Raw genomic sequence first — 111,945 nt, 5'->3', positions numbered from 1 at the left:
TCTTCGACGGCCCGGTGGACCACCTCTGGGGCCTGCCCGTGCTCAGCGAGTACGTCCAGGAGAAGTACGACACCTCCGAGATGGCCATCGTGTCTCCCGACGCCGGCCGCGTCCGCCTGGCTGACCTGTGGACCGACTACCTCGGTTGCTCGCTGGCTATCATCCACAAGCGCCGCGACCCCAACAAGGCCAACACCGTCGCCGTGCACGAGGTCGTCGGCGACGTGGAAGGCAAGATCTGCCTCCTCGTGGACGACATGATCGACACCGCTGGCACCATCGCACAAGCTGCCCAGGCGCTGAAGGAACGCGGTGCCAAGCAGGTCATCGCGGCGGCCACGCACGCCGTGTTCTCCGGCCCCGCGGCCCAGCGCCTCAACGCCTCGGGCATCGACGAGATCATCGTGACCAACACGCTGCCACTCCGCACGCCGGAGCCCATCGCGAACCTCACTGTGCTGTCCATCGCACCGCTGATCGCCAAGGCGATCGACGCGGTGTTCCTCGACGGCTCCGTCACATCGCTCTTCGGTGGCCAGGCCTGAGGTTTCCGCCCGTTCCGTGAGAAGGGGGCCGGTGTGGATGATCCACACCGGCCCCCTTCACGTTGCGGAGGGTACGTCCCGGTTCAGCGGCTCAGTGTGACGGGCGACGGCTCGGGGAGTGACGCCAGCGCCACGGCGAGCCGCTCGGCGTAGGTGCCGCGAGGGGCCAGGACGGCTGCGGCGCCTGCCGGCAGATCATCGGGGTCCGTGACGGGGGGCGAGGTGTAGAAGACCTGCGCGCCGGCGCCGGGGCCCCCGTCGAGCCGGATGCGGCGGGTGAGCACGGCCAAGTTGGCGAACCGTGTGGCCGCTTCGGCTGAATGCTCACAGTGATCGACTGCGAGGTGGAGGCGGCAATGAACGGCCAACTCCACCAGCCAGGCGAAAGGAACTTCCGTCAGGCAGCGGTCCAGAACCACGGAGCCGGATAACGACGACTCCTGGCAGCTCAGGCTGATGTCTGTCACGCCGCTGGAGGCGAGCCAACGCAGGATCGCTGCGTGTTTTCTTTCCGGCATTACTTGTCCTTCCGGCCGTTGATTGACCCTATCCCGTTTTCATCCAGGCCGGGTAAACCGTCGTTCAGGTACCACTCTCAACCCGGACGGAACGTCATTAACTTCATCTTTCGGAAAAACACGAAAGATTGTTACACGCCCACCGCGCACCCTCGGGGTCTTCCACGACCCTGGTCGACCGTCGCCTCATACCTGCGACGTGCGAGGCGGGACGTGGGGTGGATTCCCCGGGTGCGGCGGCCTCAATAGGTTGGTCGGCGAAACCTCTGGAAGGACACCCCATGACGCAATCCCAGCCCGCCTCGCGTCCTGCGTGCGGCACCCACCACCTCACGAAGGTCTACGGTTCCGACGACCGGCAGGTCGTCGCCGTCAACGACGTCTCGGTGAGCATCGAGCCCGGTTCCTTCACCGCCATCATGGGTCCGTCCGGCTCCGGCAAGTCCACCCTCATGCACTGCATGGCGGGCCTCGACCGTCCGACGTCCGGCTCGGTGTTCGTCGGCACCGACGACCTGGCGCGGCTGCCCGAGAAGAGCGTGACGCGCATCCGCCGCGACAAGGTGGGCTTCGTCTTCCAGAGCTTCAACCTCCTGCCCACCCTCACCGCCGAGCAGAACATCCTGCTGCCACTCGAACTGGCCGGCAAGAGGGTGGACCGCCCGTTCTTCCAGCAGGTCGTCGCGTCGTTGGGCCTCGGCGACCGCCTCACCCACCGCCCGTCGCAGCTCTCCGGCGGCCAGCAGCAGCGCGTCGCCATCGCGCGCGCCATGGTGACCCGCCCCGAGGTGATCTTCGCCGATGAACCCACCGGGGCACTGGACCTCAAGACCGGCACCGCGCTGCTCGAATACCTGCAGCTCTGCTCGCAGGAGCACGGGCAGACCATCATCATGGTCACCCATGACGCGCGCGCCGCCTCGTACGCCCACCGGGCGCTGATGCTGCTCGACGGTCGCATCGTCGCCGACATCGCCCAGCCCACCGCCGAGGGCGTCAGCTCCTTCCTGCAGCAGGCGGTGGCCTGATGTGGCGTCAAGCCGTCTCTGAGCTGAGGCTCCATCCCGGCCGGTTCGTGGCCACCCTCATCGCCATCGCCATCAGCGTGGGCTTCATCGCGGCCATCTCCGTCTTCGTCAACTCCGAGCAGACGGCGTTGGGCAAGTCCACCACCATGCCGCTGGCCAATGCGGACCTCTTCGTCACGACGCTGGGCCTCGAGCTGCCCGAGCTCGTCGACACCCTTGAGGGGGTCGACGGGGTGCGCGCCGTGCACGAGGTGCCGTTCGGCCAGTCCACCATCCTCAACTTCGGCGACAGGTCAGAGGTGAGCATGCTGTACAGCGTGCCGCCAGCAGACCTCCAGTGGTCTGAACTGGTTGACGGCAGGTGGCCCACCTCCGAGCAGGAGATCGTGTTGTCGCGCGCCGGCCTCGATTCGCTGGGCGCCGACATCGGTGACTCGGTCTCGCCGGACCACGATTCCGCCACCGCCTTCACCATCGTCGGCGCGACCGACGACCCCGCCTCCCTGTGGTCCACCGTCGGCTACCTGCAGTTCGGCCCGGAGTACGTGAGCACCGATTACGCACTGGTCCTCGACGACCGGGCCTCCGCCGCCGACGCCTTCGACGGTGTCTCCGAGGCCGCGGCCTCCCTGGACCCCGACATCATCGTGCGGACGGCGGCCGCCGAGCGGCAGACGCAGCTCGACGACCTCACGAACCAGTTCGACATCTTCAAGTACCTGCTGCAGACCTTCGGCGTCGTCGCGCTGCTCGTGGGCATGATCACCATCGCCAACACCTTCGCCATCCTCGTGGCGCAGCGCCGTCGGCAGGTGGGCCTGCTGCGGGCCGTGGGTGCCTCGCCGGGTCAGGTGATGGGACGCATCGTCGTGGAGTCGTTGCTGCTGGGTGTCGTCGGCTCGCTCCTGGGCATCGCGCTCGGCTTCGGCGTGGCCCTGATCGGCGGCTCCATCACGGGTTCGCTCTACTGGGGCCTCGACGTGCGCTGGGGCGAGCTGCTCGTCGCGCTGCTCGCAGGCGTCGCCGCCACCATGATCTCGGCCATCGCGCCCGCCATCGTGGCGTCGAGGGTGAAACCGCTCGAGGCGCTGCAGGCTGTGCCGACCGAAGCCCAGGCACGGCGGGCCGGCCTCATCCGGACCATCCTCGTGGCCCTCACCGCGGCCATCGGCGTCTTCCTCGTCGTGATGAGCCGCATCAACACCGAAAGGAGCGTGTTGTGGGCCGTGGGTGCAGGCGCGTTCCTGACGGTCGCGGTGCTCGCGGCGGCCCCGTTCTTCGTCCCGCCGCTGCTGAAGCTGCTGGGCGCCGTCTTCGGCAGGACGGGTCCGACGGCCAGACTCGCCTTCACCAACGCCGCCCGCAACCCCAAGCGCGCCGCGGCGACGGCCACCGCGCTGATGCTCGCCGTCGGGCTCATCGTGACGCTGCAGGTGGCGCTGGCGACGGCCCGCACCTCCGGCACGGAATCCATCCACGCCACGTATCCCGTCGACTTCACCGTCTCGTTCGCCGACGATGAGGTGCCAGCCGATCTCATCCAACGGCTCGAGGGCATGGAAGGCGTCGCCGGGGTGCGGACCCTGCCGGCGAAACAGTTGGACAACGACGTGGTGGCCTTCGACCGCAACGGCCTGCTGCGGGAACTCGGCAAGCGCATCGCCGAGGACGCCCATCCGCAGGACGGCGAGGTGGTCGTTTCTGAGGGGAGCCTGCTCGCCCAGGGCCAGGACACCGTGACCCTGCCCGGTGCCAACGGCGACGTGACGCTGAAGGTGGTCACCGGCACCGGCCTCGAGTATTACCAGGCCTCGGTGACCACGGCCACGCTGGAGCAACTGGCCGGCGACCCCGTGGAGCGCGAGATCTGGATCACGCTCAAGGACCGCGGGGACCTGCAGGCCATCAACCAAGTGGTCAAGGTCCTGGAGACGGTGCCCGACGCCTTCTTCGGCGCGTCCGGAGCCGGGGCGATCCTGGTGCTCAACCAGGTGCTCGACGTCATGCTGATCGTGCTGACTGGCCTGTTGGGCGTGGCGATGGTGATCGCCCTGGTGGGCGTGAGTAACACGCTGGGCCTGTCGGTGATCGAGCGGCAGCGGGAGTCCGCGCTGCTCCGCGCCCTCGGCATGCAGCGCTCCGGCCTGCGCTGGATGCTGCTGGTGGAGGCCCTCGCCCTCGTCGGGGTGGGGGTGCTCATCGGGCTCGTGGCCGGCATGTTCTTCGGCTGGTTGGGGGTGTCGTCGACGCTCCTGATGATGCCGGGCGAGAACGTCCAGCTGCACTTCTCGATCGACGTGCTCTACACCGCCGGGCTCATCGCCGTCTGTCTGGTGGCGGCCGTTCTGGCCTCGCTGCTGCCCGGTCAGAAGGCGGCCAGCGCGCCCCCGACGGAGGCGCTGGCCGCCGACTGAGAAAGGAGCTACTCGGTGGCGACCTGCTTGCGGTAGGCCTCCGCCTCCCAGTTCTCGATGAATCGACGCTCCCGCTCGTCCAGGGCCCGCACACGGCCGAGGGCCGTGGCGGCCTGGCCGACGGTCAGCGCATCGACGTAGACCTCGAGCGCCGTCCTGGCCTGCTTCTCGTCGGCTCCCACCGCAACCACTCCCAGCCCCGGGGAGACCGCGATCACCGGGTCCACCCCGTGCTGCTCGCGGTGCCGGCGGACTGCCTCGGCTGCGTCGTCGCCCTCGTTGAGCACCACGGGGAAGGAACCCGCGTACACGATCTGGTCGGGAATCAGGGGCCCCTCGCGGAGGAAGCGGGCGCCGGCCTCTGTGAGCGGGAATTGCGTGGCGATCGTGCTGGCGTCGAGCGCCGTGAACTTTGCGCCCACTGCGGCGCGGAATGCTTCGGCGACCGCCGGCAGACCGCCGGTGGCGGCATCCACGGCCTGCTGCACCCGTCGCATGACGCGGTGACTCTCGCTGCGCACCTGGTCCGGGTCGTCGCCGGAGACGATGAGGCCGTGGTTCATGAGGAACGTGGTGGTGGGGGCGGGCCGGCCGGTGCGCTCCGTGTAGGCGGCACGGCGTGCGGCGATCTCCCTGGCCAGCGGCAGGCCGGGGTCGACGTAGGGCACCCAGAGGACCTGGTCGCCGAACAGTCGGCGGGTCAGCTCCTCGCCGTCGGCGTTGCAGGTCACCGCGTTGATGAGCAGCGGGTGGGTGTGCAGCACGAAGGTGTCGTCGATGAGGGCGTGGAAGAGGATCTCCACCGACGGCCGGCGGGGTCCGTCGTCGAGCCTCGCCAGGGTGGCCAGGTGGTTGACGGGGTCGCCGAGAGCGGGATCCGGATCCGGGCTGGCGAGGGCGCCGTTGAGAACGTCGACGGCGAGCGGCACCAGGTCGTCGGTGCTGAGCGTGGCCATGGAGACACCGCTGGGCTTGATCCAGAGCACGCCGCCGGACTTCACCGACGAGTTGCCACCGCCCGCCCGGGTGAAGGCCGGGTCGGCGCCGAACTCGTTGGAGAGCGCCACGATGTCACGCAACAGGCCGACGGGCCGCTCGGGGGAGGGTTGGTAGGAGGTCAGGTCGGTGGACATCATCGAGACCTTTCGCAGTTCGGAGAGGGAGCCGTGCAGCAGGCCCACGGCGCGGGCCTGGATGAGCGAGTTGCCGATGGCGGTCGCCTCGACGGGGCCGGCAAGTACGGGCAGCCCCGTGCGGTCCGCGGTCAGTTGGTTCAGGAGGGTGTTGGCAGAGCCACCGCCGACGATGACGACGCGGCGCGGCCGGCGGCCGGTCAGGTGCGCCAGTTCCGCGATCGTGTCGGCGTAGGCGGCGGCCAGGGATTCGAGGACGGAGCGGGTGAAGAAGGTGGGGTCGTCGAGACGTTCGTCGCCTCCGAGGAGCGCCTTGACCCGCGCCGGCATGTCGCCGGGAGGCAGCAGCGAGGGGTGGTTGACGTCGAACACGGGCGCGTCCGTGACGCGGCGGGCGGCCTGCGCCAGGGCCGCGGGGGAGTGACGGTGCCCCTCGGCCTCCCACTGGCGGATCGCCTCGGAGATGACCCAGAGCCCCATCACGTTCTTGAGGTAGCGCACGGTGCCGTCGACGCCGCCCTCGTTGGTGAAGTTCTTCAGCCTCGACTCGTCGGTCAACACCGGCGCCGGCAGTTCCATGCCCACCAGGGACCAGGTGCCGGACGAGATGAACACGTCGCCGTCGTCCTGCAGGGGCGCGCCCACGACGGCCGACGCCGTGTCGTGGGATCCCACCGCCACCAGGGGGATGCCGGCCGCGGGACCGTTGATGATCGGACCCAGCACCGTGCCGGGTTCGACGACCTCAGGGAAGATGCGGCGGGGAAGGCCGAGCCTGTCGATGAGGTCCCAGTCCCACCCGCCGGTGCGGGGGTCGAGCAGGCCGGTGGTGGAGGCGTTGGTGCGCTCGGCCACGATCCGCCCGGTCAGCCAGTGGCCCAGCAGATCCGGCAACAGGAGGAGGTGCCGGGCCTTCTCGAGGCGGCCGGACAGCAGGTCGTGACCGAGTTGGTTGATGGTGTTGATGGGGAGATCCTGGAGACCGGTGCGCGCGTAGAGCTCGTCGGGGGCGATGCGCCCGGCGATCAGTTCGCGCCCGGCGGCGGTGCGCTCGTCGCGGTAGTTGTACGGCAGGTCCAGCAGCTGGTCGTCGCCGAGCAGCCCGTAGTCCACCGCCCAGCAGTCGATGCCGACGGCCGCCACGTCACCGTGGGCGGCCGCCATCGCCAGGCCGATGCCCGCCTGGATGTCCTCGAACAGCGGGACGACGTCCAGCCGCAGCCCGTCCTCGCTGCGCCGGGCTGCAGTGGAGAAGCGGTGCACCTCGGTCAACCGTGGGCACCCGTCGTGGAAGGTCGTGAGCACGACCCGTCCGCTGGTGGCACCCAGGTCGACCGCGATGACCGCATCCATGGGGTCAGGCCCCCCAGCTCGACTGGGCACCGCCGACGCGTTCCTCGGCGATCTGGGCGAGGTAGCCGCTGTCGGCGAAGGCCTTCATCGGGTCCGCCGGCAGCCCGCGACCCTCGCGCCACTGCGCCAGCGCAGGCCGCACGTCGGTGTAGAACGCGTCCATGAGCACGGCGTTCGCGCCCAGTACGTCGCCCGCCTGCTGTGCTGCTTCCAGCGCTGCGGTGTCGACCAGCAGGGAGCGGGCCGTCATCTCCTGCACGTTGAGCACGGAGCGGATCTGCCCCGGGATCTTGTCCTCGATGTTGTGGCACTGGTCGAGCATGAAGACCACGCCGTTCGCGGCGTCGAATCCGCCGCCCCGCTTGACCTCCCACAGGATGCGGAAGAGCTGGAACGGGTCCGCGGCTCCGACGATGAGGTCGTCGTCGGCGTAGAAGCGTGAGTTGAAGTCGAACGACCCCAGCTTCCCGAGGCGCAGCAACTGGGCGACGATGAACTCGATGTTGGTGCCCGGGGCGTGGTGGCCGGTGTCGAGGCAGACGAAGGCGCGCTCACCGAGGGCGGAGACGTGGGCGTACGAGGTGCCCCAGTCCGGCACATCGGTGTGGTAGAACGACGGCTCGAAGAACTTGTACTCCAGCACGAGGCGCTGGTTCTCGCCGATGTGCCGGTAGATCTCCGCGAGGGAATCGGCCAGCCAGTCCTGGCGGCGGCGCAGGTCGCCCTGGCCGGGGTAGTTGGTCCCGTCGGCCAGCCAGATCTTGAGGTCCTGGGAGCCGGTCTGGTTCATCACCTCGATGCAGTCGAGGTGGTGCTCGATGGCGCGACGACGGACGCCCGCGTCGTGGTGCGCGAGGCTGCCGAACTTGTACTCGTCGTCCTGGAAGGTGTTGGAGTTGATGGTGCCGATGCCGACGCCGAGGTCCTCGGCGTACTCCAGCAGGCCCTTCCAGTCGTCGACCTTGTCCCAGGGATAGTGGAGGGACACCTTCGGAGCTAGGCCGGTGTACCGGTGGACCTGGGCGGCGTCGGCCAACTTCTCATGGACGGTGCGGGGGGTCCCTGGGGTGCCGAACACCCGGAACCGGGTGCCCGAGTTTCCGTAGGCCCACGAAGGAACCTCGATGGCCTGCGCTGCCAGTTGGGCGCTGATGCTGTGGTCGAACATGGGCCGCCTCCTTGCGGTTGGGAGTTCATTTAAACGGTTCAATTGAAACGATACAATTCCATCTGAGAATGGTCAAGCCAGCGCAGAGGTCAGGGTGGGGGGATGGAGCGGGGGTCCCGCGAACGGGACCCCCGGACGTGGAGTGCAGGCACAGAGGCCCGCGGCGCCTCGATCAGAAGTCGAAGTCGGCGATGTTGTCGGCGTTGAACACGAAGGGGTCGCCCAGCAGGACGACGCCGTCGGCGCCGACCTCGTAGCTGCCCAGACGGCCGGCCTCGAAGGAGTCGCCTTCCTCGCCGGTGATGTCGCCGTTGACGAGGGCGCCTGCCGCGTGGGCGGCGAGGTAGCCGAGGTCGCCCGGGTTCCAGAGGGCGAAGGCGGTCACGGTGCCGTCCTCGACGTACTCACGCATCTGGTTGGGGGTACCCAGGCCGGTGAGGGCGACCTTGCCCTTGTACTGCGAGGTCGACAGGTAGCGGGCCGCCGCGGCGATGCCGACGGTGGTGGGGGAGATGATGCCCTTGAGCTCCGGGTAGGTCTGCAGCAGCGCGGCCGTGCGGTCGAACGAGGTCTGGTCGTCGTCGTCGCCGTAGACGACCTCGACGAGTTCGATGTCGGGGTGGCTGGCCTCGAGCTCTTCCTTCATCATCTCGATCCAGGCGTTCTGGTTCGTGGCGTTGGCGGAGGCGGAGAGGATCGCGATCTGGCCGGCGTCGCCGATCTGCTCGGCCACGAGGTCGACCTGGACGCGGGCGATGCCCTCGGCGTCGGCCTGGTTGATGAACAGGTCACGGCACTCGGGGTTGGTGTCCGAGTCGAACGTGACAACCTTCACGCCGGCGCTGCGGGCCTCGTCGAGGGCGTCGCAGATGGCGCTGGGATCGTTGGCCGAGACCACCAGGGCGCCGGTGCCCTGCTGCGCGGCGGTCTGGATGAAGCTCACCTGTGAGGTGGGGCTGGCCTCCGTGGGGCCGATCTCGCTGAAGGTACCGCCGAGCTCCTCGACGGCTTCGTTGCCGCCGGTGCTGGAGGTGTCGAAGTAGGGGTTGCCCAGGTTCTTGGGCAGGAAGGTGATCGTCAGGTCGCCGTTGGCGCCGTTGTCGGCGGGTGCGGACTGGGAGGTGCTGTCGCCGGTGGTGGGCTCGGCGCCGTCGTCGGTGGTACCGGTGCCACAGCCGGTGAACAGGAGGGCTGCTGCGGCCGCGAGGGCAGCAGATCGGAACGCGAAGCGCGTCTTACGAAGTCCAAACATCATTGTTACCTTTCGTCATGGACTGCTTGTTGGGGTGATTGGTTGGGATTGTTGAGTGGTTCCGGGGTGGTCTGGTCATGAGGAGGTAGCTCGGGCGCTGGCCACCCCCTTACGTCTGCCGACCGCCGCGGCCCGCCGGGCGTGGATCCAGGCGAGGAGGCTTGAGGAGACCACGGAGAAGATGAGCAGCAGGCCGGTGATCACGTTGATCACGTCGCTGGTGACGTTCGCCAGGCGCAGGGCGCTGCCGACCACGCCGATGAGCAGCACGCCGGCGATGACGCCGTGCAGCGCACCGCGGCCACCGAAGATCGAGACGCCCCCCAGCAGGACCGCCGCGATGATCTGGAGTTCCATGCCGAGGGCGTTGTCGCCGCGGGCGTTGGAGTAGAGCAGGGTGAAATAGACGCCCGCGAAGGCGGACACCGCCCCGCTGGCGATGAACAGCTGGAACTTGGTGCGGCCCACGTCGATGCCCGAGAAGGCGGCGGCCTCCTTGTTGAGGCCGATCGCGTACAGCGAGCGGCCGAACGGCGTGAAGTGGAGCACCACTGCGAACACGATGGCGAGGAGTGCGAAGGCCACCATCACCAGCGGGATGGGAGTGCCCGGGATGTTCGCACGGGCCAGACTGGTCCATGTCTCGGGGAACTCCGTGATGGCCGTGGTGCCGAGCAGGCCCACCGCGATGCCGCGGTACAGGGCGAGGGTGCCGATCGTGACGGCAAGGGACGGCAGGCCGACGAACGTGACGAGGAAGCCGTTGAACATGCCGGCCAGCGCTCCCGCGAAGACGGCGACGAGGGCGGCCACCAGGAACGGCAGGCCCGCCTGGGTGAGGAGGCCGGTGAGCACGCTGGCCAGGCCCACGATGCTCGCCACGGAGAGGTCGATCTCCTCGGTGATGATGATCAGCGTCATCGGCAGCGCGATCAGCAGGATCGGGGCGAGCTCGCGCAGGAGGAAGGTGACCGTCAGGGGGCCGTCGAAGTTCGGCACGACGATGAACGAGATCACGTAGACGAGCAGCAGGATCGCGATGATCGCGCCTTCGCGGTTCAGCAGGAGGCGACGCCAGGCGGGCCGTGCGTGGTTGGCGTAGGTGCGGGTGCCGGGTGCGGTGACTGCGGTGCTCACGGCTTCTCCTCTCGTTGTGCGACGAGCTTGCGGCTCTGGCGGACTGCCAGGACCCGGTCGAGGACGATGGCGCCGAGGATGAGCGTGCCGACGACGGCGCGTTGCCAGAAGTCGTCGATGCCCAGGATGGGCAGGGCGCGGTTGATGGTCAGAAGGAGGAACGCGCCGAGCGCCGCCCCCCAGAGGGTGCCGATGCCACCGGCGACGGCCACGCCGCCGATGACGGCCGCGCCGATCGCCTGGAGTTCCCATCCGGTGCCGGCAGCGGAACTGACGGTGCCGTAACGCGCCGCGTACAGGACCCCGGCCAGCCCGGACAGGGCGCCGGAGAGGACGAACGCGCTCACGAGGCGTCGGGTGACCTTGAGGCCGTAAAGGTGCGCGGCCGGGGCGTCGGAGCCGATGGCGTACAGCTCACGGCCGCCACGCATGTTGCGTAGGTACCAGGCGGCAAGCACCAGCACGACGACCGCGATGATGGTCAGCACGGGGATGCCGAGTATCTGGTCCGTGCCCAGGGCTCGGAAGCCGCGGGGAAGGTCTGAGGCGTTGATGCGGCTACTGCCGGCCCATGAGACGTTGAGGCCGCGGTAGATGTACATCGTGCCCAGGGTGATCACCAGGGCGGGGACCTTGGCGACGGCGATCAGCGCTCCGTTGACAGCGCCCAGGAGGGCACCGAACAGCAGGCCCGCCAGGATCACGACGACGATCGGGATGCCCTCCACATCGATGAACAGGCGTCCGGTCATGTAGGCGGTGAGGCCCACCACTGAGGAGACCGAGAGGTCGATGTTGCCGGTGATGATGACCACCGCCTGACCCACGGCCACCAGCAGGAGCAGCGACGGCGTCAGCAGGAGGTCGCGGAAACCGTCCGGGGAGAAGAGGAAGGTGGGGTTGGCCAGTGTGGCGGCCGCGATCACCAGGAGCAGGGCCAGGAGAATGGCGAGCTCGCGAGCGGATGCGACGCGCCTGACGAAGCGGGCAGCGCTGCTGGTGCCGGGGCGGGGGATCGTCGTGGCGCTCATCGAACTGTCTCCAACTGTGCTGTGGCGGCGTGGAGGACGGCCTCCGGGGTGGCTTCGTCGCGGCTGAACTCACCGGTGAGGCTGCCTTCCCGCATGACCAGGACGCGGTCCGACATGCCCAGCACCTCGGGCAGTTCGGAGGAGATCATGAGGATGGCGATGCCCTGCTGCGCGAGCGTGCTGAGGAGGCGGTGGACCTCTGCTTTGGTCCCGACGTCGATCCCGCGCGTGGGCTCGTCGACGATCAGCACCGAAGGCTCCGTGGAGAGCCATTTGCCGAGGACGACCTTCTGCTGGTTGCCGCCGGACAGGGTGCCGGTCTCAGCGTCGAGGGACGAGGTCTTGACCTCCAGCCGGCTCGCCCAGATCTCTGCGGCCCTGTTCTCGAGACCGGTCCAGATCAGGCCGTACCGGGCCAACCGGGAGCGGATGCTCAGCGTGATGTTGCGCGCCACGCTGTCGTCGAGCACGAGGCCCTGCTTGCGCCGGTCCTCCGGCACGAGCGCGATGCCCCGGGCGGTCGACAACCGCGGGTTGCCGCCGGGCAGGTGCTTTCCGTGCAGGTGCACAGAGCCGGACTCGTACCGGTCCACACCGAAGATGGCCCTGGCCACCTCGCTGCGGCCGGCTCCCACCAGACCCGCGAGGCCGACGATCTCGCCGGAGCGGATGGAGAAGGAGATGTCGCGGAAGACGCCTTTGCGCGTCAGCCCCTTCACCTCGAGGGCGACCTCGCCGATCTCGGCGGGGAGCTTGGGGAACATCTCGGTCACATCGCGGCCCACCATGAGGGAGACGAGCTGGTCGACGGTGGTGTCCTCGATGGAGAGCGTGTCGATGTAGGAGCCGTCCCGCATCACGGTGACGGTGTCGCACAGGGCGAAGACCTCGTCGAAGCGGTGCGAGATGAACAGCAGGGCCCGGCCCTCGTCGCGCAGGCTGCGGGCCACGGCGAAGAGACGGTCCACCTCAACCCCGGAGAGCGCCGCGGTGGGCTCATCCATGATGAGGATCTGCGCGTCGAGTGAGATGGCCTTGGCGATCTCGATCAACTGCTGATCGGCGATCGACAATCCCTCGACCACGCGGTCGGGATCGATCGCGACGCCGAGTCGCTCGAAGATCTCGATCGCCTCGCGGCGCATGCTCCGACGGTCGATGCGCCCGAAGCGGTCTGTGGGCTGGCGACCCATGAAGATGTTCTCGGTCACCGACAGATCGGGAAAGAGCGTCGGCTCCTGGTAGATCACGGCGATACCGGCGGCCTTCGACTGCGCGGTGCTGGTGAAATCGACGGTCGTTCCTTCCAGCTCGACGTCACCGGAGTCGCGGCGGTACAGGCCCGCGATGATTTTGACCAGAGTGGACTTGCCGGCTCCGTTCTCGCCGATCAGTGCGTGGATCGAGTTCCGGTGCATGGTGAGGCTGCCGGATCGCAGCGCCACCACCTGCCCGAAAGACTTGAACACCCGGTCCAGCCTCAGCGCTGGTGCCTGCGTTCTCACCTCGTCCTTCATGTAGCCTCCCCATCGAGGTATGAAACGATTCATTCGTGTGGTGCAACTATAAGGACGCCGCTGCCCTCAGGTCAAGCGCGCCGTCATCGGTGATTGAATCGTTATACTCCGCCGGTTCTGCGGTGTCGGATCGCTGAGCCGGTCGGCCTCGCGAGAGGTTCCGGCTCCCCGGTCAGCGCCCGTCGCCCAGAGTAGATCTGCGGGCGATGAGTTCGGGCTTGAGGAGCACCCAGCGGTGCGTGTGGCTGTCGCCGTCGGTGATCTCATCGTCCAGGAGTTCGATGGCCTTGCGGCCCATCTCGGCGCTCGGCTGACGGATGGACGACAGTGGCACGACGGCGTCCTCGCAGAATGCGACGTCGTCGTAGCCGATCAGCGCGACATCCTCGGGCACCCGCAGCGAGCGTGACATGACGAGCGCCTGGAGGGCACCGATGGCCAGCAGGTCGTTCATCGCGAAGATGGCCTCGGGCAGTGTGTCGCGCTCCGCGATCTGGATCGCTGCGTCGCGGCCGGCCAGGATGCTCATCTCTTCCGGCGCGAGGTACTCGATCTCCACCCCGGGGGTCTCGCTGGCAGCCTGCTGCGCGCCGGCGAGGCGTCGCCCCACCTGCCGGAAATGCTCCGGCCCGCCGAGGATGGTGATGCGGCGGCGGCCCAGGTCGATGAGGTGCCTGACTGCCAGGTAGCCGCCGTGGAAGTCGTCGGCCGCCACGGCGCAGAAGCCCTCGTCGCGTTCCACCGCGTCCACCAGCACGACGCGGGTGCCGCGCTGGGCGACGCTGCGCTGGACGTCGAGATCCGAGGAGACGGGCGTCACGAGGATGCCGCGGGCGCGCTGCTGCTCGAACTGCGACAGGTAGAACTGTTCCTTCGAGTGGCGACGGTGGGAGTTGGCGATGAACAGGCCGAGGCCACGTTCCTCGGCCGCATCCTCGGCCTCGAGTGCGATGGTGCCGTAGAAGGGGTTCTGGGTGTCGACGACCACCAGGCCGACGGTGCGGCTGGTGCCGGCTTTCAGTTGCCGCGCTGCATCGTTGGGCACGTAGCCCAGTTCCTCGATGGCCTTCTCGACCTTCTCTCGGCTGCTGGGCGACACCACGTCCGGCCGGTTCATGACGTTCGAGACCGTGCCGACCGACACGCCCGCAGCGCGGGCGACGTCCTTGATGCCCACGCCGGAGCCGGTCCTCGTCATCTTGTCCACCCCTCTATGCTATCCACGCAATGAAGCGTTTCAGGCTCGCGTAGAGCCGTGTTGATCAGGATGTGCCCATGCCCATGCGACGCCACTGTTTCCAGCTCCAGGTACGGGCTGACCGGCTCGACGAATACAAGGAGCGCCACGCGGCCGTCTGGCCGGAGATGCTCCGTGCCCTCAAGGAGTCCGGTTGGCACAACTACTCCCTGTTCCTCCGGCCGGACGGGTTGCTGATCGGCTACGTCGAATCCGAGGACCTGGGTGCGGCTCAGCGCGCCATGGCCGAGACCGAGGTCAACGGCCGGTGGCAGGCGCAGATGGCCGAGTTCTTCGTCGACCTGGACGCGGCCCCGGACGAGAGCTTCCTCGAACTCGAAGAGGTCTTCAATCTCGAGGAGCAACTGGAGCGCCTGTGATGGTCATGGGCACCCGGATCCCCTCATCCGCGGAGTGCTGTGCGACGTGGAGCGTGTGGGAGCCGGGCACCGGGATCCGGCGGCCTGCGTCGTCACTCCAGCGCGCGAGGTCGCTGGGGTACACAGTGATGCGGGCCTGCGCCGTCGACCCCGCATGTACCGGGATGCGCCGGAAGGCCACGAGTTCCCTCCCATTCTCGCCGTCGAAGCGGGCGTAGACCTGGGCGACATGGGTGGTGTCGCGGTCGCCGAGGTTGGTCACGGTGATGTCGAGGTGCACTGAGCCGTCGGCGAGTCGACCCGAGTTGACCTGGGCCTCCGTCGTGGCATAGCCCAGGCCGAATCCGAACGGGAAGCGGGCCCCGCGGCTCTGGATGCCGGGGGAGCGGTAGCCGATACCGCCGTCCTCGTCGTAGTCCAGGGTCTCGGGCGCGTGCCCCGGCGGCGTCTGACCAGGCAGGTCCGCTCTGGTCCGGGGAAAGGTGAGGGGGAGTCTTCCGCCCGGCTCCGTCTCGCCGAAGAGCATCGCGGCCAGCGCCCCGCCATAGCGTTCTCCCGGGTACCAGACCTGGAGGATGGCGGCCACTTCGTCGGCCCAGTCGATCTCGACGGCGCCCGGAGTGTTGAGGACCACCACCGTGCGTGGGTTGGCGGCAGCCACCCGGCGCACGAGTTGATTCTGTTCGCCGGGGATGGATAGCGAGTCGCGGTCCATGCCTTCGCCCGTGGCCATGGTCACGAAGACGACGGCGACATCGGCCTCCGCCGCGATTCGGGCGGCCTCGTCCAGCCTGTCCCCGGGCTCCTGCCATCCGAGCCGCAGAGTGGGGCCGAGGCCCATGGGCGGAATGGTGATGGCGGGGCCCGGGGTGTAGTCGATCTCCAGCGCGACGGGGACGCCTGCCCGGAGCTCAACCACAGTCTGCATGGGGTAGTGCGGGCCGCTGATGAACTGCTCCACCTCGCGGCCGCCGGCCATGATCTCGACGCCGTCCAGCCGGACGTGCGCGGCCCCGCCGAGGGTGAGGCTCAACCGGTGGGAGCCTGAGGTCGACGGTGTCAGGAGGGTCCGCCAGGCGCGTGGCCATGCTCGCCCGGGATCGGCGGGATCGAGCGTGTGGTCGATCTGGGGGAGCACGTCCGTCCCCGTGGCGCTGCCGTCGGTGAACTCCACCTCGACGCCGGGGCGGGACCCGTCGGGAAGGGTGAACGCGGAGGCGGGGACCGGGGGCAGGGGCACATCGCCCACGGAGCCCGTGGCCAGCGACACCCGCCCGGCACGGGAAGCGATGGCGTCGCGTGGCGAAGTGATCCGGGAACGGTTCAGCGAGACCGACGCGGCGCCGCCGACCACGTGGATGGCTCCGTCGTGGCAGGGGCCGATCAGTGCGACCGACCGGTCAGCGGCCAAGGGCAGCAGGCCATCGTTGCGCAGCAGCACGGAGCCCCCCACTGCCGCGCGGAAGGCGAGGTCACGGTGGTCCTCCGATGAGGGCTCTCCCGCCGGGGGAAGCGGATGGTCGACCAGCCCCACCCCGATCATGGCGCGAACGACGTTGGCCACGGCGCGGCTGAGTAACCCCGGGTCCGCTGCGGCGACCATCTCGGGGGTGCGGCCACCGTCGCCACCCAGGGCACCCAGATCGAGTCCCGCCTCGAGAGCCTTCTGCGGGTCCCGGACCGCGAAGATGAAGTCTGGGCAGTAGAACCCCTTCCAGCCCCACATCTCCCTCGGGAGGTCGAGCAACTCCCTCGACTCGCAGACGTATTCGCCGTCCAGACGGTTGTAGGAGCCCATCATCGACCAGGCCCCCGCCCGGACAGCGGCCTCGAACGGCCTCAGATAGACATCGTGGAGTTCCGCCCGGGAGACCTTGACGTTCACGGAGTCCCCCCGCTCCGGCTCGAGCCCGTGGCCGGTGCGGCGCTTCTCGCCGTTGTAGGCGACATAGTGCTTCACCTGTGCCACGACGTGGCGGCTCTGCACGCCCCGGACGTGGGCGGCGCCGAGGGCCCCGGCGAGGTGGGGATCCTCACCGAGGGCCTCGCCGATGCGACCGCCGACGGGGTCGCGGGCCAGGTCCACCGTCGGGCCGAGGAGGACGGTGAACCCGGCGCGCCGGGCCTCTTCGCCGACCGCCGCGCCGTACTCCTCCGCCAGTTCCTCGTCGAAGCTCGCGGCGAGCGCGATGCCGGCGGGGAAGGCGGTGGCGGAGCCGACGCCGCGCAACCCTGTGCCCGCGTCGACGTAGTGGGGCTCTGGGATGCCGCGGGACGTCAGGGCAGTGAAGTCGCCGAGGGCGACCGCCTCGAAGTCGGCGGGCGCAAGATCAGCGAGCAACGCGGAGACGCGGTCCTCGAGCACGAGATCGGGGCTGAGCCACGGTGAGCCTGTCATCGTCAGTGCCCTTGCCGTGTGGCGTTGAGCTCGTCCAGCTTGGATTCCAGGGCTGTGATCACCTTCGTGGACACCAACCGGGTGGTGCTGGCCAGGGGCTGATTGGCCACCCAGCGGGTGCGGCGGCGGAAGTCTTTGCCGACCGCGGGGTCGACGGCGTCGAACGCCGCCACGACGGCATCATAGGCAGGGCGGTCGTCGATGACGGCGGACAGCGGTGTGTCCATGGTGACGCACTGCGCCTCGGGCGTGACCTCGGGATCCTCGATCGTCCAGGTGTGGGTGCCCGAACCCACCGTGAACGCGGCACGGCCCGGAAGTTCCACGCTGGCGCGTGAGTTCGCGGGAATGACGGCCTCGACGACAACCTTTCCCTCCTGCCGGCGCCAGCCCGCCTTGATCTCGCCATAGGGACCGTCGAAGCGGGCCGCAGCGTGGTCGAGACCGGGGATCGGCACCGGTGCCACCCTGACCGTCCGGTACGCGGGCTCGCCGGGGCTCAGCCCGGCCACCACGCGGTGCAGCCAATCGGCCACGGATCCGAGGGCGTAGTGATTGAAGGAGGTCATCTCGCCAGGGTTGATGGAGCCGTCCTCCAGCATGGAGTCCCAGCGTTCCCAGATCGTCGTGGCTCCCATGGTGACCGAGTAGAGCCACGAGGGGCACTCGGTCTGAAGGAGCATGCGGGCCGCCGCCGCGGTGTGTCCGGTGGTGGTGAGCGCGTGGGTGACGAGCGGGGTCCCCACGAAGCCGGTGCTGATCCGGTAGCCGTCGCGGCGCACGAGTTCGGCGAGCCTGCGGCCGAACCCGTCCACGAGTTCGGGGGTCGCGAGCCCGAACTCGACAGCCAGGGCGTACGCGGTCTGGGCATCCGAGACGATGCGGCCGGCTGGCGTGACGTATTCGCGCAGCCACGCGTCGCGGACGCGTCCGGCGGCGGCGCGGTAGTGCTCTGCCTCCGTCTCGAAACCGAGCTGCTCGGCGGCCCGCGCCGTCAGCGTGGAGGAGCGGAAGAGGAAAGCGCTGGCCACGAGATCGGGGTCCGTCTTGGCCTTGGCCGGATCATCGGCCGGGGCGTCCGGGTCCACCCAGTCGCCCCACTGGTACATGCCCTCCCAGAGATGGCGCTCACCGGCCAGAGCGAGGATGTGGTCGGTCCATCCCTTCATGGAGGGGTACTGGCGCTTCAACGTGGCGGTGTCGCCGAAGCGCTCGTGCAGCAGCCAGGGAAGGACGGTGGCGGCGTCGCCCCACGCGGCGGTCGGGACGCTGCCCGAATCAAGCACGTCCGGGACGGTGAAGGCGACGCTGCCGTCGGCGTGCTCCTGCTCCAGTGCGAGGTCCACGAGCCAGGAGGCCAGGAATGCGTCGGAGTCGTAGAGGAAGCTCGCGGTGGGCCCGAAGATCTGGATGTCGCCGGTCCAGCCCAACCGTTCGTCGCGCTGGGGGCAGTCCGTGGGCAGGTAGAGGAAGTTCCCGCGCATGCTCCACACCACGTTCTCGTGGAGGCGGTTGACGAGCTCGTCAGAAGACTCGAACCAGCCGGTGCGGCGCATGTCGGAACCGATCACCTCGGCCACCACGTCACTGGGGTCGAAGGCCCCCGGCCAGCCATCCACCTCGGCGTACCGGAAGCCATGGAAGGTGAACAGGGGAGCCCACCTCTCCTCGCCGTCGCCGCGGAGTGTGAAGGTGTCGGTGGCCGTGGCCACTCGCAGTGGGCGGGTGCCCAGTTCGCCGTCCTCCAGTACCTCGGCGTGCCGCAGGGTGACGGTGTCGCCCGAGGTGCCGGACACCCGGATCCGAAGCCGACCCACGAGGTTCTGCCCGAAGTCCAGCAGCGTCCGGCCCGACGGCGAGATGAGGACCTGCTGCACCGGTACCGTCTGGGTCACGCGGACCGACGGCGAGGTGCGGGGTCCGGGCACAGGTCCGGCAGGGCGGATCTTGACGGGGGCCCAGGCGGCGTCGTCGAAGTGCGCTCTGTCCCAGCCGTCCTGGAGCCGGCGCGCATCAAAGGTCTCGCCCTTGTACAGCCCGGCCCCGGTCCATGGCCCATTGCCGGTCGCTCGCCAATCGGCATCGGTGGCGACCCACTCGCGGTTGCCATCGGCGTATTCGAGGAGCAGTTGGCCCGCGACGGACGGCTGGGTGCCGTAGAACGGCCGGGCCTGCCCCTGGAAGCCGTAATGCTCGGTGTACCAGCCGCCTGCCAGGACAACCCCGATCGCGTTGGGACCCTCATTCAGTTGGTTCGTGACGTCCGTGGTCTCGTGCACCAGCCGGTACTGGTAGGGAGTCCAGCCCGGCTTCATGTGCTGGTCGTCGACCGCGGCACCGTTGACCCACGTCTGGTAGACGCCGTGTGCCGTGGCGTACCACGTGGCCCGTCTCAGGCCAGGTCGGACCTCGAATTCTCGCCTGAAGTGCGCGACCTGGGACTCGACGGTGGGGTCAGCCAGACCCACGAAATCGGCCCGCCATTCCCCGTCGCCCAGGAAGGAGGCAGTGAACGTGGCCGGATCGCTCCAGCCGGACCAACCGTCGGGGCCCTCGGTGCGGACCCGGAGCTCGCCCCGCCCCCGGGGGTGGAGATCCGCGAACGGCCAGTCCACGAAGACGGACCGGTCCCCCTCGATGGGGGCCACCTGCTCGTGGGCCCCTGCCAGCGTCAGCGCCAGTTCGGCGCGCAGTTGTCGCCAGGCCGGCTGGTCACTGCGGGAGATCCACGACACCCGCGGACGGGGCATGGGGACCGCGCCGCCGTAGAGTCCGTAGTCGAGACGGGGGGCGTCAGCCGTGTGCGACATGGTGCACCTTTCAGGCGTGTGAGTCTCAGCCCTTGACGGCGCCGGCGGTCATGCCGGCCACGATCTGGCGCTGGAAGAGGACATAGAGGATGAGCATGGGGATGGTGATCACGAGGATGTTGGTGAACAGCAGGTTGTAGCTGGTGACGAACTGGCTGCGGAAGTTGAACAGTGTGAGCTGCACTGTCGCGTTGGCATCACCCGGGAGGAAGTAGAGCGGGTTCTGGAAGTCGTTGAACACGAAGATCGACTGGACGACGATGATCGTGACGATCACGGGCTTGAGTAGCGGCAGGATGACGCTGAAGAACAGCCGCACCGGACCGGCGCCGTCCACCACGGCGGCTTCGTCGATCTCCTTGGGGATGGTGGAGACGAAGGCGCGCATCATCAGCACTGTGAAGGACAGGCCGAAGGCCACCTCGATCAGGATGAGCCCGTGCAGCGTCTTGAAGATGCCGAGGCTCTGCATCACCCAGATGGTGGGTACGACGGCAGGCGGGATGATGAGTCCGGAGAGCACCAGGCCGTTGATGAGGCCGTTCCACCTGCTGGCGCGGCGCGACAGCACGTAGGCGATCATCGAGCCGAAGAGCACCATCAGTGTGACGCTGGCCACGGTGAGGATCGCCGAGTTGATGAAGGCGATGATGAGCATGTAGTCGCGGGCCTGGAAGACCTCGACGATGTTGCTCCACAGCTGGAACTGCTCCGGCCACGAGAACTGGAGGCGTGCGGCCTCCTGGGGCGACTTCGAGGCAGTCGTGAAAACGAAGGCGAGCGGGACGAGGAACACCACGGTGGTGACGACGATGCCGACGATGCCGATGATCCACCTGGTGGATGAGCGCATGGCGTTCACAGGTCTGTCTCCTTCGAGTTCATCCAGCGGGACAGGGGATAGATGATGGCGGTGACGACGATGAAGAGGATCACGTTGCCGGCGGTGGACAGCCCGTAGAAGCCCGCCTGGTACTGCTTGTAGATGACCGACGCGATGACGTCGGAGGCGAAGCCCGGTCCGCCCTGTGTCGTCGTCCAGATGAGGTCGAACGAGCGCAGCCCACCGATGAGTGACAGCAGGATGACGGTGGACGTGGCTGGGAAGGACAGCGGCAGGATGATCCTGCGGAACACCTGCCAGGAGCTGGCGCCGTCGACGCGGGCGGCCTCGAAGTACTCGGTGGGGATGGCGGCGATGCCGGCGATGTAGATCAGGGTGGCCAGGCCGAGGCCCTTCCACACGTCGATACCGGCGACGCTGAGCAGCGCCAGATCCGGGTTGGTCAGCCAGCCGGGGCCGTCGGCACCGGTGACCCCGCTGATCACGGAGTTCAGCAGGCCGTTGAACGGGTCCAGGAGGATCTGGAAGGTGAGGCCGACTCCGACGGAGCTGAGCAGCACAGGGAAGAACGTCACGGAGCGTAGATAGCCGCGGGCGATGATGGGGGCCGACAACAACACGGCCAGCCCCATGCCGAGCACGACCTTGGCGACTGAAGTGACGAAACCGTAGATGAGGGTGTTCCAGAGCGAGCCGATGAGGCCCGGCTCCTGGAAGAACATCACGAAGTTCTCGAACCCCACGAAGAAGGAGTCGAACAGCGTCCACCGCGTGAACGCGAAGTAGAACGACACGACCGTGGGAATGATGAACAGCACGAAAAAGATGAGGCCGCCGGGCAGGTAGAACCACATGGGATACGTCTTGTCCATGTGTCGCACTCGACGACCCGGTCGCGAGGCTGTTGTTTCGTCGGGGATCGGAGGCACGGTTGGCGCGCTGGTGGTGGAAGTCATCGGGGATTCCTTGGGAGAGATCGAGGTGGGGCGCCGCTGCGCCGTGAAGGGTGGTGGGGGCCTGAGCCCCCACCACGCCTCAGGTCACCAGCCTTCGAGGCCGAGCTGCTGGGCCTGCTTCTTCACGTCCTCGTCGTAGCGGGCTGCGCCCTCTTCGGCGGTGGCGATACCGGAGCCCACCTCAACGGTGATCTTCTCCAGGTTCGGACCCTTGATGGGCGACAGGAACTCCAGTGCCGGGCTGGTGTTGCCCTCGTCGAAGTAGGACTGGAGGTCCTGGACGGCGGCCGGGAGTCCGTCGGGGAGTTCGCTGCCCTTGACCATGTACGGGCCGGTCGGGTCGACGGCGGCGCTCTGCGCCTCGGAGGCCTCAGGGGTGGCCACGAAGGCGAGGAACTTCTTGGCTGCCTCGAGCTTATCGCCCTCGGTGGTGGTGGGGATGACCAGCGCGGCCGGGGTCCAGACGGTCAGGCCGTAGTTCTCCTCGTCGTCGCCGGGCTGGGCGAAGAAGCCGATGTTGTCGGCGGCATCTTCGGCCAGTTCCACGTAGCCGGGCACGGCGAACGTGAGCATCGGGTAGTGGGCGCCCTTGCCGTCCACGAGGTACTGCAGGGCCTGGGGCATCTGGATGGAAGCGAAGTCCTTGTTGAAGTAGCCGGCCTCGAAGACCTCCTGGAGGCGCTGGAAGCTCTTCAGGGCGGGCTCCTGCGTGTACTTGGCTTCATTGGCCGTGTACTTCTCGGCCCAGTCGGGCTGCTCGGCGCTCACGTTGTGGAAATCAGCGAGGACGAAGAGCTGGGAGGTCCAGGTTTCGCCGTAGGGCTGGAGGACCGGATCGATGCCGGCTTCCTTGATCGCGGCGTTGTTGGCCATGAAATCGTCCCAGGTCTTCGGGATCTCGAGGCCGAGGTCGGCGTAGACCTTCTTGTTGTAGAGGATGCCGCCGGCCATGGCCTGGCCGAAGGGGACACCGTAGGTCTCGTCGTCGAACGTCACGGCCGTTTTGAACGTTTCATCAACGTTGTCCAAGAAGGACTCACCGGTCAGCGGCACCATGTTGCTCGCCGGGTCCAGGGCGGCCAGGAGCGAGCCCGAGTTGTATTGGAAGATGTCGGTCATCTCGCCGGTGGCGAGGCGGGTCTTCACCAGGTTGTCGGCCTCCGCGCCCTCGGGGCGGGTCTCGACGGTCACGACGACTTCGTCCTGTGACTCATTGAAGGCGTCCGCCATGGCCTGGCCGGTTGCGGTGGTGTGCTCGGAGTTGTCGATCAGCATGGTGATCTCGACTGCCTCGGCGCCCGCCTCTGTGGACGTGGTGGGGTCGCTGCTGCCGAGCGAGCCGGCAGAGCAAGCGGTCAGGGACAGGGCGCCGACGATGCCGGCGACGAGGGCCTTGTGGCCTTTCAGGGATGAGGACACTTCGTTGTTCCTTCCGGTCGCGGTCCCCCGGGGCGGGGGACCTCATGGTGGGGTGGTCAGGGGCTGACGGGTGCCGTGGAGGATCCGCGGGTCCGCAGTTCGGGGATGATGACTTCGTGCCTGGCATCGGTGCGGCCCTCGAGCCGCTCGAGGATCAGGCGCATGGCGAGCGCGCCGATCTCTGCGCCCGCCTGGTAGACGCTGGTCAGGGAGATGAGCGGGTGCGCGGCGATCCGGGTGTCGTCGTAGCCGACGACGGAGAGATCCGCCGGGCCCAGCCCCCGTTTGGCGGCGGCGCTCAGTACGCCCATCGCCAACTCGTCGTGTCCGGCGTAGATGGCGGTGGGGCGCGGCCGCTCGTCGAGCAGTTCCAGGGTGCGGTCGTGTGCCGCCCCTTCGGTGGGTGCGATGTGGATGACGCGGGCGTGCTCGGCGAGCCCGGCCCCGGTCATCCACTCGCGGTAGGTCGCGGCCCGGATCGCGTGCGGCGCGTGGAGCATGTGCTTCTCGGCGGCCGGTTCGATCGTCAGGTGCGCGATGTCGCGGTGCCCGAGCGCGTGGAGGTGTTCCATGACCAGCCGGGTGCCCAGCACGTCGTCGTCGACGATCGTGTCGTAGTTCACCGACTCGTCGTGCCGGCCCAGGAGGATCAGCGGGATGTGGCTCCCGAGGTTCTCGAGCCATTCGGGGTCAACAGCGGGGGAGACCGCTAGGATGCCGTCGACCTGTCGGTCGGCCAGTACCTGGATGGCCTCCGGCCCGAAGCTGTAATCCGGGCCGGCGGGGGCGATGACGATCTTGTAGGGCGTGCCCGAGAGCGCCGAGCTGGCGCCCTCGATCACGTCGTCGAGGAAGGCGTTGACCGTGGTGGGCACCTCGATGCCGATGGTGTAGCTGCGCCCGCGCATGGCCCGCGCGGTGACGCTCGGGCGGTAGCCCAACTCGTCGATGGCGGCCTGGACCTTGGTGCGCATCCCGTCGCTGACGCCATAGGCCTCGCGGATGACCTTGGACACGGCGGCGCGGGAAACGCCGGCGTGTTTCGCAACGTCTGCGATGGTCACTGAGTTGAGAGCCACTGTGTCCCTGCCTCTTCGTCGAGTTCGTGGATCGGTCTACTAAGAACTGTAGACCGATCCACGAACGCTGTCCACCGCTCTCGTAGACTTTCTTTATAACGATTCAGAAACGGTCAGCGCAGAGTCAGCGACGCTGCCGCCGACACCGAGTCCGAAGCCCCACCGACGACGAACGAAACCGTGCCCTTCGGCGTGACCCACCCGCCTGTGGCGGTGTCCCACACATCGAGCAGGTGGCGCTCGCGCAGTTGCTCGGGTGTGAGCTCCACGGTCACGTTGCGGTGCTCGCCGGGCTGCAGGGTGACCCGCTCCCAGCCCACCAGCCGCTTGGACGGTAGGTCGGCCGCCGAAGGCAGTTCGACGTAGACCTGAGCCACCTCGGTTCCCGCCACGTCGCCGGTGTTGGTCAACCGGAAGCTCACACGGAGGGCCTTGGAGCCATCGCTGTTCTTCGGTGTCACGTTCACCTTCGAGTACTCGAACGACGTGTAGGAGAGGCCGTGCCCGAATGCGAAGAGCGGATCGATGCCCTCGGATTCATACCAGCGGTAGCCCACTTTGAGCCCCTCGGTGTAGTTGACCTGTCGGATCTCGCCGGTCACGGTGCGCTCCGTCGTTCCGTCGGCGAAGATGCCGGGGTACTGCTCGGGCGTCGAGGTGGGGATGTCGGCCAGCGACCTGGGGAAGCTCATCGGGAGCTTGCCTGAGGGGTTCACGTCGCCGAACAGGATGCCGGCCAGAGCGGGCCCGAACTGCTCGCCGCCGTACCAGGCCTGCAGCACCGCGTCGACGTCCTCGAGCCACGGCATGACCACTGCGGTTCCCGAGTTCAGCACCACGACCGTGCGGTCGGCTGCGCCGGCCACCGCCTGGATGAGGGCGTCGCCGCCATGGTCCAGGTTGAGGTCGGTGATGTCGGCGAACTCGCCCATGCCGAGGTGCCCGAAGACGACGGCGACGTCGGCTGAGGCTGCTGCTTCGGCCGCCTGGGTGAGGTCGGCACCGTTGTCGAACACGACAGTGCCGCCGTCGGCGGTCACGCGCTCGGTGATCGCGGTCAGTGGGTCGACGAGTGCGTCACAGTTCAGCACCGCGTTGCCGCGGAAGCCGTTGGCCGCGCAGGCGGTCTTGGCGCTGACTGTGCCGGTGGCGGTCATCGACGCCGTGGGGCCGATGATGGCGACGGTCGGCGCACCATCGAGGGGCAGCGTGGCGCCCTGATTCCTGAGCAGCACCGTGCTCTGCTCGGCCAGTTCCCGTGCCACGGCCTTGTGCTCGGCCGTGGAGACGCCTGTGATGGGCGGCTGGGGTACGGGGTTGTCGAACAGGCCGACGTTGAGGTAGGCCCGCACCACCCGGAAGGCGGCCGCGTCGATGGCCTCCTGGTCGATGTCACCGGCAGCCAGCGCCGCGTCGAGGCGTTCTGGGGTGAACCAGATCGGGCGGTTGAGTTCCTGGTCCAGGCCGGCGTTGAGCGCGTCAGCGGTGGAGTGGACGGCGCCGAAGTCGCTCATGACGTAGCCCTTGAACCCGATGCGGTCCTTGAGATCCTCGTTCATGATCGGGTGTTCGCAGGCCCAGACGCCGTTGATCTGGTTGTACGAGCACATCGCGCTGTCGGGGTCGCTCTCGCGCACCGCGATCTCGTTAAGCGGTCCACAACAAGCGCAGGATGGCGGATTTCTTGAGGTCTCCAAGCGTGGGGTAAGCTTGCCGGGTTGCCTGGCGAGGGACTCACACGGGTCCGTCATCGACTAGCTCGCTTCTCGCTCGGCGCCTGCATGCGCACCATTCATCTGAGAGCTTGAGGAGTTCACCCCATGGCTGCTGACGCCCAACTGTCCGCCACCACCCGCACCGAGTTCGGCAAGGGCGCTGCCCGTCGGCTCCGCCGCGAGGGTGGCACCCCCGCCGTCCTCTACGGCCACGGCATGGATCCCGTCCACCTGGCGCTGCCCGCGCAGGAGACCTACCTCGCGCTGCGTACCTCCAACGCACTGCTCGAGATCTCGATCGACGGCGACAAGAAGCCCTCGCTCGCGCTCGTCAAGCAGATCCAGCGCGACCCGATCCGTCCCCTGATCGACCACATCGACCTCCTGCTGGTGAAGGCCGGCGAGAAGGTCGAGGTCGAGGTGCTGCTGGTCCTCGTCGGCGACGCCGAGCGCGGCACGCTGATCAACCAGGACCTCACCACGCTGACCGTCCTCGCGCCGGCCACCGACATCCCCACGGAGCTCCACGTGTCACTCGACGGCCTCGTCATCGGCGACCAGATCCTGGTCTCCGACGTCAAGCTGCCTGAGGGCGTCGAGGCGACGGGAGACCCCGATGCGCTCGTCCTGTCCGTCAACGCGCCCACCGTCGAGTCCGAGTCTGAAGAGACCGCCGGCGAAGAGGCCGCTGAGGGCGACGACTCCGCGGAGTGACCAGTTCCACCTATCTCGTGGTCGGGCTCGGGAACCCGGGCCCGGCCTACGAGATCACCCGGCACAACGTCGGGTTCTGGGCCGTAGCGGATCTCGCAGACCGCTACGGCTCCTCCTTTTCGTTGAACTCGCGCCAGAAGGCCGAGATCGCGACCGTGACCCTGCGCGGTCAGGAACCGGTGAAGCTGGTCCTGGTCCGTCCCACCACGTTCATGAACCTGTCCGGCGTGGCCGTCAGGTCCATCGCCACGTTCCACAAGATCGAGCCGGGTCACATCATCGCGATCCACGACGAGCTCGACCTGGACGCCGGCCGTCTGCGCGTGAAGCTGGGCGGCGGCGACAACGGCCACAACGGCCTCAAGTCGATGCGTCAGCACCTCGGCACCGGCGACTTCTACCGGGTGCGGGTGGGGATCGGGCGTCCGCCCGGCCGCCAGTCCGCCGCGGATTACGTGCTGGCCAAGCTGAAGCCGAAGGAACTCGACGAGATGCGGGTCGATGCGGCGGTGGCCGCCGACGTCGTGGAGTCGCTCGTGCGCGAGGGCCTCGTCGTCACCCAGAACAAGTTCAACTCGTAACGCAGGCCTACCGTCGTCGGCCGGGGCCGGGTGGCGTGGAAGGATTGACACCGTGAAGTATCCAGGCCTCCTTCAGGCTCTCGAGGCATCCGAGGGATTCCAGTACACGCTCGCCGACGCCCGACGCTCCGGAGTGACCACGCTCGACGTCACCACCGTCGGATCGTTCTTCCCGTTCCTGACCTCCGCCATCGCGGAGGAGAGCGGCCGCACGGTGCTGCTCATCACGTCCACCTATCGCGAGGCGGAGCAGCTCACCAGCGAGCTCGCAGGCCACCTGGGTGAGGACGCCGTCGAGTACTACCCGGCCTGGGAGACGCTGCCGCACGAGCGGCTGTCGCCCCGCGCCGACACCGTCGGCCGTCGTCTCGCCGTACTCCGTCGCCTGGCCGGTCACGCCGAGGAACCCGCGCCCAAGGTGGTCGTGGCCCCCGTCCGTTCCGTCCTGCAGCCGCAGGTCAAGGGCCTGGCGGGCATGGCGCCGGTGCGGATCGCGGTGGGGGAGACCTACGAACTGGGCACGCTGCTGGCGGACCTCGCCGGCGCGGCCTACAACCGCGTGGACATGGTGGAGCGACGCGGCGAGTTCGCCGTGCGCGGCGGCATCGTCGACATCTTCCCGCCCACCGCGGACCACCCGGTGCGTGTCGACTTCTTCGGCGACGAGGTCGACGAGATCCGCTTCTTCACCGTCGCGGACCAGCGCTCCACCGGAGACACCGCCACGGTCGTCGTCGCCCCACCCTGCCGCGAACTGCTCCTGACGACGGCGGTGCGCACACGGGCGAAGAGGCTTGCCGCCGCCCACCCCGAACTGGCCGACATGCTCACCCGCGTCGGCGAAGGCCAGGCGGTGGAGGGCATGGAGGCGCTCATCCCGGTGCTCGTCGAAGGCCTGGAACTGCTCGTCGACGTGCTGCCGAAGGGTTCGCTGATCCTCGCCGCGTCGCCGGAGCTGATCCGCACCCGCGCCGCCGAGCTCGTGGCCACCAGCCAGGAATTCCTCGAAGCCTCCTGGGCGGCCGCCGCAGGCGGTGGCAGTTCGCCCATCGACCTCGGCGCCTCGGCCTACTGGGCCCTGGGCGACGTCCGCCAGCATGCGCTGGAATCCGGCCACCGCTGGTGGTCGCTGTCGCCCTTCATGGCCGCCCCCGGCGTCGACGAGGACGGCCCCGCCGTCCCCGAAGCCGCCTCGGTGCACTCCCGTTCGCTCGACATCACCGCCGGCGAGGGCTTCCGCGGCGACACCGACGCCGCCGTCGCCCACATCAGGACGCGCCTTGCCGACGGCTGGAAGGTCGTGCTCACAGTGGAGGGCCAGGGTCTGGCCACCCGCCTCGTGGAGCTGCTCGGCGAGGCGGGGATCGCCGCCTCGATCGACGACCTGGCTGAGGCTCCGGCGGCCAGCCGGGTCACCGTCGTGCTCTCGCCGCAGCGTCATGGCTGGCGCGCCGAAGGGCCGAAGCTGGAGGTCATCACCGCCGGCGAACTGACCGGTCAGGTCGAGCTGGACAGGACCCAACGCAAGCTGCCCCAGCGCCGCAAGCCCACCATCCAGCCGCTCGAGCTCAAGGCCGGCGACCCCGTCGTGCACGAGCAGCACGGCGTCGGCCGGTTCGTCGAGCTGGTGCAGCGCACAGTGCAGGGCAACACCCGCGACTACCTCGTCATCGAATACGCCGCCAGCAAGCGCGGCCATCCCGGAGACCGGTTGTTCGTGCCGATGGACCAGCTCGACCAGCTGAGCCGCTACGTCGGCGCTGAGGCCCCCACGCTCGACAAGATGGGCGGGGCCGATTGGACCAAGCGCAAGGCCAAGGCCCGCAAGGCGGTGCGGGAGATCTCCGCCGAGCTCATCAAGCTCTACGCCGCCCGCCAGGCCACCAAGGGCCACGCGTTCGGTCCCGACACCGTCTGGCAGCGCGAGTTGGAGGATGCCTTCAGCTACGTCGAGACCCACGACCAGCTCTCCGCCATCACCGAGGTGAAGCACGACATGGAGCAGCTCGTGCCCATGGACCGCCTCATCTGCGGCGACGTCGGCTTCGGCAAGACGGAGATCGCCGTGCGTGCCGCGTTCAAGGCCGTCCAGGACGGCAAGCAGGTGGCGGTGCTGGTGCCCACCACGCTGCTCGTGACCCAGCACTACCAGACGTTCGCGTCGCGCTTCGCGGGCTTTCCTGTGCAGCTGGCACAGTTGTCGCGTTTCCAGACCGACGCTGAGGCCAAGAAGGTCGTCGACGGCCTTGCCTCCGGCCGCATCGACGTGGTGATCGGCACGCACCGGCTCCTCAGCAAGGAGATCGAGTTCAAGGACCTCGGCCTGGTGGTGATCGACGAGGAGCAGCGCTTCGGCGTTGAACACAAGGAACGTCTGAAGTCCATGCGGGTCAACGTCGACGTGTTGTCCATGTCGGCCACGCCCATCCCGCGCACGCTCGAGATCGCCATCACCGGCATCCGCGAGATGAGCGTCATCGCCACCCCGCCGGAGGAGCGCCACCCGGTGCTCACGTTCGCCGGCCCCTACGACGACGGGCAGGTCAAGGCTGCCATCCGCCGCGAGCTGGCCCGCGAGGGTCAGGTGTTCTTCGTGCACAACCGCGTCGGCACCATCGAGAAGACCGCTGCGCATCTGCGGGAGCTGGTGCCCGAGGCGCGGATCGCGACGGCGCACGGTCAGATGAACGAGCACCGGCTCGAAGCGGTGATGCAGGACTTCTGGGAGCGGCGCGCGGATGTGCTGGTCTGCACCACCATCGTCGAATCTGGCCTGAACATCCAGAGCGCCAACACCCTCATCATCGACAGCGCCGACAAGATGGGCCTGTCGCAGTTGCACCAGCTGCGAGGACGCGTCGGCCGGTCCCGGGAACGCGGGTACGCCTACTTCCTCTACCCGGCGGACAAGACGCTCACGGAGGCCTCCCACGAACGGCTCGCCACCATGGCCGCCAACACCGAGTTGGGCTCCGGCATGGCCATCGCCATGCGCGACCTCGAACTCCGCGGCGCCGGCAACCTCCTGGGCGAGGACCAGTCCGGCCACATCGAAGGCGTCGGGTTCGACATGTACCTGCGCATGGTCGGCGAGGCCGTGGCCAACTGGCGCGGCGTCGACACGGAGCCGGAGCCGACGATGCGGGTGGAGATCCCCGTCGACGCGCACCTCCCGGACGACTACATCACCTCGGAGCGGCTGCGGCTGGAGATGTACAAGCAGATCGCCGAGATCCGCACGGCGGCAGACATCGACGCCGTGCGCGCCGAACTGCTCGACCGCTACGGCGAGTTGCCGGCCCCCGTCGAGCAGTTGCTCGGGGTGGCGGCGCTGCGCAACCTCGCTCGGGAGCACGGGATCCAGGAGATCGTGCCGCAGGGCAAGGTGATCCGGCTGTCGCCGTTGTCGCTGCCCGAATCGAAGCAGCTGCGACTCAACCGCCTGTACCCGGGTTCGGTGATCAAGCAGTCCAACGAGCAGATCCTCGTGCCGAAACCGGAGGGCGACCACCTCACCTGGGTCACCACGTTGTTGACCCAACTGTTCGCCTGAGCCCCGGGGCAGGTGGAGGGCCGGTCGGCTTCTGGACCGCGGGTGGGCCTGCGGTACGCTGAGCGAGGTGCCTGTGCACCCCCGTAGTTCGAGAGGACCCAGATGAAGTTCACGCGTCTCGCGCCCGCCGTCGCCGCTGTCGCCGCCGTCGGTCTCCTGGCTGGTTGCAGCCCCACCGCCGGCACCGCGCTGGTCGTGGACGGCAACCGGTACACGGAGAGCGAAGTCACCCAGATCGTCGACGGTTGCGCCGAGGCGCTGCAGGTGGCGCCGGACCAGCTGCGTCGCCAGGGTGTCGTCGGCACGCTGCTGCTGGGCGGCCTGTTCGACTCCTTCGGTGCTGAGATCTCCGAGGAGGACCTCCGCGCCGCAGGTGCGCAGAGCGCGCAGGGTTCGGAGCAGCTCTTCTCGGTGGAGGACTGCAAGCCCCTGGCCCTCGCCAACGTCAAGACCACCATGCTCGGCCAGCTCGAGCCGCAGTTCATCGAGGAGGCCGCCAACAACCTCGACGTGCAGCTCAACCCCCGCTACGGCAAGTGGGAGCCCTGGACGCAGCAGCTGCTCAACACTTCGGGCTCGCTGTCGGAACCGGTCGTCGCGCCCCAGTGACCTCAGAGCTGGAGCGACTGCGCCAGGTGATGGCGGAACTACGGGTGAAATGCCCGTGGGACGCCGAACAGACCCACCGCTCGCTGCTCAACCACCTCATCGAAGAGGCCTGTGAGGTGGTGGACGCGGTTGAGGCCGGGTCAGACACCGAACTGGTCGAGGAGCTCGGCGACCTCCTCCTGCAGGTGTACTTCCACGCCCAGATCGCCACGGACGAGGGCCGCTTCACGCTCGACGACGTGGCCCGGGGCATCTCGGACAAGCTCATCAGCCGCCACCCCCACGTGTTCGGCGATGCGGAGATCCCGCAGGACATGTGGCAGAACTGGGAGGAACGCAAGCGTGCCGAGAAGGGCCGCACCTCCGCCCTCGACGGTATCGCCGAATCGTTGAGCGTGATCGGCCGGGCCCACAAAGTGGTCTCGCGGACACGTTCGCACGCAGTGGATATCGAACTGCCTTCCGAACCCATCGACGAGGCCACCGTAGGGCGGGAGATCCTCGCGCTCATCGCGCGGGCCCAGGCCAACGGGATCGACGCGGACGCCGCTGCCCGGCAGGCGCTCCGCAGCCTCGAAGCCCAGATCCGGGCCACTGAACCCACCACCCATCAATAGGGCCTGAATCCCGGCTGCCCCGGCGCGGGAGACCGCACCGGTTACAGCTAGGCTTGGGCCCGAGAGACGACTCTTTGAAAGGGACCTTAAATGGCATCCATCGAATTCATCCAGGCACGCGAGATTCTCGACTCCCGCGGCAACCCGACGATCGAGGTCGAGGTCGAGCTCGAGTCGGGCGCGCAGGGTCGCGCCGCTGTCCCGTCGGGTGCCTCCACCGGCGCCTTCGAAGCCGTTGAGCTTCGCGACGGCGACAAGGGCCGCTACGGCGGCAAGGGCGTCCTCACGGCCGTGAAGAACGCCACCGAGGTCATCGGCGAGGAGATCCTCGGCCTCGACGCCACGGAGCAGCGCATCGTCGACATGGCGATGCTGGAGCTCGACGGCACGGACAACAAGGCCAAGCTGGGTGCCAACGCCATCCTCGGCGTCTCCCTCGCCGTGGCGCACGCCGCCGCTGAGGAATCCGGCCTGCCGCTGTACAAGTACGTCGGTGGCCCCAACGCCCACATCCTCCCCGTTCCCATGATGAACATCCTCAACGGTGGGTCGCACGCAGACTCCAACGTCGACATCCAGGAGTTCATGATCGCCCCGATCGGCGCCGAGTCGTTCGCGGAGGCCGTCGAAATGGGCGCCGCCGTCTACCACTCGCTCAAGGCTGTCCTCAAGGAGCGCGGGCTCAACACCGGCCTCGGCGACGAGGGTGGCTTCGCGCCCAACCTCGATTCCAACCGCGCCGCGCTCGACCTGATCGTCGACGCCATCCGCAAGGCCGGCTTCGAGCCCGGTTCCGACATCGCGCTCGCGCTCGACGTGGCCGCCTCGGAGTTCTTCGAGGACGGTTCGTACGTCTTCGAGGGTGAGAAGAAGACCGCCGAGCAGATGGTCGACTACTACGCCGAACTCGTCGACGCCTACCCGATGGTCTCCATCGAGGATCCGCTGAACGAAGAGGACTGGGACGGCTGGAAGCTCATGACCGAGCGTCTGGGCAGCAAGGTCCAGCTCGTCGGCGACGACCTGTTCGTCACCAACGTCACCCGCCTCCAGCGCGGCATCGACACCGACACCGCCAACGCGCTGCTGGTGAAGGTCAACCAGATCGGCTCGCTGTCGGAGACCATCGACGCTGTGGACCTGGCCCACCGCAACGGCTTCCGCACCATGATGTCGCACCGTTCCGGTGAGACCGAGGACACCACCATCGCAGACCTCGCCGTCGCGCTGGGCTGTGGCCAGATCAAGTCCGGCGCCCCGGCCCGTACGGACCGCGTCGCCAAGTACAACCAGCTGCTGCGCATCGAGGAAGACCTCGACGAGGCTGCTGTGTACGCCGGTCGCTCGGCGTTCCCCCGCTTCCAGGGCTGATCACCTGAAGTGACACCGGGGTCCCCGGAGTAGCGCTGCTACTCCGGGGCCCCTTGTCTTTAGGGGCACACGCGAGTCGATTCCGGCGCCCGCAAGGACATACGGCAGACTGGGCGGGTGGCTCAATCACCCCGATCCAGGCAGGCCAATCCCGGCCCCGGCCGCGGCACCCCGCGGTCACGCACGTCGGCGCGCCCGGGTGAACGGAGCCGCAAACCGCACGTCGAGCCGCTTCCTGAGCAGGAGGTGTCGAGGGCGATGAGCGCACGGCCCGCAGCGCAACCGCGCGCCAGCCGGGCCATGACCGCCACCTGGCGGCTCGCCGTCCTCCTCGTCGTCATCGCCGGGATCGGCCTGGTGCTCGCCCATTCGCTGCGCGTCTACTTCGCGCAGGCGCAGGAACTGGCCGCCGTCCGGGCGGAGATCGCCGCGGAGCGCGACAGGATCGCCGACATGGAGGACCAGTTGGAGCGCTGGGAAGATCCCGAGTACGTTCGCTCCATCGCGCGGGTCCGGCTGGGCTGGGTGATGCCCGGCGAGGTGGGCTATCGCGTCATCGACGCCGACGGCAACCCACTCGAAGGGGCCACCATGACGGAGCAGGAACCCGAATTGCAGGGTGAGTGGTACGAGAAGATGTGGACGTCCGTGAAGCTCACGGACACCCCGGCGGAGGAGGAGTAGGCATGAGCGGGCCGACGCAGGAAGACCTCGCCGTCGTCGAGGCGCAACTCGGACGCGAGCCCCGCGGCGTCGCCGAGGTGGCGTGGCGCTGCCCCTGCGGCAAGCCGGGCGTCGTCAAGACGGAACCGCGGCTGCCCAACGGCACGCCGTTCCCCACCACCTACTACCTCACCTGCCCACGGGCCACGTCGGCCACCTCCACTCTCGAGGCCTCCGGGCTGATGGCGGAGATGACTGAGCGGCTGGCGGCCGACGAGGAACTCGCCGCCGCCTACCGGCGAGCGCATGAGTCCTACCTCGCAGACCGGGAGGCGCTGGGTCACGTCGAGGAGATCGAGGGAATCAGCGCCGGCGGCATGCCCACCCGCGTGAAGTGCCTACACGTGCTCGTCGGGCACTCGTTGGCCAAGGGCCCGGGCGTCAACCCGCTCGGCGACGAGGCAGTGGCGGCGCTCGGCGACTTCTGGTGCGCCCCCTGCCTGGAGGGCGAATGACGACCGTCGCCGCGGTGGACTGCGGCACCAACTCCATCCGGCTGCTGATCCTCCGGAGGGGAGCCGACGGCGCGCTCACCGAACTCGCCCGCGAGGTTCGGCTCGCGAGGCTCGGCCAGGGCGTCGACGCCACGGGGGAGTTCCACCCCGATGCGCTCCAGCGCGCCAACCGGATCTTCGAGGAGTTCGCCGCGATCATCACCGGCGCCGGGGCTGACCGCGTCCGTTTCGTGGCCACCTCCGCCGCGCGTGACGTGAGCAACCGTGCGGTGTTCGAGGCGAACGTGCGCGACAGACTGGGCGTGGAGGTGGACGTCATCTCCGGCTCCGAGGAGGCGCAGCTCTCCACGTTGGGCGTCCTCAGCGGCGTGACTGTGCCGACCCCGTCGTTGGTGTTCGACATCGGCGGCGGCTCGACGGAACTGATCGTGGTGGGGGAGGGGCCGGCGATCCTGTCCGCCATCAGCCTCAACATCGGCGCGGTGCGCGTGAAGGAGCGATTCCTGCCCGGCGACCCGCCGTCGGAGCAGGAGATCCGGGCGGCGCGGACGTTCATCGGGGAGCAACTCGGCGGCGCAGGCGTGGATTTCGGGTCGCTCGCGGCGGCCGTGGGTGTCGCCGGTACGGTGACCAGCTTCGCGGCGGCGAAGCTCGGGCTGGAGACCTACCACCGCGAGGCGGTGCACGAAACGGTCCTGGCCCGGGGCGACATCGAAGCCACCCTCAACCACTGGCTCACTCAGCCGGCCGCAGTGACGGCCGAGGAACCCTGCATGCACCCGCTGCGCGCAGCGGTGATCGGCGCGGGCGGACTGATCCTCGACGAAATCTCCAGCCGCGTCCCCGGCGGGAGCGTGTTGGTGAGCGAGACCGACATCCTCGACGGCATCGCGCTGGGCCTGTTGGAGCAGTGATGCTGCCCACCCTCCCCATCGTGCAGGCGCCCATGGCGGGTGTGCAGGGGAGTGCCCTGGCCTTGGCGGTCGGACGCACCGGTGCGCTGGGCTCCCTGCCCGCAGCCATGCTGAGCGACGACGCGCTGACCGCCGAACTGAGCGTACTGGCTGGCGCCGACGTGCCCTACAGCGTCAACTTCTTCGCCCACCACGCGCCCCAGCCGGATCCGGTCCGGGAGGACGCCTGGCTCGCGGCGCTCGCCCCGTACCGTGAGGAGTACGGGGTGGCCGAGACCGGCGGCGGCGCTCCCCGCCGCCCGTTCGACGCGCACATCTGCGGCGCCATCGAGCCGTTCGCGCCGCCCATCGTGAGTTTCCACTTCGGCCTGCCCGAGGAGGGCCTGTTGCGCCGGGTGAAGGCGTGGGGTGCGGTGGTCATGAGCACCGCGACCACCGTCGAGGAGGCCCGCTGGCTCGTGGAACACGGGGCGGACGCGGTGATCGCCCAGGGCATCGAGGCAGGCGGGCACCGGGGCAACTTCCTGTCGGATGACCTGTCGCTGCAGCAGCCAACGCTGGATCTGGTGCGCGCGGTTCGGGGTTCGGTCACCTGCCCGGTGATCGCGGCCGGCGGCATACGACGGCCGCCGACGTGCAGGCGGCGCTCGCAGCCGGCGCGGTGTCCGTCCAGGTGGGGACCGCGTTCCTGCTGGCCGACGAATCCACCACGTCGCCTATGCACCGCGATGCGGTCCTGCGTCCGCACGACACCGTCGTCACCACGGCGCTGACCGGCCGGCCGGCGCGCGGGATCCCCAACCGGCTGGTGCTGGAATTGGGCGCATTCCCTGAGTCCGTTCCCCCGTTCCCGTTGGCGGCCGGGCCACTCGCCCCGCTGCGCGCAGCAGCAGAGGCGCAGGGCCGCACGGACTTCACGCCCCTGTGGTGCGGGATGAACACCGACGGTGTGCACGCTGCTCCTGCCGCGGCGATCGTCGAGTCGCTGCTCGGCTGACGGCATGGAGAGAGCCGGTGTGCGGAAGGATCCGCACACCGGCTCTCTTGCGTTGGGGGTTACTCCGCCGGGGTGGTGGTGCCCTGGAGCGCGCCGTTCTTGCCGGCCATCCGGTCGAGCACGGCCGTCAGGTCGTAGCCGGTGGTGTCCTTGACCATCTGCATGGTCTGCATGACGTTCTCCGTGACCTGGCGGGGCAGCACCGAGGCGCCGTCGGTGGACACGACGGTGAGCTTGTCGATGTTGCCCAGCGGGGCGGCCACCTTCTCGGCCATCTGGGGCAGCACCTCGATCAGCATCTGCAGGACGGCGGCCTCGTTGTAGTGCGCGAACGCCTCGGCACGCTTGTTCATCGCCTCGGCCTCAGCCTGGCCGACGGCCAGCACCGCGGCGGCCTTCGCCTCGCCTTCAGCGCGGACGGCGTCGGCCTCGGCCACTCGGCGGGACTTCTCGCCGACACCGGTGAGGCGCTGGCGCTCCGCCTCGGCCTCAGCCTGCGCGATGGCCGCGGCCTTCTGGGCCTCGGCCTGGAAGATGGCGGCGTTGCGCTGTGCCTCGGCCGCGGTCTCGACGCGGTACCGCTCGGCATCTGCCGGGCGGCGCACCTCGGTGTCCAGTTGGCGTTCCTTCAGCGCGGCCTGCGCGACGGCGACCTTCTCCTGCTCGCGGAGAACGGCCTGGTCGCGGTCTGCCTGGGCGAGGGGTCCGGCGGACGCGGCGGTGGCCCTGGCGGCGTCGGTCTCCGACTGGATCTCGGCCTTCTTCAGCACGAGTGCCCGCTGGGAGATGGCGATCTCCTGCTCAGCGGCGATCTGCGCCTGCTCCGCTTCGCGTCGGGCTTCGGCTTCCGCGACGGCGGCGAGGCGGCCGAGCTTGGCCGACTCCGGGCGTCCGAGGTCTGACAGGTAGCTGCCGTCGTCGGAGATGTCCTGGATCTGGAAGGTGTCGAGCACGAGACCCTGGCCGGTCAGCGACGACTCGGACTCATCGGTGACCCGCTGCGCGAACGCGGCGCGGTCACGGATGATCTGCTCCACGGTCAGCGAGCCGACGATCGAACGGAGCGAGCCCGCGAGGGTCTCCTGGGTGAAGGTCTCGATCTCGTCCTGCTGGCCGAGGAAGCGCTGTGCGGAGGCCCGGATCGAATCCTCGTTGCCGCCCACCTTGACGATCGCGACACCGTCGACGTTGAGCTTGATGCCCTGACCGGAGACGGCGTTGCGGATGGTGATCATGATGCGGCGCGACGACAGGTCGAGCGTGTGCAGGCGCTGGATGAACGGGACGACGAACACGCCACCGCCCATGACGACCTTCTGGCCGCTCAGGTCCGTCGACACGAGGCCGGTCTCCGGATTGCGGACCTCCCTGCCCTTGCGGCCGGTGATGATGAAGGCCTCGTTCGGCTTGGCCACCTTGTACCTGCTGGCGATCAGCAGGCCGATCAGCACGAGAAGGATGATGAGGCCGAGGATTGCGGTGACTACGGGACTTAAGCCGGGCATGGATGCCTTTCGTTCGGTCTTGGCTGCAGGCTAGGGAGTGAGTTCGCCGGGGGCGGAGGTGGGCGTGACTTCCACGGCGGTGGGGGAGAGGATGGCCGAGACCCACACTTCATCGCCGGCCGCGACGGGGAACTCGGACTTGGCGGCGATCTTGCGCACCTGCCCGCCCACGCTGATGTGGATCTCGCCGTACCCGCCCTGGGGGATGGCCGTGATGACGCGGCCTGAATAGCCGATCATCGAATCAGACCGGAAGCTGGCCGCATCCTCGCCGCTCTTTAGCGCACGGGTCAGCCGCATGGCGCCCCAGGCGGCCAGCGCGCCGATCACCAGGCCGGTGACGACGGCGAACACCATGGTGTCGATGAGGGCCAGGCCCAGCGCACCGCCGAATCCGAACGCACCGATGAAGGCCGAGATGGAGGAGACGGAGAAGAGGTCGCCGCCGAGGACGTCGAGGTCGAACAGGCCGTCGATCACGTCACCGACGAGCAGGGAAAGCAGGACCAATGCGATACCGACGCCTCCGATGATCAGAAACGCGGTCAAAGCGGGCCCCTCCCCTTGTGCGAACCCCCAGTCTATCGGGCGGGCAGGTCTCCGTCGGGGGCCGTGGGTCTTTCGCTCATCGTCGCTAGACTTTGGCGTGGCCCTCGTAGCCCAATTGGCAGAGGCAGGCGGCTTAAACCCGCTTCAGTACGGGTTCGAGTCCCGTCGGGGGCACTAGTCGTCGGTTTCGTCTCCCAGGAGCGTGACGACCTCGCCGAACTTCGGCGCCACGGCGACCCACCCCAGCTCGTCGGAGATCCGGTCCGCGAACAGTGCCGCCACCTGGGGCTCACCGTGCGTGACGAACACCTCTTCCGGTTCCTTGTCCAGGGCCTTCAGCCAGTCGAGCAGGTCCGAGGCGTCGCCGTGCACGGAGAACTCGCGGTCGCGCACGATCTCGGCGTTCACCCGCACGTACCTTCCGTTGATCTTCACCTGGCGGGCGCCGTCCTCCAGCGCGCGACCGCGGGTGCCCTCGGCCTGGAAGCCCGTGAGCACGACGGTGTTGCGGGCGTCCGGCAGCAGGCGCTGCAGGTGGTAGAGCACCCGGCCGCCCTCGGCCATGCCCGAGCTGGAGATGATGATCATCGGGTCGGTGCGCTTGTTGAGTTCCTTCGAGTCGCGTGAGCCTCGCGCGGCGGTGAGGTCAAGGTCGGTGAAATCGGCGACCGTCACGTCCTCGCGCAGTTCGTCCAGCGACGTGTCGCTGTAGACAGCGAGTGCGCGCAACGACATGGGGCCGTCGACGACGACCGGTACCTCGGGGATGCGGCCCTCGCGGCGCATCTGCACCAGCGCGTGCAGCACCGTCTCCGTCCGGTCGATCGCGAAGGCCGGCACCACCACCTGGCCGCCCCGCTCGATGGTGCGGCGGATGGCGGCGGCGAAGTCTTCGTGCGCGACGTCGGGTTCGGGGTGCTCACGGTCGCCGTAGGTGGATTCGACCAGCACGATGTCGGCGCCGGGGGGAGTGGCGCGGTCCTTGAGGATGGGGTGGTCGTGGCGGCCGAGGTCGCCGGAGAACAGCACCGAGCGGTTGCCGAACTCCACGTGGATCGACGCGGAACCGAGGATGTGCCCGGCCCGGGTCCAGCGCGCCCAGATGCCGTCGATGTCGACGTTCGTGTCGAACTCCACCGGCCGGAACAGCGGGAGGGTCCTCTCCACGTCCTCAGTCGTGTAGATCGCTTCGGGGTTCTCGTGTTTGGACCAGCCGCCGCGCACCGCGTCGGTGACCGACTGTTCCTGGAGTTTGCCGGAATCACGCAGCACGATCTCGGCCAGGCGGATGGTGGCCTCGGTGGCCCAGATCGGTCCGCGGAAACCGTGCTTGACCAGAGCGGGCAGGTACGCGGCATGGTCGGTGTGGGCGTGCGTGAGCAGCACGTCGGAGATGGTGGAGGGGTCGACGGGGAACTCGTCGCGGTTCTTCAACCGCCACTGCTTGTCGCCCTGGAACATGCCCGCGTCGACCAGGATGCGCCGGTCGTCGAGGGTGATGAGGTACTTGGAGCCGGTTACGGTGCCGGCCCCGCCGAGGAACGTGAGGGTCGCCTTCTGCGGGGTGCTCATGATCCGATCGTGGCAGGTATCGGGCGCACCTGGGCGTCCGGCGTGGAAACCCACGGGGCGGGTGGGGAGACCACGTACCATGGAGAGCGACGATCCCGTAGGGGACCACGACAAGAAAGAGAATCACATGGCTAACCCGATCATCGGCAGGCCCGACTCGTTCACGAAGAATCAGGGCACGCAGCAGCGCGGCTACACCGGCTACGGACAGCCCCAGGGATATGCGCAGCCGCAGAGCCAACCCCAGGGCCAGTGGCAGGGCTACCTGCCCCCGCAGCAGCAGTTCGAGCAGAACCAGTTCCACCAGCCACAGCAGACAGATCCGCGCGTCGGCGGCGTGATGACGCTGGACGACGTGCTCGCCAAGACCGCCATCACGCTCGGCACCGTGGCCATCGTCGCCGTCGCGACGTTCATCCTGCTGCCCATGAGCCTGATGCTGCCCGCCGTCATCGGTTCGGGCATCGTGGGCCTGGTCACCATCCTGTTCGTGGCCGGCCGCCGCAAGCTCCCCGTCGGCGGTGTGCTGTTCTACGCCGCGGTCGAGGGCATCTTCGTGGGTGCGTTCTCGAAGTTCTTCGAGTACCTGTATCCGGGCATCGTGGTGCAGGCCGTGCTGGCCACCTTCGTCACCGCGGCCGCCACTCTGGCGGCGTACAAGTTCTTCAACATCCGCGTCACCCCGAAGTTCCGCAAGATGGTCTCCATCGGCACGGTCGCCCTGCTGGGCGTCCTGCTCGTCAACTTCGGCCTCGCGCTGTTCGGCGTCGACACCGCCATCCGCGGCATCGGTTCCGGCGCCGGCTGGCTGGCGATCGGGATCTCCATCCTGGCCGTCGTGCTGGCCGTGCTGAACCTCGTGACGGACTTCGACTCCGTCGAACGCGGTATCGCTGCCCAGGCGCCCGCTCAGGAATCGTGGCGCGCGGCTCTCGGCATCACGGTCACCATGGTGTGGCTGTACGTCGAGCTCCTGCGCATCATGAGCTACTTCAGGGACTGACGGAGGACAGCTTGCGGGCGTACTGACTCAGTAGCGTCCGCGAGCTGTTCGTCCAGTGCAACGAGCGCCACGCGCGCGTAGGCACCCAGCCGGCCTTCATGGTCGATCCACCGATGTCGTGGACGACCGGCTCGCTGGGTGCTTTGCATGTCGCCCCGTAGACGACCCTCAGGGCGTGGAAGTCCTCGAGCCGCCCGCTCATGGAGCGGCCCACCCAGTGCTCGGATTCGAGCGTCAGGACCCGGTCGATGACGATCTCCTGGCCGGTCTCCTCGAAGACCTCGCGTAGCACGGCCTCCGACGGCGACTCTCCCGGGTCGACGCCGCCCCCAGGGAGCGACCACGTACCCGGCGCGGGGGTGGCCGGGGAATTCACCGTGCCGAGGATGCCGCGCTCCGACAGCACGAGCGCATAGGCACCGATGCGCTGGTACCGCGCAGGGGTCTCCGACGGCGAGTTGACGTAGACGGTGTGCCGCTCAACCGGGCGGTGGTCCGACTCGTGCACCTCACGGACCAGCCAGGTGAAGACGATGTCGCCGTCCTGGATGGCGGCGGCGAGCGGCCGCAGGGGTACATAGCCGTGATCGAACATCGTCACGCGGGGATGTGCGCCGTGCTCCACCGGGAAGTCGGCCACGGGCGCCCGCAGGGGACTGGTGACACCGATGACGCGCATTGCGACAGTCTAGTAGGCCGCCCATTCGCCGGCCTTTGCCGCCGCAGCCCCGCTGAGCTGGAATGGGGTTATTGTTTTGGCTACGCATTTCCGGGGCGGCCGGGAAGCGGTTCCGACGGAGGCTGGTCATGGATTATCGCTCTGGCACCGACATCAGTGGCTCCCGTGTGCGGAGGCGCGGCGGCGGCGTGGGCGGCGGACGCCGCGGTGGGCCCATCGCGGTGGGCGGCATCGGCGGCCTCGTCCTCCTGGTGCTGACTCTGCTCTTCGGCGGGAACATCGGCGATGTCCTCGGCGGTGGCGGCGGGGTCGCGCCGCAGGGTGAGGGCCAGGAACAGAGCCAATGCCGCACCGCGGCAGACATCGAACAGGACCGCGACTGCCGCTGGGACGCCTACGACGTCGCGTTGGAGCGGCACTGGTCCAGCGCGTTCGAATCAGGCTTCGAGCCCATCTCGGCACTCAACCTCTACAGCGGCCAGATCGCCACGGCGTGCGGCACCGGCTCGTCGCAGATGGGGCCTTTCTACTGCCCCGGCGACAAGGCCATCTATATCGACGACGAGTTCATGGGCAGCCTGCTCGAGCAGTTGGGCACCACCCGCAGCGACGCCGCTGAGTTGTACATCGTCGGCCACGAGTACGGGCACCACATCTCGAACCTCACAGGCGACATGGAGAAGGCCCGCGCCGGCGGCAACGACACCGGCCCGCGTTCGGGTGCGGTGCGGCTGGAACTGCAGGCAGACTGCTACGCCGGCGTCTTCTTCAAGAACACGACGCAGGACCCGGAGTCGCCGATCGAGGCCGTGACCCAGGACGACCTGAACCGCATCGTCGACGCCGCCCGGGCCGTCGGTGACGACCACATCCAGCAGCAGCAGGGCGGCCGGGTGGTCCCGGAGAGCTGGACGCACGGCTCGTCGAAGATGCGCCAGTACTGGGTGGCCAAGGGTTTCGAGAGCGGAGACCCGGCAACCTGCGACACCTTCAGCACCGACGACCTCGGCGAGTAACGTCGGTCGGGTGGCCTCAGCCCTCGATCAGCCTGGTCATGTCGCGGCCCTCGAGGTCCGTGTAGTGGACCTCGCCGCCGCAGCCCACCCGGACGACGGCGCCGCTGCGCTCGGTGCTGCGGTCGATCTGAACGTCGCACTGCTGGGCCGGGTCGGTCTGGAACTGGGCGATCACCTTCGCCAACGTGGCCGGGTCGATCTGCTGCGGGTCGAACGTGCCCACAGCGGGCGTCTCCCCGCGCCGCGTCTCGAAGACGGGCAGCCCCGCCAACCGGCTCCTGTTCAGGATGACGCCCGGCTCATCCGGCAGGTCGGCCCAGTAGCCGCGCGTGTCGTTGAAGCCGACGGCGAAGGCCTCGGTTGCGTCGCCGACGACCTCACCCAGGCCGGCGGTCAGATCCGCGACGCTCGTGTAACCCAGTTGGGCGACGGCGGTGCCGTCGGCCCTGAAGAACACCGTCGTCGATTCGGGGCGCGAGGTGATGGTCATCAGCACCTGCCCCTCGCGGTACTCCACGATCTGCAGGACGAGTTCGCCCCGCACCCCGCGGAGGTCGGCGATGTCGAACATGCGCGCCACCGACTGCAGGGGGAAATCCGCCGGGTCGAACGTCGCCTGTTCGAGGTACTGGATGTCGGAATCAACCGCAGTGATCTCGTCCTCGGTCCAGCGGTAACTGACCACCGAGCGGTCCGGGCGCAGCGCGGTCAGGGTGGCCTGGTCCCGGGTGATGTCCAGTTTCAGCACGGGCAGGCCGGCGGCCACCGCATGCAGTGCGTCGACGACGAGGTCCGCGTTGTCCACCAGCGGGCCGTCGATGGGGAACCGCTGGGGGAGTTCAGGCTCGGGAACGGGGGAGGAGCTCGGTTCGGCGCCCGTGACCGACGGCGACAACGAGCTGGGCGGGGATGCGGAGGTGGGCCCCAGGCCTGGCGACAACGGCGTGCATCCGGCGAGGACGACGGCAGCTCCGAGCGCGCCGACCGTCCATTTCCTCACCCGCACAGTGTAGGCACCCCTGGGAGCAGGTCCACTACTCGCTGTCGTCGGAGGACACCCGGTCGACGAAGTACGAGTCGTCCATCGCCGGGTCCGGCGCGATCGGGATGTACTGGCGTCGCACCCGGGCCTCGCCCCATTCCCGCGACTCCACCACTTCGCGCGCCTCGTTCACCGCGTCGCACTGCTCCTGGCTGAGGTAGAACTCGATGTTCTCGACGGCGCGGTCCGCCCGCGTGAACGCCTCGGGATCCTCGCCTTCGGCGGAGGCGGCGATGAGCCGGTCCACGGCGCGTTGCACCGTCGCCCTGCGCATCCGGCGCTTGGATTTGGGCAGCAGGTCGATGCGGCCGTCCTCGGAGACGATGATCACCATGGACCCCTTGCCCGCGCCGGCGAGGTAACGGATGGCGGAGCTGAACCGCGCCCCCCGCGCCGGGTCCCCGGTGCCGGTGGCGAGGCCGTCGAGGATGACACCGACGGCGTGACAACGCCCATCCGGCGACACCAGCACGGCGCCATCGATGCTGGTGGCCGCCTCCAGCGCACGCTCCGACAGGCGGGTGGGTGTGATGGCGTAAGCCTGCGGGAGCAGACGCGCCGCCTCCCTGTCCGCCTCGGGGTGCACCACCAGCATGGTGCCGTGGGCCTGCTGCGAACACGCGACCGCCACGTGCCAGAGGAACCGCGCGTTGCGGGCGGAGACGTTGGGGAAGACACGCTCGACGGTGATCGCGAACTCGTCCTCGTCCAACAAATCGCGCGGCATGGCGGGAATGCCGTTGTCGACGCGCAGGAACGGCACGTCGTTGTCCCAGAGTTCCCAGGAGCCGTCGCCGGAGATGCGCACCTCGAACGTGTGGTCGCGCTCTGTGGTCTCGACGGTGCCCAGCCCGTAGACCTCCCGGCCGTCGCAGAGCAGGTGCAGCCCGGGGCCGGACAGTTCAAGGATCTTGCGCAGCCCCCTGGTCCGGCCGATGGGTACCGGGTGCTCCAGCGTGATGATGCGGGTGACCGTCTCGTCGTCTGCCGGCACGAGGACGAGGGTGCCCTTGCCGGCGCGGCCCTCGTAGCGGGTGGCGGCCACCGCGTCGAAGGCCTGCATGGCGCCGAACGCGTGGTCCTGGCCGGTCCGTGCCACCACCGCGGACACGAAGGAATCCGCCGCGGCGCGCAGGACCGCCTCGGTGTCCGCGCGCACCACGAGCCCTGGCGACTGGCGGTCGAGTTCACGTGACGCCACGTCCAGCACCATGGTGACGACGGCCTCCTGGAAGGACCGCGCGGTGAGGAACGCATCGGCTGCGTCATCCGCGAGCTGGGGCAGTTCACGCCACGGGTCTGCCTGCAGGGCGAGGACGGGGAACACCATGTGCTCCAGGATCTTCACGCCGACCCCCACGAAGTGCACCCGCCCGGTGGCCCGGGCTGCGGAGTCGAGTTTGTCGGCCACGGCGCGGCGGCGGGTGCGTGATTCGAGGGCGGCGAGGTGCGCCTCGCTGTCGTCGTCGAGGTCGTTCTCCCGCAGGAGCCTGTTGAAGCGTCGGGTGGCCAGTGTGCTGGCCTGCCGGAGGATGGCGCGGTCGAAATGGCCGCGTTGCGGCTCCACGAGCACGTCGTCCTCGGCGTTGAGGGGGAGTGCCACGACGAAGGCCCTGGGGTCGATGTCCACCCCGGCGGCATCGAGCACATCGTTGGCAACCTGTTCCAGCGAACGACGGAACCGAGCCTGTCCGTCCCATAATTGCCAACCCACGGGGGCATCATGCCACGACGTGGGGGCGGGGTGGGCACCGCGGTCCACGTCAAGCAGCAGCCGCGTGTAGATCACGGGATCAGACATCCCGCCAGTCTGTCATCGACCCGGTTCGTGGCGGTTGTCGGTGGGCCGACCTAGACTCGCCGGATGCACGACCTCGACGCGGTGATGGCGGAACTCGACGACCTGGCGGATCCGAAGATCCTGGCGGTGAATCAGCGCCACGGCGACGACCACGCGGTCAACCTGACGAAGCTGAGGGCGGTCGCCAAGCGGCTCAAGACCGATCACGCCTTCGCCCGGGAGCTGTGGGCGACGGGCGACACGGCCGCCAGGCTGCTGGCGCTGCTGACGTGTCGGTCGAAGGAATTCAGCGCCGAGGAACTCGACGCCATGCTCCGCGAGGCCCGCGTCCCCAAGGTGCACGACTGGCTGGTGGCCTACGTCGTGATGAAGGGCCCGCACGCTGAGGAACTGCGGGTGAGGTGGTTCGACGACGCGGATCCCTTGGTCGCCAGCGCCGGGTGGTCCCTCACCGCAGACCGCGTGAAGAAGAACCCCGACGGCCTGGATCTGCCGGGCCTGCTGAGCCTCATCGAGGCTCAGCTGAAGGACGCGCCGGAGCGGCTGCAGTGGCAGATGAACACCACCCTGGCCCAGATCGGGATCGAGAACCCGGAGCTGCGCGAGCGCGCTGTGGCCATCGGGGAGCGGCTCGGGGTGCTGAAGGACTATCCCACGCCGCCCAATTGCACCTCGCCGTTCGCGCCCAGCTGGATCGCTGAGATGGTGCGCCGCAACGAGGGCTGATCCGGCGTCGGCTCAGCCTTCGGGCTCCGTGATGTCGGCGACGGTGGCGTCGAAGTGGGCGATGAGCGCGTCGCCGTCGATGGTGGCCGCAACCCCATGTTCGCCGGCCCCGATGGAGACCGTTCGTCCCCGCACCAGTTCATCGGCCACCACGGGCAGCGGCGTCTTCGTGCCGAAGGGCGTGATCGTGCCGCGCTCGAACCCGGTCACCTCCAGGGCCGCGTCCGCGTCGGGCATGGACAACCGTGACACGCCCAGCAGTGCGCGGAGCTTGGGCCACGAGATGGTGCGGTCCCCGGGGACCAGGGCCAGGAGGTGGTCACCTTCGCCGCGGCGCACCACCATCGTCTTGATGATGTCGCGCGGCTCCACGCCGCGTGCCGCGGCGGCCTCCGCCAGGGAACGGACCCGCCCGTGCCGGGTGACGGTGTGGTCGATGCCTGAGGAGGCGAGCTCCTCGAGTGCGGGATTGGTCATGGCCTCAGCCTAGGTGCGCACCGTGCGGAAGAGCAGGGTCTGGGTGTCGTAGTAGGCGTCAGTGAGCCCGCCGCGCTGCATGCCGATGCGCTCGGCCACGCGCTGCGACGCGTGGTTCTCGGGATGCGTGACGGCCACCACCTCGGGAAGACCCGCTTCCAGGATGGCCCGGAGGGTGGCGTCGGCTGCCTCTGTGATGTAGCCGTTGCCCGTGTGTTCGGCCACCTGGCGCCACCCGATCTCGGTGTCGACCGCCTCGCCGCCGCCCGACGGGGGGATGGGCTTGACCATGATGATGCCCACGGGGGTGCCGGCGCCGGGACCGGCGGCAAGTTCGACGAGGGAGAAGCCGTGTACCGGGTGCTCCCGCAGCATCATGAACCGCTCCAGGTGGCGCCCGGCAGTGGCCAGATCCGGCGTCGCCGCCGTCGGGATGAAGCGCTCCAGGTCCGGGTTCTGGTGGAGGAGATAGACGAAGTCGAGGTCGTCGTCGGTGAACGCGCGTAGGCGCAGGCGTTCGGTGGAAAGGGAGATCATCGGCAGACTTCGGTGCCGGGGGTCACTGCGCGGCGGGTGGCAGCAGGTCTTTGGCGTACCAGTCTGTGGCGTTCGGGTTGTCGTTGAACGGCTCCACCGCGTGGTAGCCCTCCGCGCGGTACAGGCCGTTGGCGCTGTCCAGGTCAGCGTTGGTGTCCAGCACCATGCGCTGCGCCCCCAGCGAGACGGCTCGGCGCTCCAGTTCGCGGAGGAACGCACGACCGAGGCCGGCACCCCGCGCCCCCGGGGTGATGTAGAGGTGCTTGACCTCCATGCCCTCACCCTCGACGGGGCGGATCCCCCCGACGCCGATCGCCTCGCCGTCGCGCTCGGCCACGAGCAGCGCACCCTCGGAGAAATCGGCGGGTTTGGGTTGGTAGGCGGTGTCCTCACCGGCCCACAGGGCGATGCGCTCGGCGAAGTACGCGTCGAGCAGCCGCGCGGCGGCGGGATCTGCGGCATCGGTGACTCGGAACTGCAGCATGTTCGAAACCCTCATGGCTGGTCGGGGTGGGTGGTTGGCAGGTCAGTCGGCGGGCCCGCACTTCACGCCGGTGGCGTGGTTCGGGCAGTAGCCGCCCGGATTCTTGTACAGGTACTGCTGGTGCTCGAGTTCGGCGTAGTAGAACGCCTGGCCAGGGGTGATCTCGGTCGAGATCGGGCCGTAGCCCTCGGCCGTGAGCCGCTCCTGGAAGGCGGCCCGGCTGCGCTCGGCGACTGCTCGCTGCTCCTCGTCCACCGGGAAGATGGCGGAGCGGTACTGGGTGCCCAGGTCGTTGCCCTGGCGGTAGACCTGCGTGGGGTCGTGGTTCTCCCAGAACAGCGTGAGCAGGTCGTCGTAGCTCACCTTGGTGGGGTCGAAGACCACCTTGACCGTCTCGGTGTGACCGGTGTGACCGGTGCAGGTCTCCTTGTAGGTGGGGTTGGGCGTGAAGCCGCCCATGTAGCCGGCGGCGGTGTTCAGCACGCCGTCCACCTGCCAGAACATGCGTTCCTCGCCCCAGAAGCAGCCCAGCGCGAAGTAGGCGACCTCGGCGCCCGCCGGCACCTCGTCGAGCGGGAGCCCGAGCACTTCATGCCTGGGCATGGGGCTCAGGACGGGTGTGTCGCGGCCCTCGAGCGCTTCGTCCTCGGTCACCATCTGCGGCGTGGACATGCGGGCGTTGAGCCAGGCCAGAACGTCAATCTCCATTCGCCAAGGCTACCCGGAGGCTGGGAAACGGACTAGGGCTGCTGCTCGTCCTCGCCGGTGATGATGCCGTAGAGCCCGCGCAGGATCATGTAGGCGCCCACGGCGCCACCCAGCACCCAGACCGACCGCCTGCCCAGCCCCACGTTCTCGTAACGCTTGCGGGGCTCCGGCTCAGCCTGCGGCACGTCGTCGGGGGTCTCGGGGTCGGCCGGCTCGGCCTGCTGCTCTTGCATGGAGCCAGTCTGCCAGGCTCCACAGCGCCAGATCGCCCGCCATCGGTCTCAGGTGTTCGAGGCCTGCGTCGAACGGTTAGAGGCGCCAGTCGACGGGTTCCCCGCCCTGGTCCTCCAGCAGGCGGTTGGCGGTGCTGAAGGGGCGGGAACCGTAGAAGCCGGTGCGCGCGGACAGAGGCGACGGGTGTGCGCTGGCGATCACGGGCGTCTCGCCCAGCATCGATGCGGCCGACTGGGCGTCGCGGCCCCACAGGATTGCGACGAGGGGCCCGCCGCGCTGTGCGAGCGCGCGGACCGCGCAGGCGGTGACCTCCTCCCAGCCCTTGCCGCGGTGCGAGGCCGGCGCCCCCGGCCGCACCGTGAGCACCCGGTTGAGGAGGAGCACGCCCTGCTCGAACCAGGCGGTGAGGTCGCCGTGCGTCGCCTGGGGGATGCCCAGGTCGGTCTCCAGCTCGCGGTAGATGTTGCGCAGGCTGCCCGGAAGGGGCCGCACATCCGGGTTCACCGAGAACGAGAGCCCCATCGCGTGGCCGGGCGTGGGGTAGGGGTCCTGGCCGAGGATCAGCACGCGGACGTCCGCCAGGGGACGGGAGAAGGCGCGCAGGATGTGCTCGCCGGCAGGGAGATAGGTGAAGCCGTTGGCCAGCTCAGTGCGGAGGAACTCACCCATGGCGGCGATGTTCTCCTCGACCGGGGCGAGGGCATCCGCCCAGTCCGGCGCGATGAGGTCCGGGAGGGGTCTGCGCATACGTCCAACCTTGGCACAGGCGTGGGTCCGCCGTCGGCCCGGCTGAGCGCTCTCCACGCCCTCAGGGAAAGCCCAGGGTTTCGAGAGCTGCACAACGGCTTTTCATTATGGAAAAGGGGGATAGCATTTTCACCATGAGCAACGCAGATCTCGGTCCAATTCTGGACGACCTGGCGGCCGGGCGCATCGACGCCGGCGAGGCCGCCACCCGCATCGAGGCCGCCAAGCGCGCGGCAGCGGGCGACCGCCCGCAGGACACCACCACGAAGGGCGGCCCGAAGGCCGGCGGGCTGTCCCGCGTCTCGGTCACCGCAGTGGGGCGCCGGGTGCGCATCGAGGGCGACCCGTCGGTGAGCACCCTCACCATCGACGGGCCGCACGTGCTGCGCCGCGTCGGCACCGTCATGGAGGTCAACTCCACCGGGGAGTTCGGGCCCAGTTTCACGGGCTTCTCGCTGATCCGGCCGCCCCGCAACCTCGACGACCTGCGCGACATCTCGCTGGGCAAAGAACTCGTGGTCAAGGTGAACCCCAACCTCATCGTCGACGCGGAGGTCACCACCGGCGGGCTCCGCACGGTGGGGGTGCCCCGGCTGGGTCGCATCCGCGTGACCGCGGGCGGCTCCACCCTCGAAGACGTGCAGGAGGTCGAGGACCTGCTCAGCCAGGCCGGCGGTATCGCCGTCGAGGGGCCCATCAGCCTCGGCCGCTCGCGTCTCAAGGTCGAGTCGGGCACCCTCAACATCCACCTCACCAAGGGCGCCAACGTGACCATCCGTGGCGAGGCCCGGCTCGGGCGGATCAGCTGGCCCGACGGGGGCGACAAGGTCGACGAGTACGTGGTCGGCAACGGCTCCGCGCGGCTCGACATCGCCGTCGTCATGGGCATGGCCACCATCAAGGCGGATGACTGACATGGCGAAGCACCTCTACCACCCGCCGGCGGACTGCCCGGTCTGTGGCGACCAGCTCATCACCACCCGCAAGGGATGCCTCCACTGCGGCACGGAGATCGCCGGTGAGTTCGCCAGCTGCGAGTTCTGCTCGCTGAACGAGGCGGACCTCACGCTGCTGAAGGTGTTCCTCGCCTCGCGCGGCAACCTGCGGGAGGTGGAGAAGCACCTCCAGGTCTCGTACCCCACGGCGCGCGCCCGTCTCGACGCGGTCCTGGCCAAGCTCGGGCTCGACCCTGCGGATCCCGCCTCACAGCCGGCTCCCGCCCACCAGGAACTGCCTGACGAGGACGGCACGGAGCAGCAGTCGGAGTACGGCGACGCGGTCAACGGGAACCTGACGCCGGAGCAGCAGATCCTCGCCCGCGTCGCGCGCGGCGAGCTCAGCCCCGAGCTGGCCGCCCAACTCCTGGGCGACTGACCCGGCGCACGCGCCCACAACGAACAGGGCCGCCGTCCTCCTGGACGGCGGCCTCGGTGTTCCTGTTGCGAACTAGAGGGCCGAGACCTTCGTGATCCGGACCATCAGTTCCTTGCCGTTGGGCGCGGTGTAGCGCACCTCGTCGCCCACCCTGGCGCCGAGAATGGCAGAGCCCATCGGCGACTGCGGGGAGAAGACGGAAAACTCCACCGAATCATCGGTGCCGAGCACCTCGCGCGAGCCGAGCAGGAAGGTGTCAGTGTCGTCGTCGTCACCGTCGTAGGCGACCGTGATGATCTTGCCGGGGGCAACCTCATCTGCGGCGCCTTCAGGTTCGCCCACCTGCGCGCGGCGGAGGAGGTCCTCCAGTTGGCGGATCCGCCCTTCCATCTGACCCTGCTCCTCGCGGGCGGCGTGATAGCCACCGTTCTCGGACAGGTCGCCCTCTTCGCGGGCGGAAGCGATCCGTGCGGTCACCTCTTCGCGGCCGACGGTCCTGAGCTCGTTCAACTCGGCCTCGAGCTTGTCGTAGGCCTCCTGGGTGAGCCACACCACATCAGTAGCTGTTTCGGACATTGAGCCAGCCTATCAGCCGACCAGGCGGCAGCCTTCGATTCTGATGGCGGTTGCTTCTTTCACCGTGGTGAGGGTCACGTCGATGTTCGTGAGCTTGTCAGTGCCCGGTGGCACCTGCACGATGCGCTCGGCGACCGTCTCGTAGCTTTCCGCCTGGGCGTACATCCGGCACTCCGCAGCCTCCGACGGGTCCTTGCGCTGGACGACCACCTCGGCCGTGATCTCCGTGGCCGACGACACCTCGAAGCTGCGGATCATCGCGACGACGTCGGGGTTGGAGTTGCGCACCCCGGACAACACGGCGAGCAGGATGGCCGTCAGCACGGCAGCGGCGGCGAGACCTCCCAGCAGGTAGTCGGCGGGGCCCGCCTTGGGGTAGCGGGCCTTGATGCGGGCTTCGTCGGTGGTCACGGCACCCATTGTGCCCTGAGACGGGCATGGTGCCGATCCGGGGGAGGGCACAATACAGTCCATGTCCAGCGCCGCCGCTCCCCAACTGAGGCTGTTGCACGTCCACGCCCACCCAGACGACGAGTCGAGCAAGGGCGCTGCCACCACGGCGAAGTACGTGGCCGAGGGCGTCGAGGTGATGGTGGCCACCTGCACCGGCGGTGAGCGTGGCTCGATCCTGAACCCGAAGCTCGCCGGTGATCCGGACATCGAGCACAACATCGCGGAGATCCGCCGCGACGAGATGGCCAGGGCCCGCGACATCCTCGGCATCCAGCAGGTGTGGCTGGGGTTCGTCGACTCCGGTTTCCCGGAGGGAGACCCCCTCCCGCCTCTCCCCGAAGGCTGCTTCGCGCTCGAGGACCCGCAGGTGGCGGCGGGCCGGCTGGTGCGGATCATCCGGAGCTTCCGCCCCCACGTGGTGACCACCTACGACGAGCAGGGCGGCTACCCGCACCCAGACCACATCCAGTGCCACCGGATCACCGTCGAGGCCTTCCGAGCGGCGGCCGATCCGTACCAGTGGCCCGAGCACGGCACGCCCTGGCAGGCCGCCAAGTTGTACTACCACATGAGTTTCCACCGGAAGCGTTTCGAGCAACTCGAGGCCGCCATGCACGAGCACGGCCTGGAATACAGCGTGCCCACCCGTGACAACGACCCGTACTCCTACGGCCGGCTCACCACGTTCGTGCCGTGCGCCGACTACTTCCCCGTCCGCGACGAGGCGCTCAAGGCCCACGCCACCCAGATCGACCCCGACGGCCCGTGGTTCGCCGTCCCGCTGGCCATCCAGCAGATGGGCTGGCCCACCGAGGATTACCAGCTCGTCGTGTCGAAGGTGCCCACGATGATCCCGGAGGACGACCTGTTCGCCGGCCTGCGGCCTGAGACGCTGGTGCCGGAGTTCATGATCTGACGCGCGAGGCCTTCGAGTGGAGCAGGTACGCCGCGATCACGCCGCCGGCTGCACCACCCAGGTGGGCCTGCCAACTGACGCCCGGCGCGCCGGGGAGCACCCCCAGCAGCACGGTGCCGTACAGCGCGAACACCACCACGGCGATCAGGATCTGCGAGATCTTCCGCGTGAAGATGCCGCGCACGAGCAGGTAGGTGAGGTAGCCGAAGATCACGCCGGACGCGCCGGCCGTGATGGTGCCGGCGGCCGAGAGCAGCCAGGCGGTGAGTCCGGAGACGACGGCGCTCACGACGGTTGTCACCACCCAGCGGATCGCCCCTGAGAGGTAGGTCAGCACGCCCAGCACCAGGAACGGCACGGAGTTGCTGATGAGGTGCGCCCACCCGAAGTGCAGCAGGGGCGCCCACAGGATGTTGGGGAGGTCCGAGACCTCGCGCGGTTCGATGCCATAGGAATCCAGAGCGTTGAGCGTCACTGCGTCGAGGATCTCCAGCGCCCACATCACGGCGAGCAGGCCGCCCACCGCGAGCAGGGCGGCGGCCAGCGGGGAACGGGTGGTGCGGGTTTCGCTCATGCCCCCATTGTGTCCGACGCGGCAACAGCGCTGACCCCCTAACGGGCGACACCGGGGTCGGCTCAGGTCATGCTCAGGCGAAATCCCTACAGACGGCGCCGCCGTCGGCCCATAGGTTCGAAGGACGCTCGCGGCGAAAGGTCAGCATGTTCCGAAGGATGGTCATCCACGATGTGAGAAGGAACTTGACTCTCGCTCTGACCCTCGTCGTCCTGATGACGCTGGCGGTGGTCCTCGCGACGGGGAGCGCGGGCCTGCTCGCCCGCCTCACCGGTGCCAGCGACCGGCTCCTCACCGCGGCCGCTGCGCCCCACGTCGCCCAGATGCACGCCGGTCCCATGGACCAGCAGGAGGTCGACGACTGGGCCGCGCAGCGGCCAGAGGTGGAGGCGGCCCAGACCCAGGTGCTGCTCGGTGTCGACAACGCCCGCCTGGCGTTCAACGGCGTCTCGCAGGAGAGCAACGTTCAGCAGAACTCGCTGGTGGTGCCCAACACGCAGCGTGACCTTCTCCTCGACCTCCAGGGACGGGCCGTGACCGCAGTCGAACCGGGCACCATCTGGCTGCCCGTGATGTACCACGTGGAGAACGGGCTTGAGCCAGGCGACTCCGTCACGATCACCGCCGAGGACTTCGCCACCACCCTCACGGTGGCCGGCTTCGTGCGCGACGCCATCATGAACACCGGCATCGCCAGCTCGAAGCGCCTGGCGGTCAGCGAGTGGGATCTCGCCACGGTCAGCGCCCACACCGGCAGCCCCGAGTACCTCATCTCCTTCTGGCTCGACGACCCGGCCACCCAGCTGGCCCCGTTCAAGAAGGCGTACCTCGACGCGGGCCTGCCGAGCGTCGGTCCCATGGTGGATTCCGCCACCTTCAACCTCTTCAACATGATCAGCGAGGGCGTGGTGGCAGGCGTGGTCATCCTCGCCTCGGTGCTGCTGCTCGCCGTCGGGCTGCTCTGCCTCCGACTGTCCTTCCTGGCCGCCATCCAGAATGACCAGCGCGAGATCGGCGTCCTCACCGCCATCGGCGTCGCGCCGGGCGGCATCCGCCGCCTGTACCTGGTCAAGTACGGCAGCCTCGGCGCGGCCGCCTGCCTGCTCGGGCTGGGTGGAGGTTTGGCGTTGGCTCCGTTGATGTCGCGCAGCGTGGTGGCCTACCTGGGCAGCGCTTCCACCATCGGTGCCTGGCTCGCCCCGGTCGTCGTCTCGCTGGCACTGTTCGGTGTGATCCTGCTGTTCATCTTCGGGCTCCTGCGCAGGGTGGGCCGGGCCTCCGCCGTCGAGGCCCTCCGGGCGGGCTCGGTGGGACGAGGCAGGAAGTCGCCGCTGCGTCTCCACCGCTCGCCGCTGCCCACCGGCGTCGCGATGGGCCTGATGGACCTGACCCGCCGGCCGCTGATGTATCTCCTGTTGCTGTTCGTCTTCGTGGTGAGCGCGTTCATCGTCGTGGTGCCCAGCAGCGCGGCCACCACCGTCAGGGCCCCGGAGTTCCCTGGTACTACTGATCTGACGCGTTTGCGCAGGTCAGAGGCCTGTTGGGGCCTCGTGCGTGGCAGATGCGTGGCAAGAATCGCGATCGAGCTGACGCCCAGCCGCGTCTATGTGCGGCTTCACAACTGGTTGACTGTGGCAATGCCGAGTGAGCAGGACTCCCGACTTCGGCTCGGTGTACGCGGCGCCATCCGCGTCGGAGCGAACCCTGGCACTCAGGTTCTAGTTGACAGCGTCGGTCCCACGCCCGTCGATCCGCTCGTTGTCGTCGTCTCGCCGGATCTGGACGTGCAAGGACACCCGGACGAAGAGGTCCTCCGCATATGGCCCGCCGACATCGAGGAACTTCTCGTCGCCTGGGATGTCGAGTGGACTGGCTTCGTTGACGACCAAGTTGTTGACCGGTTCGTCTGAGCGTCTGCGGGGCTAAGGGCGGCATCCGGATTCGCTGCTCTGCCACGATTGGGCAATGCCAAGAAGGTCACGACCGAGTCCGACGGATCGCACGCACGACGACAACTGGCACGGCAGCTACTACGAGCTGGCCATCAAGTTGGGGCCGGCCGACGACGCTCGGTTGGATACTGCGCTGAAGGCCCTTTGGGACGTGGCTCAGTTGGGCCAGCCGTTCCGGCGTGACGGTAGCAATGCCGGTGTGACATTGGCCGCTCTTCTGGCAGGGCACCTCAACGGGGTCGCTAACATTCCTGGACTTGGTTCCACCCTCGCGTCTGTAATCCTTGTTCGCGAGGAGGTCGATGATGCTGGCCGGCCGATCCTCGGCAACGACTGGCTCGACTTGTGCCTGCCGCTCGGTGCTCTCGGCAACCTTGATGCGCGCGTCGGTGCGTATCCCTTCGATGACGGCTCGGACTCCAGCAAGTGGCGGCGGCCAATCGAGAACTGGTTTGCGGCAATCGCCACGGCTGTGTTCGCCGCAACTCCGTTCGTCCACGCCATCACGGGCGAGGAGGTGTCGGGTGTCGAGCCGTCCGAGCGGACGAAGGGACGTGTAGGTGTCTTCCGGCCGGATGCGGACGGAAGCCTAAAGGTCGACCCCGTCACTCTCTGGTCGTGGTGAGCGCGACGGCCGGCTATCTGGGGCGGTCGGCGGCGAACTCACGGGCTCGAGTGACGAGTGCCTGGTAGTCCGCGTCGGTCATGCGGTGCACCTCGGTCCAGCTGACCTCCGCTCGACCGGCGGTGAGCGTGCCGCGGGCTGTTGCCTTCAAGATCTTGTGACCGCCGTCCTCGATCAGAAGTTCGGCCATCGCCAGCCAGACGCTCGCAGGGTCGAGGTAGTCGTCGCCGGAGCCGTCGTCGCCTGCGGAGTGCTCGACCCGGATGCTCAAGGCATCAGAGTTCGTCGGTCTTGGCAGCTCGGGATCTGGAGATGAAGCCGAGCTGACGGAGTTTCCGCGGACCCTCGGTCGTTCTCTCCACCAGGCATCGGAAACGGTCGCTTCCTCAAGCGAATCGGAGCGCGACACCGCGTGGGCAACGATTGCGTCGGGCAGCCGGACGGCGTGGTCGTCGACGTAGTGCGCAAGGCCCTCCGGCCACACGTAGGTGCCATCGGTGTACTCGGCGGCACCGTTCGGACGGCCGCAGATCCTGCAAGGCGAGAGCCCCATGTAGGCGCGGAAGACCGTTCCTGATGCGAGGTACGCTCCGACGACGCTGCGCTCCTCCTGGTCCCATTCCCAGTCGACCCAGTCGCTGGGATGCGGGTAATCGGAGGTCGCGTCGCCTTCTGTGCGCCAGTAGCCGATCAGTTGAAGCGGTGGCATGTCGGCAGTCTGCCTCAGGCAAGTCAGCGGAGGTGTTGGTAGGGGCATCTGGAGACCAGAGGTGACGACCCCTCTTTACTGGCTACGCCACTACCAGCCACATGGTTGCGGCGGCGCATTCAGTCGGGGCCAATCTATCCCGCCAACCCGGCTGCGACCTAGGCTGCTGAGGTGGACAACGACGTCGAAGGGAACGGGTGGCGGCTCATCCGGCCCCCGGCCCTCGAGTTGCAGAACTGGGTCGCGATTGACCACCTCATTCCCGAGGCTGAGTGGTTCTGGGCGTCGTTGCAGCGCTTCTGTGTCCCCGACTGCTGTGGCCTCGCTGCGTACGACTTCTCTGCCGAGTCGGTCGCGTGGGCTTGTGGATGGGGCACCTCGCGACCCACCGAGGGCGACTGGCGGGCTGACAGTCCTGGAGACGCCCGAGAGCTGGCTCGCGCGCTAAGGGTGGCCGCAGAAGTAGTCCGTGGCGTGGACGCGCCGGCCGTGACTGCGAACCTCTTCAACGACATCCTGACCCCCGAGTCGTATGCGGATCTCCTCCTCGATCTTGCTAACAAGGCAGCTCCGAGCGGAGGAAGCGATCTCCCGATCCCGCCTGCTCTTGCGGACCTCATTGATGCAGGCGCCTGGCCCACGCCGACGTCAGCTGATGCACAGAACCTGCGGCCGCTTGCGACCGTGGCGGCGGTCAGCGCGCTCGCTCCAGGCGAGCAGGCGATCTTCCTGAACCCGCCGCCGTTCGCATCGCTTGCAAGCGAAATCGCAGTGAATCCGGACTTCTGGCAATCCCACGGCGCTTTGAGTGAGGTCGACCCTGCCCTCGCCCTTGTCATCGGCGACTTCGGCGCAGGGTCGGACGCCGCGATCGTTCTTGACTACCGACGCAGCCGCGACGAGCCCTCGGTAATGCGGCTTGCCTGGAGCGCACAGGGCAACCATTGGGTGGAAGTTGCGCCGACCTTCGAGCTGTTCGCCCAGGCATTGCAGTTGGGCTGATGGGCCGCGCCGGTGAGTTAACGTGCGGCGGAGTCGTGGGCCAGCTCGGTGGAGAGCACTTCTGCTGCCATCGCCGCCGCGGCCGCTCGCGTCTTGTCTTCGGCCGTCGGCCATAGATGTGCGTAAGTGCCGAGTGTGGTCGTCGCGGAGGCATGGCCCATCGCCCGCTGGACCGTGACGACGTCGCACCCGGCGGCGATGAGGCCACTGGCGAAGTAGTGGCGCAGTTCGTGCAGCTTGTAGCTGACGCTGGCGTCGGTTCGGGTCGAACGCCAGCGGTAGTCGACGAGGTTGTCGTGCCAGGGCTTGCCGCCTTCGTCGAACAGCCACCGGGTCGGCTCGCCCTTCGAAGTGTGCAGGCGGACGTGCTCGGCGAGGACCGTGATGACCTCGTCCGGCAGGTAGATCGTTCGCTCGGACTCGTACTTCGGCGCTCGGATGACCACGGCGATTCCGCCCGCTGCCTCGACGAGGTTCTTGCCCGCCTCAATGTCGGCAGGCTTGGCTCGCTGGAGTTGGCGCGTGACCCGCAGAGTGCGGCCGAGGAAGTCGATGTCCCCAACCTGCACGCCGAGTGCCTCACCGCGACGTAGGCCAGCGAACGCGCAGAGAGCGACGTACGCCGTGAATCCCGGCCGCGATTTCGGTCGCTGCTGTGGCTCGGCCGCGCGGAGCACCTTGGCCACATCGGCGTTGCTGGGGATGCCCATCGCCGCCTCGGCCTTTCGCTTGCGAGGCAGTACGACGCCAATGGTCGGGTCGCTCGCGATGAGGCGATCCGCCACGGCTGCGCGGAAGACGCCGCGCACGATCGTGAACCGGGTGTCGATCGTCGTTGGCGCCAGACGCGCCGTCATGTTCTTCACCCAGGCTTCGATGTGCGAACGCCGGATCGAGCGCAGCGGCATGTCCCCGAACGTCACCCCTGCTGTCGCCAGGTCGGCGTTCTCGCGCGTCGACGAGAGCCAGACCTGCCGCGGCGCCCAGTCGGCGTAGAAGGCCGCGAACGTCACCTTCCCAGCGGCGGGGTCGATCCAGTCACCGCGGACGACCTTCGACTCCTCGGTGGCGACCCACCGCTTCGCCTCGACCTGCCGCCTGAACGACTTGGTGTGCTGCTTGCCAGCTTCGTCGCGATACGACCCGCGCCAGGATTGGCGTTCCTTCCAGACCCAGCCCATGGCTGTCTCCTTCCGAGAGATCTTCATGATGCGCCCGTCCACCGACGGGCGCCGAGCGGTTCAGTGGTGCTGTGGGCGGTTCATCTGCTCGGTGAGCCAGAGGACGACGTCGGCCTTCCAGTAGCGGACGTGGCGGCCGACCTTGAAGCTCCTCGGGCCGGCGCCGGTCACGCGCCAGTAGCGCAGCGTGTTCTCGGGGACGCGGAGCAGAGCGGCGGTTTCGTCGAGCGTGAGCATCTCGTCGCCGAGGTTCTTGCGCGGCTCGGGGATGGAGGGTTGTGCGGTCATGGCGGTTCTCCTCAGTGGATTCGACCCGGGCGGGTTGCGAGGGCGGCGTTTCCGCCTCACCCATGAGGTGTGCATGGCATTCCCATCGATGATCAGCGATCATCGAGAGATGTCCTCCCCGACAGTCATCGAGGCGGCCCGCCGCGCAGCGGGCCTCTCCCAGCGCCGTCTGGCCGAGATCGCGCGGACCCAGCAGTCGTCGATCTCGGAGTACGAGCGCCGACGCAAGTCCCCGACCCTGGAGGTGGTCGAGCGACTCCTCGACGCCGCCGACCACGAGCTGACGGCCAAGCCGATGGTCTTCTGGGACCTCATCGAGGATCCGGAGGTCGGATCGTTCTGGGTGCCGGACAAGCTTTGGGCGGTGCCGGTGCCGAAGTGCTTCGCCAAGGTGCAGGCGTTCAAGTACGTCTTCCCCGCCGAGGTCACCCAGGACTGGACCGAATACGTGCGGACGTGGGACCTGTCCGAGACGGGTCAGCGGATCGACTACTACCAGCTTGTCGTGCAACACGGCATGGACAAGATGGCCGAGGACTCGGTCGATGGGCTCCTGCTGATCCAGGCGTGGCCGGAGATGTCCTTGCCACTGCCCGTGCGCCGCGCCTGGCAGCCACTCATTGACGGGGCAACGAGGCACGACGGACCGGCTCTCGACCCCGGCGGTGTGAGCGAGTGGATGGCCGGGGAGGTCAAACTCGGATGGCCACTACCGAAACGGTGGCGAGGCGCTGTGCGGCGTTCGTAGTCCTTCACAACGTGAGTCCGTGATCGTGGGTTGGTGTGGCAAGAACGCGCTGTTGAGGTAGCGGAGTCGAGTGGCGTCGGGCGTCCGGGCCATAGTGGTCGATCGCCTCGATTGCCTGCCGACGTGCGTGCGCTGGCCCGAGGTCGGCGCGGTCGCGACTGAACGTGTCGATCCACTGCTGCCGAGCGTCCTCGATGGACTCGGCGACGAGGTGAGCGGTGTTGCTGGCTCGGCCACGGGTCATGGCGACGTACGCCGCCGCCGCGCCTGTCGTATCGCCGAGCGCGACGTGGGCGCGATCAACGGTGCCGCCCTGGGCGCCGTGCACCGTGGTCGCGTACGCGAGTTCAACGCACTGCTTGGCGTACTCGGCGGGCACCTGTCGCTCCCGCCCGTGGCCGCGCAACACGAGCTCGCCGCCCTCGCCGATCGCTGTGATGGTCCAGGTCTGGCGGTTGACGACCTGGAGGTCGGGGTCATTGCGCCTGGTGGCGACGCGATCACCGGGGCCGAGCTGCTCGCCGCTGGCGGTCGTGACGCCCTTCTCGCCCTGCTTGCCAGAGTCCCGGCGATCGCGGATCGCCGCGTTCAGATCCGCGACCTGGTCCCGGCGGTCGGCGATGACGAGGTCACCGGCGGCGCCAACCTCCGCCAGTGCTGCGGTCCGTTCGACATCTGAGGCGTGGATGACGATCTGACCGCGTCGATTCAGCTCGTCGAAGACGCTTGCCGGGTCGTCGCCCTTCCGCATCCGCAGACTCAGGGCCGCGTAGCCGGGATCGGCGAACCGGTGCACCGTCTGCAGGGAGACGACCGCGGTCGGGTGAGCCCAGTTGATGGCGTGGTCGAGTACGCCGCCGCGGCCGACAGCGGGCAGCTGGTGGCGATCCCCGACAAACGCGACGCGGGCCCTGGCCTCGTCGGCAACCGTCAAGAGTGCGCGTGCCGTGTCCTGGTCGAGCATCCCGGCCTCGTCGATCAGCAGGAGATCACCCGGTCGCAGGAGTGCCGCCGCATCAGGTGTCGAGTCCTGTCGGGTCCAGTGACCGTCAGCGTCCCAGCGCCAGCCGTGCTGATGGATCAGCCAAGCAGCCGAGCGTCCATCGGCACCCGTCTCGGCGGCCGCGACCTCGGCAGCCTTGAGCGTCGGCGTGACCACCACCAGACGGTGCCCCTGCCGCGCGAGGGCTGCCTGGGTAGTTCGCAGTGCGGTCGTCTTCCCGGACCCAGCCGCGCCCTCAACCACGACGAGGTCGCCGTCGCCGGCCAGCGCGCCGACGACTGCGGCCTGGGCCGGGTCGACGCGGTCCAGGCCGCGCGCACCGATGCGCACCCGTCGAGCGGGCTGGCCACCGCGCCTTGCCACGCGGGCGATCAGGTCGGCCTCGACGGCCAGCACGTGCGGCGACGACAGAGACCGGACGTGTTCCGGTACGTCGCTTCCTGTAAGGAGGCGGCGGCATCGTTCGACGGTGCGGGCCGTGATGTCTTCGGCCAACTCGATCCGCACAGCTGGGTCGGCAATGAGGCAGGTCTGCGCGAGCAGGACCTCGGTCTTCCCGCGGACGTCGGCCTCGTTCCAGGCCGACGCCTTCGCGCCGAGCATGGAGACGATCAGGACTGCAGCGGCGTCTCGGTCGATCCATCCGGGCTGCGTGCCGTTTAGGGCGACGGCCTCGCCGGGATCGCGATAGCCGAGATCCCGCAGTTCCTGGTTCCATCGCTCGATGAGTTCCTGCCCGTCGCGCGGAACAACCTTGTCGGCCCGAGCTTCGGCCCACGCGCGTCGGTCCCACACTTCTCGCAGTCGCGGCCCGGGCTCCTCGCCGCGATGCTCGCTGCGCCACTGAGCCTCGTAGCGCTCGACGTTGCGCCGGATCTGCGAGGCCCTGGCACTGAATGCACCGGCGTACGGCGCGAGCTCACGGATCTCGCACGTCTCAGGGTCGAGAGTGAAACCTCGTGCAGCGAGCGCGGCCCGGAACTCCGGGTCGGTCGCGACCGCAGCATGGCCGATGCCATTGATCGCCCCAATCGAGTCCCGGAAGCCGACCGAGTGGATGCCGCGCCAAGCGCCAGCTGCGTACACGCGGGCATTGATCTGGAGGTGGAGATGGCGGTGCGGGTCGCCGGCGCGGGACGTGTAGTGCCGGATGACCGCGGCCTCGATCCTCTCGACAGGCGCCTGTACCTGACGCCCGCGCGGCCCGACGCGGGTGGTTGCATGGGACGAGACCCACCCGACGATCTCGCTGGCCGCCTTGTCCTGCGCGGCATCCAAGGCGGCAGAGATCTCCGGGTGCAGAGCGGCCGCGAGTGACCAGGTCTTCGGCCCGTTGACGGTGACCTCGACAAACCGCAGCGCGTGCTCGTCCTTGAGGACGCGCCCCTTCCTGCTCCCAGTGTCGATGTCGATGCCGGCGACCCACTGCTCGTAGGTCTCGCCGTCCATCAAGCCCGCATGCTCGACGCCCTCGGGTGTGGCGCTCAAGCGCTCGGCGACGCCGGTGCCCTCGCCGAGGTAGTAGTCATCGGCTCGGGACCGATCACGCTCGACGTAGGCGCGGGCAGCCTTCGCCGCGCCTCTGTAGAACTTCACCCCGCCATGCACCTGAGCCACCCCGATCAAGCGTTCGTCGACTACCGTCGATAACCACATATCCGCAGGTCACAGGCCATTTTCGGCCCCGATTCCTACGATCCTTCGTAGCATGCGTGCCGCCTGAAATGGGGGTGTGGAAAGCGAGGAAAAGTGGGTGATTGAAGGGGAGGTGATGGTGGTTGGTGGAAAGGAATGGAGGCCTGAAAGAGGTGGAGGGGATGGGGGTCAGGGAGACGGACGTGGCGGAGGGCAACCACCACCGCGCCGGAACGCCCGTCGTTCGTCGATGCCGCTAAACGCAACGTGGCTCCCGAGGCTCTCGGAATTTCGAGCACGCCACGGGAAGGATCTCGGCTACCGTCTCGACATGCCAGCTGACGACCTCGGTGTCCTGTCTGACGAACTTCGATCGAACGCCCGCGTCGACACCAACGGCGAGGTGTCCTGGCACGTTCGGGATGCGCCGGCTGTGCTGAGCGAACTGGCCGAGGCCGGTCGAGTGGTGCTCGGTGTCGACATTCGTGATTACGACGAGGTCGGGGCCTTCCTTGAGATCGCCTGGAGCGTCTACCGAGGTGCCGATCCAGTCGAGGCTCGTGAGGCCGCGCTCAGTGCTCTCGCACGAGAAGAACTTCCGGGCGATTGGGCACTGATCACCTGGCAGTCGTGAGTGCAGCCCGACCATGCAGCCGCTCGGTTATGTCAAAACCAGCCGTAGGGCCGCGGCAATGTCGGCATGACTGACGGCATCGACGCATTGGTCCGCGCGCTCGACGAAGCGATCAGTCTTCTTCAGTCGTTCGGCGAGACGCACTGGAGCCGATGGCTCGATGGAGACTGCCGCCGGATCGTCGGGCGAGATGCGTACGGACTCGAGCATCTGCTGCAGGCGTACGGCGGCATGGGCAGCTTCAATGACCTGGTCCTCCATCGCGCAAATGGGCAGGACGGCGACGAGGAAGCGCTTCGCGTGGCAAACGACCGGTTGTGGGATCTGCGAGATGACATCTACGCGAAAGCGAAGAGGCTCCTCCACGAGAGAGGCTGAGCAGTTCGGCCGGGCCTCCCACCTTTCCGCGCGGTGGCCTACGAGTAGACCGGTAGGAAGAAGGCCCAGGCGAGATTCGACATTTCCCCGGCAGCAAATCTGACAAGCCGATCGGGTGCGCGGATCACCCAGACATCCACATCGTGACGTTGCAAGGGGTACGACGGGTGGGCAACCACGATCCGCTGCGACTGGGAGGACCACTCGTGTTCCCAGGGGTTGATGCCCTCCAGGTCGAACTCTTCTCCGTCCCAGCACATGCCCACTGAACGCCAGTTGGGAGTCACAGAAGACGGTTCGGACATGGTCTGACTGTAAGCGACCGAGGCACGCTCACGTCGCGGCCTTCGCGACCGAACCCGGCGAACGGTTAGCTGCCGACTCCAGCGAAGGCTGCCTGGAGGGTCGAGCCCTCGGTCCGCAGGACCGACACGTCCTCAGCGACCACTTCAATGACGCATTCCTTGAGAAGCAGGACGTGGTGTGACAGTCGCGAGAATCGCGAGGGGTCGTGGAGTGGGTGGACTCGGTTTTGTCGCTCGAGTTCGGCGATGCGTTCGCTTTCGTGGACGAGCCCGACCCACAGCACATCGCGAAGGCCTTTCCTATGAAGCCGGTGGCCACGGATGGCCTCGTCGTTGGGGTCAGACAGGCTCGAGTAACGACTGCCGGTCCACACCATGACCAGGCACCGTTGATCCCGGTCGTCTGGATGCGCCTTGAGGGCCAGGGCAGTGCTGCCGAAGTCGTTCGAGACCAGAATGGCCGATGGCGCGTTCGGCTCCCAGGTAACGCCCAACTCAAGGGGAACGACGTGCTCGGCCATCGGCCCACCCTAGTGCGAACAGCTGCGTGAGCAAGACTGTCGCGATGGAATCCGTTTCGAGCCGGCTGGGTCGCAGGATCGCGAGTGACTTCCCCGATCCAGGGTCAGCCGAGGAGGTTACACGGCTCGTCGCTCGCGCCTCTGACTCGGAACGAATCCAGGCGGCGATCGTGTTCGCTGCGCAGGGGGACCCGCGTGAGGTCCTGCGGCAGGTCGAACTCAGTCAGGTGGATTGGCGTGACGTCCTCGTGAACGGCGGCTTGGAGAACGAAGACTGGCCAGCCCTTCTCGATCAACAACTTGGACGGTAGGCATTCGCTCCGCCCGCTCGGCGACGCCCTGCGCTCTAGGCTCTGGGCTGTGCCCGAGAGCCTGTCAGACGAGATGCGTCAGCACCTCGCGGAGCCGTTCCCCGACTCCGTGGAGAAGGGGCTGGATTACGGGGAAGTTGATGCGGTCATGATCGGTGCCGATATCTACGGCTGGGCAATCAGGGCCGGGTCGCTCTCCGAAATCGATCGGTCACGTCTCGCGCAGGCTGCGGACGAACTGCAGAGGTCTATCCCGATGTTTCCGTCAGACGCGCAGCCCTACTACGCGCGCCTTCTCCGGATCGCAAGGCTGGCTCTCGCTGTCTGAAGTGAGCGCACGTGCCGCGCGCGCTTGGGCGGGCCAATCACCTTGACGCCGCTTTGCACCTGCGTCGGAGGAGGGGCCGAGTTCTCCTGGCCCCAGGGCATGCCACACCCCATACATTGATGCCGTGACTCCGTACGGGAAGCGAACTCGCCGGCTCCCCGCGCCTCTACAGGTGGTCTGGGAAGACCTCGTGAACCCGGCCATGACTGGAAGCCGGGTATGGCTCGACCTCCTCGATGATGAAGTCCCCCCACGAGTTGTCGACTCGGAGGCCCCGAATCGGGTGGTGTGGTCGTCCATCTGGCCGAGTCGTCCCGGAGACCAGGTGGTCCTCGAGTTGGCGGAGGCGGGAAGCGACACAGCACTGACGTTCACGCTGTTGGCTGACGGCGACCCGCCTGATGAAAGCAAGACGGGGCACATCCGGCGACGGATCAATCACCTGCTCTTCGCGGACCTCCGGTTTTCTTATGGCCAGTAGTAGCGCGTGCGGATCGAGCCACGAGCGGGGCGTCCGACGAGCCGCTGAGCACGTCCATGCCGCCTAGCAGATCCTCCTCGTTGTCCATGGCCGGGCGTAGACTCGCTGTATGTCGCTGAGCGAATCGGAGTTCTACGAGGCGGGGATGTCCCTGCCTCCTGACGTGCGCAAGCACGTTGCTCTGAGGCTGCTCGAATCGGTCGACTCGGATGAGGCCTTCGACATCGCGTCGGAGACGTGGCTGCGCATCGAGGCGGCAGCCGCCTACGACGCGCTGAAAGCTGACCCGACCCGCGGGATTCTGGCCGAGGATGTTCGCGCGGAGTTCGAAGCGAAGTGGGCCGCCCGTTCATGACGGGCCGAATCAACTACACCCCCGAAGCGCAGCAGCAGCTCAACGAACTCGACGACTGGATCACCAAAGCGGCGTCGGCCGAAATCGCCCAGCGCTTCGTCTCGTCGATCCTCGACCACATCGACGGCATCCTCGTCTTCCCGCTCGCCGGGCGAGCTCGCGACGACGTCCGCGCGGACATGCGGACGATCACCTTCAAGAAGCGGACGCTCATCGCCTACGAGGTCGATGAGTCTTCGGGTGAGCTCGTCGTCAACGTCCTCGGCGTCTTCCACGGTGGCCAGGACTGGGAGACCGCACTCAGCGAGGACCGCGACGAGCCGGAGGTAGGCCGATGAGGGGTTCGTGCGTGGCAAAAACGTGGCAGGAGAGTCGTCAGCGACCGCTCGCGACCAACGCCCGCCAACGCGTTTCCGCAGGTCAGCCGCACAATGCCACCAACGACCGTCAACAGCCGCTGAGCGTGCCGCGCTTCCATGACGTACATGGGCATGGTTGACGCGGATCTGGCGCTGAACTTCCAGCACGCCGGTGCCGGCACTGCGGCGCAGTTCGACGACGCCGTGGCCACGTTTGCGGCGGACGCCGAGGTGGAGGAGTTCGTGGCGCACACCACCACTCGCCATGATCTGGTGACGTCGGAAGGGGAGACCACCAGCCTCTACGTGGCCAACGGCGACCAGCAGACGCTGCCGGTGACGTACGCCGACGGGCGCTCCCCGCAGCACGACGGCGAGGTGGCCCTCTCCCTGCTGGCGCTGGCCGAGACGGGCCACCGCGTCGGCGACACCGTCTCGCTCACCGTCGCCGGCGAAACCAGGCAACTGGCCGTCGTCGGTAGCTACCAGGACATCACCAACGGAGGCAAGACCGCCCGCGCCCTGCTGCCCACGGACGGCGCGGAGGTCATGTGGTACTCCCTCGCGGTCACGCTGGGCGAGGGAGTCGACGGTGGGGCGAAGCTCGCCGAGTACGCCCAGGCCTGGCCCGAAGCCCGGCCGGCCCAGATGCGCGATTTCCAGGACCAGCAACTCGGGCCGATCAGCGAACGGGTGACCCAGGTGGCGTTCCTCTCCGGCGGGGTCGCGCTGGCCCTGGCCGTGCTGATGACCGCGATGTTCACCCGGATGCTGCTCGCCGGCGACGCCTCGCAGATCGCCGTCCAGCGCGCCGTCGGGGCGCCCGACAGTTCCATCCGCGCCCAGTACCTGACCCGCATCCTCGCGGTGCTGGCGCTGGGGGTTCCCCTGGGTATCGCGCTGGCGCTCACCGTCGGTCAGGGACTGTTCAACCTCCTGTTCGAGGGCATGTTCGGCGGGCTCTCCCAGCTGTTCCAAGGCACCAGCCGCATCGAGTTCATCACCAACCCGTGGCTGACGGCCGTGGCGTTGCCGGCGGCGTTGTTCGTCGCCGTCGGCTCTGCCACGGTGGCCGCCACCCGCACGATCCGAACCGCCCGCGTCTCCTCGCTGGTGACCGAATGAAAGGCGACACCATGACCACCACCACCGCCCCTGAACCGATGGTCTCCGAGGTGCCGGGGCGCTCGGACGTCCCCGCCATCCTCACCGGCCGCAACCTCGTGAAGCGCTTCGGCGCGACCACCGCGCTGCACGGCGTCGACATCGACATCCGGGAGGGCGAGTTTCTCAGCATCATGGGCCCGTCGGGCTGCGGCAAATCGACCCTCCTGTACGCCCTGAGCGGGATGGACGTCCCCACGGAGGGCACCGTCCAGCTCGACGGGACTGAGCTCACACGGTTGTCCCAGAAGGAACTCGCCCAGGTGCGGCTGACGAGGATGGGCTTCGTCTTCCAGCAGATCCACCTGCTGAAGAACCTGTCGCTGCTCGACAACGTGGTCCTTCCCGCGCACCTGGCCAGGCTCGCACCCCGCGCTGAGCTCCTGGCGCAGGCGCGGGCCCTGATGGCGCGCGTGGGGGTGGCCCATCTGGCAGACCACGACATCTCGCAGGCCTCCGGGGGGCAGTTGCAGCGGGTGGGCATCTGCCGGGCTTTGATCAACCGCCCGCGGGTCCTCTTCGCCGACGAACCGACGGGGGCCTTGGATTCGACGGCTGCCGGTGAGGTGCTCGAGATCCTGGGCGAGCTGAACCGGGACGGCAGCACCATCGTGATGGTGACCCACGACCCCGGGGTCGCCGCGCGCACGCACCGCGTCGTCGAGATGCGCGACGGGGGCATCCTCTGATCGGCCCCCACCTGTGGGTCCGCGAACGGGTCCGGGGCCCCACCGGATACCCTTGGGGACTATGGTCAACCGCCTTGCCCAGTCGTCCAGCGACTACCTCCGCCAGCACTCCCATCAACTCGTCGACTGGTGGGAATGGTCCGACGAGGCGCTGGGCAGCGCGCGGGAACTGGAACGTCCCATCCTGCTGTCGGTGGGCTACGCGTCGTGCCACTGGTGCCACGTGATGAGCCACGAGTCGTTCGACGATCCTGAGATCGCCGAGTACATCAACGACCACTTCGTGGCCATCAAGGTGGACCGTCAGCAGCACCCTGACGTGGACGCCGTGTTCATGACTGCCACCCAGGCGATGAACAACGGTTCGGGCGGCTGGCCCATGACGGCGTTCCTGACGCCCGAGGGCAAGCCCTTCTTCACCGGCACCTACTTCCCGCCGGAGGCCGGCCCCGGCATGCCGTCGTTCCGGCAGGTGCTGGAGTCGATGGCCGACGCGTGGCACCACCGTCGCGACAAGGTGCGCGGCTCGGCCGAGTACCTCGTCAACGTGCTGTCCTCCCGCGCGGACACAGTCACGGGGGAGACGCCGGATCTGCGCAAGGCGATCGACGACGTCGAGGCGGCCTTCGACGTGATCCACGGCGGCTTCGGCACCCAGCCGAAGTTCCCCAACCCCACGCTGCTGGACGCGCTCCTGGTCAAGGGTGACCCCCGTTCCCTCGAGATCGCGCAGCGCAGCCTGGAGCACATGGCCCGCGGCGGCATCTACGACCAGGTGGGCGGCGGTTTCCACCGCTATTCGGTGGACCCGGGCTGGGTGGTGCCGCACTTCGAGAAGATGCTGTACGACAACGCGCTCCTGCTGGGCACCTACGTGCGCGGCTGGCGTCGCACCGCAGATCACGACGGTGGCCTGCGCGCGCTGTTCGAGCGCACCGCGTACGGCATCGTCGAATGGCTTGAGCGGGAGATGGTCAGCGAGCAGGGCGCGTTCATCTCCGCCCTGGATGCGGATTCCTGTGACATCCGCGGCGCCGTGCACGAGGGCATCTTCTACCTCTGGAACCCCGAGCTGCTCGTCGACGCGCTGGGCGCCGAGCTCGGTGACTGGGCCGCAGACGTCTTCCACGTCACCAAGGGCGGCACCTTCGAAGACGGCCTCTCCACGCTGCAGTTGCGTGGCCGGCCGGATTACGCGCGCCTCGACGAGGTCGCCGGCAAGCTGCTTGAAGAGCGCGAGACGCGCTTCCGGCCCGCGTCGGACAACATCGTGGTCGCCTCCTGGAACGGCTGGATGGTCTCCTCCCTCGTCACCGGCGCCATGATCTTCGGCGAGAAGGGCTGGTTGGAACTCGCCTTGCGGGCTGCGGAGTACCTGGCCGAGGTGCATCTGGTCGACGGTGAGCTGCGCCGCACCTCGCGCGACGGGGTGGCTGACGTCGCCGTCGGTGGCGCTGAGGACTTCGGCGCGGTGGCGGAAGCCTTCGCGCTGCTTTCCGGAGCCACCGGCGACTCCGCGTGGTTGCGCAGGGCGGAGGCCCTCCTGGAGCGGGCCGACGAGTTCTTCAGCCACGCCGACGGCGGGTTCTACGACTCTGTCGATACCGGCCTGTTCGAGCGCCCGCGTTCCCTCACCGACAACGTGTCGCCCAGCGGCACCTCGGCCCTCATCGCCGCGCTGCGCGTGGTGGCACAGCTGGCCGAACGCCCGGGCTTCAGCGAGCGCGCAGACCGCGCCGCCCGCACCACCTGGGCCAGCGTGGCCGAGCACCCGCGGTTCGCCGGTGCGTCGCTGGCAGACCTGCTGGTCTCCGACGAGGCGCGGCGTGGCCTCAAGCCCGCCGTCGCCGTCGTGGTGAGCGATGATCCGTTCGGTGAACTGGCCCGCGCGTCCTGGCGCCTCGCTCCGGCGGGGTCCTTTGTGGTCACGGCCCCTGAGGGCGCCGAGGGCTGGGGATCGCACTTCGACCAGCGACCCGGCGGCTTCGTCTATGTCTGCCGGGGCACCGTGTGCTTCGACCCGGTCAATGACTACAACGACCTCAAGACGCCGCTCTGGTCCCGCGTCTGACGCTGCTTTGGCTCACCGCCGTGAGCAATTGGATAGGGTCGTGATGCGACACGCCGGGGGATCTGTAACCGCACGTGACCCCATCCAAATGCTCACGGAGGCAGCGACGATGCAGCGCTTGAACTGGAACGACGGCACCTGGACCACCCCTCCAGTGGAGGCTCGCGAGGAGGGCACTGACCTCTTCGTCACGGCAGCCGAGAAGTCCGACGCCTGGCGCATCACCTCCTACGGGTTCGAGCGCTACAACGCGCACGCCCTCGTCGCGCCCCTTGCTCAGGACTCCGCGATGGAGGTGGTCTTCACCGCGAACTTCGACGAGCAGTTCGATCAGGCGGGCATCTTCCTCACCGCCGGTCCCGACGCGTGGGTGAAGGCCGGCGTGGAGTTCGCCGATGGACACCCCATGGTGGGAGCAGTGGTCACCAACCCGCTCTCCGACTGGTCGACGTCGCCCGTCGACGAGTGGCAGGGGAGGAGGGTCCGGGTGCGGCTGTCGCGCTCCGGCGACGCGGTCACCGTCCGGGCGGGCCTCGACGGTGGGGAACTGCGCCTGGTCCGGCTTGCCGCGTTCCCCGCCGACGCGGAGGGCCAGGCCGGTCCGTTCACCTGTGCGCCCGAGCGTGCCGGGCTGTCGGTGCGCTTCCACGAATGGTCCCTGGGCCCGGCGGACTTGTCATTGCACTGAGCAGTGGCGGCCGGCTGACCGCCCCGCCGCGACGGGCTGACTACAGGAACGACAGGTCGGTTCGGGCGACGGTGTAGCCCTCGGAGCGCAGGTCGTCAGCCACCTCGTCGGCGTACTCGCCGGGCAGCACGAGGGCGTCACCCTTGAGCGACGTGATGTCGCCGTCGTACTTGAGGATGAGCGACTTGGGGAACCACTCCAACATCCGCGCCTGCAGCCACGTGGGGTAGTAGCGGTCCGCCACTCCGGGGATGGCATCAGGTCTGAACGGCTCCGAGAGATCGATGTCGTCCATCTTCATGCCCAGGTTCTTCTCGACCAGGTACTGGTACTCGTACGGGTCCATCAGTTCCTTGAACTCCGCCCATGTGGTGGCGTTGTTCAGCGCCCGGCGGATGCGGGCGACTTGGTGGGCCTCATCGCGCCGTGCGAAGACTGCCTGGCCGAACTCGTTGTTGGTCGTGTACAGGATCTCCATGGCCACTCCTCGTCACAGCGTGCTCGTTGTGGCTTCCAGGCTAGCCCGCTCCCCGACGGAGCGGCGCCCGACAGCACCGACTCGGGCGGAAGGGTCAGCTGGCGACCAGGATCTCGCAGTCGTCGCACCACCGCGTGGCCAACGACACCCGGATGAAGCACGACGGGCAGACGAGGCCCGTGGGGGTGACGCGCTCGGCGTCGTACTTGACGGGAGCCTTTGCCTTCGGCGCTGCCGCCACACGGGGAGTCCGCGTGGCTGCTGCCGCTGCCGGGGCCTGAGCCTTTACCGGGGCTGCCTTGGGGCGGGTCAACTTGTTGCCCATGGGATCCAGTTCTGCCACAAGGCCTTCGGCGGCCTGGGCCGCGTCATCTGCCGTGGTCTCCTGACGCCACCACCACGAGACGCGGTGCTCCGCCTTGTGTGCCGCGTTCATCAGGTTGTTGATCTTGGCCGGGCCGCCGTCCGTCGTGGACGGGGAGACGACGGAGTAGTCCCCGTGCGAGTTCGAGACGCTGGCCAGGTCATCGGTATGGCCGAGGTAGACGACCTTGTCAGCGACAACCCAGGCGAAAAGACCGGGGCCGGCGGCCGTCGACGGCTCCACCACGAGCTGGCAGAACGGACCGGCCTTTGGAGCTATCGGAATGCGGAGGTCCCAGTCTGTCACCTTGACCTTCGACGGGGTGAATTCAAGTTCCTTCAATTGCTCCGTGTGCCGCATGCCGCTTCCTCCCGCAACGGCGATCTTTGGATCGCCGTCTTCACGATAAACCGCGAGGTGGGGTCGCGTCATCCTGAGGGCGTGTCGGATGTGCGTTTCAGACGTTGTGTCGGTGGATGATTTCCAGGAATGTGGGATTCGGTTGAGCGTTTGGATGAATCTCCTGCAGCGCACGCAGCGCCTCGGCGGCGGGCACGCCCAGCGCCTCAGCGGCGTAGAGGGACGCCACCGTGGGGGTCCGCGACTGCCCGGACACGCAGTGGATCAACACCGTCAGCCCCTCGGCCCGCAGGCTGGCCACCATGTGGGCAGCCTCCGTGAGCACATGGTCGAGGTGTGGGTTGTCCTCGTAACCGCGGTCTGAGAGCCAGACCTCAATGCGGTTGTCCGGCGCGATGCCCTTGGCCAGCTCGTCCGCGTCCGAGGGCCGGCAGAGCGAGACCACCGCGTCGATGCCCTCGGGTGGCGTGGATCCGGCGTGGTAGCCGCCCACGAAGAGGCCGCTGTCGAGCGGGTGCTGGAAGAAGTTGTCCAGGCCCGGTTGCACGGTGTAATCGGCGGGGAAGATCTGCGCGGCCATCTCCTTGAGGTCTTTCGCGCGGAGCCCCGGCCAGCCGTGCAGACGGCGGGTCCACTGCAGGGGGATGGCCGAGTAGCCCCACCTGGCTCCCAGCAACCCACCGGCGATGGCCGCGACGGTGTCTGTGTCGTGTCCGACCCTGACCGCGTTCTCCAACGCCAGGCGGAAGTGATCAGCCGGGTCCTCCCGGGGGACCGGCGTCTGCACGATGGCGGCGTAGGCCGCCTGCAACGCGTGCACTGTCCAGCCGTTCTTCGAGAACGTGGCCGGGGGCAGCGTCTCCGCCTCGTCGAGGCGCTCCGCCCAGTAGTTGCGGCGCTCCTTCGGGATGTAGGGGAGCGCCTCTCGCACGCCGTCGAAGTTCTCCAACTGGACGGCGTGGGCGATGGCGATCGACCAGATCACGCACGCGTCGCCCGCGATGGGGTCTGCGTGCGTCAACTCCGCGATGCGCCGTGCCACGCTGGCCACGATGAGCGGCGTGGTGTCGAACAGCGCGACGGGGGCCGTGCGCATGAGGGCACCGTTGCCCGCGCTGCGGGTGGGATTGGCGGCGAAGTACTGCCGCGCCGCCTGCGTCAGGTCGTCGGCGTACCCGGCGTCTGCCATGCGCATGACGGCGCGGGTCTGGACACCCACGTCCGGCGGGTTGCTGGCGAGCCAGGCCCCGAAGTTCGTGGCGATGGCGTCGCGGGCCTGAGCCGTGCGGGGATCCATCCGCTGGTTGAAGACGTGCGCGATACACACCGCCATCGACGTGTCGTCCGTCCACTCGCCGGGGGCGAAATCGCCCAGCCCGCCGCCGATCATGCCCACCGGCGCATCCGGGGCGAGCGTGGGCCCGAACTCGTAGCCGGCGCCCAGCGCATCCCCGACGGCGGTGCCGACGAGCAGGCCCGCGGCCCGGTCCCGCGAGACGTGGAACGCCCGCTGGGGGCGCCAGGCCAGGGAGGCGGCGAGCGCCCCGGGCAGGTCGTGGCCGAGGACCTCGACGAGGCCCCGCGCCGTGGCCAGGGCAGCGGCCTCGATGTCCTCCTCGCGGCCGCCCTCGATGCCGATCCACCAGTTCGGCATGCCGTCATCAGGGCGGGTGAAGCCCAACTGTTCCAGCGCTGCGCACTGTTCCTCGGTGAGCTGCACGTCCTCGTCGTCGATGTAGGAGTTGGACTCGATCTCAATGATCAGGTCGTCCCCGTCCGAGGCCATCTGGTAGTACCCCCAGACCAGATCGATGACCTTGCTGTCATCGGTGCCGTGCACCTCACGTAGCAGACCCGCGATCGCATCGCGTAGGTCCAGGATGTTCTCAGTATTCAAAGCCGTCCTCCTTGCCCCCGTTATTGGCTTGTGTTTCCACGGTAGGGCCGGCGTCTGACATTTCCGCTCGGCGCTCGGCACTGCGCCCTTCTCCCGGGTCGGGGCAGCGTCGACGACGGGGGACCGCTATGTTTCTTCTACCACGACACAAGGGGGGTGCCTGGTGCCACCGAAGACACAGCGGCCGCCGCTGCCGGACGTCGGCCAACCCCTCGTGCAGACGCGTGACCTGAGCAAGATCTTCCGCGTCGGCGACTCCCGGGTGGTCGCCCTGAACCGGGTCAACCTCACCATCCCGCGGGGCAGCTTCACCGCCGTCGTGGGCACCTCCGGTTCCGGCAAGTCGACGCTGCTGAACATGCTCGGCGGCCTCGAGAAGCCGACGGCGGGCGAGGTGTTCGTCGCCGGCCAACCGCTGCACAGGTTCAGCGAGTCCCAACTGGTCACCTACCGCCGCGAGCAGGTGGGCTTCATCTTCCAGTCGTTCAACCTGCTGCAGTCGCTCACCGCCCTCGACAACGTCGCGATGCCCTTGAGTTTCCGGGGCATCCCGAAGCGCACCCGGCAGGCCCGCGCCCGGGCGATCCTCACGCAACTCGGGCTCGCCGGGCACCTCCACCACAAACCGAGCCAGCTCTCCGGCGGCCAGCAGCAGCGCGTCGGCATCGCCCGCGCCATGGCCGTCCAGCCCACCCTCGTCTTCGCCGATGAGCCCACCGGCAACCTTGATTCGCGCACCTCGGAAGAGACGCTGCGCCTCTTCCGCGCCGTCATCCAGCGCTTCCAGCAGACGTGGATCATGGTCACCCACGACCACCACCTCGCTTCGTTCGCCGACACGATCATCAGCATCGGGGACGGCCGCATCACCGACATCTCCCAGACGGAACACGCCCAGACGGGCCCCGTCGTCACTACCCAGAAGGTCGCGCCATGAAGATGATCCACCGCCTCATGCTCGTGCTGATGATGGTGTCCAGCCTGAGCCTCATCCCGCTCGCCAGCGCGGCGGGGGACCCCACCACGGACGGCGGCGTCCTGGGCGACGGCGGCACCGAGGGTGCGCCGGTGGGCGAACCACCCGCGCCTCCCGTCGTCGTGCCGGGCGTGTCCACCCCGCGCGTCATCCTGTCAGGGTTCACGACGAACCCGGCGGAGGTGCAGGCCGGCGACGACTTCCAGGTCACCTTCACGCTGCGCAACACCTCCACGAAGACGCGCGTGCAGAACATGAAGGTCACGCTGACGTCGGCCGACGCGGCCTTCCTGCCGGCCAACGGCTCGTCGTCGCTGTACCTCAGCCGCATCGGCGCCGACCAGATCGAGTCAGGCACGATGAACTTCCACTCGCTGCCCTCCCTGGAGGAGAAGCCGTACCAGCTGACGATCAGCATCGAGTACGAGGACAGCCAGGCCAACGCCTACTCGGCCCAGGAGACGGTCTCCATCCAGGTCAAGCAGAACATCCGCGCCGACGCGTCGGCCCCGCAGTTGCTGCCGCCGCAGTTGACGATGGGTCAGGACGCCTCGCTGACCTTCAGCATCTTCAATCAGGGCAAGACCAAGCTCTACAACGCCAAGGCCTCCATCGCCGAGGGCCAGCCCATCGTCGGCCAAGAGGTGTTCGTCGGCACTGTCGACGCCGGGGCCAGCGGAGCCGTCGATATGACGGTGCAGGCGGTGGAGGAGGCCGCCGGGCCCGTGACCGTCACCGTGTCCTATGAGGACGTCGACGGCAACGTGAGCACCATGGACAAGACCCTCGAGGTCGCCGTGATGGCACCCATGCCGATGGAGGAGCCGGGCCAGTGGGAGGAGCCCATGCCGGAGGAGGGCGCGGGTTTCCCCTGGATCCCGGTGCTCGTCGGCGGCGGCCTGCTCCTGCTGTTCCTGATCATGGCGTTGCTCGTGGTCCGGCGTCGCCGGCGCAGGCGCGCCGAGACGGAGGACATGGAGTCGCTGGCGGCACTCGGCGACCCGCTCATCGGCGCGGAAGTCCGCTGAGTCCTCGATGCGTTGGTCCGATCTCCTCGCGACGAGCTTCGCGAGCCTGCGTCAGCGACTGTTCCGCACGTCGCTGACGGTGCTGGGCGTGCTCATCGGCACCACCGCGGTGATCGTGATGGTGTCGCTGGGGGTAGGGCTCTCGTCGAGTTTCACGGCCCAGTTCCAGAACATCAACCTGCGCCAGGTGTCCGTGAACGGGGCCCCGGCGCCCGAACAGGTGGGCGTCGGCGGGCCCACCAAGATGAACGAGGCCATGCGCACCTTCCTGGCGTCGACGCCAGGTGCGACTGCCGTGTGGCCCGTGTACCTGGCTGACCTGGAGATCAGTGTCGGCACCACCAAGCAGTACCTCCAGATCCAGGGCCTCCCAGCCGAAGCCTTCCCGGAGATGGAGCTCGAGCTCGCATGGGGCGAAATGCCGCAGCAGGGCACGTTCGGCCTGCTGCTCGGCGACAGGGTGGACGAGCAGTTCTGGGACCCGATGACCGGCATGCCCATGGACATCGACTTCAGGACCCAGACCCTCTTCGGCACGGTCGCCACCTGGGGGGAGTACGGCCCCGTGCCGATCGACGGCGCCCCGGCGCCTGGCGACGACCCGGCGGCGCCCCCGAAACCTGCGAAGCGGCACATCCTGCCTGTCATCGGCGAACTCCACAGCGACCTCGCGGAAGACCAGTGGGGGCCGTACTCGACGTCGGTGTGGGCGGATCTCGACGGCATGATCGAGTGGCTACGGAAGGCCATGCCGGGCAAGGCGTTGCCGAACCAGCCCGCCACATCGGACGGGAAGCCGCTGGGCAAGGACTTCATCTACACCGAGTTCAAGGTGCTGACGGACAGCCCGGAGGACGCGGAGGCGGTGCTCAACACGCTGCGGGACCAGGGCTATCAGGCATATGCGGAGATCGAGTGGATCCGGCAGTCGCAGGAACAGGGGCTGATCATCCAGGCGGTGTTCGGCGGCATCGGTTTCATCTCGCTGCTGGTGGCGGCCATCGGCATCGCCAACACGATGATGATGAGCGTCTACGAGCGCACCAGGGAGATCGGCATCATGAAGGTGATGGGAGCCGCCCTCGGTGACATCCGCAAGATGTTCCTGATCGAGGCCTCGAGCATCGGGTTCTTCGGCGGCCTCATCGGGCTGTTGTTGTCGCTGGGCGTCTCCGCGGTGCTGAACGCCACCCTGGGATCGCAGATGGTCACCGGTGCCGAGGGCGGCCAGGTGTCGATCATCCCCGTGTGGTTGATGGTGGGGGCCGTCGGCTTCGCCACGCTGATCGGTACCGTCGCCGGCGTGCTTCCGGCGCAGCGCGCGATGAAACTCAGCCCGCTGGCCGCCATCCGCGCCGAGTAGGGGACCGTCACCGGAACTCGGAGGGAGATTCCTGCCACATCCCGCTCCATGTGGGCGATGTGGCTGAAGTCTCCCTCCGAATTCCTGCCTGTGCCGGGGTGACCGTCAGCCGAGTGAGTCGACCTCGAGCATGTCGGTGACCAGCGCGGCGATCTGCGAACGCTCGGAGCGGGTCAGGGTGACGTGCGCGAAGAGGGGATTGCCCTTCAACTTCTCGATCACGGCGACCACTCCGTCGTGGCGACCCACCCGGAGGTTGTCCCGCTGGGCGACATCGTGCGTCAGCACCACACGCGAGTTCTGGCCGACCCTGGACAACACCGTCAGGAGGACGTTGCGCTCCAGCGACTGGGCCTCGTCCACGATGATGAACGCGTCGTGCAAGGACCGGCCGCGGATGTGGGTCAGCGGCAGCACCTCGATCATGTCCTGTTCGAGCAACTCGTCGATGACGTACTTGTTGGTGACTGCCGAAAGGGTGTCGAACACCGCCTGGCCCCAGGGCTGCATCTTCTCTTCCGCGCTGCCCGGGAGGTAGCCGAGCTCCTGACCGCCCACCGCGTAGAGCGGCCGGAAGATCATCACCTTGGTGTACTTGCGCTGCTCCAGCACCGCGTCGAGGCCCGCGCAGAGCGCCAGCGCCGACTTGCCGGTGCCCGCCCGGCCGCCCAGGGAGACGATGCCGATGGTGTCGTCCATGAGGATCTCGAGTGCCACCCGCTGCTCTGCGGAGCGGCCGCGTAGACCGAAGACCTCGCGGTCGTGCTTGATGAGCTTCAGGTCCCCGTTGGGCAACTTGCGGGCCAGCGCCGACGAACCAGGGGCGTTCACCACCACCCCGGAATGGACGCAGATGTCGTCTGCGGCCGCTGTGGTGAGCACGCCGCCGGAGTAGAGGGAATCGACATCCTCCGAGGTGACCGCGACCTCCGCCATGCCCGTGTGCCCGGTGTGGACCGCCAGGTCGTTGCGGTACTCCTCGGCGGCGAGCCCCACGGCCGCTGCCTTCACCCGGAGCGGCACATCCTTGGTGACCAGCACCACGTCGTGGCCCTCGTTGGCGTAGTTGAGCGCGACGGCGAGGATGCGGGTGTCGTTGTCGCCGAGGCGGAACCCGGGCGGGAGCGCTTCCTCGTTGCTGTGATTCAGCTCGACCCGCAGGTTTCCGCCCTGGTCGTTGGTGGGCAGCGGGGTGTCGAGGCGGCCGTGTTCGACGCGGAGATCGTCGAGGAGGCGAAGTGCTGAGCGGGCGAAGAAGCCCAGTTCGGGGTGGTGGCGCTTCGCTTCGAGCTCCGTGATGACCACGATCGGCAGGATGACGTTGTGCTCCTTGAAGCGCAACATCGCCTTCGGGTCTGAAAGGAGGACGGAGGTGTCGACGACGTAGGTCTTGATGGCCGTGATGGGCTGCGCAGCGGTGGGGGAAGTCTGCTGGTCTGACAGGTTGAGCACGTTTGCTCCCTTCGCGGGGGCGACGCTCTTGCCTGCCCCCGTCCTGAGGTCAGGGGACCGGATCTTCGGTGATGGAGCGGTTCTCCATGGCTAGACAGTAACGTGCCGGTGGGGCAACGGGAAGACCCCGAATGACAACGGTGTGGTTAAGATTCCCGCGCCGGTGCGGAAACGAGCCTGAACTGGACTCGGTTCTCTCCGTGCCCGGTGTCGATGCTGCGGCTCACCACCGCCTCGGCCTGCGTCCACACGTCGGTGGTCGGGTCGAGCACCGCCAGGTAGACCTGGTGCTCCGCGAGCGACCGGACGGCGGCCTGCACGTCGTCGTCCGTCACCACCAAGTGGTGCGTCGGGCCGGGGCCGTTCTCGAAATGCCAGACGTTCCTGCCCTCGAGCGCCTCGATGGTGGCCTCCCCGACGGCCATGTGGTCGGCCTGGTTGGGCGTGCCGGGTTCCCACTCGGGGCCCCGGTAGGTGGAGATGACCAGATCCATGGGATGGGACTCGGTGGCGTGCCGGAGGGCGTCGGCGAGGCCGGGGGTGTCTGCCAGCCTGCCGTCTGGGAGATCCAGCCAGATCAACCGGCTGACGCCCACATGGGCGGCCGCGCGGCGCTGCTCCTCCTCGCGGAGCGGGCCGGCCTCGGCCGGCGACATCCCCTGGATGCCGGCCTCGCCGCTGGTGGCCAGGAGGTAGGTGACCTGCTTCCCCTCGCGCGTCCACCTGGCCACGGCGGCTGCGATGCCGTACTCCGGGTCGTCTGGATGCGCGACGACGACCACTGCATGATTCCAGCTGGTGGGGAACAGGTCCGTCATGGAGCCAATCTACCGGCGGGAGGTGGCTCGGGGATCAGAAAATGGCCAGCCCGATGGCGACCGCGTGCAGCACGGCGGCGATGATCGTGCAGGCGTGGAACACCTCGTGGAAGCCGAACCAGGTGGGCGACAGCTGCGGCCGCTTCGTCCCGTAGGCGAGCGCCCCCACCGAGTAGACGAGCCCGCCGCCCAGCAGCAGCAGGACCACCGCGGGGCCGCCCTCTGCCCAGAACTGGTTGAGCCAGCCGACCGCCGCCCACCCCATGGCCACGTAGAGCAGCGTGTAGAGCCAGCGGGGCGCCGACAACCATGTGACGCGGAACAGCACGCCGAGCACGGCGATGGACCAGATCAGGATCAGGAGGGCCCAGCGGGAGCTGCCGTCCAGCAGCGCGAGCGTCAGGGGGGTGTAGGTGCCGGCGATGAACACGAAGATGTTGGAGTGGTCGATGCGGCGGAAGATGGCGTTGGTCCTGTCGGACCAGTTCCCGCGGTGGTAGACGGCGCTGGTGCCGAAGAGCTGCACTGCGGCCAGTGTGTAGACGGCGGCGCCGACGCGGGCGGTGAGGTCCGGCGCGAAGGTGGTGAACGCCAGACCGACGATGAAGATGATGGGCGACATCCCCAGGTGCAGCCAGCCCCTCAGCTTGGGCTTGGTGTCCGCCCTCGTCGACAGCCCACCGCCCTGGATGGGAGCTTCCGCCCTGGGCCGTTCGCTGGGCTGCGGGGTGGTCCCGGTGCCTGCTTCGACGGTGGAGGAGTCGTTCATGGTCAGACCTACGCTTCCGTAACTTACGCAACCGTAGGTTAACGCGTTGCGCGCCCATTTCCAACCCGATCCCACCACCTGGTCGGCGGATCCACAGGCAGAGCCGCGGGCTGTCCTCCGGATGGGGTCTCCGCCTTCATTCGGGTGGGGGGCGACCACACCTGCAGGACGTCAGGCGGGTTCGCTTCGGCGACACATACCTCCCGCGCCCTTGACGCAATGCCCTAGGCTTCTCGCATGTCACTTGCGCGCCCGTTCAGCGAGCGGTGGTGGCCGCCCAAGTGGCTGTACGCCACCTACGAGCGGGGCGTGCTGGACAAGCTGGACAAGGCATCGCTCCCGCAACACGTGGCCGTCCTCGCCGACGGGAACCGCCGGTGGGCCCGGATGAACGCACCCGGTGAGCCCCTCGTCGCCGGTTACCGGGCGGGCGCGGCCAAGCTCCGCGAGTTCGTGGAGTGGTGCGAGGACGCCGGGATCAAGGTCATCACGCTGTGGGTGCTGAGCACCGAGAACCTCAGCCGTGGTGAGGAGGCCGAGCTCGCCCCGCTGCTCCAGGTCATCCAGGACCTCGTGCGCGACCTCGCGGCCCGGAGGCGCTGGCGCGTGCAGGTGGTGGGTGCCCTTGACCTGCTGGATGAGCAATGCGCCCAGTCGTTGCGCTCGGCCTCCGCGTCGACGGAGGACATCGCCGGCATGGTGGTCAACGTCGCCGTCGCCTACGGGGGCCGCCACGAACTGCGCGACGCCGTGCGCTCCCTGCTCGCCGAGAAGGCCTCGCAAGGCGCCATGCTCGAAGAGGTGGCGCAGACGCTGGAGATCGACGAGATCTCCGAACACCTCTACACGAAGGGTCAGCCGGATCCGGATCTGATCATCCGCACCTCGGGCGAGCAGAGGCTCTCGGGCTTCCTGTTGTGGCAGTCGGCGCACAGCGAGTTCTACTTCTGCGAAGCGTTGTGGCCGGATTTCCGCCGCGTCGACTTCGTCCGCGCGCTGCGGGCCTACGCCCAGCGTGAGCGTCGCTTCGGGCGCTGAACCCCGCGTCGTCCGGTCGATGGCATTGCGCGTGCGGCTGGGCGCGGGTGGCTGTCGGAGGTGGCGGCTGGGTAGGGTGGCGCGCATGGCTCGCAACCCGAAGGCCCGCGGCAGGGACATGATCATCTCCTTGGCGGTCATCGCTGTTCCGGTGCTGCTGGTCATCATCTTCTTCACCTCCACGCCCAAGGAGGAGGTGGACCCCCTCGATCTCGGCCCCTTCATTACCCGGGCCGAGGCGGAGTCGCCGTTCCCGGTGCTGGTCGCCGAGAACCCGGGGGAGGGCTGGGTCCCGGTTCGCGCCGCCTGGGCCCAGAAGGGCCAGCCGTGGATCACCACGGAGCCCGCGCTGGGCAACTCGTGGCAGGTGGGTTACCTCTCGCCGGACGAGATCTACTACGGAGTCCTGCAGCGCGACGAATCCGCCCGGGAACTGGTGCGCAGCGGCACCCGTGAGGGCAACGAGATCGGCGAGGAGACGACTCTCGCCGGCCGCGACTGGTCCCGCTACGAGAGCAAGGACGGCCGTACGCGCAGCCTCGTCAACGAGGAGGACGGCGTGACGACGGTGGTCTCGGCGGACGCCGACTTCCCGGAACTCGAAGCCTTCACCTCGACCCTCGTGGAGCGATAGCCCCTCAATCGGCCTCGCGGGCCTTCGCCACTTGCTCCTTGGCCCCGTCGAGGAACTCCTGGCAGATCTTCGCCAGTTCCTCGCCGCGCTTCCACAGCGCCATCGACTCCGCGAGCGAGGCGCCGCCGGATTCCAGCTTGCCGACCACGGCGACCAGTTCGTCGCGGGCCTGCTCATAGGTCAGCTTCTCGTCAGCCATCGTGGGCTCCCTTCGATACATTCAGGACGTCGGTTCGGGCGTGACCCGGGCGACATCGAGGGCGAGTTCCCCGTCGGCCAGGTAGGCGTGGACACGGGCGCCGACGGTGGTGTCGGCGATGCTGGACACCGAGGCGTGCGCCTCGTCCACGAGGACGGCGTAGCCGCGCTCCAGGGTCCGTTTGGGCGAGAGCGCGCGGACGGTGCTGACGGCGGCCCGGAGGTCTGATTCCTCGTCGCGGAGCCTGCGGCCGATGGCGGACTCCAGACGGTGGCGCAGCAGTGACACCCGCTCGACGTGGGCGTCGAAGGCGCTGGTGGGGTCCACCATGACGGGGCGCGAGCGCAGCGCGTCCAGCACCTGCTGCTGGCGGGTGAGCACGCCGTCGACCGCGCGGTGCAGCCGCTGGAGCGACTGCGCGACACCGGCCTGCTCCGCCGCGTGGTCCGGCACCACGTGCTTGGCCGCGTCCGTGGGGGTGGAGGCCCGGTAGTCCGCCACGAAGTCGACGAGCGGGAAGTCGCGCTCGTGCCCGATGGCCGTGATCACCGGCGTGCGGGCCGCGTGGACCGCCCGCACGAGTCCCTCATCGGAGAAGCTCAACAGGTCTTCCAGGGAGCCGCCCCCGCGGGCGATGATGATGACGTCGACCTCCTGGTCGGCGTCCAGGGCGGCCAACGCCGTCATGACGGATTCCGCCGAGCTGACGCCCTGCACCAGCGCGTGCCGCACCCGGAGGTGGGCGCCGGGCCAGCGTCGCTCAACGTTGGTGATGACGTCGCGCTCCGCGTCGGAGTTCTTGCCGGTGACCAGCCCGATCACGCGTGGCAGCAGCGGGAGGCGGCGTTTGCGGTGGGCCTCGAACAGGCCCTCAGCCTGGAGCTTGCGCTTGAGTTGTTCGAGCTGCGCCAGGAGGCGACCCTCGCCGGCGACACGGAGTTCCAGGCATTCGTAGCTCAGCGTCGAGTTGCGGTCCCAGACGCGCGGCCGGATCCGGGCCGTCACGCGGGAGCCCTCCGGGATGGGACCGGCGGCGTCCAGCACCAGGGTGGAGGCGGTGACCTGGCAGGACATGTCGGCGATCCGGTCGCGGAACGTCATGAACTGGGTGGGGGCGTTGCGGCGCTTGATCTCCACCACCTGGGCGTCGACCCAGATCTCCCCGCACCGGTTCACCCAGTCCTTGACCGCCCCGATCACGCGGCCCAGCGGCTGCGGTTGTTCCGGGGAGCTGGTCAGTGCCATGCGGGCAACCCTAGTGGGCGCCGGCGTTGCGGTCCCAGGTACCGGCGTTGACGGTGGCGTAGAACGTGCCGTGGATCACGTTGCCCGGCTCGACGGGGTGCTCCATGGGGACGGCGACCGTGAGGTCGATGACACTGGCTGCCCGCACGTACTGGAAGTCAGTCTTCGTCAGCTCGTTGCGGCGCACCTCAACATCCTCGACGACGGCGCCCAACAGCAGGGTGGGCCCCGCCTCCTCGGTGGTGATGGAGGAGGCCTGCAACCCCATGAGCGACGGCGACACCATGGAGCGCGGCTCCATCAGCATCGAGCCGACGCGGGCGGCGTCGGAGGCCTTGAACGCCTCTTCGTCGGCGAACACCAGCACGTCCATGGCCAGCGCGCCCACCTGCAGTTCCTGGATGATCGAGAAGCCGCCGCCGGGGGCGAGGTCGTGCTGCTCGTAGGCGATGGGGTCGTCGACCATGGCGAGGAACTGGGTGAGCAGCTCGCCGCCCTCGCCCTGCGAGTACACGGCGACGCGCGCCAGGAGGTCCGTGAACCGGATCACCTGGGCCCGGTACCGCGTGTCCGAGCGGAGCCCTGCGGACACGTTGACCGCCTGCCCCTTGCGCTGCACGAAGGCCACCCGGGCGCCGCTCGGGTCGGTGTAGGCGCCGATCAGGGCGAAGCCAGGCGCCTTGTTGACGCCCCTGACCCCACCGTCGAACGCAGCCTTGGTGAGCGCCTCCATGGAGGTGAAGTCGAATCCGACGGCGTGCAGCTGAGGCGATTTCATGGCCCCAGGCTACCGAAGCGGGGGTATTTCCTATTTCACCTAGACTAAGAGGCATGACTGCCACCAAACGAGTCGTTGTCGCTGCGCCCCGTGGTTACTGCGCGGGCGTGGACCGTGCCGTGATCACCGTTGAGAAGGCCCTCGACCTGTACGGCTCACCCGTCTATGTGCGCAAGGAGATCGTGCACAACCGCCACGTCGTCGAGGACCTCCAGGCGCGCGGCGCGATCTTCGTCGAGGAACTCGAAGAGGTGCCGCCGGGTTCCACCGTGGTGTTCTCTGCACACGGCGTGTCCCCGGCGGTGAAATCCGAGGCGGCCGAGCGCGGTCTGAAGACCATCGACGCCACGTGCCCGCTGGTCACCAAGGTGCACCACGAGGCCAAGCGCTTCGCGATGGACGGCAAGACCATCCTGCTCATCGGCCACCAGGGCCATGAAGAGGTGGACGGCACCATGGGCCACGCGCCCGAGCAGACCATCCTGGTGCAGCACCCCGACGATGTCGCCGGGCTGGACCTGCCGGATGACGCGGATGTCGCCTGGCTGTCGCAGACCACCTTGTCCGTCGACGAGACCATGGAGACGGTGGGCCGGCTGCGGGAGAAGTTCCCGCTCCTGATGGACCCCCCGTCGGACGACATCTGTTACGCCACGCAGAACCGCCAGCTCGCCGTGAAGCAGATCGCCGGCGGCGGCTGCGACCTGATGATCGTGGTGGGGTCGGCCAACTCGTCGAACTCCGTGCGCCTCGTGGAGGTCGCGCTCGAGGCCGGGGCGAAGACCTCGCACCGCGTCGACAACTACAGCGAGATCAAGCCCGAATGGCTCGACGGCGTGGAGACGGTGGGCGTCACGTCCGGCGCCTCGGTACCCGACGATCTGGTGCAGGGCGTGCTCAAGTTCCTCGAGGAGCAGGGTTACCCGGCTGCGGTCGAGGAGCGCCTGACGGAGGAGACGCTGCAGTTCGCGCTGCCGCCGGAACTGCGCAAGGACCTGCGCCGCGCAGTCAAGCACTGACGCTGAGGAATGGGGGCCGCCGGGAGACCGGCGGCCTTTTCCATGCCCGGACGGCCATCGGCCGGGTCAGACCAGGAAGGTGAAGTACGGGGAGTCGTAGGCGATCTCCTCGGTCTTCATGCCGCACTCGTCGATGCGTTGGAGGAGGAAGCGGTAGTCGCCCGGGCTGCCCAGTTCGACGCCCACCAGCGCGGGCCCTGTCTCCTTGTTGTTGCGCTTGACGTACTCGAAGTAGGCGATGTCGTCCTCTGGCCCCAGCACGGAGTCGAGGAACATGCGCAGCGCACCCGGCTGCTGCGGGAACTCCACCAGGAAGTAGCGCTTGCGGCCCTCGTGGATGAGCGAGCGCTCCACCACGTCGGCGTAGCGCGAGACGTCGTTGTTGCCGCCGCTGACCAGCACCAGCACCCGGGAACCCGTCGGGATCTGCACCCGCGGGCCCACCCCGCCGGTGGGGAGCGCGGCGGCGGCGAGGGCGCCGGCCGGCTCCGCGATGATGCCGTCGGTCTGGTACATGTCCAGCATCTCGGTGCAGATCTGGCCCTCTGGGACGCGCGCCAGCTCGATGCGTGCCTCGCGAATGGCCTGGAAGGTGAAGTCGCCGGCCCGCCGCACGGCCGCGCCGTCGACGAAGGTGTCGATGTTGTTGAGGGTGACGGGCCGCCCGGCTGAGATCGCGGCCGCCATGCAGGGCGCGCCCTCCGGTTCGACGCCGATGATCCGCACGTCCGGGTGTACCGCGCGCAGCCACGCCGAGCAGCCTGCGACGAGGCCGCCGCCGCCGATGGGCAGCACGACGACGTCCGGGACGAAGCCGAGCTGGTCGAAGGCCTCGACCATCAGTGTCGCCTGGCCGGCGGCGGTGCGCGGGTCGTTGAAGGCGGGGACGAGCACCATGCCCTGGCCGGCGAGCCGGACGGCTTCCTCCGAGGCCTCGTCGTAGGTGGCGCCGTGCAGCACAAGGTCCACGTACTGGCCACCGATCTTCTGGATCCGGTCACGCTTCTGGCGCGGCGTGGGGTGGGGCACCACGACGGTGGCATGGATGCCGAGGGCCGCGGCGGAGAACGCGACGCCCTGGCCGTGGTTACCGGCCGAGGCGCAGACGACGCCGGCGTCCTTCTCCTCCTCGTTGAGCTGGCTCATGAGGTTGTAGGCGCCGCGCAGCTTGTAGGAGCGGACGGGCTGCAGGTCTTCGCGCTTGAGCCAGATCTCGGAGCCGGTGGCGGCGGACAGCCGCTCATTCAGCTGCACTGGGGTGTGCGTGACGATGGCCGACAGCCGTTCGACGGCGTCGGGGATGGATTCGGCAAGGTCGGCCAGTGTGCTCACCCGGACCATTGTGTCACTCTGCGGTCACCGGTGGACGTGGGTGACGTCGCCGGAGGGCCGGATCGTCGTGGCTTTGGGGTCTGCCCGGAGTGGGATTCAGGTTTTGTCTGAGGCTGCTGATTAGCTGTGAGGCATGGAAGCACTCGCCATCCTTTTCGGTCTCTTCGCCCTCGTCCTCGGCCTGGTCGGCGGCTTTCTGCTGGGCCGCCGCAGCACCGCGGCCGCAGGCGCCTCAGACGCGGCCGCCCGTGAGCAGGAGCAGCGCCAGTTGATGCAGGCCCGCGACGATTCGGCGCAGGCCCGGGCAGACGCCAGTCGCGCCCGTGAGGAGGCTGCCATGGCCAAGGCGGAGATCGCCCAGGTCCTCGCAGGCAAGGCAGAGCTGCGCGCCGTCGCCGCGGACGCGCAGCGGCTGGTGGCCGAGGCCCAGGGTGAGACCGCCAGGGTGCAGGCGCTCGTGGCGGCGGCAGAGGCAGAGCGCGACGCCGCGGTCCAGAAGGCCAAGGAACAGGCGGCAGACCGCGAGGTGCTCCTCAACCAGTTCAAGGTGTTGTCCTCGGAGTCGCTGGAGAAGCACGGCAAGGCCGCAGATGTCGTGGCGGACCAGCGGATGAAGGCGACGGAGCAGCTCGTCGCCCCGCTGGCGGACGGCCTGCGCCAGATGCAGGAGAAGCTGCAGGCGGTGGAGAAGGACCGCGTGCGGATGGCCGCTGAGCTCGCTGAGCAGGTCAACACCGTGCGGATGTCGGGGGAGGCCATCCGCAAGGAGACCACCAGCCTCAGCCAGGCCCTGCGCACACCCCAGGTGCGCGGCGCGTGGGGGGAGAGCAGCCTCAAGCGCATCGTCGAGATCTCCGGCCTCGTGGAGCGCTGCGATTTCGACACCCAGCAGAGCTACACCTCCGACGACGGCCTGTTCCGCCCTGACCTACGGGTGAACCTCCCCGCCGGCAAGGTGATCTTCGTCGACGCGAAGGTGCCGCTGGCTGCGGTGCTCGAGGCGTACAACACCGAAGACCCGGAGGCCCAGAAGTCGCACTTCGCCTCCTTCGCCCGGCACGTCAAGACCCACATCGACCAGCTCGCCGGTAAGAACTACTGGCAGTTGGATCTGGGCTCGCCGGAGTTCGTCGTGCTGTACCTGCCCTCGGACGAGTTCTACCGGCTCGCCATGGAGCAGATGCCGGACCTCCACGACTACGCCACGCGCAAGCACGTCGTGCTCGCCTCACCCGGACTGCTCATCCCGCAGCTGCAGATCGTCGCGAATGGGTGGAAGCAGGTGGCTCTCGCAGAGACGGCCGGGGAGATCTCGAAACTCGGCCGCGAACTCTACGAGCGGCTCGCAACCCTCGGAAAGCACTTCGACAAGCTGGGCAATTCGCTGCGCAGCGCCGTGACGAACTACAACAGCGCCGTGGGTGCGCTGGAGACCCGCGTGATGGTATCGGCCCGCCGGTTCCGTGACTACGAGGTCGCGTCGGAAGACCTCACGGAGCTGAAGGGCGTCGAGCTGACCACCCGCCAGGTGACGGTCACGGAGATGCTCGACTACGAGGACCTGCGCGAGCGGGAGCGCACGCTGCTCTCGTCTGAGCAGACGCTGCTCGATCCGCCGGTCCGCCAGCTTCCCCGCCGCACGGACGCCGGCTGAGGCCCCACGCCACCCTTGGTCGCACGCCCATCGGGCTGGGGCTATGTTTGACGCCATGCTCAGCACCGCCCAGGACCACATCGCAGATCTCGCGGAGTTCGTCACCGCGTCGCCCACCAGCTACCACGCGGCCAGCACGATGGCACGGCGCCTGCGGGAGGCGGGCTTCGAGCAGTTGGACCCGCGTCGGCCTTTCGACTGCGTCGCCGGCAAGCGGTTCATCCAGCGCGACGGCGCCGTTGTCGCCTGGGTCGCGCCGGAGGAGTTGACCGAGGCCGCCGGGTTCCGCATCGTCGGCACCCACACGGACTCGCCGTCGTTCAAGATCAAGCCGGGTGACCTGATCCGTTCGGCGGGGTGGGTCCAGGTCGGCGTGGAGGTGTACGGGGGGCCGCTGCTCAATTCGTGGCTGGACCGCGATCTCGGCATCGCCGGCCGCCTCGTCACCCGTGATGGGCAGAGCCACCTCGTGAAGAGCGGGCCCATCGCCCGGATCCCGCAGCTGGCCATCCACCTGGACCGCGGCGTCAACGACGCGCTCAAGCTGGACAAGCAGCAGCACATGCAGCCCGTGGTCGCCGTCGACCTGAAGCGGCCCGTGAAGGACCATCTCGCGGTACTGGCGGGTGTTGCCCCCGAGGAGGTCGCCTACCACGACCTGTACCTGTTCGATACCCAGCGGCCCGCCGTGATCGGGGCTGAGGAGGAGTTCTTCGCCTCGGGTCGCCTGGACAACTTGTCCTCCACCCACGCGGGCCTCACCGCCTTCGAGGCGCTCGAGGCGGGCTCCGACGTGTCCGTACTCGTCGCCTTCGACCATGAGGAGGTGGGCTCCGCCACCACCACCGGCGCCGGTGGACCCCTCCTGCAGGACGTCCTGGAGCGGATCGCGGCCGGCTACGGGCTTGGCCTGGACGCCGCCCGCGCCATGTTCGCCCGGTCGAGCTGTGTCTCTGCGGATTCCGGGCACCTGGTCCACCCGAACTACGTGGGCCACCATGACCCGAAGAACCATCCACAGGCCAACGGCGGCCCGCTGCTGAAGATCAACGCGAACCAGCGCTACGCCACGGATGCGGTGGGCGCCGCCCTCTGGCTGGACGCCTGCGCCCGCGCAGACGTGCCGACGCAGCCGTTCGTGTCCAACAACTCGATGCCCTGCGGCTCCACCATCGGGCCCATCACGGCCACCCGGCTGGGCATCACCACCGTCGACGTGGGCATCGGCCTGTTGAGCATGCACTCGGCGCGCGAGCTGTGTGGGGTCGAGGACGCCTGGTTCCTCGCCCGCGCGATGGAGTCATACTACGCAGGCGGTGCTGCGGCCTGATGGGGAACGGGCAGCTCAACCGGCGTTGAGGACGAGCGGCACGGGGGCGCCGACCTGGCGGTCCAGGCAGCAGCCCTCCCGTTGCGACCGGTGGCAGTTGTTGCACGTCGGGATGGGCAGGTAGAAGTGCGCGATGGGCCGGCCCTGGAACTCTCCCACCTCGATGTCCAGATCGAACACCTCACGCAGGAGCCCTGGGCGCACGATCTCGGCCGGCGTGCCGACGGCATGGATCCGGCCGTGCTTCATGGCGACGATCTGGTCCGCCCAGCAGCTGGCGTAGTTGATGTCGTGCAGGACGATGACGACGGTCTTGCCCAGCTCGTCGGCGGCGCGGCGCAGGGTCTGCAGCATGCCGTGCGCGTGTGACACGTCCAGGTTGTTGAGGGGCTCGTCGAGCAGCACGTACTCGGTGTCCTGCGCCAGCACCATCGCGACGAAAGCGCGCTGCCGCTGGCCTCCGCTCATCTCGTCGAGGAAACGGTTCCGGAGGTCCTCGAGGCCCATCCATCGGATGGCCAGGTCGATGGCCTCGTGGTCGGCCTTCGTGTGCCGACCGCCGCTGTGGGGGTAGCGGCCGAAGCCGACGAGGTCCGTGACCGTGAGCCGCGACTGCACGTCGTTGTTCTGCCGCAGGATGGCCAGCCGCTTGGCCAACTCCCGGGAGTCGGCCTTCGCCACGTCGAGGTTCCCCACGGTGATCTCGCCCGTGTCTGCGCCGAGCAGGCGTGCGACCATCGACAGCAGGGTGGACTTGCCCGCACCGTTGGCGCCCACGATGGCGGTCAGACCGCCGCTGGGCAGCGACACCGACACGTCGTCGACGACGACCGACTTGCCGTAGCGCTTGGTGACGTCCTTGACCTCGATCATGACCGTGCAGCCTTCCTGATGACGAGCCAGATGAACGCGATGCCCCCGGCGAATTCGATGATGACGGAGAGTACGGTGCCCAACCCGAACACCTGCTCCAGAATGGCCTGGCCGGCCACGATGACGCCCACTCCGAGCAGCCCCGCCATCGGCATGGTGTAGGCGTGCTTGCCGGTGCCGGCGACCTGATAGGCCACGGCCGCCACGATGAGGCCGAGGAACGTGATGGGCCCGACCAGCGCCGTCGACACCGACACCAGCAGGGTGGCGACGAGGAGAACCGTGCGGACGGTGCGGTGGTAGGGGACACCGAGGGACACGGCGGCTTCGCGGCCGAGCGTGAGGACGTCGAGCGTGTTGCGTGCGCGCCACAGCCACCAGGTGCAGGCAGCGACGACGGCGAAGCCCACCCAGATCAGTTCCGGGTTGACGGCGTTGAAGGAGGCGAACAGGTTGCCCTGCAGCACCAGGTAGCTCGTGGGGTCCAGCATCCGGCTGATCAGCGAGGAGAACGAGCGCAGGATCGCGCCCAGCACCAGACCGGCGAGCACCACGAGGTAGACGGAGCGGCCCTTGCGGCCGAACAGCAGGCCCGTGAGCGCCATGGCTGAAGCCAGCATGAGCACCAGCGTGATGGCGAACATCGTGTACGGCCCGACCGCAGAGACGAAGGTGACCCCCAGCATGAAGATCAGCAGCGTCTGGATGAAGGCGTACAGGGCGTCGAGGCCCAGGATCGACGGGGTGAGCAGCCGGTTGTTGGTCACCGTCTGGAAGGCCACCGTCGCCACCCCTGTGGCCCAGCCCACGAGCACCATCGCGGCCAGCTTGCGGCCGCGGAACGGCAGGATGAACTCGAGGTTGCCGGCCGCGTTGATCGTGACGAAAGCGACGGCCGCCACCAGGCAGAAGGCGACCGCGAGCCAGAGGCGGGCGCCGGGGCCGACCTGGCGTCGGACCTTGGTGTCCGGGACGAAGGCGACAGTGGTCATCTGGCGGTCCTCAGCTTGCCGGTGAGCAGCAGCGCCAGGAAGACGGTGCCGCCCAGCACGCCGGAGATGGTGCCGACGGGGATCTCGTAGGGGTAGTTGATGGTGCGCGCGAGGAGGTCGCAGACCAGCACGAAACCGGAGCCTGCGAGGGCCGTCCAGGCGATGTTGCGGCGCAGGTTGTCGCCGCGCCACATGGCGATGAGGTTGGGGATGATCAGGCCCACGAAGCCGATGGCCCCGACCACCACCAGGGTCACCGCGGACGCCACGGCGACGATGCCGAGGCCGAGGTTGAGGGTGGTCTTGTAGGACAGGCCCAGCGAGGTCGCCTGCTCCTCCCCGAGCGACGCGACGGTGAAGCGGTCCGAGAAGACCCACAACACGACGCCGACGATGGCCAGCAGCCAGAGCAGTTCGTAGCGGCCGCGCAGCACGCCGGAGAAGTCCCCCTGCATCCAGATGCCGAGGCTCTGGAGGAGGTCGAAGTGGTAGGCGACGAATGTGGTGCCGGCGGAGATGACGCCGGCGAGCATGATGCCGACGAGCGGCACCGCGACGATGGGCGCGCGAGGCGGCAGGGCCCGGACGAGGCGGACGAACACGGCGGTGCCGACCAGCGCGGTGGCCACGGCGATGAGCATCTTCACCCACAGCGGCGCGGAGGGGAACAGCATCACCGCGATGAGGATACCCACGCCTGCCGACTCGGAGGTGCCCACCGTTGTGGGTTCGACGAACCGGTTGCGCACCAGCAACTGCATCAACAGGCCGGAGAGTGCGAGGGAGGCGCCGGCCAGCAGCACGGCGACGGTGCGGGGAATGCGAGACGCGAACAGGTTCAGCACCTGTTGGTCTGTGGCCTGCCCCGAGACGAAATCCCAGGGGGAGAGGTCAGCGACGCCGACGAACAGCGAGACCGCCGCCAGCACGAGAAGCGCGGCGAGCCCGCCGACCCATCCCCGGTTCAGGGGACGGGTGGCGGGCTGACGCGTGGTGTGCAGGGCGGCGACGCTCACAGCTCGGCAGCCACCTGGTTGATCATTTCGACGGCGTTGTTGGCGCCGTGGATCAGGATGTACCAGCGCTGGCCCTCGAGGTACACGACGTCGTCGTTGCTCCAGGCAGAGGTGGTGGCCACCAGTTCGTTGTCGAGCACCTGTTCGGCGGCGGCACCCTCTTCACCGATGGCGGCGTCGCGGTCCACGACGAACAGCAGATCGGGGTTGGCCTGCTGGATGGCCTCGAAGGAGATGGCGTCGCCGTGGGCCTCGGCCTCGACGTCGGAGATGGTGGGCTCGATGCCCAGGTCGTTGAACAGGGCGTTGTAGCGCGACTGGGTGCCGTGCGCCGAGACCTTGCCGCCGGAGGTCATGAGGACCATGGCGTTCTTGCCCGCGGGCACCTTGTCCTTGGCGGCGGCGATGGCCTCCTCGAGCTCCTTGAGCTCGGCCTCGGCCTGTTCCTCTGTGCCGGTCGCCTGGGCGAGGATGTCGGTGGCGTAGGCGACACCGTCGTAGAAGCTCTTGGAGTAGTCGTAGGTGATGTCGATGGTCGGCGCGATCTTGCTCAGCTCAGGAACCTGTTTCGCGGAGCGGAAGCCCGCGACGATGAGATCCGGCTGCAGGGAGGCGATGACCTCGAAGTTGGGCTCCTGGAGCGTGCCGACGTCCGTGGTGGACTCGGTCTTGAAGGAGCTCACAGCGTCGGGGAAGGCCCCGCCCTTGGGAACACCCACGACCGAGCCGCTGACGCCGAGCGCGTCCAGGGTGTCGAGGGCGCCGAAGTCGAGGACGACGATCTTGCTGGCCGTGCCGTCGAGTTCAGCGGTGCCCTGGGTGTGGGCCACGGAGATCGCCTGACCGGAGGTCTCGTCTGCGGCGGGGGCTGTATCGGGGGTGCCGCACGCCGTGAGGGCGAGGGCGCCGGCGGCTGCGGTGGCGGCGAGGAGGCGCAGAGTCTGCTTCATCGGTGTCTTTCAGTAGTAGCTGTCGGTGTCGCGACTTAGGCAACCCTAACCAACCCATTAACGCTACGCAAACGTGGCCAAAATGCGGACAGGGGGCAGTGTGAAGTTGTGCAGCGGAGTTGCTGCACAACTCAACTCTGGCCACGAGCCGGAGCCTGGTCGGGGTGGGCAGTGTGAAGTTGTGCAGCGGACTTGCTGCACAACTCAACTCTGCTGGGGGTCCGTCTCGCGCCCGGGATACCCGAGACGGGGGCTCCAGCGGTGCGCGGCATTCGGTCGCCTCAGCGCGGAGCGGTAAGCTGCGCTCTCGTGGCACTCACCATTGGAATCGTCGGTCTCCCCAACGCCGGCAAGTCGACCCTGTTCAACGCACTGACCCGCGCGGAGGTGCTCGCGGCGAACTACCCGTTCGCGACGATCGAGCCCAACGTCGGCATGGTCGGCGTCCCGGATCCGCGGCTCGCGGAGTTGGCGAAGGTGTTCGGCTCCGAGCGGCTCGTGCCGGCTGTCGTCAGCTTCGTCGACATCGCCGGCATCGTGAAGGGTGCCTCGCAAGGTGAAGGCATGGGCAACGCGTTCCTCGCCAACATCCGCGAGGCCGACGCGATCTGCCAGGTCACCCGCGTGTTCGACGACGTGGACGTCACCCATGTCGACGGCAAGGTGGACCCCGCCTCCGACATCGACACCATCTCCACCGAGCTGATCCTCGCCGACCTCGCCACGGTCGAGAAGGCCCTGCCGCGCATCGAGAAGGAGGCGCGGATCAAGAAGGATGCGCAGCCGAAGCTCGAGGCCTTCAGGGCCGCGAAGGATGCCCTCGAGTCGGGCCAGGGCGTCCGCGCCTCGGGCCTCGACACCGAGGACCTCTACGAACTCCACCTCCTCACCGCGAAGCCGTACCTCTACGTCTTCAACTGCGACCAGGACGAACTGGGCGACGAGGAACTCAAGGCCAGGATGCGCGCCATCGTCGCCCCGTCCGAGGCGATCTTCCTCGACGCCAAGTTCGAGTCCGAGCTGGTCGAGATGGAAGAGGACGAAGCTCGCGAGTTCCTCGCCGAGATGGGCGTGGAAGAGCCGGGCCTCGACGTGCTGGCCCGCGTGGGCTACGACACCCTCGGCCTGCAGAGCTACCTGACCGCCGGCCCCAAGGAGGCCCGCGGCTGGACGATCAAGAAGGGCGCCACCGCGCCCGAGGCTGCCGGTGTGATCCACACCGACTTCCAGAAGGGCTTCATCAAGGCCGAGGTGGTCAGCTTCGTCGACCTGATGGCCGCCGGCTCGATGAACGCGGCCAAGGCCGCCGGCAAGGTCCGCCTCGAGGGCAAGGACTACATCATGGCCGACGGCGACGTCGTGGAGTTCCGCTTCAACGTCTGATTCGCCATGACTCCCAGATATGACCAGGGAGCGGGCGACCGGGAGTGCTGACGAAGTGGCCTTGGCCCGCTGGCATTCGCGACTCGATGACGTGCGCCGCGCCGTCGACCAGCTTCCACCGCGGAATGGCTCGGGGGATTCTTCGCGGAGGTGACGAGCGCCCAAGAGCCGGCTCTTGGCACGGTGGCGTCGTGGCACACTCAGGTTGTGGATACGTCGGAGGAGTCGCAACCCACCCGGTACTACCACGGCACCCGAGCGGTGCTGTCTCCCGGTGACTTGGTCACCCCGGGGCGCCCCTCGAACTACCGGGCCGAAGTGACCATGAACCACGTCTACTTCACCGCGCGGCTCGACGGCGGTGGCCTGGCGGCCGAAATCGCCGCGATGCTCGGTCCCGTGGGCGCCGAACCGCACGTGTATCTCGTGGAGCCGACCGGTCCTTTCGAGGACGATCCGAACGTCACCGACAAGAAGTTCCCCGGCAACCCGACGCTGTCCTACCGCAGCGCGGCTCCGTTGCGCGTCATCGAGGAGATCGCCAGCTGGACCCGTCTGGGGCCCGATGAGCTCGACGTGTGGCGCGAGCGGTTGAGGGAGATGCGGGAGTCGGACGCGGAGATCATCAACTGATCGGACACGTGCGCGCGCCGGAACTCGGTGGAGATCCGGGTGAGCGTCTACCGTGATTGTGGCGTAGCAGTGCCGTGCGGCAGCGGGTGTGTGACGCTCTGAGGTGAAGGAGGGTGATATGGCTGGCATCACTGCCCTGGATGCGAGTGCCGGTACCGAGCGCGAGGTCCTTCTCGCCTTCCTCGGTGAGCATCGCCGACTCGTCCGCGAGACGGTCCTCGTGCTGACCGACGAGGAGGCGAGGCGAAGGTTGGTGCCGTCGCTGACGACGCCGATGGGCCTGCTCAAGCACGCAGCTTTCGTCGAAACGGCCTGGTTCCCTTGTCGCTTCGGTGGCCTGACTCGCGCAGAAGCGGGAATTCCGGAGACGGTGGACGAGAGCTTCACCCTGGAGCCGGATGACACGCTTGCGCGACTTGCGCGCAATCACGAGCTGGCTGTTGCCGCAGCTGACGAGGTCATCGCTCAATGGGGACTCGACGACCGCTGCACGCACCCCGTCATGGGGGAGCTCTCGCTCCGCTGGGTGCTGAACCACTGCATCCGCGAGTTGGCCCAGCACGCCGGGCACGCTGAGATCCTCGTCGAACAGATCATGGCCGAACGGGCCTGACCGCTACCGGTTCGACCGTTCACTGCGGGCCATAGGGCAACGACTGACTCACTTGATCTGCCGGACCTCCTGGGGCCAGCCACAGGCAACAGCGACCTTGCCGGCCCACATTTTCGCAGCCTCGTCGTCCGCGACATCAATGATCGTCAGTCCGCCGAGAAACTCGCTGGACGACCCGTATGGCCCGTCGTTGATCTCGACCGTGCCGCTCGTCGCGTCTGCGCTCCACGCCTCGTTGATGTTCTCCTCGAGCCCGCCGGCGAACACGTAGACGCCGGCGTCCTTCATCTCGTCCACGACCGCGTTGGCGAGGGGTCCGCGGCTGGCGAACCACTCCTCGCTGTGGTCGCCCACCCATTGCTGGTTGAAGTAGATGATGTAGTGGCTCATCGTGGCTCCCTATGTCAGTGGCGCGGTGCCGCACCGACTTTCGCCGACGATACGACGGGGGCCTGAGGCGATGTCAACAGCGGCCTTTGCCACGACAAGTCCGTGACTTCCCCGGACAACCGGTTCACACTGGAGTATGGACCGGGAAATCTATGAGGTGCAGGAGCGGATCTTCGCCCTGCTCATGATCCGTCTGGACCGGTTGATCCAGCGTCGGATCCCGGTTCGCAACGTGTCCCCGGGCCCGGTGCAGCGGACGGCCAGGCTCCAGTTCGCCGACGGCGCCACGCTGCTGGTGCGCTCCCAACGTTCCGGCAGTAGTGCCGCAGTCATGCATGCCATCCTTGAGGGACGCTCCGTACTCCTCGAGGCATGGCAATGGCAAGACGACGGCCTCGTGCTCACCCTGGCGGTCCCGATCCGGCGTCGGATGATGCGCCACTGCCTGATCCTGCTGGGGGCAGATCAGCCTGACTAGTGGCATCAGCCGGACCGCCACAGTGAGCGCATCGACGGGGTAGCGTGGCAGGCAAACCGGGTCAACCGGCCGCCGATCAACGAAAGAGGAGCGATCATGCCCAACCCCGTCGTCAGCAAGGCCAGCACCGTCTGGAACGGTGACCTGTTCACCGGCAAGGGAACCACCACCCTGGACAGCTCCGGCTCCGGCAGCTTCCCGGTGGAGTGGAACGCCCGCGCCGAAGGTTCGGATGTCACCACGACGCCCGAGGAACTCCTGGCCGCAGCGCACGCCACCTGTTTCTCCATGGCGTTCTCCAACGAACTGAAGAAGAACGGCACCCCGCCCACGGAGATCACGACGAACGCCGAAGTCAGCTTCGTGGCCGGCACCGGCGTCACCGGGATTCACCTCATCACGAACGTGCAGGCCGATGGCCTGGATGAGGAGACCTTCCAGACGATCGCGAACGGTGCGAAGGAGAACTGCCCCATCAGCCAGGCGCTGAAGGCCGTCGAGATCACCCTCGAAGCAACCCTCGCCTGAGGCACGGCGAGGCGGCTCAGGCCGCCGGCCGGTGCTCCCAGACCTCGCGCAGGTCTGCACTGTAGAAGCCGAACAGTTGAACGTGATGCTTCGCCAGTTCGGCGCGTGCGGTCTGGAGCCACCGGTCGGCGACCTCGGGTTCGATGGGTCTGCCCGCAGATACGGCCACCACCACGCCCGGCACCGCCAGGTGCTCGAACAGACGGAACAGCCCTACCCGTTCATCGGCAGTCATGTACCAGTCGATGTCGCCTATCACCACGGGTTGCAGGGCATGCCCCTCGTCATCGCAGATGAGGAGCAATGCGGAGTTCTGCCGCCGGTCGGAATCCTTGAGGAAAAGGTCGACAACGTCGACGGCGAGGGTGGTGTCCGTCAGCGGAAGCGCGGACCATTCTTGGGGGAGATCGTGAAAGCTCATGGGTCCATCGTGTGGGAGTACCCGTGGCACTAGCGGCTCCGTTGGCGGGCTGTGGATAACTCTCCATATCAATCGTGCGCGGCTGGCGGCCGGTCGAGCGCGATTCCTGGGCTACCCCCTGCGGCTGCTCCGCGGTTTCCTGAGCCAGCGGCCTGTGGTCGAAGGATCGACGCTGGTCGTGACGCCCACCCCGCTCATCGGCGATGTGTTGACGGCGAATTGTCAGGGGTACCTGCTAGCACAAGTTGCTTCTGACAAGGTGTTTTCCCTTGTTTTAGACCGTGCGTTCCTTTAGAATAGTTCACATGAGCGAAGCGCGGGAACTGATGCAGCAGGGTATCGCTGCGCTCTGGGACGCCGCAGGCTCACTCCGCACTGATTCACCGGCCGCAGAACGGTTGGCCACCATGGTGCACACCGTCACCGAGGCCGAGGCCCAACTGGTCGGCCTGCGTCTCCACCTCCTGCACGAAGCCCGCCTCTCCGCCGCCGACAGTGTCGTCGACGAGGTCCGTCAATCGGTGCGCACCACCACCTCCCAGGCCACCGCGTCGTTGAAACTGGCGCTGGATCTCGGGGAGCGGTTCTCGCTGATCGCTGCGGCGTTGAACGACGGGGAAATTTCGCTGGCGCAGGCCGAGGCGATCGTCTCGGGGCTGCGGAAGCTGCCCGGCCGGTTGACCCGCGCAGATCTGGTGGAGTGCCAGAAGTCGGTGCTTGAACACGTGGACACGCTGGGGCCTTCGGAGTTGCGGGAGTTGGCGTCGCGGCTGGTCGAGGTGATTGATCCTGACCTGGCGGAGGCTGACGACGCGAAGCGTCTGGCAGCCGAAGAGCGGGCCGCGCGCAGGGGAAGGTTCCTGCGTCTGTCGCCGGACCATCACGGCTCGATCCGGATCACCGGCCTGCTACCGGTGGCAGATGCCGCGTTGTTGGCCGCGCAGCTGGAGGCGTTGCTGCCGTCGGCCTCCTCCTACGCGGACGCGGGCGAAACTCCGGGGCCGGACGTTCGACGCGCCGACGCCCTGGTGCTGCTGGCTCAGGCCGCCGCCGCTGCCGGTGACCTGCCTGCTCATGGCGGGGACCGGCCCCGGGTCCACATCACCATGAAACTCGACACCCTCACCACCGGGCTGGGAGCGGTCGGGTTGCCGGGCCTCGACGTCGACGGCCTCGCCCCAGGAGCGGCCCGCAGAATGGCGTGCGACGCGGGCGTGATCCCCATGGTGCTCGGCAGCGACTCCCAGCCCCTCGACGTCGGCCGCGAGCATCGGCTGTTCACCCCCGCCATCCGGGCCGCCCTGATCTTCCGTGACGGGGGCTGCGCGTTCCCCCACTGCACCGCCAGGCCGGCCTCGTGTGAGGCGCACCACATCGTCCCCTGGTGGGCAGGCGGAGGATCCTCACTCGCCAACGGCGTTCTCCTCTGCCCGCACCACCACCGGCTGGTCGAGCCAGACCCACACCAATCAGCCGAATCACAATGGCAGGTCCACCTGGATCCGGTCACCGGGCTGCCGTGGTTCACCCCACCGAGACATGTCGACCCCGCCCGCAGACCCAGGCAACACCGCAGACACCTGATGCGCGAACTCACCCCGTCAGCCAAGGCACCACCCCGCCCAGATGAGTCCGGAATCGCTGAACAGGTCAGCACCCAAGCTGATGTGGAGGAACCTGACTTCCGCCGGCTCGACGAACTCCTCGAACGCAGCGCGGCCGTCTGGCACCGAGACCGGAGCGACCCGCTTCCCGTTCCATCCTGACCTGGGCGCGAAATTGGGTCGTCGGCCCTGCGGCCGGCCCCAGAGCGACCCGCTCAGGACAAGGCGCCGCCGATCAGCGGTATCCCGGGTAGAAACCGTAGCCGGAGCGGTTCACGACATCGTGGGCCTGATCCACCGTCTCCTGGATGAAGCGGTCCACGAGATCCCTTCGCCGGATAGCGCTGGCGCACTCATCCATCAGCCGACCGGTCGGTGTATGTTTCCCGGCCTGGAAAAGGGCGGCGGCCACCAGGAGCAGCTCATTGTCGTGGAGTCCCGAAATGCCCGTGAGCTGGGCCGGCGGGTGGACGTGGTTGATCACGGGACGCGGAGGTGGGAGTGCGGCCAGGTGAGATTCCCAGTCGTAATGGTCGTCTGAGACGAGGTGCTTGTGCAGTTGCGCGAGCACGCGCTCGCCGGGGGCGCCACGCTCCGCCATGGGGAGCAGCCGTTTGGCCCTGCCCAGGACGGCCTGACTCGTTCGCCCGAGTGCCTCGCAGAGCTCGTCGATCACGGCGCCCTGTCGGCAGAGCGTGACCATGGTGCGGTAGTCGTCGTCGGTCCAGGGCTCACCCCGGCGGTCGGGTGCGGATGATTGAGGGACTGGATGCAGATTGCTCATCGACATGCCCTGATCTTCGCTGCGGGCGGGGCCAGGCCGTCAAAGTTATCCACAGGAGGGGCCGTGCGACACCTGCCGCACGGCCCTCCCCGTTGGAACGGGCAATCAGGCGTTCACGTCGGCCCGGGAGATCAGGTCCGACATCTCGCCGCTGTTCGGCGCGGTCAGGTCAGCCATCCGATCCTTGCTGACCCGCGCCACGATGATGTTGCCCAGCTCAGTGGCGACGTCGGAGTACAGGCCCTGGGCCTTCATCCGCTCGCACTGGGCGGCGTTGGCTTCCGTGGGCGAGACGTAGTGCACAGCGTCGGCCTTGAAGCGCTGGATCATGTACAGGTGCACCAGCATCGAGAGGCGCTTCTTGCGGAGGTTGTCGTCGAAGGTGTTCTGGTCGCGCACCGAGATGAAGGTGCGTCCGTGGCGGTCGTTGATGGGGGCGAACACGATGTTGTGCACCTTGTCGTCCGGCCCGCGGTAGACCGCCAGTTCCAGCAGTTCGGGCGCCTCCCGGCTGGGCCGCAGGCTCGCCTGCAGCGGTGCCCCGAGCCCGTTGAACTCAGCCCACTCGGCCAGCCAGTCTTCGAGGACCTTCTTCGGCAGTTCGGTCTGCACCAGGTGCTGGGTCTGGGTGGAGCCCTTGCCCATCGCCTTGGTGGTGGCGGTGCGTGCCGAGCAGGCGGCCAGCGCCGCGTCGAGACGCGGGCCGCCGACATGGGTCTGCGGCGTCCGGTACGGCGACTCCAGCAACCTGATCCGGCGCTGCACCTTGGCGAGGGCCAGCATGCCGTCGTGCATGAGCGCGGAGGCGAACTCCTCGCCGGCCACACCGTCGATCTGGTGCCCGCCGTAGGTGATGAAGTTGAACACGAAGCCCGCAGCTCCCAGTTTCGCCGGGAACTCGCGCATCTCGTCGTCGGTCATGCCGGTGGAGTCCCAGTTGAACGATGGCGACAGGTTGTAGGCGAGCATCTTGTCGGGGAACACCTCGTGCATCGCCCTGGCGAAGTGCTCGGCCTCCCTGATGTCGGCCGAAGCCGTCTCCATCCAGATGATGTCCGCGTAGGGCGCCACGCTCAGCGACTTGCGGATGGCGTACTCGATACCCCCGCGCACCTGGTAGAAGCCTTCGGGGGTGCGGGCGACGTCGGCGTTCCAGTAGAAGTCGATGCCTAGCTCGCGCGCCTTGTCACGCACCATCCAGAAGGAGGCATCCGCCGCGAACTCGCGCCACTCATCCTCGCTGATCGGCAGGTCTGCGTCGTCGGCGGCCAGCAGTTGGAGGCGGTTCGCCACGGCCTCCCCGATGGTCATCAGGCCGGCTGCGGCCTCCCACAGGCCCACCATGTCGTTGACCAGGCCGTCGTACGTCTCATCGACGATGGGTTCGGCTGCGCCCACGAGCCGGGTGGCCGCCTGCCCTGCCTTGGCCATCAGGCCGTTGTGCTCCAGCCAGGCGTCGGCCGCGGCGTACTCCTCGTCGGTGATCGTGTAGAGCTGGAAGCCGGACAACACCTTCGTGCCCGCCGTGTGCATGGCGCGCATGAGCGCAAGGGTGACGAGCTTGTACGACGGGATGGACGGATTGGTCGCGCCCAGGACGAAGGGGTGGTCGCGCTCGTCACCGTTGTTGTCGAGGAGGGTGGCCGCTTCGGCGTCGGTGCGGGCGACGATGAGGCCCGGCACGCCCATGATGTCGAGCTGGAACCGCGCCGCGTTGAGACGCTTGATCTGCTCGTCGACCCCCACGAGCACCTTGCCGCCCTGGTGGCCGCACTTCTTCGTGCCGGGGCGCTGGTCCTCGATGTGGTAGCCCGTCACGCCCACCTCGACGAAGCGGCGGATGAGGTTGCGCACGTGGGCGTCGCCACCGTGGCCGGTGTCGGCATCGGCGATGATGAACGGCCGGTAGTCGACGGGGGCGGGGGCCACCGCGAGGTCATCTGGGCGCATGCGGGCCCGTAGGTAGGTCTGGTTGCGGTCAGCGGTCAGCAGCGCGCGCACGATGCCGGCCGCCTCGTCGGGAACCTGCGAGAGGGGGTAACTGGCCAGGTCCGCGCCCGGGTCCTCGGTGACCGATCCCTTGGCCGAGGTGGCCCAACCGCCCAGGTAGATGCCCTCCATGCCCATGCGCTTCATGGTCACGGCCTGGCTGGGGGAGTAGGGGCCGAACGTGGTGATCGACTTCTTCTCCGAGAACAGCTCGCGCAGCCGCGTGTGGAAGGCGGCGGCGTTGTCGCGGGCGATCGGGTACGCCGTGGGGATGGTGCCGCGCTGCTCCGCCACCTGGCGGGCCGAGTAGAGCCGCTTGATTCCGGCGAAGCGGTCGCCGTCCATGTACTGCTGGATGTCGGTGGCGGTCTGATCGATGGTCATGTCAGGTCCCTCGTTGGTTGACGTGATGGGATGGTCGGAGGGCGTCGGCGCTGCGGCCAGATCGAGGTTCCAGGTGATGCGGGTGCCGTCGTCGGCGAACGCGTTGAGGTACCGCTCGATCCGGGCCTCGGCCTCGCGCAGGTCGTGGTTGTTGAGGTTGAGGTTGAGCAGATCGATGTACCAGGGCGCCTTGACCGGGTATGTGACGTAGGCCCGCACGATCTCCCGCGCGATGGGTAGGGTCGTGGTCTTCGACACCTCGTGGACGTCCTTGCCATCCGCGGCGACGAGCTTGTGATACTCCTCGTCGAGGAGCCGTTCGAACAGTTCCGCGGTCATCGGATCCCCGGCCCTGACGCCGGTCTCGTCGTCGTCGGCGGTGAACGTGGCGCTCTTGTGCAGCCACTCCCACAGCACTGAGAGGCGGATCTCGCCCGTGGCCGCGTCCTCCATCAGGTAGAGCACGCTGTCGTCGCCGAAGAAATCCGCAGGCTTGAGCGCCGCGGCCTGGAACCCCTGGCCGAACGCGTTGCCGTACTGGAGCCCCACGCTCAGGAGGTCGCGGGCGCCGCGGACGGTGCGGGGCGCGTCCTCCAGCTGGGTCAGGGCACGGGCGTCCTCGGCGGTGTAGGTCAGCGCCGGGAACTCGCGCCCGAGCTGGTTGTCGTCGCCGACGCGTTCCCAGACGGGCCGCATGATGTGCACCATCTTCCAGTGGGCCACCCACTTGCCCGAGGCGCCCTCGCGCTGCTCGCGCTCGCCGCCGCCCACCGCCCTGGTCATGGCCGTGGCCACCCCCTCCTCGCTGCCGACGGGGATGTTGGGCTCCATCCCGCCCTGCCAGAGCGCGAAGTTGCCCGCCGCGTCCGGCGTGTTGACGGCCCGGCGGACGCGGTCCTCGTAGGCCCGCATGTAGGCGTACGTCATGGTGATGGCGTCGATGTTGGGGTTGGTGAACTCAGGATCCCAGGCCATGGCGTCGGAGACTGAGTTGATGTAGTCCCAGCGGCCGGTGTTGAAACCGACGAAGTGGAGGCCGAGCGCCGCCCGGATCTCCATGAGCTGGAAGGAGGCTTCCACCTGCTCCACCAGCACGTAGCCGAGGATGGTGCCACGTGTAAGGCCCAGATGGTCCTCGAGCGCGTCCATCAACCGGCCCCAGTGGGCGGCCTCGGCGGCGGTCTGGATCTTGGGCAGGTACAGCACGATCGAGCGACCCTGCTCAGCCAGGTCGCGGTGGTTGTGCACGACGTAGAGCACCAGGTCGGTGATGCTGGCAGAGAAGCCCCGGCCGTCGTCGTGCGTGAGGTGGCGGTCGTCGAGGTGGAGTCCGCGGCAGCGGAAGATCCGCGTGGTGAACCCCAACTGTTCGCGCCAGTCGCCGATGATCTCCCGGCCGAGGAAGCCGCGGGCCCACTCGTTCATCTCGCCGGCGACCTGCTCGGCCACGTCGAGGAACTGCGGATCGTTGGCGACCATGAGGCGCAGGTTGCGCTGGGCGTCGAGAGACATGAACCCGGTCTGGCCGAGGGCGTCCTCGCCGTCGAACATCCAGCCGTCGGCGCCGGACAGCAGGGCGTAGGCGACGTTGCGCAGCCCGGACGCGACGCTCGCCTGCGGCTTCGTGCTTGGCCCTGTGCCTTGGATCCACTGCCGACGCAGGTCCGCGGGAATCACCGGACCGGTGAAGCGGCCGGCGCGCGCATCGGCGACGGTGATCCCGGTGCCCTCGATGACGGAGTCCTCGGCAAGGAAATCGAGGGGTTGCCGCTCGTTGGCGCGTGTGGTCCGGCGTCGGATGCGGCGGTCCATGAGCTCCGCGCGCTGGGTGTCCAACCCGGCGAGCGCCTCGAGGGCGGCCACGGTTTCCGGGGTGTAGACGTCCGGGTAGGCGGCAAGAGCCGCGGGGTTGATGCGAATGGTGGTCTGCACGGTCGACATTGACAGATGCTCCTTCTTTTCTGAACGGTGTGATGGGGGGAGGTCAGGCGTCGAGGAGGTAGCGCCGGTAGGCGTGTTCGGTGACCGACGGGGGCAGGACCTCGCCCAGGGCTCCGAACTCGACGAGGTGGCGGATCGCCGCGAGCCGGCCGTCGTCGCGGGACCCGTCGTCGGTGCTGAGCGCCTCGAGTTCCCGGTCCAGCGCGTCGGCCAGCACGTGCCGGGTGACGGGTCGTCCGTCGTCGCTGGTGACCCCGGTCCGGGACCACTGCCACAGCTGGGCCCGCGCGATCTCTGTGGTGGAGGTCTCCTGCAGCAGGCCGTCGACGGCGATCTCACCGCGGCCGTCGAGCCAGGCGTCGAGGAACCGGACCAGAACGGCCATGTTCGCCGCGATCCCATCGGCCGTGACGGGGCCGGGCTCCTCCAGGGTGAGCAGGTGCTCCGTGGTGACGCCGGGGTCGTCGAGCTTGGCCTCGAGCTGGTGGGGTTGGCTGGCCAGGACGCCGGCGTAGGCCTCGCGGCACGTGCCGATCAGGTCCACCTGCGCGACCCAGGAGCCGTCGAAACCGCGGCGGGCGTCGCTCTCCTTGGCAGCTCGGACCTGCTCCGAGGAATCCACCTCGTCCGTGGTCGTGGCGGTGAGGCCGCCGAGGGCATGGGCCCCGCGTCGGTGCGCCGTGTGGACCAGCAGGTCGAAGAAGGCCTGCAGGTGACCGGCGTCGAAGGTGATGTCCCGGCGGTCCGGCAGCTGGAAGCTGGCATCCCCGCCGAGTTGCTTGATGATGCTGAAGATGTAATCCCAGCGACCCGCTGCGAGGCCCGCCGCGTGCCCGCGCAGTTCGAAGAGGATCTCGTCCATCTCGAAGGCTGCGGTGATGGTCTCGATGAGGACTGTCGCGCGGATGCAGTTGGCCGGCAGCCCCAGTGAGGCCTCGGCGAAGTCGAAGACGTCGTTCCAGAGGCGGGCCTCCTGGTGGGTTTCGAGCTTCGGCAGGTAGAAGTACGGGCCGCGGTCCTGCTCGAGCAGCGGGGCCGCGTTGTGGAAGCAGTGCAGTGCGAAGTCCACGAGGCTGGCGGGGACGGGCTCGGAGTCGACCTTGATGTGGCGCTCGAGGAGGTGCCAGCCCCGCGGGCGCAGGACGACGGTGGGGCCACCCTCGGCCCGGATCCCGGGCAGGCCGCCCGCCACCGTGGCCTTGACGTTGAGGTGGCCGGTGATGATGTTGGCCCAGGTGGGGCTCGTGGAATCCTCGAAGTCGGCGATCCAGACGTCGGCGTCCGAGTTGAGCGCCTCGATGCAGGAGGCTGCGTCGACCGGGCCGCTCAACTCGACGACGCGACGCTCGAGGCCGGGGGCCGGCGCCGGGACCGACCAGTCGTCGTTGCGGATCGCGGTGGTCTCGGGCAGGAAGCCGAGGGTGTCGCGGCGGGTGGTGCGGCGGAAGCGGGCATCCAGCAGAGCAAGGCGGCGCTTGCCGAACTTGCGGTGGAGGGCGCGGATGAATTCCAGCGCCTCGGGGGTGAGAAGGGTTTCGTCTCCGGGGACCGGATCCCCGACCACCGACAGGTGGTATCCCGCGGAGGGCGTCGTTGCCTGGAGACGGTTTGTCTGGGATGGGTTCGTGAACATGTCGATAAGCATCCGTTGCGCCCTGAGGAGGCCACAAGGGTGCCGATTTGCCAAGTATGGAAAACCACAAACGGCACTTCAGCGAAGTCAGTGAAAACTCGCACCGTTGCCGTCGTTGTTGTGAACGCTCACACCGCCTGCGCAATCAGGAGCTGACTAGGTGCTTCCGACACCTTCAAGTGCAAAGAACCGCCAAGCGGGAAGCGACGCCTCAGGTTGACAGTGGGTACGGAGCGAAGCTACTGCGTGACTCGTCGACGCGCAGCGCCAGCCCGACGGGAGGGGTGGCCCGCTGGATGCAGCGGGGCCGGTCGCACGTCCGGCAGCCGGGGCCGATGGGCACCACGTCCGGCTCGATGAGGTCGAGGCCGAGGCTGTAGATGAGCCTGCCCGCCTGCCGCAGTTCGCAGCCGAGCCCGATCACGAAGGTCTTGGCGGGGCTACCGTAGCCGCCCCGACGATGGGTGACCGTGCGGGCGATCCACAGGTAGCGGTGACCGTCGGGCATCTCCGCCACCTGCACCTTGACCTGGCCCGGCGAACTGAACGCCTCGTAGATGTTCCACAGGGGGCAGGTGCCGCCGTCGCGCGAGAAATGGAAACCCGTGGCCGACTGGCGCTTGGAGACGTTTCCGGCCCGGTCGACCCGGATGAAGATCAGGGGGACGCCGCGCATCCCAGGTCGCTGCAGCGTGCTGAGACGGTGCGCGGCGGTCTCGTACCCCACGTCGAAGTGCTCGGCCAGTTCCTCGACGTCGTAGCGGAGCCTCTCCGCGCGCCTGAAGAACTCCGTGTACGGCAGCACCAGTGCCGCCGCGAAGTAGTGCGCCAGACCGATCCGCGCGAGGGTCCGGCTCGTTTCGTCGGGCCATTCGACGGTGGCCAGCGCCTCGTCGAGCAGGTGCTCGGCCTCGAGGTAGGCCAGTTGCGTCGCCATCCGGAAGGCCTGTTGCCCTTCGCGCAGATCCGGGGCCAGGACGAGCGTGCGGTGCCGCTCGTCATAGGCGTGCATGTCCTGGGCGAGCCCGCCACGGTCGATGGTGACCTGCACCCCATGGACCGCCTCCAGGTGGGAGCGGAGTTGGTGCATCAGGTCGCCGCCGCGGTGCCCCACAGCCTTCGCGAGTCGCTCGGCGGTACGGTCGAGCGCGTTGAAGTAGTTGAGGTGCTTGTCGAAGAACTCCAACACCCGCTCGTGCGGCATCAGCGCCAACCGCCCGCCGGCGCGCGCCGTGTCCGATTCCACGAGGGTGACGGCGTCGCGGTACCCCCGGTGGAGACGGACGATGGCCTCGGTGACCTCAGGCATGGTGCGGGCGATCTGCTGCAGGTCGCTCAAGGGGAGGGTGCGCGCCTCGTCGTCGGAGGATTCGCGCAGCGCCTCACGCAGCTGGGCCAACTGGCGGGCGGTGTCACGCGGGGAGAAGTACGACGGATCGATGCCGAAGAGTTCCGTCAGACGGACGAGGACGGTGACGGTCAGCGGCCGGGTGTCGTGCTCGATCTGGTTGAGGTAGCTGGGGGAGATCACCAGCACGCGCGCGAGCTCCACCTGGGACAGCCCGCGCTCCTCGCGCAGTCTCCTCAGGCGTGCACCACCGAACACCTTCTCCATGTCGACACGCTAGCGTCCCGCGTCTCTCGCGTTGGCAGAATTGGCAACCTGTGGCTGGCGCTGCCAACTCACCACCCGGGGCGGGGGATTGCCGTTCGGCTCCCGGCCGCGGCGCTGCGGGAACGGGGAGTAGATTTCGTCCTCGGAGGTGCGGCGTGGATCGCTGGTGGATGGTTCTCTCGATTGCGGCAGGGGTGTTCCTCGTGGCCTTCGGCGGTCTCGTGGTCATGGCTGGACAGGCCGACGACTCACCGGGCCTGGGTGGGCTGGGACTCATCACCGTCGTCATCGGCGCCGTGCTGCTCGTGCGCACGCTGCAGGGACACGTCCGTCGCCGCTGACCGGGTTGAACCGGGCTCAGCCTCCCGTCGTCAGCAGCGCCGCGAAGACCCGGGCCAGCAACTCCCGGGGAAGGGGCTCGTCCAGCGGGAACCACAGCGTCCCCTTGCCGCGTCGGTAGGGCTTCAGTTCCCCCTCCAGGGCGCTGTCCTTCGGCACGGGGTAGACGCCGATGTGATCGCGCCACCCCGAGATGAATCCGTGGGCCCGTTTCGTGCCCGCCGGGCGGTAGCCGATGATGTCGTAGCTGAACACCTCCTGCGCCTCAGGGGCCACCTCGCGGACCAGTGCCCTCAACTCATCCAGATGGGGACGGGCGGCTTGCGGCACCGAGGCCAGGTATTCGTCGACGGTGGCGGGTTTGGCCGGCGGGGGTTCGGCGTGGTGCTGGAATGAGCGTTGCACCAACTCGCGCAGGACCTCCGCGTCGACATCGGCGAGCTTGTTGAGGTACAGGCAACTGACGCCGGTACGGTGCTTGCCCAGGCGGTCGAGCAGGTCGCCGTGCCGCTCGAAACCCTCGGGGATGTAGACCGTGATGGCGGATCGCCGCGGGCTGAAGGACAGCAGCCCCATCTCGCCCTCGCGCCCGGACGCGAGCCGGTAGGAGGTGCTGCCGAAGCCGATGATGGTGGGTCCCCACATCACCGGTTCCTCCCCGGAGACCTCCCGCATCATGACGATGAGCTCCTCCGCCTCCCCGCGACGACGCGCGTCCAAGCCGTCGAGGAAGTCCGGCACCGGAGTGGCGGTGGGTCGGGTCTTGTTCTCCATACGCACACGCTAAGCCACGTTCGCCGAGGAGAATTGTGATTGGCACACGCGGCGTGTGTCACACGTGCACGAGGAGCAGCGATGAACCGGGTAACGCACTTCGAGATCCACGCGGGAGACGTCCAGCGGGCTGTCGACTTCTACCGCAGCGTCTTCGGCTGGGCCATCGAGGACTGGTCCGAGTTTGCAGGGATGCCCTACATGGGCGTCGTCACCAGGGAGGAGGGCACCCCGGGCATCAACGGCGCGATCATGAAGAGGATGGGTGACAACCCGGCCCCGGGCAGTCCTGTCGCCGGCTCCGTGATCACCGTCGAGGTGGACGACTTCGACGCGGCCGGCGACCGGATCGTCAGCGCGGGTGGCACGGTCGCCATGCCGAAGTACGCGCTGCCGGGAATGGCCTGGCAGGGCTACTTCGTGGACACGGAGGGCAACGTCTTCGGCGTCCACCAGCCCGACGAAACCGCAGGCCTCGACGCCGGGCAGGCCCGGGCGGAGGGCGCGTCCTGACCCGTTCCGGCGGGCCGTGAGGTGGCTATGCAGAGAAGTGCCAGGAATCAAAATCCTCGAATTTGACGCCTGACTCGCAGTTTGGGCCCGAATGAGGCTAAGCTGGAGACCTGCTCGGCAGTAGGTGTTGTACAGCCATTAGGCAATGGTCGTCAGGCCACGCGGTTCCCTCTGAGAAGTGTGACGAGCAGACACCAGTTGTGGTCGAAAGTCGGCCACACAAAGCCAGAAGGGCTTAAGTCATGGCTACAGGTACGGTCAAGTGGTTCAACGGTGAGAAGGGCTTCGGGTTCATTGCACCCGACGACAAGTCGGAAGATGTATTCGTGCACTTCTCGGCCATCAAGTCCACGGGCTACCGGTCGGTAGAAGAAGGAGAGAAGGTCGAGTACGACGTCGAGCAGGGTCCCAAGGGTCTCCAGGCCTCGAACGTCACCGTCCTTCGCTGACGCTTAGAGCTCAAAGGGCCGTTGCCTCCAGAAATGGAGGCAGCGGCCCTTTGTTATTCCATCCGTCTCCCCACCGGAAGGTTGCGACACCGCCTCAAAGTCCCTTGACCCACGTGGGTCTAGGGTTGATCCAGGATCCGACGCAAAGGAGCGTGCCGTGACAGATCCTCTCCTGGTCTCAATCGACGATGGCCTGGCCCATCTCACCCTCAACCGCCCTGAGCGGCTCAACGCCTTCAACGCTGATCTCGCCCGCGCCTGGGAGAAGGCGACGGTCGACATAACCTCACGCAGCGACGTCGGGGCCATCCTGATCGACGGGGCCGGCCCCGGCTTCTGCGCGGGCGGGGACGTCATCGACATGGCCACGACCATGGGCTCGCCGTCGGATCTGGAGGAGTTGGCGCACACCATCAACCGGGGGATCAGGGCCCTGACCGAGTCGAGCATCCCTGTGGTGGCTGCGGTCCACGGCGTGACGGCCGGAGGCGGACTGGGCGTGCTGCTCAGCTCCGACTACGTGGTGGCCGCCGCCGGAGCCCGGATTGGAAGCCGCTACGCGAACATCGGCCTCACCCCTGACCTTTCCGTCACCGCGCAGTTGTCCCGCGCCGTCGGCACCCGTCGCGCGCTGCAACTCGTGTTGTCAGACCGCATGCTCACCGCCGAAGAAGCGCAGTGCTGGGGCCTGGTTGCAGAAGTGGTGCGGGGCGAGGGATACGCCACCCGCGCCCACGCCGTCGCCCGGAGCTGGCTGGACGGCGCGGCCAGTGCCTACGGCGAGGCGAAGCGCCTCATCCGGTCATCGTGCTCGCGGTCCTTCGCGGATCAACTGGACGAGGAGGCCCGCACCATAGCGGCCAGCTTCGGTACGGACGAGGCGCGGGACCGGATCAACGCGTTCCTGCAGGCCAAGACGGAGCGGGCGACGCGCGGTTCGTGACCGGCCCGCTGTTCGGACGGTTCAGCTCTTGAGACGGCTGACCGCTTCGTCGAGGAGGTCCTGGGGAGCGAGCCACATCGACGGGTAGTTGCCGTACCACCGCTGTACCCCGTCGCCGTCGATGAGCACGAAGCCGTGGCCGGGCAGGCCCGGGTGCATGCCCTTGTCGAGGACGTCGTAGGCCTTCGACACCTTCCCGTCATCCAGGAGGAACGGCGTTGTGACACCGAACTGGTCCATGTCGGCCTGGATCTGCTCAGCCGTGTTCATCACGATGGGCAGCACCCTGATGCCGGCCTCGGCGAAGCCCGCGTGCTTCTCGATCTCCGCCATCTGCATCGTGCAGGACGCGCAGCCTGCCCCCTCGTTGAAGTACAGGATCACGGGGCTGGGGCGCAGTTCGCTGAGCGTGACGCTCTCGCCCGCCGTCGTGGCGAGGGTGAAGTCCGGCGCCCGGTGCTCCGTGTCGCCGGATTCCGGGACGGCGGTCCACAGGCCGTAGCCGGTGACGGCGAGGATGACGACGGTGGTCAGCGCGCCGAGCGCCCTGATCCAGACGAGCCTGGGGTCCTTCATCGGAGCTCCTTCGAAGACGTGGCCGGTTCGGCCGGGCAGCAGTCATGGGCCGCCGCGACGGTGTCGCGGCGCCGGGTGCGGTCGCGCAGAGTGGCGACCACGAAGAGGGACACGAGCGCGAGCAGGCCCAGTCCGAGGATCGCCTCCGGAACGGGCGCGGTGACTGCAACGAGCCACGCGAAGCTGTCGCTCAGCCAGGCGCCGAACCCGAGCAGGGGCGCATCGCCCCCGGTCATGTCGTCCGCGCCGGCCTGCCCGATGACCAGGACGCCCATGATGACGAAACCGGTCGCCACGAGCAGATTCACCGTGTTCGTGGAGTAGCTGAGCCGACCCAGCGACAGCTTCACCGGCCGCGCCCTGAGGCGACGCATGCCCTCCGGTCGCTTGTCCCAGAGCAACGCCATGACGAAGAGGGGGATGACCATGCCGAACACGTAGGCGGCGCCCAGCAGGAGCCCCCCGGCAGCCGAGCCGGAGAGGGCCGACAGCGTCATGACGCCGGCGAGAACCGGGGCACAA

Annotated in this window: 109 protein-coding genes, 1 tRNA gene and 1 pseudogene (2 of these 111 cut by a window edge); 52 read left to right on the top strand and 59 right to left on the bottom strand. The window is 68.1% G+C overall.

Features of this window, described 5'->3' with window-relative positions; translation table 11 throughout:
• A protein-coding gene (locus tag C3E87_RS04865; RefSeq protein ID WP_076060027.1) for a ribose-phosphate diphosphokinase crosses the window boundary here: on the top strand, positions 1-545 show its 3' portion. 433 nt of this gene lie to the left of the window's left edge; the window shows 545 of its 978 coding nt (coding positions 434-978); the start codon falls outside the window, past its left edge; its stop codon occupies positions 543-545.
• Positions 546-628: 83 nt separating this feature from the next.
• Here C3E87_RS04865 and C3E87_RS04860 read toward each other — a convergent pair whose 3' ends face one another.
• A complete protein-coding gene (locus C3E87_RS04860; protein WP_143570889.1) occupies positions 629-1,063 on the bottom strand; it encodes a hypothetical protein in 435 nt (144 codons plus the stop codon).
• 281 nt (positions 1,064-1,344) lie between these two features.
• Between C3E87_RS04860 and C3E87_RS04855 the strand changes: the two genes are divergently transcribed.
• Both C3E87_RS04855 and C3E87_RS04850 read left to right on the top strand, forming a co-directional pair.
• Positions 1,345-2,091 carry an ABC transporter ATP-binding protein gene (locus C3E87_RS04855; protein WP_076060021.1) on the top strand — a complete coding sequence of 249 codons (747 nt, stop codon included), beginning with the start codon at positions 1,345-1,347 and terminating at the stop codon, positions 2,089-2,091.
• On the top strand, positions 2,091-4,505 hold the full coding sequence (locus C3E87_RS04850) for an ABC transporter permease (RefSeq protein ID WP_076060019.1): 2,415 nt from the start codon (positions 2,091-2,093) through the stop codon (positions 4,503-4,505). The genes C3E87_RS04855 and C3E87_RS04850 overlap by 1 nt, the downstream gene beginning before the upstream one ends.
• A gap of 8 nt (positions 4,506-4,513) precedes the next feature.
• Here C3E87_RS04850 and C3E87_RS04845 read toward each other — a convergent pair whose 3' ends face one another.
• The 7 genes from C3E87_RS04845 to C3E87_RS04815 form a co-directional block, all read right to left on the bottom strand.
• Positions 4,514-6,991: an FGGY-family carbohydrate kinase gene (locus C3E87_RS04845; RefSeq protein ID WP_076060016.1), complete on the bottom strand. Its 2,478-nt coding sequence runs from the start codon at positions 6,989-6,991 to the stop codon at positions 4,514-4,516.
• A 4-nt stretch (positions 6,992-6,995) separates the two neighbouring features.
• The gene (rhaI, locus tag C3E87_RS04840; RefSeq protein WP_076060013.1) at positions 6,996-8,159 is read right to left on the bottom strand and encodes an L-rhamnose isomerase; all 1,164 of its coding nucleotides are present in this window, start codon (positions 8,157-8,159) and stop codon (positions 6,996-6,998) included.
• A gap of 172 nt (positions 8,160-8,331) precedes the next feature.
• The gene (rhaS, locus tag C3E87_RS04835; protein WP_076060010.1) at positions 8,332-9,411 is read right to left on the bottom strand and encodes a rhamnose ABC transporter substrate-binding protein; all 1,080 of its coding nucleotides are present in this window, start codon (positions 9,409-9,411) and stop codon (positions 8,332-8,334) included.
• A 75-nt stretch (positions 9,412-9,486) separates the two neighbouring features.
• The gene (locus C3E87_RS04830; protein ID WP_076060008.1) at positions 9,487-10,548 is read right to left on the bottom strand and encodes an ABC transporter permease; all 1,062 of its coding nucleotides are present in this window, start codon (positions 10,546-10,548) and stop codon (positions 9,487-9,489) included.
• Positions 10,545-11,579 carry an ABC transporter permease gene (locus C3E87_RS04825; RefSeq protein ID WP_076060005.1) on the bottom strand — a complete coding sequence of 345 codons (1,035 nt, stop codon included), beginning with the start codon at positions 11,577-11,579 and terminating at the stop codon, positions 10,545-10,547. The genes C3E87_RS04830 and C3E87_RS04825 overlap by 4 nt, the downstream gene beginning before the upstream one ends.
• Positions 11,576-13,096, bottom strand: coding sequence for a sugar ABC transporter ATP-binding protein (locus C3E87_RS04820; RefSeq protein WP_076060003.1), 1,521 nt, complete (start codon positions 13,094-13,096; stop codon positions 11,576-11,578). Before C3E87_RS04820 ends, C3E87_RS04825 begins: the two co-directional genes overlap by 4 nt.
• A 172-nt stretch (positions 13,097-13,268) precedes the next feature.
• A complete protein-coding gene (locus C3E87_RS04815; protein ID WP_076060204.1) occupies positions 13,269-14,294 on the bottom strand; it encodes a LacI family DNA-binding transcriptional regulator in 1,026 nt (341 codons plus the stop codon).
• Between the two features lie 77 nt (positions 14,295-14,371).
• Between C3E87_RS04815 and C3E87_RS04810 the strand changes: the two genes are divergently transcribed.
• Positions 14,372-14,713 (top strand): L-rhamnose mutarotase, encoded by a 342-nt coding sequence (locus tag C3E87_RS04810; RefSeq protein ID WP_233120706.1) that lies wholly within the window; start codon positions 14,372-14,374, stop codon positions 14,711-14,713.
• Here the strand turns inward: C3E87_RS04810 and C3E87_RS04805 are convergent.
• From C3E87_RS04805 to C3E87_RS04775, 7 genes are all read right to left on the bottom strand, one after another.
• Positions 14,682-17,111: a beta-glucosidase gene (locus C3E87_RS04805; RefSeq protein ID WP_076060000.1), complete on the bottom strand. Its 2,430-nt coding sequence runs from the start codon at positions 17,109-17,111 to the stop codon at positions 14,682-14,684. The genes C3E87_RS04810 and C3E87_RS04805 overlap by 32 nt on opposite strands.
• Before the next feature lie 2 nt (positions 17,112-17,113).
• The gene (locus C3E87_RS04800; protein ID WP_076059998.1) at positions 17,114-19,921 is read right to left on the bottom strand and encodes an alpha-L-rhamnosidase; all 2,808 of its coding nucleotides are present in this window, start codon (positions 19,919-19,921) and stop codon (positions 17,114-17,116) included.
• A 25-nt stretch (positions 19,922-19,946) separates the two neighbouring features.
• Positions 19,947-20,774, bottom strand: coding sequence for a carbohydrate ABC transporter permease (locus tag C3E87_RS04795; protein WP_076060199.1), 828 nt, complete (start codon positions 20,772-20,774; stop codon positions 19,947-19,949).
• Between the two features lie 5 nt (positions 20,775-20,779).
• Positions 20,780-21,637 (bottom strand): carbohydrate ABC transporter permease, encoded by an 858-nt coding sequence (locus C3E87_RS04790; RefSeq protein WP_198928206.1) that lies wholly within the window; start codon positions 21,635-21,637, stop codon positions 20,780-20,782.
• A gap of 168 nt (positions 21,638-21,805) precedes the next feature.
• The gene (locus C3E87_RS04785; protein WP_233120704.1) at positions 21,806-23,140 is read right to left on the bottom strand and encodes an ABC transporter substrate-binding protein; all 1,335 of its coding nucleotides are present in this window, start codon (positions 23,138-23,140) and stop codon (positions 21,806-21,808) included.
• Between the two features lie 56 nt (positions 23,141-23,196).
• Entirely contained in the window at positions 23,197-24,219 is a 1,023-nt protein-coding gene (locus C3E87_RS04780) for a LacI family DNA-binding transcriptional regulator (RefSeq protein WP_076059993.1), read from the bottom strand.
• A gap of 113 nt (positions 24,220-24,332) precedes the next feature.
• On the bottom strand, positions 24,333-25,856 hold the full coding sequence (locus C3E87_RS04775; protein ID WP_198928205.1) for a glycoside hydrolase family 3 C-terminal domain-containing protein: 1,524 nt from the start codon (positions 25,854-25,856) through the stop codon (positions 24,333-24,335).
• Positions 25,857-26,039: 183 nt separating this feature from the next.
• Here C3E87_RS04775 and C3E87_RS04770 point away from each other — a divergent pair, with 183 nt between their 5' ends.
• From C3E87_RS04770 to C3E87_RS04725, 10 genes and pseudogenes are all read left to right on the top strand, one after another.
• Positions 26,040-26,648, top strand: coding sequence for a 50S ribosomal protein L25/general stress protein Ctc (locus C3E87_RS04770; protein ID WP_076059989.1), 609 nt, complete (start codon positions 26,040-26,042; stop codon positions 26,646-26,648).
• On the top strand, positions 26,645-27,229 hold the full coding sequence (pth, locus tag C3E87_RS04765; RefSeq protein WP_076059987.1) for an aminoacyl-tRNA hydrolase: 585 nt from the start codon (positions 26,645-26,647) through the stop codon (positions 27,227-27,229). Before C3E87_RS04770 ends, pth begins: the two co-directional genes overlap by 4 nt.
• A gap of 52 nt (positions 27,230-27,281) precedes the next feature.
• Complete coding sequence (mfd, locus tag C3E87_RS04760) at positions 27,282-30,782, top strand: transcription-repair coupling factor (RefSeq protein ID WP_076059984.1); 3,501 nt, start codon at positions 27,282-27,284, stop codon at positions 30,780-30,782.
• 102 nt (positions 30,783-30,884) lie between these two features.
• A complete protein-coding gene (locus C3E87_RS04755; RefSeq protein ID WP_076059982.1) occupies positions 30,885-31,391 on the top strand; it encodes a hypothetical protein in 507 nt (168 codons plus the stop codon).
• Between the two features lie 29 nt (positions 31,392-31,420).
• Positions 31,421-32,008, top strand: coding sequence for a MazG family protein (locus tag C3E87_RS04750; RefSeq protein ID WP_076060194.1), 588 nt, complete (start codon positions 31,421-31,423; stop codon positions 32,006-32,008).
• A gap of 90 nt (positions 32,009-32,098) precedes the next feature.
• Positions 32,099-33,379, top strand: coding sequence for a phosphopyruvate hydratase (eno, locus tag C3E87_RS04745; protein ID WP_076059980.1), 1,281 nt, complete (start codon positions 32,099-32,101; stop codon positions 33,377-33,379).
• 258 nt (positions 33,380-33,637) lie between these two features.
• Positions 33,638-34,063 carry a septum formation initiator family protein gene (locus C3E87_RS04740; RefSeq protein ID WP_076059978.1) on the top strand — a complete coding sequence of 142 codons (426 nt, stop codon included), beginning with the start codon at positions 33,638-33,640 and terminating at the stop codon, positions 34,061-34,063.
• Positions 34,064-34,065: 2 nt separating this feature from the next.
• Positions 34,066-34,557 carry a DUF501 domain-containing protein gene (locus tag C3E87_RS04735; RefSeq protein ID WP_076059976.1) on the top strand — a complete coding sequence of 164 codons (492 nt, stop codon included), beginning with the start codon at positions 34,066-34,068 and terminating at the stop codon, positions 34,555-34,557.
• The gene (locus C3E87_RS04730) at positions 34,554-35,471 is read left to right on the top strand and encodes a Ppx/GppA phosphatase family protein (protein WP_076059973.1); all 918 of its coding nucleotides are present in this window, start codon (positions 34,554-34,556) and stop codon (positions 35,469-35,471) included. Before C3E87_RS04735 ends, C3E87_RS04730 begins: the two co-directional genes overlap by 4 nt.
• A pseudogene (locus C3E87_RS04725) lies at positions 35,471-36,468 on the top strand (NAD(P)H-dependent flavin oxidoreductase). The gene C3E87_RS04730 and the pseudogene C3E87_RS04725 overlap by 1 nt, the downstream one beginning before the upstream one ends.
• Positions 36,469-36,527: 59 nt before the next feature.
• Here the strand turns inward: C3E87_RS04725 and C3E87_RS04720 are convergent.
• Together C3E87_RS04720 and C3E87_RS04715 are read right to left on the bottom strand one after the other, a co-directional pair.
• Positions 36,528-37,973 (bottom strand): flotillin family protein, encoded by a 1,446-nt coding sequence (locus C3E87_RS04720; RefSeq protein ID WP_076059971.1) that lies wholly within the window; start codon positions 37,971-37,973, stop codon positions 36,528-36,530.
• Between the two features lie 30 nt (positions 37,974-38,003).
• Positions 38,004-38,522: a hypothetical protein gene (locus C3E87_RS04715; protein WP_076059968.1), complete on the bottom strand. Its 519-nt coding sequence runs from the start codon at positions 38,520-38,522 to the stop codon at positions 38,004-38,006.
• A 100-nt stretch (positions 38,523-38,622) separates the two neighbouring features.
• Between C3E87_RS04715 and C3E87_RS04710 the strand changes: the two genes are divergently transcribed.
• Positions 38,623-38,696, top strand: a tRNA-Leu gene (locus C3E87_RS04710).
• Here C3E87_RS04710 and C3E87_RS04705 read toward each other — a convergent pair.
• On the bottom strand, positions 38,697-40,094 hold the full coding sequence (locus C3E87_RS04705; RefSeq protein ID WP_076059966.1) for an MBL fold metallo-hydrolase RNA specificity domain-containing protein: 1,398 nt from the start codon (positions 40,092-40,094) through the stop codon (positions 38,697-38,699). It abuts the tRNA gene before it with no gap.
• Between the two features lie 127 nt (positions 40,095-40,221).
• Between C3E87_RS04705 and C3E87_RS04700 the strand changes: the two genes are divergently transcribed.
• Positions 40,222-41,097 carry a Bax inhibitor-1/YccA family protein gene (locus tag C3E87_RS04700; protein WP_076059963.1) on the top strand — a complete coding sequence of 292 codons (876 nt, stop codon included), beginning with the start codon at positions 40,222-40,224 and terminating at the stop codon, positions 41,095-41,097.
• On the opposite strand, the gene C3E87_RS04695 is transcribed toward C3E87_RS04700, so the two are convergent.
• Complete coding sequence (locus C3E87_RS04695; RefSeq protein WP_076059961.1) at positions 41,087-41,776, bottom strand: NUDIX hydrolase; 690 nt, start codon at positions 41,774-41,776, stop codon at positions 41,087-41,089. The two genes, C3E87_RS04700 and C3E87_RS04695, sit on opposite strands and share 11 nt — an antisense overlap.
• 128 nt (positions 41,777-41,904) lie before the next feature.
• On the opposite strand from C3E87_RS04695, the gene C3E87_RS04690 reads away from it, so the two are divergent.
• On the top strand, positions 41,905-42,792 hold the full coding sequence (locus C3E87_RS04690; RefSeq protein WP_076059958.1) for a neutral zinc metallopeptidase: 888 nt from the start codon (positions 41,905-41,907) through the stop codon (positions 42,790-42,792).
• A gap of 16 nt (positions 42,793-42,808) precedes the next feature.
• Here the strand turns inward: C3E87_RS04690 and C3E87_RS04685 are convergent, their stop codons facing one another.
• Both C3E87_RS04685 and C3E87_RS04680 read right to left on the bottom strand, forming a co-directional pair.
• On the bottom strand, positions 42,809-43,792 hold the full coding sequence (locus tag C3E87_RS04685) for a hypothetical protein (RefSeq protein WP_076059956.1): 984 nt from the start codon (positions 43,790-43,792) through the stop codon (positions 42,809-42,811).
• Positions 43,793-43,826: 34 nt separating this feature from the next.
• The gene (locus C3E87_RS04680; RefSeq protein ID WP_198928202.1) at positions 43,827-45,635 is read right to left on the bottom strand and encodes a DNA integrity scanning protein DisA nucleotide-binding domain protein; all 1,809 of its coding nucleotides are present in this window, start codon (positions 45,633-45,635) and stop codon (positions 43,827-43,829) included.
• A 63-nt stretch (positions 45,636-45,698) separates the two neighbouring features.
• Here C3E87_RS04680 and C3E87_RS04675 point away from each other — a divergent pair, with 63 nt between their 5' ends.
• Complete coding sequence (locus tag C3E87_RS04675; RefSeq protein ID WP_076059954.1) at positions 45,699-46,361, top strand: DNA alkylation repair protein; 663 nt, start codon at positions 45,699-45,701, stop codon at positions 46,359-46,361.
• A gap of 12 nt (positions 46,362-46,373) precedes the next feature.
• Here C3E87_RS04675 and C3E87_RS04670 read toward each other — a convergent pair whose 3' ends face one another.
• The 6 genes from C3E87_RS04670 to C3E87_RS04645 form a co-directional block, all read right to left on the bottom strand.
• Complete coding sequence (locus C3E87_RS04670; RefSeq protein WP_076059951.1) at positions 46,374-46,838, bottom strand: aminoacyl-tRNA deacylase; 465 nt, start codon at positions 46,836-46,838, stop codon at positions 46,374-46,376.
• 9 nt (positions 46,839-46,847) lie between these two features.
• Positions 46,848-47,375 carry a GNAT family N-acetyltransferase gene (locus C3E87_RS04665; protein WP_076059949.1) on the bottom strand — a complete coding sequence of 176 codons (528 nt, stop codon included), beginning with the start codon at positions 47,373-47,375 and terminating at the stop codon, positions 46,848-46,850.
• A 22-nt stretch (positions 47,376-47,397) separates the two neighbouring features.
• Entirely contained in the window at positions 47,398-47,859 is a 462-nt protein-coding gene (locus C3E87_RS04660; protein WP_076059947.1) for a GNAT family N-acetyltransferase, read from the bottom strand.
• A gap of 42 nt (positions 47,860-47,901) precedes the next feature.
• Positions 47,902-48,567, bottom strand: a complete 666-nt coding sequence (msrA, locus tag C3E87_RS04655) for a peptide-methionine (S)-S-oxide reductase MsrA (protein ID WP_076059945.1) — start codon at positions 48,565-48,567, stop codon at positions 47,902-47,904.
• A 32-nt stretch (positions 48,568-48,599) separates the two neighbouring features.
• On the bottom strand, positions 48,600-48,800 hold the full coding sequence (locus C3E87_RS04650) for a hypothetical protein (protein ID WP_076059943.1): 201 nt from the start codon (positions 48,798-48,800) through the stop codon (positions 48,600-48,602).
• Positions 48,801-48,876: 76 nt separating this feature from the next.
• A complete protein-coding gene (locus tag C3E87_RS04645) occupies positions 48,877-49,548 on the bottom strand; it encodes a uracil-DNA glycosylase (RefSeq protein ID WP_076059941.1) in 672 nt (223 codons plus the stop codon).
• Positions 49,549-49,682: 134 nt separating this feature from the next.
• Between C3E87_RS04645 and C3E87_RS04640 the strand changes: the two genes are divergently transcribed.
• Positions 49,683-50,462 carry a hypothetical protein gene (locus C3E87_RS04640; RefSeq protein WP_083665404.1) on the top strand — a complete coding sequence of 260 codons (780 nt, stop codon included), beginning with the start codon at positions 49,683-49,685 and terminating at the stop codon, positions 50,460-50,462.
• Positions 50,455-50,922, top strand: a complete 468-nt coding sequence (locus C3E87_RS04635) for a DUF2089 domain-containing protein (protein ID WP_233120702.1) — start codon at positions 50,455-50,457, stop codon at positions 50,920-50,922. The genes C3E87_RS04640 and C3E87_RS04635 overlap by 8 nt, the downstream gene beginning before the upstream one ends.
• 72 nt (positions 50,923-50,994) lie before the next feature.
• Here C3E87_RS04635 and greA read toward each other — a convergent pair whose 3' ends face one another.
• A complete protein-coding gene (gene greA, locus C3E87_RS04630; RefSeq protein WP_076059935.1) occupies positions 50,995-51,498 on the bottom strand; it encodes a transcription elongation factor GreA in 504 nt (167 codons plus the stop codon).
• Between the two features lie 12 nt (positions 51,499-51,510).
• Positions 51,511-51,909 carry a DUF4307 domain-containing protein gene (locus C3E87_RS04625; RefSeq protein WP_076059933.1) on the bottom strand — a complete coding sequence of 133 codons (399 nt, stop codon included), beginning with the start codon at positions 51,907-51,909 and terminating at the stop codon, positions 51,511-51,513.
• A 61-nt stretch (positions 51,910-51,970) separates the two neighbouring features.
• Here C3E87_RS04625 and mca point away from each other — a divergent pair, with 61 nt between their 5' ends.
• Complete coding sequence (gene mca / locus C3E87_RS04620) at positions 51,971-52,867, top strand: mycothiol conjugate amidase Mca (RefSeq protein ID WP_076059930.1); 897 nt, start codon at positions 51,971-51,973, stop codon at positions 52,865-52,867.
• On the opposite strand, the gene C3E87_RS04615 is transcribed toward mca, so the two are convergent.
• A complete protein-coding gene (locus C3E87_RS04615) occupies positions 52,857-53,390 on the bottom strand; it encodes a rhomboid family intramembrane serine protease (RefSeq protein WP_143570898.1) in 534 nt (177 codons plus the stop codon). The genes mca and C3E87_RS04615 overlap by 11 nt on opposite strands.
• A 236-nt stretch (positions 53,391-53,626) precedes the next feature.
• On the opposite strand from C3E87_RS04615, the gene C3E87_RS04610 reads away from it, so the two are divergent.
• Both C3E87_RS04610 and C3E87_RS04605 read left to right on the top strand, forming a co-directional pair.
• A complete protein-coding gene (locus C3E87_RS04610) occupies positions 53,627-55,351 on the top strand; it encodes an FtsX-like permease family protein (protein WP_143570888.1) in 1,725 nt (574 codons plus the stop codon).
• A gap of 55 nt (positions 55,352-55,406) precedes the next feature.
• A complete protein-coding gene (locus C3E87_RS04605) occupies positions 55,407-56,018 on the top strand; it encodes a hypothetical protein (RefSeq protein WP_076059922.1) in 612 nt (203 codons plus the stop codon).
• Positions 56,019-56,031: 13 nt separating this feature from the next.
• Here the strand turns inward: C3E87_RS04605 and C3E87_RS04600 are convergent, their stop codons facing one another.
• Positions 56,032-56,727 (bottom strand): hypothetical protein, encoded by a 696-nt coding sequence (locus tag C3E87_RS04600; protein ID WP_076059920.1) that lies wholly within the window; start codon positions 56,725-56,727, stop codon positions 56,032-56,034.
• 171 nt (positions 56,728-56,898) lie between these two features.
• On the opposite strand from C3E87_RS04600, the gene C3E87_RS04595 reads away from it, so the two are divergent.
• The gene (locus C3E87_RS04595; RefSeq protein ID WP_076059917.1) at positions 56,899-57,729 is read left to right on the top strand and encodes a DUF6331 family protein; all 831 of its coding nucleotides are present in this window, start codon (positions 56,899-56,901) and stop codon (positions 57,727-57,729) included.
• Positions 57,730-57,746: 17 nt separating this feature from the next.
• Here C3E87_RS04595 and C3E87_RS04590 read toward each other — a convergent pair whose 3' ends face one another.
• Both C3E87_RS04590 and C3E87_RS04585 read right to left on the bottom strand, forming a co-directional pair.
• The gene (locus tag C3E87_RS04590) at positions 57,747-58,910 is read right to left on the bottom strand and encodes a site-specific integrase (protein WP_076059915.1); all 1,164 of its coding nucleotides are present in this window, start codon (positions 58,908-58,910) and stop codon (positions 57,747-57,749) included.
• 60 nt (positions 58,911-58,970) lie between these two features.
• A complete protein-coding gene (locus C3E87_RS04585; protein ID WP_076059913.1) occupies positions 58,971-59,198 on the bottom strand; it encodes a helix-turn-helix domain-containing protein in 228 nt (75 codons plus the stop codon).
• Positions 59,199-59,307: 109 nt separating this feature from the next.
• Here C3E87_RS04585 and C3E87_RS04580 point away from each other — a divergent pair, with 109 nt between their 5' ends.
• Entirely contained in the window at positions 59,308-59,946 is a 639-nt protein-coding gene (locus tag C3E87_RS04580) for a helix-turn-helix domain-containing protein (RefSeq protein ID WP_158069041.1), read from the top strand.
• Between the two features lie 4 nt (positions 59,947-59,950).
• On the opposite strand, the gene mobF is transcribed toward C3E87_RS04580, so the two are convergent.
• Positions 59,951-62,605, bottom strand: coding sequence for a MobF family relaxase (gene mobF, locus C3E87_RS04575; protein ID WP_076059908.1), 2,655 nt, complete (start codon positions 62,603-62,605; stop codon positions 59,951-59,953).
• Positions 62,606-62,915: 310 nt separating this feature from the next.
• On the opposite strand from mobF, the gene C3E87_RS04570 reads away from it, so the two are divergent.
• Both C3E87_RS04570 and C3E87_RS04565 read left to right on the top strand, forming a co-directional pair.
• A complete protein-coding gene (locus C3E87_RS04570) occupies positions 62,916-63,218 on the top strand; it encodes a hypothetical protein (RefSeq protein WP_076059905.1) in 303 nt (100 codons plus the stop codon).
• Positions 63,219-63,284: 66 nt separating this feature from the next.
• Positions 63,285-63,596: a hypothetical protein gene (locus C3E87_RS04565; RefSeq protein ID WP_076059903.1), complete on the top strand. Its 312-nt coding sequence runs from the start codon at positions 63,285-63,287 to the stop codon at positions 63,594-63,596.
• Positions 63,597-63,634: 38 nt separating this feature from the next.
• Here the strand turns inward: C3E87_RS04565 and C3E87_RS04560 are convergent, their stop codons facing one another.
• Both C3E87_RS04560 and C3E87_RS04555 read right to left on the bottom strand, forming a co-directional pair.
• A complete protein-coding gene (locus tag C3E87_RS04560) occupies positions 63,635-63,901 on the bottom strand; it encodes a hypothetical protein (protein ID WP_143570887.1) in 267 nt (88 codons plus the stop codon).
• Positions 63,902-63,966: 65 nt separating this feature from the next.
• Positions 63,967-64,422 (bottom strand): hypothetical protein, encoded by a 456-nt coding sequence (locus C3E87_RS04555; RefSeq protein ID WP_076059899.1) that lies wholly within the window; start codon positions 64,420-64,422, stop codon positions 63,967-63,969.
• A gap of 360 nt (positions 64,423-64,782) precedes the next feature.
• On the opposite strand from C3E87_RS04555, the gene C3E87_RS04550 reads away from it, so the two are divergent.
• The 7 genes from C3E87_RS04550 to C3E87_RS04520 all read left to right on the top strand — a co-directional run bounded on the left by C3E87_RS04550 (position 64,783) and on the right by C3E87_RS04520 (position 70,868).
• Complete coding sequence (locus C3E87_RS04550; protein WP_076059893.1) at positions 64,783-65,061, top strand: hypothetical protein; 279 nt, start codon at positions 64,783-64,785, stop codon at positions 65,059-65,061.
• 590 nt (positions 65,062-65,651) lie between these two features.
• A complete protein-coding gene (locus C3E87_RS04545; protein ID WP_076059888.1) occupies positions 65,652-65,897 on the top strand; it encodes a hypothetical protein in 246 nt (81 codons plus the stop codon).
• Positions 65,894-66,235, top strand: coding sequence for a type II toxin-antitoxin system RelE/ParE family toxin (locus tag C3E87_RS04540; protein WP_076060186.1), 342 nt, complete (start codon positions 65,894-65,896; stop codon positions 66,233-66,235). Before C3E87_RS04545 ends, C3E87_RS04540 begins: the two co-directional genes overlap by 4 nt.
• A gap of 147 nt (positions 66,236-66,382) precedes the next feature.
• Entirely contained in the window at positions 66,383-67,381 is a 999-nt protein-coding gene (locus C3E87_RS04535; RefSeq protein WP_076059886.1) for an ABC transporter permease, read from the top strand.
• A gap of 11 nt (positions 67,382-67,392) precedes the next feature.
• Entirely contained in the window at positions 67,393-68,109 is a 717-nt protein-coding gene (locus C3E87_RS04530; RefSeq protein ID WP_076059884.1) for an ABC transporter ATP-binding protein, read from the top strand.
• A 61-nt stretch (positions 68,110-68,170) separates the two neighbouring features.
• Entirely contained in the window at positions 68,171-70,180 is a 2,010-nt protein-coding gene (locus C3E87_RS04525; RefSeq protein ID WP_076059882.1) for a thioredoxin domain-containing protein, read from the top strand.
• A 109-nt stretch (positions 70,181-70,289) separates the two neighbouring features.
• The gene (locus C3E87_RS04520; protein WP_143570886.1) at positions 70,290-70,868 is read left to right on the top strand and encodes a DUF1349 domain-containing protein; all 579 of its coding nucleotides are present in this window, start codon (positions 70,290-70,292) and stop codon (positions 70,866-70,868) included.
• A gap of 40 nt (positions 70,869-70,908) precedes the next feature.
• Here the strand turns inward: C3E87_RS04520 and C3E87_RS04515 are convergent, their stop codons facing one another.
• The 3 genes from C3E87_RS04515 to C3E87_RS04505 form a co-directional block, all read right to left on the bottom strand.
• A complete protein-coding gene (locus C3E87_RS04515; RefSeq protein WP_076059878.1) occupies positions 70,909-71,346 on the bottom strand; it encodes a hypothetical protein in 438 nt (145 codons plus the stop codon).
• A gap of 94 nt (positions 71,347-71,440) precedes the next feature.
• Positions 71,441-72,070 (bottom strand): hypothetical protein, encoded by a 630-nt coding sequence (locus C3E87_RS04510; protein ID WP_076059875.1) that lies wholly within the window; start codon positions 72,068-72,070, stop codon positions 71,441-71,443.
• Positions 72,071-72,167: 97 nt separating this feature from the next.
• Positions 72,168-73,967, bottom strand: a complete 1,800-nt coding sequence (locus tag C3E87_RS04505) for an ADP-ribosylglycohydrolase family protein (protein ID WP_198928201.1) — start codon at positions 73,965-73,967, stop codon at positions 72,168-72,170.
• A gap of 163 nt (positions 73,968-74,130) precedes the next feature.
• On the opposite strand from C3E87_RS04505, the gene C3E87_RS04500 reads away from it, so the two are divergent.
• Genes C3E87_RS04500 through C3E87_RS04490 form a run of 3 tightly spaced genes read left to right on the top strand, consistent with a single transcriptional unit; the run spans position 74,131 to position 77,334 of the window.
• Positions 74,131-74,904, top strand: coding sequence for an ABC transporter ATP-binding protein (locus tag C3E87_RS04500; RefSeq protein ID WP_233120700.1), 774 nt, complete (start codon positions 74,131-74,133; stop codon positions 74,902-74,904).
• Positions 74,901-75,971, top strand: coding sequence for a COG1361 S-layer family protein (locus C3E87_RS04495; RefSeq protein ID WP_076059872.1), 1,071 nt, complete (start codon positions 74,901-74,903; stop codon positions 75,969-75,971). The genes C3E87_RS04500 and C3E87_RS04495 overlap by 4 nt, the downstream gene beginning before the upstream one ends.
• A 7-nt stretch (positions 75,972-75,978) precedes the next feature.
• Complete coding sequence (locus C3E87_RS04490) at positions 75,979-77,334, top strand: ABC transporter permease (RefSeq protein WP_076059870.1); 1,356 nt, start codon at positions 75,979-75,981, stop codon at positions 77,332-77,334.
• A gap of 105 nt (positions 77,335-77,439) precedes the next feature.
• Here the strand turns inward: C3E87_RS04490 and C3E87_RS04485 are convergent, their stop codons facing one another.
• The 3 genes from C3E87_RS04485 to C3E87_RS04475 form a co-directional block, all read right to left on the bottom strand.
• Complete coding sequence (locus tag C3E87_RS04485) at positions 77,440-78,678, bottom strand: PhoH family protein (protein WP_198928210.1); 1,239 nt, start codon at positions 78,676-78,678, stop codon at positions 77,440-77,442.
• Between the two features lie 254 nt (positions 78,679-78,932).
• Entirely contained in the window at positions 78,933-79,604 is a 672-nt protein-coding gene (locus C3E87_RS04480; protein ID WP_076059868.1) for a PIG-L deacetylase family protein, read from the bottom strand.
• A 34-nt stretch (positions 79,605-79,638) separates the two neighbouring features.
• Complete coding sequence (locus tag C3E87_RS04475) at positions 79,639-80,373, bottom strand: hemolysin III family protein (protein WP_083665399.1); 735 nt, start codon at positions 80,371-80,373, stop codon at positions 79,639-79,641.
• A gap of 237 nt (positions 80,374-80,610) precedes the next feature.
• Between C3E87_RS04475 and C3E87_RS04470 the strand changes: the two genes are divergently transcribed.
• Both C3E87_RS04470 and C3E87_RS04465 read left to right on the top strand, forming a co-directional pair.
• Entirely contained in the window at positions 80,611-81,411 is an 801-nt protein-coding gene (locus C3E87_RS04470) for an isoprenyl transferase (protein WP_076059866.1), read from the top strand.
• Positions 81,412-81,496: 85 nt separating this feature from the next.
• A complete protein-coding gene (locus C3E87_RS04465; RefSeq protein WP_076059863.1) occupies positions 81,497-82,045 on the top strand; it encodes a DUF4245 domain-containing protein in 549 nt (182 codons plus the stop codon).
• Positions 82,046-82,049: 4 nt separating this feature from the next.
• On the opposite strand, the gene C3E87_RS04460 is transcribed toward C3E87_RS04465, so the two are convergent.
• From C3E87_RS04460 to C3E87_RS04450, 3 genes are read right to left on the bottom strand one after another with little or no spacing between them, the layout of a single operon-like run.
• Positions 82,050-82,244, bottom strand: coding sequence for an exodeoxyribonuclease VII small subunit (locus tag C3E87_RS04460; RefSeq protein ID WP_083665397.1), 195 nt, complete (start codon positions 82,242-82,244; stop codon positions 82,050-82,052).
• A 21-nt stretch (positions 82,245-82,265) separates the two neighbouring features.
• Complete coding sequence (gene xseA, locus C3E87_RS04455; protein WP_076059858.1) at positions 82,266-83,489, bottom strand: exodeoxyribonuclease VII large subunit; 1,224 nt, start codon at positions 83,487-83,489, stop codon at positions 82,266-82,268.
• Positions 83,490-83,499: 10 nt separating this feature from the next.
• A complete protein-coding gene (locus tag C3E87_RS04450) occupies positions 83,500-84,267 on the bottom strand; it encodes a hypothetical protein (protein WP_076059855.1) in 768 nt (255 codons plus the stop codon).
• 53 nt (positions 84,268-84,320) lie between these two features.
• On the opposite strand from C3E87_RS04450, the gene C3E87_RS04445 reads away from it, so the two are divergent.
• Positions 84,321-85,286 carry a 4-hydroxy-3-methylbut-2-enyl diphosphate reductase gene (locus tag C3E87_RS04445; protein WP_076059853.1) on the top strand — a complete coding sequence of 322 codons (966 nt, stop codon included), beginning with the start codon at positions 84,321-84,323 and terminating at the stop codon, positions 85,284-85,286.
• A gap of 66 nt (positions 85,287-85,352) precedes the next feature.
• On the opposite strand, the gene ilvA is transcribed toward C3E87_RS04445, so the two are convergent.
• On the bottom strand, positions 85,353-86,627 hold the full coding sequence (ilvA, locus tag C3E87_RS04440) for a threonine ammonia-lyase IlvA (protein WP_076059850.1): 1,275 nt from the start codon (positions 86,625-86,627) through the stop codon (positions 85,353-85,355).
• 124 nt (positions 86,628-86,751) lie between these two features.
• Here ilvA and rmuC point away from each other — a divergent pair, with 124 nt between their 5' ends.
• Both rmuC and C3E87_RS04430 read left to right on the top strand, forming a co-directional pair.
• Positions 86,752-88,272, top strand: coding sequence for a DNA recombination protein RmuC (gene rmuC / locus C3E87_RS04435; protein ID WP_076059848.1), 1,521 nt, complete (start codon positions 86,752-86,754; stop codon positions 88,270-88,272).
• A 55-nt stretch (positions 88,273-88,327) separates the two neighbouring features.
• The gene (locus tag C3E87_RS04430) at positions 88,328-89,602 is read left to right on the top strand and encodes a M18 family aminopeptidase (protein ID WP_233120697.1); all 1,275 of its coding nucleotides are present in this window, start codon (positions 88,328-88,330) and stop codon (positions 89,600-89,602) included.
• Between the two features lie 15 nt (positions 89,603-89,617).
• Here C3E87_RS04430 and C3E87_RS04425 read toward each other — a convergent pair whose 3' ends face one another.
• Genes C3E87_RS04425 through C3E87_RS04410 form a run of 4 tightly spaced genes read right to left on the bottom strand, consistent with a single transcriptional unit; the run spans position 89,618 to position 93,433 of the window.
• Positions 89,618-90,475: an ABC transporter ATP-binding protein gene (locus C3E87_RS04425; RefSeq protein ID WP_076059843.1), complete on the bottom strand. Its 858-nt coding sequence runs from the start codon at positions 90,473-90,475 to the stop codon at positions 89,618-89,620.
• Positions 90,472-91,467, bottom strand: coding sequence for an iron chelate uptake ABC transporter family permease subunit (locus C3E87_RS04420; protein ID WP_083665396.1), 996 nt, complete (start codon positions 91,465-91,467; stop codon positions 90,472-90,474). Before C3E87_RS04420 ends, C3E87_RS04425 begins: the two co-directional genes overlap by 4 nt.
• Positions 91,464-92,483 carry an ABC transporter permease gene (locus tag C3E87_RS04415; RefSeq protein ID WP_198928200.1) on the bottom strand — a complete coding sequence of 340 codons (1,020 nt, stop codon included), beginning with the start codon at positions 92,481-92,483 and terminating at the stop codon, positions 91,464-91,466. Before C3E87_RS04415 ends, C3E87_RS04420 begins: the two co-directional genes overlap by 4 nt.
• Positions 92,480-93,433: a siderophore ABC transporter substrate-binding protein gene (locus tag C3E87_RS04410; protein ID WP_076059841.1), complete on the bottom strand. Its 954-nt coding sequence runs from the start codon at positions 93,431-93,433 to the stop codon at positions 92,480-92,482. Before C3E87_RS04410 ends, C3E87_RS04415 begins: the two co-directional genes overlap by 4 nt.
• Before the next feature lie 309 nt (positions 93,434-93,742).
• Between C3E87_RS04410 and ychF the strand changes: the two genes are divergently transcribed.
• From ychF to C3E87_RS04395, 3 genes are all read left to right on the top strand, one after another.
• Positions 93,743-94,816, top strand: a complete 1,074-nt coding sequence (gene ychF, locus C3E87_RS04405; protein ID WP_076059839.1) for a redox-regulated ATPase YchF — start codon at positions 93,743-93,745, stop codon at positions 94,814-94,816.
• A 207-nt stretch (positions 94,817-95,023) separates the two neighbouring features.
• Positions 95,024-95,449, top strand: a complete 426-nt coding sequence (gene arr, locus C3E87_RS04400) for an NAD(+)--rifampin ADP-ribosyltransferase (RefSeq protein WP_076059836.1) — start codon at positions 95,024-95,026, stop codon at positions 95,447-95,449.
• Between the two features lie 118 nt (positions 95,450-95,567).
• A complete protein-coding gene (locus C3E87_RS04395) occupies positions 95,568-96,062 on the top strand; it encodes a DinB family protein (RefSeq protein WP_076059834.1) in 495 nt (164 codons plus the stop codon).
• A 48-nt stretch (positions 96,063-96,110) separates the two neighbouring features.
• Here C3E87_RS04395 and C3E87_RS04390 read toward each other — a convergent pair whose 3' ends face one another.
• A complete protein-coding gene (locus C3E87_RS04390) occupies positions 96,111-96,452 on the bottom strand; it encodes a YciI family protein (protein WP_076059832.1) in 342 nt (113 codons plus the stop codon).
• Positions 96,453-96,588: 136 nt separating this feature from the next.
• Between C3E87_RS04390 and C3E87_RS04385 the strand changes: the two genes are divergently transcribed.
• Together C3E87_RS04385 and C3E87_RS04380 are read left to right on the top strand one after the other, a co-directional pair.
• Entirely contained in the window at positions 96,589-96,930 is a 342-nt protein-coding gene (locus tag C3E87_RS04385; protein WP_076059830.1) for a hypothetical protein, read from the top strand.
• A gap of 96 nt (positions 96,931-97,026) precedes the next feature.
• Positions 97,027-97,458 (top strand): OsmC family peroxiredoxin, encoded by a 432-nt coding sequence (locus C3E87_RS04380; RefSeq protein WP_076059828.1) that lies wholly within the window; start codon positions 97,027-97,029, stop codon positions 97,456-97,458.
• Positions 97,459-97,474: 16 nt separating this feature from the next.
• Here the strand turns inward: C3E87_RS04380 and C3E87_RS04375 are convergent, their stop codons facing one another.
• Entirely contained in the window at positions 97,475-97,879 is a 405-nt protein-coding gene (locus C3E87_RS04375) for a hypothetical protein (protein WP_076059826.1), read from the bottom strand.
• 305 nt (positions 97,880-98,184) lie between these two features.
• On the opposite strand from C3E87_RS04375, the gene C3E87_RS04370 reads away from it, so the two are divergent.
• Positions 98,185-99,645 (top strand): HNH endonuclease signature motif containing protein, encoded by a 1,461-nt coding sequence (locus C3E87_RS04370; RefSeq protein WP_076059824.1) that lies wholly within the window; start codon positions 98,185-98,187, stop codon positions 99,643-99,645.
• A 73-nt stretch (positions 99,646-99,718) separates the two neighbouring features.
• Here C3E87_RS04370 and C3E87_RS04365 read toward each other — a convergent pair whose 3' ends face one another.
• The 4 genes from C3E87_RS04365 to C3E87_RS04345 all read right to left on the bottom strand — a co-directional run bounded on the left by C3E87_RS04365 (position 99,719) and on the right by C3E87_RS04345 (position 107,829).
• Positions 99,719-100,273: a hypothetical protein gene (locus C3E87_RS04365; protein ID WP_076059822.1), complete on the bottom strand. Its 555-nt coding sequence runs from the start codon at positions 100,271-100,273 to the stop codon at positions 99,719-99,721.
• A 99-nt stretch (positions 100,274-100,372) separates the two neighbouring features.
• Complete coding sequence (locus tag C3E87_RS14740; RefSeq protein ID WP_198928199.1) at positions 100,373-104,581, bottom strand: isocitrate lyase/phosphoenolpyruvate mutase family protein; 4,209 nt, start codon at positions 104,579-104,581, stop codon at positions 100,373-100,375.
• Between the two features lie 43 nt (positions 104,582-104,624).
• Entirely contained in the window at positions 104,625-106,214 is a 1,590-nt protein-coding gene (locus C3E87_RS04350) for a malate synthase (protein WP_083665395.1), read from the bottom strand.
• A 211-nt stretch (positions 106,215-106,425) separates the two neighbouring features.
• On the bottom strand, positions 106,426-107,829 hold the full coding sequence (locus tag C3E87_RS04345) for a short-chain fatty acyl-CoA regulator family protein (protein WP_076059820.1): 1,404 nt from the start codon (positions 107,827-107,829) through the stop codon (positions 106,426-106,428).
• Positions 107,830-107,999: 170 nt separating this feature from the next.
• Here C3E87_RS04345 and C3E87_RS04340 point away from each other — a divergent pair, with 170 nt between their 5' ends.
• A complete protein-coding gene (locus C3E87_RS04340; RefSeq protein ID WP_198928198.1) occupies positions 108,000-108,170 on the top strand; it encodes a hypothetical protein in 171 nt (56 codons plus the stop codon).
• Between the two features lie 16 nt (positions 108,171-108,186).
• Here the strand turns inward: C3E87_RS04340 and C3E87_RS04335 are convergent, their stop codons facing one another.
• Positions 108,187-108,942 carry a DUF1801 domain-containing protein gene (locus tag C3E87_RS04335; RefSeq protein WP_076059818.1) on the bottom strand — a complete coding sequence of 252 codons (756 nt, stop codon included), beginning with the start codon at positions 108,940-108,942 and terminating at the stop codon, positions 108,187-108,189.
• 81 nt (positions 108,943-109,023) lie between these two features.
• Between C3E87_RS04335 and C3E87_RS04330 the strand changes: the two genes are divergently transcribed.
• From C3E87_RS04330 to C3E87_RS04320, 3 genes are all read left to right on the top strand, one after another.
• Complete coding sequence (locus tag C3E87_RS04330) at positions 109,024-109,455, top strand: VOC family protein (protein WP_076059816.1); 432 nt, start codon at positions 109,024-109,026, stop codon at positions 109,453-109,455.
• Between the two features lie 242 nt (positions 109,456-109,697).
• A complete protein-coding gene (locus C3E87_RS04325) occupies positions 109,698-109,904 on the top strand; it encodes a cold-shock protein (protein WP_076059814.1) in 207 nt (68 codons plus the stop codon).
• Positions 109,905-110,061: 157 nt separating this feature from the next.
• Positions 110,062-110,847, top strand: coding sequence for an enoyl-CoA hydratase/isomerase family protein (locus C3E87_RS04320; protein WP_076059811.1), 786 nt, complete (start codon positions 110,062-110,064; stop codon positions 110,845-110,847).
• Between the two features lie 21 nt (positions 110,848-110,868).
• Here C3E87_RS04320 and C3E87_RS04315 read toward each other — a convergent pair whose 3' ends face one another.
• Positions 110,869-111,423, bottom strand: coding sequence for a peroxiredoxin (locus C3E87_RS04315; protein ID WP_076059809.1), 555 nt, complete (start codon positions 111,421-111,423; stop codon positions 110,869-110,871).
• Positions 111,420-111,945, bottom strand: partial view of a cytochrome c biogenesis CcdA family protein gene (locus C3E87_RS04310; protein WP_076059807.1) — the 3' portion only. It continues 407 nt past the right edge of the window; 526 of the gene's 933 nt are visible here — the last part of the coding sequence; the start codon falls outside the window, past its right edge — the gene reads right to left on this strand; it ends in the stop codon at positions 111,420-111,422. The genes C3E87_RS04315 and C3E87_RS04310 overlap by 4 nt, the downstream gene beginning before the upstream one ends.

The organism is Tessaracoccus sp. ZS01, from assembly GCF_022342445.1.
Lineage (GTDB): Bacteria > Actinomycetota > Actinomycetes > Propionibacteriales > Propionibacteriaceae > Arachnia.
Note: the sequence above shows the minus strand (reverse complement) of the source record. Positions and strands in the feature narration are given on the sequence as shown.

Bases quoted from the DNA above. Each gene is read 5' to 3' on its own strand.
- C3E87_RS04860 (WP_143570889.1), bottom strand. From the start codon at position 1,063: ATGCCGGAAAGAAAACACGCAGCGATCCTGCGTTGGCTCGCCTCCAGC.
- C3E87_RS04855 (WP_076060021.1), top strand. From the start codon at position 1,345: ATGACGCAATCCCAGCCCGCCTCGCGTCCTGCGTGCGGCACCCACCAC.
- C3E87_RS04850 (WP_076060019.1), top strand. From the start codon at position 2,091: ATGTGGCGTCAAGCCGTCTCTGAGCTGAGGCTCCATCCCGGCCGGTTC.
- C3E87_RS04845 (WP_076060016.1), bottom strand. From the start codon at position 6,991: ATGGATGCGGTCATCGCGGTCGACCTGGGTGCCACCAGCGGACGGGTC.
- rhaI (WP_076060013.1), bottom strand. From the start codon at position 8,159: ATGTTCGACCACAGCATCAGCGCCCAACTGGCAGCGCAGGCCATCGAG.
- rhaS (WP_076060010.1), bottom strand. From the start codon at position 9,411: ATGTTTGGACTTCGTAAGACGCGCTTCGCGTTCCGATCTGCTGCCCTC.
- C3E87_RS04825 (WP_076060005.1), bottom strand. From the start codon at position 11,579: ATGAGCGCCACGACGATCCCCCGCCCCGGCACCAGCAGCGCTGCCCGC.
- C3E87_RS04820 (WP_076060003.1), bottom strand. From the start codon at position 13,096: ATGAAGGACGAGGTGAGAACGCAGGCACCAGCGCTGAGGCTGGACCGG.
- C3E87_RS04815 (WP_076060204.1), bottom strand. From the start codon at position 14,294: ATGACGAGGACCGGCTCCGGCGTGGGCATCAAGGACGTCGCCCGCGCT.
- C3E87_RS04810 (WP_233120706.1), top strand. From the start codon at position 14,372: ATGCCCATGCGACGCCACTGTTTCCAGCTCCAGGTACGGGCTGACCGG.
- C3E87_RS04805 (WP_076060000.1), bottom strand. From the start codon at position 17,111: ATGACAGGCTCACCGTGGCTCAGCCCCGATCTCGTGCTCGAGGACCGC.
- C3E87_RS04800 (WP_076059998.1), bottom strand. From the start codon at position 19,921: ATGTCGCACACGGCTGACGCCCCCCGTCTCGACTACGGACTCTACGGC.
- C3E87_RS04795 (WP_076060199.1), bottom strand. From the start codon at position 20,774: ATGCGCTCATCCACCAGGTGGATCATCGGCATCGTCGGCATCGTCGTC.
- C3E87_RS04790 (WP_198928206.1), bottom strand. From the start codon at position 21,637: ATGGACAAGACGTATCCCATGTGGTTCTACCTGCCCGGCGGCCTCATC.
- C3E87_RS04770 (WP_076059989.1), top strand. From the start codon at position 26,040: ATGGCTGCTGACGCCCAACTGTCCGCCACCACCCGCACCGAGTTCGGC.
- C3E87_RS04755 (WP_076059982.1), top strand. From the start codon at position 30,885: ATGAAGTTCACGCGTCTCGCGCCCGCCGTCGCCGCTGTCGCCGCCGTC.
- C3E87_RS04750 (WP_076060194.1), top strand. From the start codon at position 31,421: ATGGCGGAACTACGGGTGAAATGCCCGTGGGACGCCGAACAGACCCAC.
- eno (WP_076059980.1), top strand. From the start codon at position 32,099: ATGGCATCCATCGAATTCATCCAGGCACGCGAGATTCTCGACTCCCGC.
- C3E87_RS04740 (WP_076059978.1), top strand. From the start codon at position 33,638: ATGAGCGCACGGCCCGCAGCGCAACCGCGCGCCAGCCGGGCCATGACC.
- C3E87_RS04735 (WP_076059976.1), top strand. From the start codon at position 34,066: ATGAGCGGGCCGACGCAGGAAGACCTCGCCGTCGTCGAGGCGCAACTC.
- C3E87_RS04730 (WP_076059973.1), top strand. From the start codon at position 34,554: ATGACGACCGTCGCCGCGGTGGACTGCGGCACCAACTCCATCCGGCTG.
- C3E87_RS04720 (WP_076059971.1), bottom strand. From the start codon at position 37,973: ATGCCCGGCTTAAGTCCCGTAGTCACCGCAATCCTCGGCCTCATCATC.
- C3E87_RS04705 (WP_076059966.1), bottom strand. From the start codon at position 40,094: ATGAGCACCCCGCAGAAGGCGACCCTCACGTTCCTCGGCGGGGCCGGC.
- C3E87_RS04700 (WP_076059963.1), top strand. From the start codon at position 40,222: ATGGCTAACCCGATCATCGGCAGGCCCGACTCGTTCACGAAGAATCAG.
- C3E87_RS04695 (WP_076059961.1), bottom strand. From the start codon at position 41,776: ATGCGCGTCATCGGTGTCACCAGTCCCCTGCGGGCGCCCGTGGCCGAC.
- C3E87_RS04690 (WP_076059958.1), top strand. From the start codon at position 41,905: ATGGATTATCGCTCTGGCACCGACATCAGTGGCTCCCGTGTGCGGAGG.
- C3E87_RS04680 (WP_198928202.1), bottom strand. From the start codon at position 45,635: ATGTCTGATCCCGTGATCTACACGCGGCTGCTGCTTGACGTGGACCGC.
- C3E87_RS04675 (WP_076059954.1), top strand. From the start codon at position 45,699: ATGCACGACCTCGACGCGGTGATGGCGGAACTCGACGACCTGGCGGAT.
- C3E87_RS04670 (WP_076059951.1), bottom strand. From the start codon at position 46,838: ATGACCAATCCCGCACTCGAGGAGCTCGCCTCCTCAGGCATCGACCAC.
- C3E87_RS04665 (WP_076059949.1), bottom strand. From the start codon at position 47,375: ATGATCTCCCTTTCCACCGAACGCCTGCGCCTACGCGCGTTCACCGAC.
- C3E87_RS04660 (WP_076059947.1), bottom strand. From the start codon at position 47,859: ATGCTGCAGTTCCGAGTCACCGATGCCGCAGATCCCGCCGCCGCGCGG.
- msrA (WP_076059945.1), bottom strand. From the start codon at position 48,567: ATGGAGATTGACGTTCTGGCCTGGCTCAACGCCCGCATGTCCACGCCG.
- C3E87_RS04650 (WP_076059943.1), bottom strand. From the start codon at position 48,800: ATGCAAGAGCAGCAGGCCGAGCCGGCCGACCCCGAGACCCCCGACGAC.
- C3E87_RS04645 (WP_076059941.1), bottom strand. From the start codon at position 49,548: ATGCGCAGACCCCTCCCGGACCTCATCGCGCCGGACTGGGCGGATGCC.
- C3E87_RS04640 (WP_083665404.1), top strand. From the start codon at position 49,683: ATGAGCAACGCAGATCTCGGTCCAATTCTGGACGACCTGGCGGCCGGG.
- C3E87_RS04635 (WP_233120702.1), top strand. From the start codon at position 50,455: ATGACTGACATGGCGAAGCACCTCTACCACCCGCCGGCGGACTGCCCG.
- greA (WP_076059935.1), bottom strand. From the start codon at position 51,498: ATGTCCGAAACAGCTACTGATGTGGTGTGGCTCACCCAGGAGGCCTAC.
- mca (WP_076059930.1), top strand. From the start codon at position 51,971: ATGTCCAGCGCCGCCGCTCCCCAACTGAGGCTGTTGCACGTCCACGCC.
- C3E87_RS04605 (WP_076059922.1), top strand. From the start codon at position 55,407: ATGCCAAGAAGGTCACGACCGAGTCCGACGGATCGCACGCACGACGAC.
- C3E87_RS04600 (WP_076059920.1), bottom strand. From the start codon at position 56,727: ATGCCACCGCTTCAACTGATCGGCTACTGGCGCACAGAAGGCGACGCG.
- C3E87_RS04590 (WP_076059915.1), bottom strand. From the start codon at position 58,910: ATGGGCTGGGTCTGGAAGGAACGCCAATCCTGGCGCGGGTCGTATCGC.
- C3E87_RS04585 (WP_076059913.1), bottom strand. From the start codon at position 59,198: ATGACCGCACAACCCTCCATCCCCGAGCCGCGCAAGAACCTCGGCGAC.
- C3E87_RS04580 (WP_158069041.1), top strand. From the start codon at position 59,308: ATGTCCTCCCCGACAGTCATCGAGGCGGCCCGCCGCGCAGCGGGCCTC.
- mobF (WP_076059908.1), bottom strand. From the start codon at position 62,605: ATGTGGTTATCGACGGTAGTCGACGAACGCTTGATCGGGGTGGCTCAG.
- C3E87_RS04570 (WP_076059905.1), top strand. From the start codon at position 62,916: ATGCCAGCTGACGACCTCGGTGTCCTGTCTGACGAACTTCGATCGAAC.
- C3E87_RS04565 (WP_076059903.1), top strand. From the start codon at position 63,285: ATGACTGACGGCATCGACGCATTGGTCCGCGCGCTCGACGAAGCGATC.
- C3E87_RS04560 (WP_143570887.1), bottom strand. From the start codon at position 63,901: ATGTCCGAACCGTCTTCTGTGACTCCCAACTGGCGTTCAGTGGGCATG.
- C3E87_RS04555 (WP_076059899.1), bottom strand. From the start codon at position 64,422: ATGGCCGAGCACGTCGTTCCCCTTGAGTTGGGCGTTACCTGGGAGCCG.
- C3E87_RS04545 (WP_076059888.1), top strand. From the start codon at position 65,652: ATGTCGCTGAGCGAATCGGAGTTCTACGAGGCGGGGATGTCCCTGCCT.
- C3E87_RS04540 (WP_076060186.1), top strand. From the start codon at position 65,894: ATGACGGGCCGAATCAACTACACCCCCGAAGCGCAGCAGCAGCTCAAC.
- C3E87_RS04535 (WP_076059886.1), top strand. From the start codon at position 66,383: ATGGGCATGGTTGACGCGGATCTGGCGCTGAACTTCCAGCACGCCGGT.
- C3E87_RS04530 (WP_076059884.1), top strand. From the start codon at position 67,393: ATGACCACCACCACCGCCCCTGAACCGATGGTCTCCGAGGTGCCGGGG.
- C3E87_RS04525 (WP_076059882.1), top strand. From the start codon at position 68,171: ATGGTCAACCGCCTTGCCCAGTCGTCCAGCGACTACCTCCGCCAGCAC.
- C3E87_RS04520 (WP_143570886.1), top strand. From the start codon at position 70,290: ATGCAGCGCTTGAACTGGAACGACGGCACCTGGACCACCCCTCCAGTG.
- C3E87_RS04515 (WP_076059878.1), bottom strand. From the start codon at position 71,346: ATGGAGATCCTGTACACGACCAACAACGAGTTCGGCCAGGCAGTCTTC.
- C3E87_RS04510 (WP_076059875.1), bottom strand. From the start codon at position 72,070: ATGCGGCACACGGAGCAATTGAAGGAACTTGAATTCACCCCGTCGAAG.
- C3E87_RS04495 (WP_076059872.1), top strand. From the start codon at position 74,901: ATGAAGATGATCCACCGCCTCATGCTCGTGCTGATGATGGTGTCCAGC.
- C3E87_RS04490 (WP_076059870.1), top strand. From the start codon at position 75,979: ATGCGTTGGTCCGATCTCCTCGCGACGAGCTTCGCGAGCCTGCGTCAG.
- C3E87_RS04485 (WP_198928210.1), bottom strand. From the start codon at position 78,678: ATGTTGCGCTTCAAGGAGCACAACGTCATCCTGCCGATCGTGGTCATC.
- C3E87_RS04480 (WP_076059868.1), bottom strand. From the start codon at position 79,604: ATGACGGACCTGTTCCCCACCAGCTGGAATCATGCAGTGGTCGTCGTC.
- C3E87_RS04475 (WP_083665399.1), bottom strand. From the start codon at position 80,373: ATGAACGACTCCTCCACCGTCGAAGCAGGCACCGGGACCACCCCGCAG.
- C3E87_RS04470 (WP_076059866.1), top strand. From the start codon at position 80,611: ATGTCACTTGCGCGCCCGTTCAGCGAGCGGTGGTGGCCGCCCAAGTGG.
- C3E87_RS04465 (WP_076059863.1), top strand. From the start codon at position 81,497: ATGGCTCGCAACCCGAAGGCCCGCGGCAGGGACATGATCATCTCCTTG.
- C3E87_RS04460 (WP_083665397.1), bottom strand. From the start codon at position 82,244: ATGGCTGACGAGAAGCTGACCTATGAGCAGGCCCGCGACGAACTGGTC.
- xseA (WP_076059858.1), bottom strand. From the start codon at position 83,489: ATGGCACTGACCAGCTCCCCGGAACAACCGCAGCCGCTGGGCCGCGTG.
- C3E87_RS04450 (WP_076059855.1), bottom strand. From the start codon at position 84,267: ATGAAATCGCCTCAGCTGCACGCCGTCGGATTCGACTTCACCTCCATG.
- C3E87_RS04445 (WP_076059853.1), top strand. From the start codon at position 84,321: ATGACTGCCACCAAACGAGTCGTTGTCGCTGCGCCCCGTGGTTACTGC.
- ilvA (WP_076059850.1), bottom strand. From the start codon at position 86,627: ATGGTCCGGGTGAGCACACTGGCCGACCTTGCCGAATCCATCCCCGAC.
- rmuC (WP_076059848.1), top strand. From the start codon at position 86,752: ATGGAAGCACTCGCCATCCTTTTCGGTCTCTTCGCCCTCGTCCTCGGC.
- C3E87_RS04430 (WP_233120697.1), top strand. From the start codon at position 88,328: ATGCTCAGCACCGCCCAGGACCACATCGCAGATCTCGCGGAGTTCGTC.
- C3E87_RS04425 (WP_076059843.1), bottom strand. From the start codon at position 90,475: ATGATCGAGGTCAAGGACGTCACCAAGCGCTACGGCAAGTCGGTCGTC.
- C3E87_RS04420 (WP_083665396.1), bottom strand. From the start codon at position 91,467: ATGACCACTGTCGCCTTCGTCCCGGACACCAAGGTCCGACGCCAGGTC.
- C3E87_RS04410 (WP_076059841.1), bottom strand. From the start codon at position 93,433: ATGAAGCAGACTCTGCGCCTCCTCGCCGCCACCGCAGCCGCCGGCGCC.
- C3E87_RS04395 (WP_076059834.1), top strand. From the start codon at position 95,568: ATGGCTGGCATCACTGCCCTGGATGCGAGTGCCGGTACCGAGCGCGAG.
- C3E87_RS04390 (WP_076059832.1), bottom strand. From the start codon at position 96,452: ATGAGCCACTACATCATCTACTTCAACCAGCAATGGGTGGGCGACCAC.
- C3E87_RS04385 (WP_076059830.1), top strand. From the start codon at position 96,589: ATGGACCGGGAAATCTATGAGGTGCAGGAGCGGATCTTCGCCCTGCTC.
- C3E87_RS04380 (WP_076059828.1), top strand. From the start codon at position 97,027: ATGCCCAACCCCGTCGTCAGCAAGGCCAGCACCGTCTGGAACGGTGAC.
- C3E87_RS04375 (WP_076059826.1), bottom strand. From the start codon at position 97,879: ATGAGCTTTCACGATCTCCCCCAAGAATGGTCCGCGCTTCCGCTGACG.
- C3E87_RS04370 (WP_076059824.1), top strand. From the start codon at position 98,185: ATGAGCGAAGCGCGGGAACTGATGCAGCAGGGTATCGCTGCGCTCTGG.
- C3E87_RS04365 (WP_076059822.1), bottom strand. From the start codon at position 100,273: ATGTCGATGAGCAATCTGCATCCAGTCCCTCAATCATCCGCACCCGAC.
- C3E87_RS14740 (WP_198928199.1), bottom strand. From the start codon at position 104,581: ATGTCGACCGTGCAGACCACCATTCGCATCAACCCCGCGGCTCTTGCC.
- C3E87_RS04350 (WP_083665395.1), bottom strand. From the start codon at position 106,214: ATGTTCACGAACCCATCCCAGACAAACCGTCTCCAGGCAACGACGCCC.
- C3E87_RS04345 (WP_076059820.1), bottom strand. From the start codon at position 107,829: ATGGAGAAGGTGTTCGGTGGTGCACGCCTGAGGAGACTGCGCGAGGAG.
- C3E87_RS04340 (WP_198928198.1), top strand. From the start codon at position 108,000: ATGGTTCTCTCGATTGCGGCAGGGGTGTTCCTCGTGGCCTTCGGCGGT.
- C3E87_RS04335 (WP_076059818.1), bottom strand. From the start codon at position 108,942: ATGGAGAACAAGACCCGACCCACCGCCACTCCGGTGCCGGACTTCCTC.
- C3E87_RS04330 (WP_076059816.1), top strand. From the start codon at position 109,024: ATGAACCGGGTAACGCACTTCGAGATCCACGCGGGAGACGTCCAGCGG.
- C3E87_RS04325 (WP_076059814.1), top strand. From the start codon at position 109,698: ATGGCTACAGGTACGGTCAAGTGGTTCAACGGTGAGAAGGGCTTCGGG.
- C3E87_RS04315 (WP_076059809.1), bottom strand. From the start codon at position 111,423: ATGAAGGACCCCAGGCTCGTCTGGATCAGGGCGCTCGGCGCGCTGACC.